Annotated in this window: 127 protein-coding genes, 3 pseudogenes and 4 riboswitches (1 of these 134 cut by a window edge); of the genes and pseudogenes, 99 read left to right on the forward strand and 31 right to left on the reverse strand. The window is 45.0% G+C overall.

Annotation, left to right across the window (positions count from 1 at the left end; translation table 11 throughout):
* Positions 1-150: 150 nt before the first annotated feature.
* Positions 151-429: a hypothetical protein gene (locus JMN17_RS16275; RefSeq protein ID WP_087990847.1), complete on the reverse strand. Its 279-nt coding sequence runs from the start codon at positions 427-429 to the stop codon at positions 151-153.
* Between the two features lie 392 nt (positions 430-821).
* Between JMN17_RS16275 and JMN17_RS16280 the strand changes: the two are divergent.
* Both JMN17_RS16280 and JMN17_RS16285 read left to right on the forward strand, forming a co-directional pair.
* Positions 822-2,010 (forward strand): annotated as a pseudogene (locus JMN17_RS16280) (cytochrome P450).
* Between the two features lie 20 nt (positions 2,011-2,030).
* A complete protein-coding gene (locus JMN17_RS16285) occupies positions 2,031-3,209 on the forward strand; it encodes a glycosyltransferase (RefSeq protein WP_087990848.1) in 1,179 nt (392 codons plus the stop codon).
* A 42-nt stretch (positions 3,210-3,251) separates the two neighbouring features.
* On the opposite strand, the gene JMN17_RS16290 is transcribed toward JMN17_RS16285, so the two are convergent.
* Positions 3,252-3,440, reverse strand: coding sequence for a hypothetical protein (locus JMN17_RS16290; protein WP_087990849.1), 189 nt, complete (start codon positions 3,438-3,440; stop codon positions 3,252-3,254).
* Between the two features lie 173 nt (positions 3,441-3,613).
* Between JMN17_RS16290 and JMN17_RS16295 the strand changes: the two genes are divergently transcribed.
* The gene (locus JMN17_RS16295; RefSeq protein WP_202328538.1) at positions 3,614-4,426 is read left to right on the forward strand and encodes a uroporphyrinogen-III synthase; all 813 of its coding nucleotides are present in this window, start codon (positions 3,614-3,616) and stop codon (positions 4,424-4,426) included.
* Between the two features lie 131 nt (positions 4,427-4,557).
* Here the strand turns inward: JMN17_RS16295 and JMN17_RS16300 are convergent, their stop codons facing one another.
* A complete protein-coding gene (locus JMN17_RS16300; protein ID WP_087990851.1) occupies positions 4,558-5,349 on the reverse strand; it encodes a DUF4931 domain-containing protein in 792 nt (263 codons plus the stop codon).
* A 362-nt stretch (positions 5,350-5,711) separates the two neighbouring features.
* Between JMN17_RS16300 and JMN17_RS16305 the strand changes: the two genes are divergently transcribed.
* The 6 genes from JMN17_RS16305 to JMN17_RS16330 are packed head-to-tail and all read left to right on the forward strand — an operon-like array spanning position 5,712 to position 11,188.
* Positions 5,712-6,671 (forward strand): DMT family transporter, encoded by a 960-nt coding sequence (locus JMN17_RS16305; RefSeq protein ID WP_087990852.1) that lies wholly within the window; start codon positions 5,712-5,714, stop codon positions 6,669-6,671.
* Positions 6,672-6,701: 30 nt separating this feature from the next.
* Positions 6,702-7,703: a hypothetical protein gene (locus JMN17_RS16310; RefSeq protein ID WP_087990853.1), complete on the forward strand. Its 1,002-nt coding sequence runs from the start codon at positions 6,702-6,704 to the stop codon at positions 7,701-7,703.
* A 5-nt stretch (positions 7,704-7,708) separates the two neighbouring features.
* Positions 7,709-8,515, forward strand: coding sequence for an alpha/beta fold hydrolase (locus tag JMN17_RS16315; RefSeq protein WP_141113377.1), 807 nt, complete (start codon positions 7,709-7,711; stop codon positions 8,513-8,515).
* A gap of 6 nt (positions 8,516-8,521) precedes the next feature.
* A complete protein-coding gene (locus tag JMN17_RS16320; RefSeq protein WP_087990855.1) occupies positions 8,522-9,631 on the forward strand; it encodes an isocitrate/isopropylmalate dehydrogenase family protein in 1,110 nt (369 codons plus the stop codon).
* A gap of 13 nt (positions 9,632-9,644) precedes the next feature.
* Complete coding sequence (locus tag JMN17_RS16325) at positions 9,645-10,319, forward strand: RraA family protein (protein ID WP_087990856.1); 675 nt, start codon at positions 9,645-9,647, stop codon at positions 10,317-10,319.
* Complete coding sequence (locus JMN17_RS16330; RefSeq protein ID WP_087990857.1) at positions 10,316-11,188, forward strand: DUF6282 family protein; 873 nt, start codon at positions 10,316-10,318, stop codon at positions 11,186-11,188. Before JMN17_RS16325 ends, JMN17_RS16330 begins: the two co-directional genes overlap by 4 nt.
* Before the next feature lie 41 nt (positions 11,189-11,229).
* Here JMN17_RS16330 and JMN17_RS16335 read toward each other — a convergent pair whose 3' ends face one another.
* The 3 genes from JMN17_RS16335 to JMN17_RS16345 all read right to left on the reverse strand — a co-directional run bounded on the left by JMN17_RS16335 (position 11,230) and on the right by JMN17_RS16345 (position 13,829).
* Positions 11,230-11,982 (reverse strand): ABC transporter permease, encoded by a 753-nt coding sequence (locus JMN17_RS16335; protein WP_087990858.1) that lies wholly within the window; start codon positions 11,980-11,982, stop codon positions 11,230-11,232.
* Positions 11,982-12,734 carry an ABC transporter ATP-binding protein gene (locus JMN17_RS16340; protein WP_087990859.1) on the reverse strand — a complete coding sequence of 251 codons (753 nt, stop codon included), beginning with the start codon at positions 12,732-12,734 and terminating at the stop codon, positions 11,982-11,984. The genes JMN17_RS16335 and JMN17_RS16340 overlap by 1 nt, the downstream gene beginning before the upstream one ends.
* A gap of 120 nt (positions 12,735-12,854) precedes the next feature.
* A complete protein-coding gene (locus JMN17_RS16345; protein WP_087990860.1) occupies positions 12,855-13,829 on the reverse strand; it encodes a DMT family transporter in 975 nt (324 codons plus the stop codon).
* Positions 13,830-13,959: 130 nt separating this feature from the next.
* Here JMN17_RS16345 and JMN17_RS16350 point away from each other — a divergent pair, with 130 nt between their 5' ends.
* The 9 genes and pseudogenes from JMN17_RS16350 to JMN17_RS16385 all read left to right on the forward strand — a co-directional run bounded on the left by JMN17_RS16350 (position 13,960) and on the right by JMN17_RS16385 (position 23,803).
* Entirely contained in the window at positions 13,960-14,457 is a 498-nt protein-coding gene (locus tag JMN17_RS16350; protein ID WP_202328539.1) for a cupin domain-containing protein, read from the forward strand.
* 391 nt (positions 14,458-14,848) lie between these two features.
* Positions 14,849-15,271, forward strand: a complete 423-nt coding sequence (locus tag JMN17_RS16355; protein ID WP_087990862.1) for a DUF1641 domain-containing protein — start codon at positions 14,849-14,851, stop codon at positions 15,269-15,271.
* A gap of 39 nt (positions 15,272-15,310) precedes the next feature.
* Positions 15,311-16,489 carry an NAD(P)/FAD-dependent oxidoreductase gene (locus JMN17_RS16360; protein WP_087990863.1) on the forward strand — a complete coding sequence of 393 codons (1,179 nt, stop codon included), beginning with the start codon at positions 15,311-15,313 and terminating at the stop codon, positions 16,487-16,489.
* Between the two features lie 199 nt (positions 16,490-16,688).
* Positions 16,689-18,110, forward strand: coding sequence for a glucuronate isomerase (uxaC, locus tag JMN17_RS16365; RefSeq protein WP_202328540.1), 1,422 nt, complete (start codon positions 16,689-16,691; stop codon positions 18,108-18,110).
* A gap of 82 nt (positions 18,111-18,192) precedes the next feature.
* Entirely contained in the window at positions 18,193-19,572 is a 1,380-nt protein-coding gene (locus JMN17_RS16370; RefSeq protein ID WP_087990865.1) for an MFS transporter, read from the forward strand.
* Positions 19,573-19,628: 56 nt separating this feature from the next.
* Positions 19,629-19,703, forward strand: a pseudogene (locus JMN17_RS21800) (hypothetical protein); the annotation flags it as partial.
* Between the two features lie 87 nt (positions 19,704-19,790).
* Complete coding sequence (locus JMN17_RS16375; RefSeq protein ID WP_202328541.1) at positions 19,791-20,792, forward strand: LacI family DNA-binding transcriptional regulator; 1,002 nt, start codon at positions 19,791-19,793, stop codon at positions 20,790-20,792.
* A 78-nt stretch (positions 20,793-20,870) separates the two neighbouring features.
* Entirely contained in the window at positions 20,871-22,313 is a 1,443-nt protein-coding gene (locus JMN17_RS16380; RefSeq protein WP_202328542.1) for a tagaturonate reductase, read from the forward strand.
* On the forward strand, positions 22,310-23,803 hold the full coding sequence (locus JMN17_RS16385; RefSeq protein WP_202328543.1) for a UxaA family hydrolase: 1,494 nt from the start codon (positions 22,310-22,312) through the stop codon (positions 23,801-23,803). Before JMN17_RS16380 ends, JMN17_RS16385 begins: the two co-directional genes overlap by 4 nt.
* Positions 23,804-23,840: 37 nt before the next feature.
* Here JMN17_RS16385 and JMN17_RS16390 read toward each other — a convergent pair whose 3' ends face one another.
* Together JMN17_RS16390 and JMN17_RS16395 are read right to left on the reverse strand one after the other, a co-directional pair.
* A complete protein-coding gene (locus tag JMN17_RS16390) occupies positions 23,841-24,605 on the reverse strand; it encodes a sulfite exporter TauE/SafE family protein (protein WP_087990869.1) in 765 nt (254 codons plus the stop codon).
* 223 nt (positions 24,606-24,828) lie between these two features.
* Positions 24,829-25,293, reverse strand: coding sequence for a DinB family protein (locus tag JMN17_RS16395; protein WP_202328544.1), 465 nt, complete (start codon positions 25,291-25,293; stop codon positions 24,829-24,831).
* A gap of 147 nt (positions 25,294-25,440) precedes the next feature.
* On the opposite strand from JMN17_RS16395, the gene yjoB reads away from it, so the two are divergent.
* The 3 genes from yjoB to phrA all read left to right on the forward strand — a co-directional run bounded on the left by yjoB (position 25,441) and on the right by phrA (position 28,116).
* Positions 25,441-26,712: an ATPase YjoB gene (gene yjoB / locus JMN17_RS16400; RefSeq protein WP_202328545.1), complete on the forward strand. Its 1,272-nt coding sequence runs from the start codon at positions 25,441-25,443 to the stop codon at positions 26,710-26,712.
* A 143-nt stretch (positions 26,713-26,855) separates the two neighbouring features.
* The gene (gene rapA, locus JMN17_RS16405) at positions 26,856-27,992 is read left to right on the forward strand and encodes a response regulator aspartate phosphatase RapA (protein ID WP_087990872.1); all 1,137 of its coding nucleotides are present in this window, start codon (positions 26,856-26,858) and stop codon (positions 27,990-27,992) included.
* On the forward strand, positions 27,982-28,116 hold the full coding sequence (gene phrA, locus JMN17_RS16410; RefSeq protein ID WP_087990873.1) for a phosphatase RapA inhibitor PhrA: 135 nt from the start codon (positions 27,982-27,984) through the stop codon (positions 28,114-28,116). Before rapA ends, phrA begins: the two co-directional genes overlap by 11 nt.
* Positions 28,117-28,150: 34 nt before the next feature.
* Here phrA and JMN17_RS16415 read toward each other — a convergent pair whose 3' ends face one another.
* Positions 28,151-28,405 carry a YciI family protein gene (locus JMN17_RS16415; RefSeq protein ID WP_087990874.1) on the reverse strand — a complete coding sequence of 85 codons (255 nt, stop codon included), beginning with the start codon at positions 28,403-28,405 and terminating at the stop codon, positions 28,151-28,153.
* Between the two features lie 125 nt (positions 28,406-28,530).
* On the opposite strand from JMN17_RS16415, the gene JMN17_RS16420 reads away from it, so the two are divergent.
* Entirely contained in the window at positions 28,531-29,484 is a 954-nt protein-coding gene (locus tag JMN17_RS16420; RefSeq protein WP_202328546.1) for an N-acetylmuramoyl-L-alanine amidase, read from the forward strand.
* A 34-nt stretch (positions 29,485-29,518) separates the two neighbouring features.
* Here the strand turns inward: JMN17_RS16420 and JMN17_RS16425 are convergent, their stop codons facing one another.
* On the reverse strand, positions 29,519-29,896 hold the full coding sequence (locus JMN17_RS16425; protein WP_087990876.1) for a PH domain-containing protein: 378 nt from the start codon (positions 29,894-29,896) through the stop codon (positions 29,519-29,521).
* Between the two features lie 105 nt (positions 29,897-30,001).
* Between JMN17_RS16425 and JMN17_RS16430 the strand changes: the two genes are divergently transcribed.
* Both JMN17_RS16430 and JMN17_RS16435 read left to right on the forward strand, forming a co-directional pair.
* The gene (locus tag JMN17_RS16430; RefSeq protein ID WP_087990877.1) at positions 30,002-30,604 is read left to right on the forward strand and encodes a poly-gamma-glutamate hydrolase family protein; all 603 of its coding nucleotides are present in this window, start codon (positions 30,002-30,004) and stop codon (positions 30,602-30,604) included.
* Positions 30,605-30,680: 76 nt separating this feature from the next.
* On the forward strand, positions 30,681-31,517 hold the full coding sequence (locus tag JMN17_RS16435) for a manganese catalase family protein (protein ID WP_087990878.1): 837 nt from the start codon (positions 30,681-30,683) through the stop codon (positions 31,515-31,517).
* Between the two features lie 50 nt (positions 31,518-31,567).
* Here JMN17_RS16435 and JMN17_RS16440 read toward each other — a convergent pair whose 3' ends face one another.
* Positions 31,568-32,164 (reverse strand): ImmA/IrrE family metallo-endopeptidase, encoded by a 597-nt coding sequence (locus tag JMN17_RS16440; RefSeq protein ID WP_087990879.1) that lies wholly within the window; start codon positions 32,162-32,164, stop codon positions 31,568-31,570.
* A 161-nt stretch (positions 32,165-32,325) separates the two neighbouring features.
* Positions 32,326-32,667 carry an HTH-type transcriptional regulator Xre gene (gene xre, locus JMN17_RS16445; RefSeq protein ID WP_087990880.1) on the reverse strand — a complete coding sequence of 114 codons (342 nt, stop codon included), beginning with the start codon at positions 32,665-32,667 and terminating at the stop codon, positions 32,326-32,328.
* A gap of 177 nt (positions 32,668-32,844) precedes the next feature.
* On the opposite strand from xre, the gene JMN17_RS16450 reads away from it, so the two are divergent.
* From JMN17_RS16450 to JMN17_RS16625, 36 genes are all read left to right on the forward strand, one after another.
* Positions 32,845-33,024, forward strand: a complete 180-nt coding sequence (locus JMN17_RS16450) for a hypothetical protein (protein ID WP_087990881.1) — start codon at positions 32,845-32,847, stop codon at positions 33,022-33,024.
* Entirely contained in the window at positions 33,011-33,847 is an 837-nt protein-coding gene (locus JMN17_RS16455) for a phage portal protein (protein ID WP_202328547.1), read from the forward strand. Before JMN17_RS16450 ends, JMN17_RS16455 begins: the two co-directional genes overlap by 14 nt.
* Positions 33,747-34,547, forward strand: a complete 801-nt coding sequence (locus tag JMN17_RS16460) for an ATP-binding protein (RefSeq protein ID WP_202328548.1) — start codon at positions 33,747-33,749, stop codon at positions 34,545-34,547. Before JMN17_RS16455 ends, JMN17_RS16460 begins: the two co-directional genes overlap by 101 nt.
* Complete coding sequence (locus JMN17_RS16465) at positions 34,547-34,714, forward strand: hypothetical protein (protein ID WP_087990884.1); 168 nt, start codon at positions 34,547-34,549, stop codon at positions 34,712-34,714. Before JMN17_RS16460 ends, JMN17_RS16465 begins: the two co-directional genes overlap by 1 nt.
* An 84-nt stretch (positions 34,715-34,798) precedes the next feature.
* Positions 34,799-35,152 carry a phage portal protein gene (locus JMN17_RS16470; protein WP_202328549.1) on the forward strand — a complete coding sequence of 118 codons (354 nt, stop codon included), beginning with the start codon at positions 34,799-34,801 and terminating at the stop codon, positions 35,150-35,152.
* Positions 35,149-35,355 carry an XtrA/YqaO family protein gene (locus JMN17_RS16475; RefSeq protein ID WP_202328550.1) on the forward strand — a complete coding sequence of 69 codons (207 nt, stop codon included), beginning with the start codon at positions 35,149-35,151 and terminating at the stop codon, positions 35,353-35,355. The genes JMN17_RS16470 and JMN17_RS16475 overlap by 4 nt, the downstream gene beginning before the upstream one ends.
* Before the next feature lie 115 nt (positions 35,356-35,470).
* Positions 35,471-35,980 (forward strand): sigma-70 family RNA polymerase sigma factor, encoded by a 510-nt coding sequence (locus tag JMN17_RS16480; protein ID WP_202328551.1) that lies wholly within the window; start codon positions 35,471-35,473, stop codon positions 35,978-35,980.
* Between the two features lie 117 nt (positions 35,981-36,097).
* Complete coding sequence (gene xtmA, locus JMN17_RS16485) at positions 36,098-36,895, forward strand: phage terminase small subunit (protein ID WP_202328552.1); 798 nt, start codon at positions 36,098-36,100, stop codon at positions 36,893-36,895.
* Positions 36,892-38,193, forward strand: coding sequence for a PBSX family phage terminase large subunit (locus tag JMN17_RS16490; protein WP_202328553.1), 1,302 nt, complete (start codon positions 36,892-36,894; stop codon positions 38,191-38,193). Before xtmA ends, JMN17_RS16490 begins: the two co-directional genes overlap by 4 nt.
* Positions 38,194-38,196: 3 nt before the next feature.
* Positions 38,197-39,684 carry a phage portal protein gene (locus tag JMN17_RS16495; protein ID WP_202328634.1) on the forward strand — a complete coding sequence of 496 codons (1,488 nt, stop codon included), beginning with the start codon at positions 38,197-38,199 and terminating at the stop codon, positions 39,682-39,684.
* Between the two features lie 19 nt (positions 39,685-39,703).
* Positions 39,704-40,531 carry an XkdF-like putative serine protease domain-containing protein gene (locus JMN17_RS16500; RefSeq protein ID WP_087990889.1) on the forward strand — a complete coding sequence of 276 codons (828 nt, stop codon included), beginning with the start codon at positions 39,704-39,706 and terminating at the stop codon, positions 40,529-40,531.
* A 25-nt stretch (positions 40,532-40,556) separates the two neighbouring features.
* On the forward strand, positions 40,557-41,492 hold the full coding sequence (locus tag JMN17_RS16505) for a phage major capsid family protein (protein WP_087990890.1): 936 nt from the start codon (positions 40,557-40,559) through the stop codon (positions 41,490-41,492).
* 21 nt (positions 41,493-41,513) lie between these two features.
* Positions 41,514-41,897, forward strand: coding sequence for a protein YqbG (yqbG, locus tag JMN17_RS16510; RefSeq protein ID WP_087990891.1), 384 nt, complete (start codon positions 41,514-41,516; stop codon positions 41,895-41,897).
* The gene (locus JMN17_RS16515; RefSeq protein WP_202328554.1) at positions 41,894-42,250 is read left to right on the forward strand and encodes a YqbH/XkdH family protein; all 357 of its coding nucleotides are present in this window, start codon (positions 41,894-41,896) and stop codon (positions 42,248-42,250) included. Before yqbG ends, JMN17_RS16515 begins: the two co-directional genes overlap by 4 nt.
* Positions 42,247-42,732, forward strand: coding sequence for an HK97 gp10 family phage protein (locus JMN17_RS16520; RefSeq protein WP_202328555.1), 486 nt, complete (start codon positions 42,247-42,249; stop codon positions 42,730-42,732). Before JMN17_RS16515 ends, JMN17_RS16520 begins: the two co-directional genes overlap by 4 nt.
* Positions 42,733-42,744: 12 nt before the next feature.
* Complete coding sequence (locus JMN17_RS16525) at positions 42,745-43,185, forward strand: phage tail terminator family protein (protein WP_202328556.1); 441 nt, start codon at positions 42,745-42,747, stop codon at positions 43,183-43,185.
* Between the two features lie 3 nt (positions 43,186-43,188).
* On the forward strand, positions 43,189-43,407 hold the full coding sequence (locus tag JMN17_RS16530) for a hypothetical protein (protein WP_202328557.1): 219 nt from the start codon (positions 43,189-43,191) through the stop codon (positions 43,405-43,407).
* Entirely contained in the window at positions 43,404-44,804 is a 1,401-nt protein-coding gene (locus tag JMN17_RS16535; protein ID WP_202328558.1) for a phage tail sheath family protein, read from the forward strand. Before JMN17_RS16530 ends, JMN17_RS16535 begins: the two co-directional genes overlap by 4 nt.
* 1 nt (position 44,805) lies before the next feature.
* The gene (locus JMN17_RS16540; protein ID WP_087990896.1) at positions 44,806-45,249 is read left to right on the forward strand and encodes a phage tail tube protein; all 444 of its coding nucleotides are present in this window, start codon (positions 44,806-44,808) and stop codon (positions 45,247-45,249) included.
* Positions 45,250-45,340: 91 nt separating this feature from the next.
* Complete coding sequence (locus JMN17_RS16545) at positions 45,341-45,787, forward strand: phage tail assembly chaperone (RefSeq protein ID WP_010330418.1); 447 nt, start codon at positions 45,341-45,343, stop codon at positions 45,785-45,787.
* A 41-nt stretch (positions 45,788-45,828) separates the two neighbouring features.
* Positions 45,829-45,969 carry a hypothetical protein gene (locus tag JMN17_RS16550; protein ID WP_202328635.1) on the forward strand — a complete coding sequence of 47 codons (141 nt, stop codon included), beginning with the start codon at positions 45,829-45,831 and terminating at the stop codon, positions 45,967-45,969.
* Positions 45,970-50,739, forward strand: a complete 4,770-nt coding sequence (locus JMN17_RS16555; protein WP_202328559.1) for a transglycosylase SLT domain-containing protein — start codon at positions 45,970-45,972, stop codon at positions 50,737-50,739. It abuts the gene before it with no gap.
* Entirely contained in the window at positions 50,732-51,391 is a 660-nt protein-coding gene (locus JMN17_RS16560; RefSeq protein ID WP_202328560.1) for a LysM peptidoglycan-binding domain-containing protein, read from the forward strand. The genes JMN17_RS16555 and JMN17_RS16560 overlap by 8 nt, the downstream gene beginning before the upstream one ends.
* A gap of 15 nt (positions 51,392-51,406) precedes the next feature.
* Entirely contained in the window at positions 51,407-52,384 is a 978-nt protein-coding gene (locus JMN17_RS16565; RefSeq protein WP_087990898.1) for an XkdQ/YqbQ family protein, read from the forward strand.
* Entirely contained in the window at positions 52,384-52,650 is a 267-nt protein-coding gene (locus tag JMN17_RS16570; protein ID WP_087990899.1) for a DUF2577 family protein, read from the forward strand. Before JMN17_RS16565 ends, JMN17_RS16570 begins: the two co-directional genes overlap by 1 nt.
* 57 nt (positions 52,651-52,707) lie before the next feature.
* Entirely contained in the window at positions 52,708-53,133 is a 426-nt protein-coding gene (locus JMN17_RS16575) for a DUF2634 domain-containing protein (RefSeq protein WP_087990900.1), read from the forward strand.
* Entirely contained in the window at positions 53,126-54,169 is a 1,044-nt protein-coding gene (locus JMN17_RS16580; protein ID WP_202328636.1) for a baseplate J/gp47 family protein, read from the forward strand. Before JMN17_RS16575 ends, JMN17_RS16580 begins: the two co-directional genes overlap by 8 nt.
* Positions 54,156-54,734, forward strand: coding sequence for a YmfQ family protein (locus tag JMN17_RS16585; protein WP_087990902.1), 579 nt, complete (start codon positions 54,156-54,158; stop codon positions 54,732-54,734). The genes JMN17_RS16580 and JMN17_RS16585 overlap by 14 nt, the downstream gene beginning before the upstream one ends.
* Positions 54,731-55,003, forward strand: a complete 273-nt coding sequence (locus tag JMN17_RS16590) for a hypothetical protein (RefSeq protein ID WP_010330427.1) — start codon at positions 54,731-54,733, stop codon at positions 55,001-55,003. Before JMN17_RS16585 ends, JMN17_RS16590 begins: the two co-directional genes overlap by 4 nt.
* A 2-nt stretch (positions 55,004-55,005) precedes the next feature.
* Positions 55,006-56,733 carry a pyocin knob domain-containing protein gene (locus JMN17_RS16595; RefSeq protein WP_087990903.1) on the forward strand — a complete coding sequence of 576 codons (1,728 nt, stop codon included), beginning with the start codon at positions 55,006-55,008 and terminating at the stop codon, positions 56,731-56,733.
* 14 nt (positions 56,734-56,747) lie between these two features.
* Positions 56,748-57,077: an XkdW family protein gene (locus JMN17_RS16600; protein ID WP_087990904.1), complete on the forward strand. Its 330-nt coding sequence runs from the start codon at positions 56,748-56,750 to the stop codon at positions 57,075-57,077.
* Positions 57,074-57,238: an XkdX family protein gene (locus JMN17_RS16605; protein ID WP_087990905.1), complete on the forward strand. Its 165-nt coding sequence runs from the start codon at positions 57,074-57,076 to the stop codon at positions 57,236-57,238. The genes JMN17_RS16600 and JMN17_RS16605 overlap by 4 nt, the downstream gene beginning before the upstream one ends.
* Positions 57,239-57,282: 44 nt before the next feature.
* The gene (gene xepA, locus JMN17_RS16610; RefSeq protein WP_087990906.1) at positions 57,283-58,122 is read left to right on the forward strand and encodes a phage-like element PBSX protein XepA; all 840 of its coding nucleotides are present in this window, start codon (positions 57,283-57,285) and stop codon (positions 58,120-58,122) included.
* Between the two features lie 52 nt (positions 58,123-58,174).
* Positions 58,175-58,444: a hemolysin XhlA family protein gene (locus tag JMN17_RS16615; protein WP_087990907.1), complete on the forward strand. Its 270-nt coding sequence runs from the start codon at positions 58,175-58,177 to the stop codon at positions 58,442-58,444.
* 10 nt (positions 58,445-58,454) lie between these two features.
* Positions 58,455-58,718 carry a phage holin gene (locus JMN17_RS16620; RefSeq protein WP_087990908.1) on the forward strand — a complete coding sequence of 88 codons (264 nt, stop codon included), beginning with the start codon at positions 58,455-58,457 and terminating at the stop codon, positions 58,716-58,718.
* Positions 58,719-58,729: 11 nt separating this feature from the next.
* Positions 58,730-59,623 carry an N-acetylmuramoyl-L-alanine amidase gene (locus JMN17_RS16625; RefSeq protein WP_087990909.1) on the forward strand — a complete coding sequence of 298 codons (894 nt, stop codon included), beginning with the start codon at positions 58,730-58,732 and terminating at the stop codon, positions 59,621-59,623.
* A 31-nt stretch (positions 59,624-59,654) separates the two neighbouring features.
* Here JMN17_RS16625 and spoIISC read toward each other — a convergent pair whose 3' ends face one another.
* The 6 genes from spoIISC to steT form a co-directional block, all read right to left on the reverse strand.
* Positions 59,655-59,792, reverse strand: a complete 138-nt coding sequence (gene spoIISC, locus JMN17_RS16630) for a three component toxin-antitoxin-antitoxin system antitoxin SpoIISC (RefSeq protein WP_119913750.1) — start codon at positions 59,790-59,792, stop codon at positions 59,655-59,657.
* A gap of 84 nt (positions 59,793-59,876) precedes the next feature.
* Positions 59,877-60,047 carry a three component toxin-antitoxin-antitoxin system antitoxin SpoIISB gene (spoIISB, locus tag JMN17_RS16635; RefSeq protein ID WP_087990910.1) on the reverse strand — a complete coding sequence of 57 codons (171 nt, stop codon included), beginning with the start codon at positions 60,045-60,047 and terminating at the stop codon, positions 59,877-59,879.
* Positions 60,047-60,793 carry a toxin-antitoxin-antitoxin system toxin SpoIISA gene (spoIISA, locus tag JMN17_RS16640; protein WP_087990911.1) on the reverse strand — a complete coding sequence of 249 codons (747 nt, stop codon included), beginning with the start codon at positions 60,791-60,793 and terminating at the stop codon, positions 60,047-60,049. Before spoIISA ends, spoIISB begins: the two co-directional genes overlap by 1 nt.
* Before the next feature lie 109 nt (positions 60,794-60,902).
* On the reverse strand, positions 60,903-61,904 hold the full coding sequence (locus JMN17_RS16645; RefSeq protein ID WP_087990912.1) for an inorganic phosphate transporter: 1,002 nt from the start codon (positions 61,902-61,904) through the stop codon (positions 60,903-60,905).
* Positions 61,905-61,916: 12 nt separating this feature from the next.
* Complete coding sequence (locus tag JMN17_RS16650) at positions 61,917-62,534, reverse strand: DUF47 domain-containing protein (protein ID WP_003218470.1); 618 nt, start codon at positions 62,532-62,534, stop codon at positions 61,917-61,919.
* 276 nt (positions 62,535-62,810) lie between these two features.
* Positions 62,811-64,127, reverse strand: a complete 1,317-nt coding sequence (gene steT, locus JMN17_RS16655; RefSeq protein WP_202328561.1) for a serine/threonine exchanger — start codon at positions 64,125-64,127, stop codon at positions 62,811-62,813.
* A gap of 386 nt (positions 64,128-64,513) precedes the next feature.
* On the opposite strand from steT, the gene JMN17_RS16660 reads away from it, so the two are divergent.
* The 4 genes from JMN17_RS16660 (at position 64,514) to JMN17_RS16675 (ending at position 68,892) form a co-directional block, all read left to right on the forward strand.
* Positions 64,514-65,464, forward strand: coding sequence for a ring-cleaving dioxygenase (locus JMN17_RS16660; protein WP_202328562.1), 951 nt, complete (start codon positions 64,514-64,516; stop codon positions 65,462-65,464).
* 86 nt (positions 65,465-65,550) lie between these two features.
* Positions 65,551-65,697, forward strand: coding sequence for a hypothetical protein (locus JMN17_RS16665; protein WP_202328563.1), 147 nt, complete (start codon positions 65,551-65,553; stop codon positions 65,695-65,697).
* Positions 65,698-65,704: 7 nt separating this feature from the next.
* Positions 65,705-67,909 (forward strand): glycosyltransferase family 39 protein, encoded by a 2,205-nt coding sequence (locus JMN17_RS16670; RefSeq protein ID WP_202328564.1) that lies wholly within the window; start codon positions 65,705-65,707, stop codon positions 67,907-67,909.
* Between the two features lie 11 nt (positions 67,910-67,920).
* On the forward strand, positions 67,921-68,892 hold the full coding sequence (locus tag JMN17_RS16675; protein WP_202328565.1) for a glycosyltransferase family 2 protein: 972 nt from the start codon (positions 67,921-67,923) through the stop codon (positions 68,890-68,892).
* A 489-nt stretch (positions 68,893-69,381) separates the two neighbouring features.
* Here JMN17_RS16675 and htrA read toward each other — a convergent pair whose 3' ends face one another.
* The gene (gene htrA / locus JMN17_RS16680) at positions 69,382-70,740 is read right to left on the reverse strand and encodes a serine protease HtrA (RefSeq protein WP_202328566.1); all 1,359 of its coding nucleotides are present in this window, start codon (positions 70,738-70,740) and stop codon (positions 69,382-69,384) included.
* A 170-nt stretch (positions 70,741-70,910) separates the two neighbouring features.
* Between htrA and proG the strand changes: the two genes are divergently transcribed.
* The 10 genes from proG (at position 70,911) to JMN17_RS16730 (ending at position 81,290) form a co-directional block, all read left to right on the forward strand.
* Positions 70,911-71,729, forward strand: coding sequence for a pyrroline-5-carboxylate reductase ProG (gene proG, locus JMN17_RS16685; RefSeq protein WP_202328567.1), 819 nt, complete (start codon positions 70,911-70,913; stop codon positions 71,727-71,729).
* Positions 71,730-71,856: 127 nt separating this feature from the next.
* Positions 71,857-72,681 (forward strand): D-aminopeptidase DppA, encoded by an 825-nt coding sequence (dppA, locus tag JMN17_RS16690; RefSeq protein WP_087990919.1) that lies wholly within the window; start codon positions 71,857-71,859, stop codon positions 72,679-72,681.
* A gap of 16 nt (positions 72,682-72,697) precedes the next feature.
* Entirely contained in the window at positions 72,698-73,624 is a 927-nt protein-coding gene (gene dppB / locus JMN17_RS16695; protein WP_202328568.1) for a dipeptide ABC transporter permease DppB, read from the forward strand.
* Positions 73,625-73,629: 5 nt separating this feature from the next.
* Entirely contained in the window at positions 73,630-74,592 is a 963-nt protein-coding gene (dppC, locus tag JMN17_RS16700; protein WP_148963824.1) for a dipeptide ABC transporter permease DppC, read from the forward strand.
* A 4-nt stretch (positions 74,593-74,596) separates the two neighbouring features.
* Entirely contained in the window at positions 74,597-75,604 is a 1,008-nt protein-coding gene (dppD, locus tag JMN17_RS16705; protein WP_202328569.1) for a dipeptide ABC transporter ATP-binding subunit DppD, read from the forward strand.
* A gap of 2 nt (positions 75,605-75,606) precedes the next feature.
* On the forward strand, positions 75,607-77,256 hold the full coding sequence (dppE, locus tag JMN17_RS16710; RefSeq protein WP_202328570.1) for a dipeptide ABC transporter substrate-binding protein DppE: 1,650 nt from the start codon (positions 75,607-75,609) through the stop codon (positions 77,254-77,256).
* 88 nt (positions 77,257-77,344) lie between these two features.
* Complete coding sequence (locus JMN17_RS16715; protein WP_202328571.1) at positions 77,345-78,304, forward strand: S66 peptidase family protein; 960 nt, start codon at positions 77,345-77,347, stop codon at positions 78,302-78,304.
* Positions 78,301-79,380: an L-Ala-D/L-Glu epimerase gene (gene ykfB, locus JMN17_RS16720; RefSeq protein ID WP_202328572.1), complete on the forward strand. Its 1,080-nt coding sequence runs from the start codon at positions 78,301-78,303 to the stop codon at positions 79,378-79,380. Before JMN17_RS16715 ends, ykfB begins: the two co-directional genes overlap by 4 nt.
* Positions 79,381-79,397: 17 nt before the next feature.
* Positions 79,398-80,288 carry a C40 family peptidase gene (locus JMN17_RS16725; protein WP_087990925.1) on the forward strand — a complete coding sequence of 297 codons (891 nt, stop codon included), beginning with the start codon at positions 79,398-79,400 and terminating at the stop codon, positions 80,286-80,288.
* A 12-nt stretch (positions 80,289-80,300) separates the two neighbouring features.
* On the forward strand, positions 80,301-81,290 hold the full coding sequence (locus JMN17_RS16730; RefSeq protein WP_087990926.1) for an ABC transporter ATP-binding protein: 990 nt from the start codon (positions 80,301-80,303) through the stop codon (positions 81,288-81,290).
* Between the two features lie 41 nt (positions 81,291-81,331).
* Here JMN17_RS16730 and JMN17_RS16735 read toward each other — a convergent pair whose 3' ends face one another.
* Positions 81,332-82,381: a lactonase family protein gene (locus tag JMN17_RS16735; RefSeq protein ID WP_087990927.1), complete on the reverse strand. Its 1,050-nt coding sequence runs from the start codon at positions 82,379-82,381 to the stop codon at positions 81,332-81,334.
* An 89-nt stretch (positions 82,382-82,470) separates the two neighbouring features.
* On the reverse strand, positions 82,471-83,331 hold the full coding sequence (locus JMN17_RS16740; protein WP_202328573.1) for a dimethylarginine dimethylaminohydrolase family protein: 861 nt from the start codon (positions 83,329-83,331) through the stop codon (positions 82,471-82,473).
* Positions 83,332-83,514: 183 nt separating this feature from the next.
* Here JMN17_RS16740 and JMN17_RS16745 point away from each other — a divergent pair, with 183 nt between their 5' ends.
* The 11 genes from JMN17_RS16745 (at position 83,515) to JMN17_RS16795 (ending at position 92,665) form a co-directional block, all read left to right on the forward strand.
* Positions 83,515-84,033 carry an acyl-CoA thioesterase gene (locus JMN17_RS16745; protein ID WP_087991041.1) on the forward strand — a complete coding sequence of 173 codons (519 nt, stop codon included), beginning with the start codon at positions 83,515-83,517 and terminating at the stop codon, positions 84,031-84,033.
* 245 nt (positions 84,034-84,278) lie between these two features.
* Positions 84,279-85,478 (forward strand): NO-inducible flavohemoprotein, encoded by a 1,200-nt coding sequence (hmpA, locus tag JMN17_RS16750; protein ID WP_202328574.1) that lies wholly within the window; start codon positions 84,279-84,281, stop codon positions 85,476-85,478.
* A 212-nt stretch (positions 85,479-85,690) separates the two neighbouring features.
* Complete coding sequence (locus JMN17_RS16755; RefSeq protein ID WP_087990930.1) at positions 85,691-86,422, forward strand: DUF421 domain-containing protein; 732 nt, start codon at positions 85,691-85,693, stop codon at positions 86,420-86,422.
* An 88-nt stretch (positions 86,423-86,510) separates the two neighbouring features.
* Positions 86,511-87,038, forward strand: coding sequence for a DinB family protein (locus tag JMN17_RS16760; protein ID WP_202328575.1), 528 nt, complete (start codon positions 86,511-86,513; stop codon positions 87,036-87,038).
* Complete coding sequence (locus tag JMN17_RS16765) at positions 87,028-87,543, forward strand: GNAT family N-acetyltransferase (protein WP_087990932.1); 516 nt, start codon at positions 87,028-87,030, stop codon at positions 87,541-87,543. Before JMN17_RS16760 ends, JMN17_RS16765 begins: the two co-directional genes overlap by 11 nt.
* Before the next feature lie 32 nt (positions 87,544-87,575).
* Positions 87,576-87,687: riboswitch (guanidine-I (ykkC/yxkD leader) on the forward strand.
* Positions 87,688-87,764: 77 nt separating this feature from the next.
* Positions 87,765-88,103 (forward strand): multidrug efflux SMR transporter subunit YkkC, encoded by a 339-nt coding sequence (gene ykkC, locus JMN17_RS16770; RefSeq protein WP_087990933.1) that lies wholly within the window; start codon positions 87,765-87,767, stop codon positions 88,101-88,103.
* Positions 88,103-88,420, forward strand: a complete 318-nt coding sequence (gene ykkD / locus JMN17_RS16775) for a multidrug efflux SMR transporter subunit YkkD (RefSeq protein WP_202328576.1) — start codon at positions 88,103-88,105, stop codon at positions 88,418-88,420. Before ykkC ends, ykkD begins: the two co-directional genes overlap by 1 nt.
* A 70-nt stretch (positions 88,421-88,490) precedes the next feature.
* Entirely contained in the window at positions 88,491-89,393 is a 903-nt protein-coding gene (gene purU / locus JMN17_RS16780; protein WP_202328577.1) for a formyltetrahydrofolate deformylase, read from the forward strand.
* Between the two features lie 359 nt (positions 89,394-89,752).
* Positions 89,753-90,850 (forward strand): glutamate 5-kinase, encoded by a 1,098-nt coding sequence (proB, locus tag JMN17_RS16785; protein WP_087990936.1) that lies wholly within the window; start codon positions 89,753-89,755, stop codon positions 90,848-90,850.
* Between the two features lie 11 nt (positions 90,851-90,861).
* Positions 90,862-92,109, forward strand: a complete 1,248-nt coding sequence (gene proA, locus JMN17_RS16790; RefSeq protein WP_202328578.1) for a glutamate-5-semialdehyde dehydrogenase — start codon at positions 90,862-90,864, stop codon at positions 92,107-92,109.
* Positions 92,110-92,239: 130 nt separating this feature from the next.
* Positions 92,240-92,665 (forward strand): organic hydroperoxide resistance protein, encoded by a 426-nt coding sequence (locus JMN17_RS16795; protein WP_202328579.1) that lies wholly within the window; start codon positions 92,240-92,242, stop codon positions 92,663-92,665.
* A gap of 32 nt (positions 92,666-92,697) precedes the next feature.
* Here JMN17_RS16795 and ohrR read toward each other — a convergent pair whose 3' ends face one another.
* Positions 92,698-93,141 carry an organic hydroperoxide resistance transcriptional regulator OhrR gene (gene ohrR / locus JMN17_RS16800; RefSeq protein ID WP_087990939.1) on the reverse strand — a complete coding sequence of 148 codons (444 nt, stop codon included), beginning with the start codon at positions 93,139-93,141 and terminating at the stop codon, positions 92,698-92,700.
* Between the two features lie 141 nt (positions 93,142-93,282).
* Between ohrR and JMN17_RS16805 the strand changes: the two genes are divergently transcribed.
* Positions 93,283-93,693 (forward strand): organic hydroperoxide resistance protein, encoded by a 411-nt coding sequence (locus tag JMN17_RS16805; protein ID WP_087991042.1) that lies wholly within the window; start codon positions 93,283-93,285, stop codon positions 93,691-93,693.
* A gap of 124 nt (positions 93,694-93,817) precedes the next feature.
* Positions 93,818-94,921, forward strand: coding sequence for a glycosyltransferase family 2 protein (locus tag JMN17_RS16810; RefSeq protein WP_202328580.1), 1,104 nt, complete (start codon positions 93,818-93,820; stop codon positions 94,919-94,921).
* Positions 94,922-94,925: 4 nt separating this feature from the next.
* Here JMN17_RS16810 and JMN17_RS16815 read toward each other — a convergent pair whose 3' ends face one another.
* Entirely contained in the window at positions 94,926-95,396 is a 471-nt protein-coding gene (locus JMN17_RS16815; RefSeq protein ID WP_202328581.1) for a nucleoside deaminase, read from the reverse strand.
* Between the two features lie 135 nt (positions 95,397-95,531).
* On the opposite strand from JMN17_RS16815, the gene JMN17_RS16820 reads away from it, so the two are divergent.
* Positions 95,532-96,158, forward strand: coding sequence for a histidine phosphatase family protein (locus JMN17_RS16820; protein ID WP_087990942.1), 627 nt, complete (start codon positions 95,532-95,534; stop codon positions 96,156-96,158).
* Between the two features lie 41 nt (positions 96,159-96,199).
* Here JMN17_RS16820 and metE read toward each other — a convergent pair whose 3' ends face one another.
* On the reverse strand, positions 96,200-98,488 hold the full coding sequence (metE, locus tag JMN17_RS16825) for a 5-methyltetrahydropteroyltriglutamate--homocysteine S-methyltransferase (protein ID WP_202328582.1): 2,289 nt from the start codon (positions 98,486-98,488) through the stop codon (positions 96,200-96,202).
* Positions 98,489-98,615: 127 nt separating this feature from the next.
* A riboswitch (SAM riboswitch) is annotated at positions 98,616-98,771 on the reverse strand.
* Positions 98,772-98,902: 131 nt separating this feature from the next.
* Positions 98,903-99,862 carry a serine protease Isp gene (gene isp, locus JMN17_RS16830; protein ID WP_202328583.1) on the reverse strand — a complete coding sequence of 320 codons (960 nt, stop codon included), beginning with the start codon at positions 99,860-99,862 and terminating at the stop codon, positions 98,903-98,905.
* A 223-nt stretch (positions 99,863-100,085) separates the two neighbouring features.
* Here isp and rsbRB point away from each other — a divergent pair, with 223 nt between their 5' ends.
* Entirely contained in the window at positions 100,086-100,919 is an 834-nt protein-coding gene (gene rsbRB / locus JMN17_RS16835; protein WP_202328584.1) for an RsbT co-antagonist RsbRB, read from the forward strand.
* A 33-nt stretch (positions 100,920-100,952) separates the two neighbouring features.
* On the opposite strand, the gene thiX is transcribed toward rsbRB, so the two are convergent.
* From thiX to JMN17_RS16855, 4 genes are read right to left on the reverse strand one after another with little or no spacing between them, the layout of a single operon-like run.
* Entirely contained in the window at positions 100,953-101,717 is a 765-nt protein-coding gene (gene thiX, locus JMN17_RS16840; protein WP_202328585.1) for an HMP/thiamine ABC transporter permease ThiX, read from the reverse strand.
* Positions 101,692-103,335 carry an ABC transporter ATP-binding protein gene (locus JMN17_RS16845; protein ID WP_202328586.1) on the reverse strand — a complete coding sequence of 548 codons (1,644 nt, stop codon included), beginning with the start codon at positions 103,333-103,335 and terminating at the stop codon, positions 101,692-101,694. The genes thiX and JMN17_RS16845 overlap by 26 nt, the downstream gene beginning before the upstream one ends.
* Complete coding sequence (locus JMN17_RS16850; protein ID WP_087990948.1) at positions 103,322-103,921, reverse strand: ECF transporter S component; 600 nt, start codon at positions 103,919-103,921, stop codon at positions 103,322-103,324. Before JMN17_RS16850 ends, JMN17_RS16845 begins: the two co-directional genes overlap by 14 nt.
* Before the next feature lies 1 nt (position 103,922).
* Positions 103,923-104,525: a Ykof family thiamine-binding protein gene (locus tag JMN17_RS16855; RefSeq protein WP_202328587.1), complete on the reverse strand. Its 603-nt coding sequence runs from the start codon at positions 104,523-104,525 to the stop codon at positions 103,923-103,925.
* 94 nt (positions 104,526-104,619) lie between these two features.
* Positions 104,620-104,732: riboswitch (TPP riboswitch) on the reverse strand.
* Between the two features lie 101 nt (positions 104,733-104,833).
* Here JMN17_RS16855 and ykoG point away from each other — a divergent pair.
* From ykoG to mgtE, 7 genes are all read left to right on the forward strand, one after another.
* On the forward strand, positions 104,834-105,520 hold the full coding sequence (ykoG, locus tag JMN17_RS16860; RefSeq protein ID WP_202328588.1) for a two-component system response regulator YkoG: 687 nt from the start codon (positions 104,834-104,836) through the stop codon (positions 105,518-105,520).
* A gap of 3 nt (positions 105,521-105,523) precedes the next feature.
* Positions 105,524-106,885: an ATP-binding protein gene (locus JMN17_RS16865; protein WP_202328589.1), complete on the forward strand. Its 1,362-nt coding sequence runs from the start codon at positions 105,524-105,526 to the stop codon at positions 106,883-106,885.
* Positions 106,885-107,562 carry a PepSY domain-containing protein gene (locus JMN17_RS16870; RefSeq protein WP_087990951.1) on the forward strand — a complete coding sequence of 226 codons (678 nt, stop codon included), beginning with the start codon at positions 106,885-106,887 and terminating at the stop codon, positions 107,560-107,562. The genes JMN17_RS16865 and JMN17_RS16870 overlap by 1 nt, the downstream gene beginning before the upstream one ends.
* Before the next feature lie 92 nt (positions 107,563-107,654).
* Positions 107,655-108,170 carry a PepSY domain-containing protein gene (locus tag JMN17_RS16875; protein WP_202328590.1) on the forward strand — a complete coding sequence of 172 codons (516 nt, stop codon included), beginning with the start codon at positions 107,655-107,657 and terminating at the stop codon, positions 108,168-108,170.
* A gap of 257 nt (positions 108,171-108,427) precedes the next feature.
* Positions 108,428-108,565, forward strand: a complete 138-nt coding sequence (locus tag JMN17_RS16880) for a transcriptional regulator SplA domain-containing protein (protein ID WP_003218541.1) — start codon at positions 108,428-108,430, stop codon at positions 108,563-108,565.
* 107 nt (positions 108,566-108,672) lie between these two features.
* Positions 108,673-108,839: riboswitch (M-box (ykoK) riboswitch) on the forward strand.
* Positions 108,840-108,929: 90 nt separating this feature from the next.
* Entirely contained in the window at positions 108,930-109,052 is a 123-nt protein-coding gene (locus JMN17_RS21950) for a hypothetical protein (RefSeq protein WP_277986989.1), read from the forward strand.
* A gap of 17 nt (positions 109,053-109,069) precedes the next feature.
* A complete protein-coding gene (gene mgtE / locus JMN17_RS16885; protein WP_087990953.1) occupies positions 109,070-110,425 on the forward strand; it encodes a magnesium transporter in 1,356 nt (451 codons plus the stop codon).
* Positions 110,426-110,467: 42 nt separating this feature from the next.
* On the opposite strand, the gene tnrA is transcribed toward mgtE, so the two are convergent.
* Positions 110,468-110,800: a MerR family transcriptional regulator TnrA gene (gene tnrA / locus JMN17_RS16890; protein ID WP_003218544.1), complete on the reverse strand. Its 333-nt coding sequence runs from the start codon at positions 110,798-110,800 to the stop codon at positions 110,468-110,470.
* Between the two features lie 193 nt (positions 110,801-110,993).
* Between tnrA and JMN17_RS16895 the strand changes: the two genes are divergently transcribed.
* The 3 genes from JMN17_RS16895 to JMN17_RS16905 all read left to right on the forward strand — a co-directional run bounded on the left by JMN17_RS16895 (position 110,994) and on the right by JMN17_RS16905 (position 112,016).
* Positions 110,994-111,149 (forward strand): hypothetical protein, encoded by a 156-nt coding sequence (locus JMN17_RS16895; protein WP_087990954.1) that lies wholly within the window; start codon positions 110,994-110,996, stop codon positions 111,147-111,149.
* Positions 111,150-111,236: 87 nt separating this feature from the next.
* Positions 111,237-111,419: a stress protein gene (locus JMN17_RS16900; RefSeq protein WP_202328591.1), complete on the forward strand. Its 183-nt coding sequence runs from the start codon at positions 111,237-111,239 to the stop codon at positions 111,417-111,419.
* 132 nt (positions 111,420-111,551) lie between these two features.
* The gene (locus tag JMN17_RS16905) at positions 111,552-112,016 is read left to right on the forward strand and encodes a MarR family winged helix-turn-helix transcriptional regulator (RefSeq protein WP_003232536.1); all 465 of its coding nucleotides are present in this window, start codon (positions 111,552-111,554) and stop codon (positions 112,014-112,016) included.
* A gap of 19 nt (positions 112,017-112,035) precedes the next feature.
* Here the strand turns inward: JMN17_RS16905 and JMN17_RS16910 are convergent.
* A pseudogene (locus JMN17_RS16910) lies at positions 112,036-112,954 on the reverse strand (MGDG synthase family glycosyltransferase); it runs 196 nt beyond the window's last position.

Genomic DNA, 112,954 nt, shown 5'->3' on the forward strand with positions numbered 1-112,954 from the left:
AGAAGAATTTCTTGTGTGGAACATAAGAAAGACACCGTCCTTTTTAGTCTTTCTTTTATTTTATTACAGAGGAATGGATATTTTAAGGAAAAATAAAGGCTGTCGAGATTTTCTCGACAGCCTGAAAGAGCCCGGAAGGCTCTTTCTTTTTTATAGCGCAATATGTTTTTCGTTGGCGAGTTTCAGAAGGGTCAAAATAGAATCGGCTTGTTTATGGCCGAGTTTTTGCTTTAATTTGTTTTCTTCAACTAATCGATTGCCGTAAATCTCGACAGAAGCTTTGTCGACGACAGCATGCCAGTTTTCTTGATTTTTTTCCTCAACAAGCGGTTTTTCATGTCTCTCAGAAAAAGAGAACACAAACAATACAAATACAAGTGAAAGCAGGATGCCGACAAATTGTTTTTGGAAATCAGTCTGTGCTGCCATGTTGTTCTCTCCTTCACCTTTTACCTTCTATTTAATCATAAAGTCAGCTTGCTTTATATAATGGAAAAGTCATCTTTTTAAGTTAGTGCTATTGGTTGGAAATAGGGGTGTTTTCGCATCGGATCGTGTGCAATTGAATGCATATTGAATTTGCATGCCTATGCCTAACGTCACGTTGTGAGCCCAAATGGTAGTGCAGAATAGAAAAAAATTGAGAGATTATGGTAAGATGAACGGAATTCGAGAGGGAATATATGATGCCTGCATCGGACTTCATGATCGCCTGCCTGCTGTTATCAATCTGTCTATACTTGATTGTCCCTCTCTTTCTCGAAAGCGGGAGGTGAAGAGGAGCGCCAATTGCTGAATTCTTTCAAGGAGAGTGACAATACATGAATGTGTTAAACCGCCGGCAAGCCTTGCAGCGAGCACTGCTTAATGGAAAAAACAAACAGGATGCTTATCATCCGTTTCCGTGGTACGAATCGATGAGAAGGGATGCGCCTGTTTCCTATGATGAAGAAAACAACCAGGTGTGGAGCGTTTTTCTTTATAATGATGTCAAAAAAGTCATTGGAGATAAAGAGGTGTTTTCCAGCTATATGCCGCAGCAATCAAGCGCTATTGGGAATTCCATCATTAATATGGACCCGCCAAGGCATACGCAAATCCGTTCTGTAGTGAATAAAGCCTTCACACCGGTGTGATGAACAATGGGAACCGAGAATTCAGGAAATCACAGATGAACTGATTGAAACATGTCAGGGGCGAAGCGAGTTTGATCTTGTGCGCGATTTTTCATATCCGCTTCCGGTCATCGTGATATCTGAGCTGCTCGGGGTTCCTTCTGAGCATATGGAGCGTTTTAAAACATGGTCCGATCTTCTGGTCAGCACGCCGAAGGATAAAAGTGAAGAAGCTGAAAAAGCCTTTTTGGAAGAACGAAACAAGTGCGAGGAAGAACTGGCTGCGTTCTTTGCCAACATCATAGAAAAGCGAAACAAACCGGCACAGGATATCATTTCAATTTTAGTGAAAGCGGAAGAAACAGGCGAGAAGCTGTTCGGAGAAGAGCTGATTCCGTTTTGCACGCTGTTATTGGTGGCCGGGAATGAAACCACAACAAACCTGATTTCAAATGCGATGTACAGCATATTGGAAACGCCGGATGCTTACGAGGAACTGCGGTGCCATCCTGAACTAATGCCTCAGGCAGTGGAGGAAGCCCTGCGTTTCAGGGCGCCTGCACCGGTTTTGAGGCGCATTGCCAAGCGGGATACGGAGATTGGGGGACACCACATTAAAGAAGGTGATATGGTTCTGGCTTTTGTGGCGTCCGCAAATCGTGATGAAACGAAGTTTGACAGGGCGCACCTGTTTGATATTCACCGCCATCCCAATCCGCATATCGCGTTTGGACACGGCATCCATTTTTGTCTTGGGGCACCGCTTGCCCGTCTTGAAGCGAATATCGCGTTAACGTTTTTGATTTCTGCTTTTCCTCATATGGAATGTGTCAGTATCACGCCGATTGAAAACAGCGTGATATACGGATTAAAGAGCTTTCGTGTCAAAATTTAATCAATAAGGGGACTGGTTTCATGAAAAAGCACCATATTTCGATGATCAATATTCCGGCGTACGGGCATGTCAATCCTACGCTGGCATTAGTAGAGAAGCTTTGTGAGAGAGGGCATCGTGTCACGTATGCCACGACGGAGGAGTTCGCGCCTGCTGTTCAGAAAGCCGGCGGAGAAGCACTGATTTATCATACCTCGTTGAACATTGACCCTAAGCAAATCAGGGAGATGATGGAAAAGAATGACGCGCCGCTCAGTCTCTTAAAAGAATCACTGAGCATTCTGCCGCAGCTTGAGGAGTTATATCGAGATGATCAGCCTGATTTGATCATCTATGATTTTGTCGCGCTGGCTGGAAAATTGTTTGCTGACAAGCTCAATGTGCCCGCTGTCAAGCTTTGTTCATCATATGCCCAAAATGAATCCTTTCAGCTCGGAAGCGAAGACATGCTGAAAATGATAAAAGAGGCCGAGGCTGAATTTAAAGCCTACTTGGAGCAAGAGCAATTGCCGGTTGTTTCATTTGAACAATTAGCTGTGCCGGAAGCATTAAATATTGTCTTTATGCCGAAGTCTTTTCAAATCCAGCATGAGACGTTCGATGACCGTTTCTGTTTTGTCGGCCCTTCCCTTGGAAAACGGACGGAACAAGAAAGCCTGTTGATTGAAAAGGGTGATCGCCCGCTTATGCTGATTTCATTGGGAACGGCGTTTAACGCATGGCCGGAATTTTACAAGATGTGCATCGAGGCATTTCGGGATTCTTCGTGGCAAGTGATCATGTCGGTCGGGAAATCGATTGATCCTGAAAGCCTTGGTGACATCCCTGCTCACTTTACCATTCGCCAAAGCGTTCCGCAGCTTGAGGTGTTGGCGAAAGCCGATTTGTTTATTTCTCATGGCGGGATGAACAGTACGATGGAAGCGATGAATGCCGGTGTGCCGATTGTCGTCATTCCGCAAATGTATGAGCAGGAGCTCACCGCAAAGCGTGCCGACGAATTAGGCCTTGGCGTTTATTTGCCGAAAGAGGAAGTCACTGTTTCCAGGCTGCGGGAAGCAGTTCAGGCCGTATCCGGTGATCAAGAGGTGTTAAGCCGCGTTAAAAACATGCAAAAGGATGTAAAAGAAGCAGGCGGAGCGGAGCGTGCGGCGGCAGAGATTGAAGTGTTTATGAAAAAAACGGCTGTTCCGCAGTAAATCACAAAAACCGAAATCAAAAATTCGATTTCGGTTTTTTGTTTAGATATTTTTTTTCAACCCGCATCTCCGGCATTCTCTTAGAAATTTTCCGCCTTTTACAGAGCTTTTGAACAGTGTGTAATCACAATTGTCACAGCGCCCGCTGCGGACGTCCGGGTATTCATTGAATTCGTAAACGATCGATGTATCGTAGCCTTTTGTTTCATATTCTTCATTTTTTGTTTCCATGTCGATCCTCCGTTAGCAAACGTGTCTGCTGTTTATATTACAGCAAGCTTCCGGTGTATTCAATGGATTTTAGAGGTCTGGGTTTATCTTGATTTCTCCCTTGGTTTGCGCCACAATAGCTTTATTAAGCTCGTATACATAAAAAAATGATGCAAAGAGGAGAGGAAACGGGTATGGGAAAAGGGTTACATGGAAAACGCGTGGCGATCGGGGGTTCCCGAAAAATGGAAGAAATCAGCACAATCATTGAAAAACAGGGCGGAACTTCTGTCATCCGGCCTCTCCAAGGAACGGTTTATTTAGCTGAGAAGCAGGTGGAGCCGGATTTGCGGGCGTTTGCGGAGGAAAAAGCTGACTGGGTCATTTTCACGACAGGTATTGGCACAGAGACTCTTGTCGATATGGCAGAGAAAATTGGTATGAAAGAGGAGTTTCTGCAGGCGATTCGCCAAGCCAAAGCGGCATGCCGGGGATACAAAACGCTGTCTGTGCTGAAAAAGCTTGGGATCACACCGGAAGCTTCTGACGAAGACGGGACAACAAGAGGCTTAATCCGGTCCTTGGCGCCTTACGACTTTTCAGGAAAAACAGTTATGGTGCAGCTTCATGGAGAAAACGCGCCGGCCCTCATGGCATTTCTTGAAGAAAAGGGCGCGTCTGTCCTGCCGATTCTGCCTTATCAGCACATCCCGCCTGAGAAGGAAACAGTGGAGCAGTTATGCCGGGAGCTGATGAACGGTGAGATCGACGCCGTTTGTTTTACAACCGCAATTCAGGTTCGTTCCCTGTTTGACTTTGCCAAGGAGCGCGGCTATATCAATGAATTGAAGGCCGTATTCGAAGAGAGCGCCATCGCTGCGGCTGTCGGAAAAGTGACTGCTGAAGCACTGCGGGAAGAAGGCATCACGAGACTGCTTGCTCCGGAGATTGAGCGGATGGGCGCGATGATTATCGAGCTGTCTAAGTATTATGAAGAAAAGGAATAACCAGTGCAAAAAGCCGCTTTCCAAAAGAGAAGCGGCTTTTTTTGTATATCGGCAAAGACTTAAGCATGCAACAGGATATGAAAAACGCTCAGTTGCTTTTTTATACTGTCAAACTTCGAAGCATTCGTTTTCTATAGCACATTGTTTTCTTTCATCGAGGTATTCAGTTTTTTCTGCAATTCTTCTTTTATTTCATGTAATCGCTCATCTACCGAGACTTGCGGGATTTTATAGCCAACGAAGAAAGGGGAAACGACGAATCTCGGTACGATTTTGCAGATGATATGATGATTTGTATGATAGAAAAATAAATTATAGCTTGTACATTTATAGCTGAAATCTTGGGTTAAGTATGTAACAGCTGTTTGAATGTAATCAGCCATTAGGTCTGTATGCTCCAGCGAGTCACTTATGATGACGTTCATTTCAGTAAAACCCATAATCGGATCGCCCGACAGATTGAATTCAACTTGATTCGGATTCTCTGCAACCTTGATCCCTAGAAAATTCTCATATGAGAGCGATTCCATATAATCCGCATGTTTCAATCCGACAATCTGCATATGGGCGTGTTTTATACTGCCGCCTGAAAGCGGGCCATGGTTTTTATACAATATAACGCTTTTGTATTGAGGATCTTTTTCCATATGTATCAATTTTTCTAAACTAAACCGTATCAGTCTTCTCATTTTTTTATTGCTGTAAGTCGTTATATCTTCGTCGCACTGGCCTGTCTCCACAATCAGCGTTTGGTACGTATCTTGGATGGTGGGGTATTTATTTTCGAGCCAAATCATATCCCCGTCAGTTTCTAAAATGCCGGTAAGGTTATCGCGGTCACAAAAAGGACAGGCGTTTTGCTTATTGACAATGGTTTCCGGTTTTTGTGCACTGATATAGCTGGAAAAATATAATTTCTGCATTTGATAAAACGACCTTTCGAAATTTTCTAAATACCTTATGTCACTTTAACATTCTATATGGGTTACATTCTGCTTGCAATATTTTCTTTGTTTTTTGTTTAAAATCTCCAAAAAATAAAAGAATTCATTTTTTTTGAAAAATAATAAGGAGAGATGTACACGTTTCCATGATGCGTAAAACCTTGATTTATTAGGGTTTTAATGTGTTTTTTCGTAAGTCTAAAGTTGTTAATTCAAAATTAATAAAAATAAAAATTTTTTGAAAATAACAGTTTACAAATATTACCCTCCTGTGTATATTAGGAAATATCTTACGGAAAGGAGAAAATTGGGAGTATTTCAATAAAAGGAGAGAGGCGAACATGACAACATCCCATTTTAAGAAAGGCGTGCTTTTTTGCCTGATTGCAGGTATTTGTTTTGGAGCGCAATGGCCTGTAGCTGGAAGAGCCCTGAAACATATTGATCCATTCTTTTTTACACTGATACGTTATCTGATTGTGGCAGTCGTACTATCTATCATTCTGTTTTTTACAGAGGGAGCTAAAAGTTTTAAGACGGAAGGGAAACTGGTTCCGATTTGGTTTTATGGGAGTATGGCATTCTGCGCTTATAATTTTCTTGTGTTTTTAGGGCAAAAGATGGCAGGTGATAACGGGGCTATTTTAGGCTCTATATTAATGGCATTGATCCCGATGGTGTCACTGCTTGTTTTATGGGTTTACAAAAAGAACAGACCGGCGAATGTTACATTGCTTTTGGTTGCGGTGTCTTTCATCGGCGTATTGCTGGTTGTGACAAAAGGAGATATTGCTTTCTTTGCAAACAGCAATAAGCAGGCAGTTCCTATTATTTTAATGTCAATCAGCGTGTTAGCTTGGGTTCTTTATACAATTGGAGGCAGCAGCTTTCCAGAATGGTCATCCTTGCGTTACACCGCTTTGAGCTGTATTTACGGAAATGTCACATCCATTGTTGTAATTTCAATATTCGTAATCTTAGGAAAAGTAGAAGTACCTGCTGTCAATCAAGTCATGGAGATCAAATGGGAAATGATGTACATGAGTATTTTTGCAGGTGTTATCGGTGTGTTTGCATGGAATATCGGCAATAAGATACTGACACCGATTAACGGTTCTTTGTTTATGAACTTGGTTCCGATTGTGTCGTTTATGATTTCCATTATCACAGGCTATAAAATGTCGCCTGTTGAAGCGGGTGGAGCCTTCTTAACGATCGGTGCGATTGTGTTAAATAATATTTATCAGAGACGGCGTTCTGTGATGCCTGCGGTGAGGACAAGCAAAAAAGAAGCGGTATAACATCAAATCCAAACAAAAAGGGGTTTTAAGATGAGTATAAAATTAATGGATGTCACGTTAAGAGAATCAGTTCATGTTGAAGGGGCGAAGATCAATTTAGATGCTGCCCGTCAAGTCGTCAGCGGACTTTCAAAAGCGAATGTTGATTTTATCGAAATCGGATATGTGTCTTCGAACGAAGGGATGAATCTGCAAAGCTGCTGTCCGATTGAATACATAGAAGAAATGGCTTGCGCGATAGGTGCGGGGTCAAGCTCACAATTGGTGCTCATGCTGCATCCGGCACAATATCAAGAAGAATTTCTCGAACGGATGAAGCATCCTTCAGTCGGTATGGTCCGTTTATGCATTCCTCTTGCGAAAACGGATGCCAGCCTGCCGGTTATCAAAGAATTGAAAGCACACGGGATTCATGTCAGCGCAAACTTAATCAGGGCAAGTCACGCGAATATCCAAGATATCATCGTATTTACAGAAAAAGTTATAGAGGCGGGAGCCGATTACATTTACTTGGCTGATTCTAACGGAGCCATGATGCCGCCCGCTGTTTCATCTTTATTTACCAAGCTGAAAGAACACTCATCTGTAGAACTCGGTTTTCATCCTCATGACAATTTAGGCCTTGCTTCGGCAAATGCGATTGATGCGATTCAATGCGGTGTTCAGTTGATTGACGGAAGTTTATACGGTTTTGGGAAAGGACCGGGGAACCTGTGCATCGAGACATTTGCAGCGATACTCAATCGCTTAGACCTCAGCAAAAAATATGACATTTGTGAATTAATCCAGTTATCAAGACAAGCCTACTCCCTGTTCATCAATGATACATCAGAGAATTCCTTCTATGACAAAGAGGAAGGGATTTTGTCGGGACTGCATAATTTGAATTTAGATGTACTGGACACGCTCGATAGAATGGCACAATCAAGCGGCCTTAAATTATTGGATCTATTAGTCATTTTAGAAAAGCAGACGTTGGTTAATCGTGCGGAATTTGCGCTGCGAAGCACCGAGCTGAGTCAAGTAGGGTGAGTATGATGATGAACAAAGAAAATGTAAAACGCAGCTGGAAACTAGAGCTAGGAACCGGAGACAGAGTGATTTTGGTTTTGCCAAGAATGGACGCAGACGCATTAAGCCGGGAAGAATGGATGGTGTCACTTGCGCCGTACATGAACGACTATACATTTATCATTCTAGATGTTCCGGAAAAACTGATTCAAGAAAATAAGGAAAAAGATTCATTTACTGTTCCTGAATTGGCTCGGTGGGCACATGATTATGTCAAAAAGAACAACATCACACCTTATATGATTTGGGGCTTTTCTCTCGGCGGGATGATGGCTCAGTATTTAAGCACGTTCAATGAATATGCAGACACTCCTATTTTATTGGTGTCCACCATGCTTTATCCAAATAAAAAATTAAAGGCGGTCTTTTCCACATGGTATATGCTTTGCGACAAATTTGGCGTCAAAGGGCTTCAAGCGGGTCTGGTGCCATGGGTCGTAAAAGAAAGCGAGCTGCCGATATTCCGATTGGAGACAACAGACATAGAAGATGAGGCGATTGCCGTTGCCAAAATGAAAGCCGGTGTGCAAGCCATTATAAACCATAACGGCAAAACATATCATGATCAGATGAAGTCGCCGATTCAAATCATTTTCGGAGAAGAATCGATATTATTAGGGAAAGAAGAGTCCGAATACTTCGAAAAATATATGCCGCAGGCGAACATTCATTTTATCCAAAACAGCGGTATGCGCATGTTTGGTGAAAAACCAGACGAAGTCAAACAAGTAATCGAAAAATTTATTGATTCACATTTTGGAGCAGAGGTGTAAAAACATATGGCAAAAATTACAGCAGCGGTTTTACCAGGAGATGGAATCGGTCCTGAGGTTATCGAATGCAGTTTACCGGTATTTGATCGATTAGGTGTCGATATTGATTTAAAGTTCGGTGATATCGGATGGGAGTTTTGGAAAAAAGAAGGTGACCCAGTTCCGCAAAGAACGTGGGATTTAATTGAAAAAAGTGATGTGACATTATTAGGCGCAATCACCAGCAAACCTCACGCCCAGGGCTTAAAAGAATTAGATCCGTCATTACAAGATCAAAACCTGAAGTATGTCTCGCCTGTCATTCAGCTGCGACAAAAATTAAATTTGTTCGCGAATGTGCGTCCGGCTTATAGTTTAGACCATCAGCAATCTAAGAAGTTTAGAATGACCGTTATTCGCGAAAATACAGAGGGACTTTATGCGGGACTCGACTTTTCACCTATTCCCAAAGACCTGTTTGATTTTATTCAGGCAAACAAGAACGGACTAAATAATTGGCAGCTTGACGGGGAAGATGATGGCGGCGCCGCAATTCGGCTGATTACGAAAAACGGCTTAAGGCGGTTGTTGAAGTTTGCCTTTGAATGGGCGAAAAAATACAACTACCAACGAGTGACGTGGTCAGATAAGCCAAATGTGATGAGACAGTCCGGTCAGTTTGCGTTAACCATTTTAGAAGAAGTGGCGAAGGACTACCCAGAAGTGGATTGGGAGGTCCAAAACGTTGATGCGACAGCGATGTGGATGGTGAAAGATCCGGGACATTTCGGCGTCATTGTCAGTGAAAATCAATTCGGCGACATCCTCTCCGATCTCGGGGCGGGAATCATGGGCGGCTTAGGCCTTGCACCGAGTTCAAACTTCGGGTACGAGAATGCTTATTTTGAACCGGTACACGGCTCAGCCCCAAAACATGCCGGTAAAATGAAAGTGAATCCGATGGCTCAATTTTTAACCATTTCTCTTTTGCTTGAGCATTGCGGATATATGGAAGAAAGCATGCGGATCAAAACCGCTGTCAATAAAGTGTTAAAAGAAGGAAAAACGCTAACGTACGATTTAGGCGGTATCGCAAGCACAAAAGAAACGGCAAATGCCATCATTCAAAACTGCTAGGAGGACCAAATAAGTGGATAATCAACAAATCATAAAAGAATTGAAATCGTTTGATACGCCGACGATTTCTGACGCATTGGACAGTTTACATATAGATGGCGGATTATGCGGTATCGTACCGCGAAACACGTCTGCAAATATTTGCGGAACAGCGTTTACAGTGGAATACAGAGACCCGAACGAAGAGGAACAGCAAGTTGCCAAAGCAGCCGATTTCATTGATGCGGCTGAAGAGGATTCAGTCGTTATTCTTGCTAATAACGGCCGTGCGGATTGTACCGTATGGGGCAACATTTTAACTCAATTGGCTATTCAAAAGAAAATCGCGGGCACTGTAATAGATGGTGCTTGCCGTGATATTGATTATATTCGAGAAACGGAGTACGCCATGTTCAGTAAATCTGTCTATATGAAAACGGGAAAAGGCCGAACGAAAAAAACAGCCCATCAGGTGCCCGTCACGATCAGCGGTACGGTCATTCAGCCGAACGATTTTGTTCGCGCGGACCAAAATGGAGTGATCGTCATTCCCCAAGACGTTGCCGAAGAAGTCATCAAGCGTTCCAGAGCCATTGAAGAAACGGAAGAAAAAATCAAAGAAGCCGTTTCTCGAGGCATACATTTAAAAGAAGCGCGTGAAATGTATAACTATCATCGCCCTTGGGAGAATGAAGTGACAGCCAAATGAAGCTTGAGCGATTTTTAGATCTTCATGTCCACGCATGGCCTGATACGTACAATAGAAGATATACGATTTTTAATCTGGGTGAAGAATTAAAAGCGAACAATGGTGCAGCCGTTATGAAAAGCCATTTGATGGCCACAACGCCGCTTGCGCATGCGGCCCGGGAGATGGGTCTTCCGCTCTTTGGGTCTATTACATTGAACCAGTATAACGGCGGTATCAACCGTGCGGTGGTTGAAGCAGCGATTGCTGCAAACGGCCCGGATCATTCTTCAATGATGATTTGGTTTCCCACTTTGACCATACCGTCAAACAAACCAAAAACAAAACAAACAACATCTCACCCGGTTTTAGCTGAACATACAGTGAAATATGAAAGGGTCAGCGAAAACGGAAAATTGCGTCAAGAAACAAAGGAAGTCATTCAAACAGCATCGGCGTTTAACATTCCATTAGCGACAGGCCACTCCTCAAAAGAAGAAGTGTATATGCTAATTGAAGAAACAGAAAAGCAAAAATGTAAGCTGATGATTACTCACCCGTTTTACCAGTGCACGAATTTTACAATGGCTGAGGTCATCGACATGCTGTCTTCTTCAAAAAACGTCTATGTTGAATTTGCTGTTTTAATGAGCAAAATCGGTTACGATCGGCACGAGGATTTAGTTGAAGTGCTGAAAACATGGGGAACAGATCGCATATGCGTATCGACGGATTTCGGTCAGTTAAAGAATGGGACAGTGACTGAGGCATATACGGAATATGTGACAGAGGTAAAAAAAGCTGCTGAAGCAAACGGATTTGATTTCAATCAAAAAATCGCTGATGAGATTTGTTATTTGAACCCAACTGCTTTTTTAGGCGTGAAATAAAGATGAGCCCTTCCGTTTCGGGAAGGGCTCATCTTTTTCGGTTATCCATTTTCCTTCAGCTGCTGATGCGCTGTGAATAATGACGGGTATGTCAGCACACTTAAGATCACACATGTCAGTGCGGCTGACGCCATCGTTGTAAATACGATTAAGAGCTGAAAGCGTACCGCCTGAATCGGGTCCGCGCCCGCTAAAATCTGCCCGGTCATCATGCCTGGAAGCTGAACAAGCCCCAGCGTTTTCTGGCTTTCCAGCGTCGGGATCATACTCATTTTCATCGCTGAAGTAAGAATACGCTGTATGGATTGCTTCGGTGTGCCCCCAAGAGACAGTATCAATTGTATCTCTTCTTTGCGAACGCCGATTTCTGAGCTAAGCCGGTTTAAAAACAGACTTGCGAGCACCATCGAATTTCCGATGACCATCCCGCTGATCGGAATGACATATCGAGCGGTAAGCGGAATGATGTGAAGAGACAGCAAAATTCCCTGCGTCACAATTTCTACAATCGCTAACGCTGCGAACACTCTCCAAAACGAACCAACTGTATTTTTCTTTCGTTTGATGACATTTTGCGCCGCCACTGCCAGCATTAACAGCACCATCAGCAAAATAAACACAGGGTGGTCTCCGCGGAAAATCAGCGACAGTACATAACCGATGACAAGCAGCTGTACCGCGGCCCGGATCGTGGCGATGATCATGTCTTTTTCAACGCCGGCTTTAAAGGATTTTGATAAAAACAAGGCGATCAAAACAAAGATCATCGTTAAAGAGAGGGAAAGGTAATCCATTACCGGGTGCCTCCCTTCAAAAATTCTTTGGCTGCTTCATGCTGCGGATCGGAGAAAAAGGTTTCGGCTGCTGCGATTTCTAGAAGCCGGCCATCCGCCATAAACCAAATGGTATCGGCAACTCGTTTTGCTTGCTCCATATTATGAGTCACCCACATGACTGTCCATTTTTTCTCTTGATGCTGACGTTTGATCAGTTCTTCAATCTCAAGAGCAGAAACCGGGTCCAAGGCCGATGTGATTTCGTCCAGCAATAGAATAGAGGAAGGATTAGTGAGCGTTCTGGCTAGTGACAGCCGTTGCCGCTGCCCGCCCGATAAATCCTTGGCGCTTCTGTCTAACAGCTCTGGCGGGAGCCCTGTAAGAGAAGCGAGCTCTTCAGGGGAGTACAGCTGGGATTGATGCAGCCTTTGGACCAGACTTAGATTATCTCGCACTGTCCCGTCGAGGACGGGGGCTGATTGAAACGCGAGGGCTGCCGTTCGCCTTAGCTCATTGACATTCCAATGCCTGACTTCCTTTCCGTATATGTTTACTTCGCCGCTATCAGGCGTTCTCATTAAATTGCACATGGACAGGAGAGTGCTTTTGCCTGAACCGGAAGGGCCTAAAACGGCTGCGATGACGCCCTGTTGAATGTCTCCGGTGACATCTTGCAACACATCAGAGGTTTGTCCATCTTGTTCATAGCTTTTTCTAACTGATCTGAAGGAGATGGCTGGCTTGTTTTGTGTTTGATTGTTTGCTTCCATTACAATAATCACCTTTCAGTAAAGTAGGCTGATACTATATGTAAATATAACGTGAAACAGATATCTTTTGGGGTAGCAATAATAAAAGAGAACAGGTTTTCACCCATTCTCCGGCAGATGCTACGCGGTCAGATTTGACTGTGTTTTCTTTTTCAGTTTTCCCGGTTGTGAAGCAAAGGTGTGCAATACCATCCCCGCCATAATAATGAATAAACCGGCAAATGATAATAGGGATGGGAAAACGCCTGACAGCAGAACAATTTCACCAAGCAGCGCGAAAATCACTTCACCGGATTGGGTTGCTTCAACGGCCGCGAGCTTTTGCGGATTGTTTCTTACCATATCAGTTGCCCAGAAAAATAAAACGGTGGCAATGACGCCTGAGCTGACGGCCACGATGAAGGATTGAACGGTTTGCCCCGCTGTCGGAAGGCCGTCTGACCACCAGCCGTAAGCTGCTGCTATAAGCCAGAACGGAAGGCTAGCCAAGGTCATTCCCAGCACACGCTGAAATGTATCAAGCCGGCCTCCGTATTCCTCGAGCATCCTCCGGTTCCCTAACGGATAGGCAAAAGCCGCAATGACAACCGGCAGCACACTGAAAAGCAGTGTCTTCCCAGAAAGCGATTCTGCATGCTGAAGCTGAATGAGCGCCGCTCCGATCAGAATGATCACGGACGTGCCAAGTGAAACAAGGGGAATCTTTTGCCGAACGAGCTGCGGGCCTCCCGGCATATCTTTTTTGACATAAAAAAGTGGAGATAGGAGCACACCGGCTACAATGGTGATTTGCCAAGTTCCGGCTACAAGCCACCCGGGACCGTATGCGGCCGCAAATGTGATCGGCGCGTAAAAAAGCACGAAGCCGACAAAGCTCCATTTGATCCAAAAAAACGGCTTTTTCCGCATTTCTTGTAAGAGAGGGGCGAATGTCCCTCTTATGATGACAATCAAACATAAAAACGGCACCATAAAAATAAAGCGCAGCGAAGAGCTCCAAAGCCAGCTGCCTCCGGATAATTCCATCGCTCTGTTTAAAATAAAGGTAACGGCGAAAAAGAGTGAAGCCAATATTCCGATAACGATTGCTTTCATGATATCCCTCATTCTGGCATTATTTTTTATACTATACTATTCGGTATCGCCCAGATCAATGGATTCGTGAGAAAACAAACATGTTTTACAAACCGCTATGTGTGGAAGACAAAAAATGGAGGTGGCATTGATGGAAGCAGAGACACAGACGTATTTCTTTCAGGATGACGGCAGGATTCCGAATCACCCTGATTTTCCGCTTATTGTGTATCAAAACGCACTCAAGGACACCGGTCGGGCAGAGCAGATGGTCAATCGGCATGGCTGGTCAAACAGCTGGTCAGGGAGTGTTTTTCCATACCATCACTATCACAGCAATACGCATGAAGTCCTGATTGCAGTCCGGGGAGAGGCTGTGATTCAATTTGGGGGAGAAAAAGGGGTCGCCATTCCTATCAAATCGGGCGACGCAGTCGTGATTCCAGCCGGAGTCGGCCATAAAAAGCTAAGCGCAAGCTCCGATTTTACCGTCATTGGCGCTTATCCGGGAGGCGTTCAGTATGATATGAAGACGGGAGAGCCAAGTGAAAGAGAGGAAGCGATGAAACAGATCAAGCAGGTGTCATTGCCGGAGAACGACCCGATCACAGGAAAAAAAGCGCCTCTTTTAAAAATATGGGTAAAGTGAAGGGGAGAAAATTGCCGGATTGTCAATAACTAGTGCCGCAGAAACGTTATGACACGGGCTCCATCTAAATTAATTTCATAATCGAAGCAATTCACGTTCAAATTTTGTTCAAAAAGTGTTATCATATAGAAGGTAATCGAATTGGAGTTTTTTGTGTTTGCTATTTTCAGAGAGAGTAAAGGATTTTTGACTTATTCAATTGTTTATTTTTGAGATAAAAATAATACTGAATATGGCAAGATGAAAAACTGGGTAGTAAACATTTATTTTTGTAAATGATTGTGCATGAATTCACAATCCTTATTCTTATGCTTTCAAGTATGAGATCAGGGAGAGGCACTACCCTTTCCAAAAAAATCTGCAAACTGCTTATAGTAAAGGAGAATTGGATATGCCAGAAACAATCGATCAAACAAATGCGTCTGTCAGCCAAAGCCAGCAAGATCTTATTGATCAGCTGTTAAAGCCAGAAGTTCAAGAATCACTGACTGTTTTAGTTGACCAGCTTCCAAAGCTGACTGAGTTAGTGAATATTTTAACGAAGTCTTATGATTTCGCTCAGTCTGTAGCAACTGACGAAGTGTTAAAAAGCGACACTGTCAGTGCGATCACTGAAATGCTTGAGCCTGTAAAAGAAACAGCGAAAGAAGTGGCTGCGACTGCAATCGAAGCGAAAGACCGCGCTGATGCAAGCAGTGAAACGATTGGTCTATTCGGCCTGTTACGCATGCTGAAAGATCCTCAAGCTCAAAAGCTGTTCCGTTTTGCTAACAGCTACCTTGAAGTCATGAACGAACGCGAAAACCAAAAATAATCTCAGATTCAAATTGATATAAAGGACGGAGGATATACGATGTCAAAACATATTGTCATTCTAGGCGCTGGTTATGGCGGAGTTCTTTCTGCTCTAACAGTTCGCAAACATTACACAAAAGAACAAGCAAAAGTGACAGTGGTAAACAAATACCCAACTCACCAAATCATTACGGAATTACACCGTCTTGCAGCAGGAAACGTGTCTGAAAAAGCGATTGCAATGCCATTAGAAAAACTTTTCAAAGGTAAAGACATTGACCTTAAAATTGCGGAAGTAAGCTCTTTCTCTGTTGATAAAAAAGAAGTAGCGCTTGCTGACGGTTCTGCATTATCTTACGATGCGCTTGTTGTAGGTCTTGGTTCTGTAACAGCTTACTTCGGCATCCCGGGTCTTGAAGAAAACAGCATGGTATTGAAATCTGCTGCCGATGCGAACAAAGTCTTCCAGCATGTTGAAGATCGTGTGCGCGAGTACGCTCAAACGAAAAACGAAGCTGATGCAACAATCCTTATCGGCGGAGGCGGCTTAACAGGTGTTGAGCTTGTCGGTGAGCTTGCTGACATCATGCCGAACCTTACGAAAAAATACGGCGTAGACCATAAAGAAATCAAATTGAAACTGGTTGAAGCAGGTCCGAAAATCCTTCCTGTTCTTCCGGATGATCTGATCGAACGCGCGACTGCGAGCCTTGAAAAACGCGGCGTTGAGTTCTTAACAGGTCTTCCTGTTACAAATGTGGAAGGTAACGTGATTGATCTGAAAGACGGATCTAAAGTTGTTGCCAACACATTTGTTTGGACTGGCGGCGTACAAGGCAACCCATTAGTCGGTGAATCAGGTCTTGAAGTGAACCGCGGACGCGCGACAGTAAATGACTTCCTGCAATCTACATCTCATGAAGATGTATTCGTTGCCGGAGACAGCGCAGTTTACTTCGCTCCAGACGGCCGCCCATACCCGCCGACTGCACAAATCGCATGGCAAATGGGTGAGCTGATCGGTTACAACCTATTCGCTTACTTAGAAGGCAAAACGCTTGAAACATTCAATCCAGTAAACTCTGGTACACTTGCAAGCCTTGGACGCAAAGACGCGGTTGCCATCATTGGTGAAAATTCTACACCGCTTAAAGGTCTTCCTGCTTCCTTGATGAAAGAAGCAAGTAACGTACGCTACTTAACACATATTAAAGGACTTTTCAGTCTGGCTTACTAATCTTATCTTAAAGAATCGACATTGCAGGAAGCGTTCCTCACGGAGTGTTTTCCGGCGATGTCTTTTTTTTCACTTGTTTGCTAACGTTAACATTTCATTTTCAAAAAGAGATTGATCGCAGAGGAATATAAAGGTAAAATAAATCTAAATCAAAATGTTCACGTTAACATTTTGAAATCGAATGAAAGACGGTGAGGACATGGAACCCTTTATGGGCGACAATTTTTTGCTGAAAAATGAAACCGCTGTCAGCCTCTATCACAATTATGCGAAAGACATGCCGATTATTGATTACCACTGCCACTTAAGCCCGAAAGAAATCTATGAAAATAAGACATTTCAAAACATAACGGAAGCCTGGCTGTATGGAGACCATTACAAATGGCGCGTCATGAGAGCCAATGGAATTGATGAGACATACATTACCGGCGATGCGTCTGATGAGGAGAAATTTACGGCTTGGGCGAAAACTGTGCCGATGGCGATCGGCAATCCGCTCTACAATTGGGCTCACTTAGAACTGCAGCGCTTTTTTGGGATTTATGAGATTTTTAATGAGCAATCCGCGCCGGCTATATGGAAACGGACGAATGAACTGCTCCAAGGTGAGGGCTTCGGGGCAAGGGATTTGATCGTGAAATCAAATGTAAAGGTCGTTTGCACAACTGATGACCCTGTCGATTCTCTTGAATACCATCTATTATTAAAAGAAGACAAAGATTTTCCTGTCAGCGTACTGCCGGGATTTCGGCCGGATAAGGGACTTGAGATCAATCGTGAAGGCTTTCCTGATTGGGTGAAGGCGCTTGAAGATGCCGCAGCCATATCGATTACAACCTACGGTGAGTTTCTAAAGGCATTGGAAAAACGAGTGCGATACTTCCACTCAGCCGGCGGCAGAGTGTCTGATCACGCGATAGATTCAATGGTATTTGCCGAAACAACAAAGGAGGAAGCGGGGCGGATTTTTTCTGACAGATTACAAGGGACAGAGGTTTCTTATGAAGATGAGAAAAAATTCAAGACGTATACGCTTCAGTTTCTTTGCGGTTTGTATGCGGAGCTCGATTGGGCAATGCAGTTTCATATCAACGCTTTGAGAAACACGAATACAAAAATGATGAAGAGGCTCGGACCCGACACAGGCTATGATTCTATGAATGATGAATTAATCGCTAAGCCTTTGTATAAGCTGCTGAACTCAGTTGAAATGAAGAACCAGCTGCCTAAAACGATTTTATATTCACTTAATCCAAACGATAACTATGTTATCGCCAGCATGATCAACAGTTTTCAGGACGGCATCACCCCCGGGAAAATACAATTCGGCACAGCCTGGTGGTTTAACGACACAAAAGACGGGATGCTCGATCAAATGAAAGCGTTGTCAAATGTCGGCCTTTTCAGCCGTTTTATCGGCATGCTCACAGATTCCAGAAGCTTTCTTTCCTATACGCGCCACGAATATTTCAGGCGGATCGTCTGCAACTTGATCGGTGAATGGGTGGAAAATGGTGAAGTGCCGCATGATATGAAGCTTTTGGGAAGCATTGTTCAGGGAATTTGCTATGACAATGCGAAACACTACTTTCAATTTCAAGAAGAGAGAGCAAACGTGTAACCAAATGTCCGCTCAGCACCGTGATCATGCGTCGTCCTGAGCGGACCACTACCCGAAAATTTTTATGATGCAGAGGTGGAAGATGCGAACTGAACTGGCAAATAAGGTTGTGTCGATTGAAACGGAGAAAAGGCTTTCGTTGAAAGAAAAAATTTCCTATGGATTTGGTGATTTTGGCAACGGTTTTATGTTTGATCTCGGCCAGATTTATTTATTGAAGTACTTTACTGATGTAGCGGGAATCCCGGCTGCGATGGCCGGCGGCATTTTTTTAGTCAGCAAGCTGTTTGCGGCGATAACCGATCCGATTGTCGGCTCATCAATTGATTATCGCAAACATATCGGCAAACGGGGGAAATTCAGGCCTTATCTATTAATCGGCAGCATCGTGCTTGCGCTGCTTACTGTTCTTATTTTTCTGTCTCCCAATGTATCAACGACTGGAAAACTGATTTATGCATATGCATCCTATATGATTTGGGGCATCGGCTATTCGTTTGTGAACATTCCGTACGGCTCATTAGGAGCAGCGATGACTCAAAATTCTGAGGATCGGACCTCCATTTCGACTTTCCGCCAAATCGGATCGCTTGGAGCCTTGTTTATCACAAGTGTGGCCGTGATGCCGCTGCTCGTCAAGTTTGATAATCCGAAGGTCGGCTACCCGGTGGTCATGGGCTTATTCGCCGCACTCGGTGTACTTTGGTTTTATATTTGCTACCGCAACTGCAAAGAGCGCATTGTCATATCGGAGGCGCCAAAAGAAAAATTAACACTCTCATCTGTCGTCAAAACATTTATCACAAACAAACCGCTCTTAACTCTGGTCCTGATGACGATTTTTTCAATTTCCGCATACAACATTAAATCCGCCATGCTCATCTATTTCGCACAATATAATCTGGGCAATGTTGAACTGATGGCTTATATGAATTTTATAATTATCGGTTCTTCCTTTTTGGGCGTCGTATTCCTGCCAAAGCTCGTCAAGATATTTGGTAAGAAACGAACGGCAATGATCGGCTTCGGCATCAGTGTGGCCGCGGATCTGATCAACTTTATGCTTCCATCAAACGTTTATATGTTTACGATTCTCGCCAGCATCGCCTTTATCGGAATCAGTATCCCAAATGGCATCACGTGGGCGCTTGTCTCCGATATTATTGACTATGGCGAATGGAAATCCGGGGAACGGAAAGAAGCTACAACATATTCACTATTTAATTTCTCCAGAAAGCTTGCTCAGTCATTGTCGGGTTTTCTCTCAGGCATCGGTTTGGGGATTATCGGCTATGTGCCGAATGCTGTCCAGTCAGCACAGGCGCTGATCGGCATCAAAGCGCTGCTGCTTCTGTATCCGGCCATTGCTTTGGCATTAGCGATGATCATTATCGGCTTTCTCTATAAACTCACAGACCAGCAGCATGCACAGATCGTTCAGGATCTTCATCTAAAGAGATGAAGAATCGGATGCTTTGTCAGTGTTCTTTGTTTATTGGACAGGATGCTATCTGTCGGGCTGTCATTCGTTTTGTCCGTCCGATCATCGGAAAACCGGCAGGAACAGAAGCTGAGAATCCGGTGTCTTATTAATCTGGAAATATAGTGGGAGAGACGGTATGTTTGATGATACAATATACAGTAAATAATCGCAGCCGGTATGATAAGGAAGGGAATTAGATGGTAACCATAAAAGATATCGCAAAACTCGCAAACGTATCCCACACAACCGTTTCAAGAGCACTCAACAACAGCCCTTACATCAAAGAACATACGAAGAAAAAAATACTGGAGCTCGCAGCACAGCTCAACTATACGCCGAATGTAAACGCGAAGAGCTTGGCGATGCAAAAGTCACATACAATCGGGCTTTTCTTTACAAGCATCACAAACGGAACCTCACACAGCTTCTTTGCTGATACAATCAAAGGCGTCAATCGAGCCATTAGTGAGAATTACAATCTGTATGTGCGCGGCATTGATGATCTAAAAAACTATGACTCCGTTACGCCGATGAGATATGACGGTATCATTTTAATGAGCCAAAGTGACATTGATAATTCTTTTATTTATCATATTCGGGAAAAAAATATCCCGCTCGTCGTGCTGAATCGCGATATTGATGATCGAGGCATCACGAATATTTTGTCTAATGACAAGGAAGGCTCTCAGGAAGCTGTAGAATACTTCATTAAGAACGGACATCAAGACATCGCCATCATCGAGGGGATCGAAGGCTTTAAATCCTCCCAGCAGCGAAAGGAGGGCTACTTAGCCGCACTGATTCATCACCATATTCCGATCAAACATGAATACAGTGTCAAAGGGCAATACGATATGGAAAGCGGCTTTCAAGCGATGAAACGGCTGCTGGCGCTGCCGAATCCTCCAACCGCTGTCTTTTGTTCGAATGATGATATGGCAATCGGAGCGATGAATGCGATATTCGCAAAGGGCCTGCGTGTTCCTGACGATATTTCCGTAATCGGATTTGATGATATTGGGTTTTCGCAATACATTACGCCAAGGCTTTCGACAGTGAAGCGTCCGGTTGAGAAAATCAGCGTGCTTGGCGCGCAAAAACTGTTGTCGCTGATCAGCGAGCCGGAAACAAAAGCAGAAAAAATCTTTGAAAATACAGAATTCATGGTGCGTGATTCTGTTAGACAATGGACCACGTGATGCCCCCGTTTTTCAGCGGGCATTCTTTATACTGAAAAATGTTAACGTGTGCATAAATGAGAGAGGGAGGCAATGAAGGTGCAGAAACTGAATAAAGACGTGTACAATCACTATACTCAGTACCCGGAAAAAATTCTCCAATTTGGAGAAGGGAACTTTCTTCGAGGGTTTGTCGATTGGCAGATTGATTTATTGAATCAACACACTGATTTTAATGGGAGTGTCGCAGTTGTCCAGCCGAGAGGGTCAGAAAAAATCAAAAGATTAAATGATCAAGATGGTTTATACACGCTTTTTTTACAGGGAATGAAAGACGGAGATGCGGTAAACGAGCATATGATTATCAATTCAATCAGCCGGGGAATTGATTTGTTTTCTGATTATGAAGCATACAAAGAATTGGCTTCAAGCGAAGAGCTGCGGTTTATCATCTCCAACACAACTGAAGCCGGTATCGTATGTGATGAAACAGATCGGTTAAAGGATAGACCGCAAAAAACATTCCCTGGGAAATTAACTGCATTTCTCTACTTTCGCTATCAGGCTTTTAAAGGAGATCAGACAAAAGGGTGTGTTTTGATCCCATGTGAACTGATTGAGAATAACGGAGAAAAACTGAAGGAAACAATTCTTCATTATGCGGATCTATGGAAGCTGGAAGAAGGGTTTACACAGTGGATTCATGAGGCCAACACGTTTTGCAATAGTTTAGTAGACCGCATTGTCCCGGGTTTTCCTGTCGACAGCATTGATGAGATCACAGCTGATCTGGGCTATCAAGATGATTTGATTGTTGTGGGAGAACAGTATTATTTATGGGTCATCGAGGGGCCGGATTGGATTGGGGAAGAACTGCCCTTTGCGGCTGCCGGGCTCCATACAAAGATTGTCAGTGACCTAACCCCTTATAGGATTAAAAAAGTGAGAATTTTAAATGGCGCTCATACGGCAATGACGCCAGTTGCTTTATTATACGGCTTGAAAACGGTACGGGATGCTGTCGAGCACCCGGAAGTGGGGCGGTTTATGAGAGAGCTGATCGGTGATGACATTCTTCCTGTTTTAAAAATGGAAGGGCTTTCTCGATATGCTGACGATGTGCTGAACCGTTTTAAAAACCCGTATATGAAGCATTACCTAGAAAGCATAGCATTGAACTCCGTTTCCAAATTTAAAACGAGAAACCTGCCGACCATTCAGGAATATGCCGAACAGAAGGGACAGCTTCCTGAACGCTTGGTGTTTTCATTCAGCGCTCTGCTTTATTTTTATCAAGGAAACGAGAAATTGCAGGATGATCCGGCTGTTCTTCAATTTTTCAAAGAGGTTTGGGATCAGGAGAACGGAGACATGCTTCGTATCGCCTCAAAAGTGTTAGGCGAACAGCGGCTGTGGGGAACAGACCTCAACGAGATACCGATGCTGACTGAGAGAGTCGCGGATTACTTGAATCAGATTCATGAGCTGGGCATGCAGCGGGCTCTTGAACACTGCTGCACACAAAGGGGAGAAGTGCGATGAAGTCATTTATCAAGATTCATAAACAAGATAATGTCCTTCTTGCTTTGCGGGATATCCAGAAGGGGGAGCGGCTGAATCCGGAAGGCGTATCGATTGAAGTGAAGGATGATATCAAAAGAGGCCACAAGATCGCGCTGCAGCCCATCAAAGAAAACGACAGCATCATCAAATACGGGTTTCCAATCGGGCATGCATCACAAGATATATCGATCGGAGAGCATATTCATGTCCATAATACGAAAACAAATCTGTCTGAGATCCAAACATACAGCTATACACCGAGATTTGATGAAAATCCGTACTCAAAAAAGAACCGGACGTTTAAAGGATTTAGAAGAGAAAATGGAGATGCCGGTGTACGCAATGAATTGTGGATTGTGCCGACTGTCGGCTGCGTCAATGGGATAGCTGAAAAAATGCTCCAGCGTTTTGTCAGAGAAACCGGGGATATCGCTCCATTTGATAACATGCTCGTGTTAAAACACCAATACGGATGCTCGCAGCTTGGCGATGATCACGAAAATACGAAGCAAATCCTGCTGAATGCCATTCGCCATCCAAATGCCGGCGGCGTTTTGGTGTTAGGGCTTGGCTGTGAAAACAACGAGCTTGCAGGAATGAAGGAAGCGCTGCAGGATGTGAATCTGAATCGGGTGAAGTTTCTTGAATCCCAGTCGGTGACCGACGAAATGGAGGCAGGTGTTGCTTTGCTGAAGGAAATTCATGAAGCCGCTAAAGGGGATAGGCGAGAAGACATTCCGCTGTCCGAACTGAAAATCGGGCTGAAATGCGGAGGTTCGGACGGTTTTTCCGGCATAACGGCAAACCCGCTGCTTGGCCGTTTTTCAGATTATATCATCGCACAGGGAGGGAGCACGGTGCTGACGGAGGTCCCGGAGATGTTTGGTGCGGAAACCATCCTGATGCAGAGGGCTGCCAATGAAGAAGTATTTCATAAGATTGTCCATTTAATCAATGATTTCAAACAATATTTTATAAAACACGATCAGCCGGTGTACGAAAACCCTTCACCGGGCAACAAAGCGGGAGGCATCTCTACGCTTGAGGATAAATCGCTGGGCTGCACGCAAAAAGCGGGGATTTCTCCTGTCGCGGATGTCTTGAAATACGGCGAAGTGCTCAAGACAAAAGGGCTGACGCTTTTGAGCGCGCCGGGAAATGACTTGATCGCGTCCTCCGCATTGGCGGCGGCCGGCTGCCAAATTGTCCTGTTTACAACGGGAAGAGGCACGCCGTTCGGCACCTTTGTCCCGACGATGAAGGTCGCGACAAACACCCAGCTGTACGAGGCGAAGCCGCATTGGATTGATTTCAACGCAGGTCTTTTAGCGGAGGATGATGTTCATGAGGAATATGTGCTGCAGGAGTTTATCCACTATATGATTGAGGTCGCAAGCGGCGAGCTTGTGAACCATGAAAAAAATGATTTCAGAGAACTCGCCATTTTTAAATCAGGTGTGACGTTATAATGAAGAAGGCTATCCTACGAGGGGATAGCCTTCTTCATTAAATCAGCTTCAATCCGCTGATCAAAATGATGGACGCCATAATAAATTGCAGCGGACGCGGAGAGAATCGAGGCGAGAGATGGCTTCCGATCAGCACGCCGGGGATCGAGCCAAGCAGCAGATTAGCTGCCAGCATATAGTCGACGCTTCCGAAGCTTGCGTTCAAAATGCCTGCTGCCGTCACGAGAAGAAAAGCATGTGCGATATCGGTTCCAACAATCTGTGACGCTTTCATGTTAAATAAGTAAATCATGGCGATTGCAAATAATGAGCCGGAACCGATTGATGTTAATCCGACGATAAATCCGAACACAACACCAATGAGAATCGTCAGCGCTCGCTTATTTTCAAGCGGCATCAGCTGCCAGCGGTTCGGGCGAAGTTTTTGATCCAAAAACAAGCGAACGATGATTGAAATGGCAACAAGCGTTAACACATAGCCAAGAGCGTGCTTAATAATGTCTTCCTGATGCTGATGGAAGGAGGGGAACAAATGCAATATGCTAATGGCGAGCGAAGCACTCGGAATACTGCCGATGGCTAAGTATTTTACCAATTTAAAGTTAATCGTTTTCTGCCGCCAATGGGAGGCAACGCCAAACAGCTTTGTGATCGAGTTATATACAAGATCCGTACCGACCGCGATGGAAGGATTAATTCCAAGCACAATTAAAAGAGGAGTTAATAAGGCCGCTCCGCCCACTCCCGTCAATCCCACTAAGGCTCCGACAAACAAACCCATCAATATGATGCTTACACTCATGATAAAGGCCTCCTGAAAACCCGACTATTTTTATCAGATTATATATGATTAGGTCGTGTTAATCAATTGAATGTTTAGAATGTTTGTGCGTTTTCTGCTTAAAATTTTGGTTTGCCCAATATCTTTATTCATTTGCCCTAGAATGAGTGTCTGGTCAAGATCGAGAAGGAAGCCGGAGGCACAAAAAAAGATACCCTTTAAACAGGTATCTTTTCTCGTATATTTACATGCGCTGCTGATAAAAAGGAAGTTCTGTGTGACCCATTTCCCGCACATAAACGAATAGGTTGCCTTTATGGTGAATTTCATGTTCCATTGCAAGCTGAAGCAGTGCGCTGCCTGTGAGTTTTCTGTCGAAAGTGGCTGTCAGATCAATTTCTCTATCCAGTTGCTCTTCAGTCAGCTGTTCAAGGATAGCGGCCGTTTTTTCTGTATATGTTTTTGCCAGTACATTGAGATCTGTTTCTGTTTCTTCCTGTTTGTTTTGAAATGGTGAGGCATTGCCTTCTTTAATGACATTTGCAATCAAGTGGAAAGACGTCAGAATGTGTTTGAACAGCTCTTCCGCTGACATTGATGTTTCAGCCGGTTTGTAGCTGTAATGGTCTTTGCTGATTTTTTCAGCCAGCTCATTTGTCACGTTTCGATGGGATAAAAAATGGCTGACAATTTGATTGGATTGACTCAATATGATCTCCTCCATATGTAAAATGAATGGTGCAATGAAATCCTATACCAACAATTATCAATTCACAAGCAATATGCTGTGGGATGAAACAAAATGCTATGTCAATCGTATACATAATGTTCACAAAATATGAAATGGAGTATAAACATGACAAACATACCTTTCATTTATCAGTACGAAGAAAAAGAGAATGAAAGAGCTGCGGCAGGCTACGGCACTTTCGGTTACCTTATCACACGAATTGAAGAGGCGCTTTATGATCAATACGGCATTTTCTACGAGCTCTATGCCAGTGATGACCCGAACACTGAGTACTGGGAGCTTCTTGAAGAAGATGTCCGGAGCGGTTCATTGGAGCCTGAGCATGTGGCATATATATTTGAAAAGCTTGAAAAGAAAACCTTTGCTTATGATGAAGATGAAAAAGAACCGGATTATACCGTCCATAAATCTATCAGAAACAGCGTATATGCTTATCCTGAAAAGGGGGTCGCTTTTGCCAGAATTCCATATTTTCAAGATGGGAGCATCATGAGTTTCGATTGTCTGTTTGCGGTTAACGATGAAAAGATGCGTGCATTTCTAGAGGGAGTCAGGCCGCGCCTCTGGGGAAAAAGCAAGCGGAAAGTGACCGTTTTTACGGATGGAGATGGAGGGACTTCAAGAGAGCAGGAAGCGATTGTCAGAGAGGTTCAACGAAGTCAGGTGATCATGAATCCGTTATTGAAAAAAGAGATATACCGATCAATTGATCAATTTTTTCATAGTGATAAATCGTTTTATCAAACGTACGACATTCCTTACAAGCGCGGTATTCTGTTATATGGACCTCCCGGGAATGGAAAGACGACATTAGTGAAGTCAATTGCAGGCAGTATCGATGCACCTGTTGCTTATTGGCAAATAACAGAATTTACGTCGAGTGAGACAATAGAAGAAGTCTTTCAGTCAGCGAGACGCCTTGCTCCTGCAGTTCTGGTCATCGAGGATATCGATTCAATGCCGGAAGATGTGCGGTCCTTTTTTCTCAATACGCTGGACGGCGCGACATCAAAAGAGGGGCTATTTCTCATCGGCACGACAAACTATCCTGAGGAGATTGATCCAGGTTTGATGAATCGTGCAGGACGGTTTGACCGTGCTTATGAAGTCGGGCTTCCGGATGAAGGGCTGCGGCGGGACTATATGAAAATGCGAGGCTTTGACATCTTTTTGAGTGAAGAAGACATAAAAAGCGCCGCGAAGCTTACAGAAGGCTTTTCCTTTGCACAGCTGGGAGAATTATATGTATCTTCAGCCCTTCAATGGCACCAAGAAGGGAATCATCATATTGAAACCATGGTGAAAGACATGACAGGAGAGCAACGAAAAAGCCGGCAGGGAAGTTGGATGGAAAGAAACAAGGTCGGTTTTCACTAAATAAAAGCGCGGGTTTTAAAAAACCTGCGCTTTTTTGTTGCGGTTAGCCGAAATTTGACAATTGCGGTCTTTTTGCGTTCTTCTTTTTCTATTAAATATGATAAAATATGACATATCTCGGGTAACTTAAAAGGGGGGATCAATTGAGGATGAAGCAGACGATTCCGTCCTCTTATGTCGGGCTTAAAATTAATGAATGGTATACCCATATCCGGCAGTTTCACGTCGCTGAAGCCGAACGGGTCAAGCTCGAAGTAGAAAGAGAAATCGAGGATATGGAAGAAGACCAAGATTTGCTGCTGTATTATTCTTTAATGGATTTCAGGCATCGTGTCATGCTGGATTACATTAAGCCTTTTGGAGAGGACACGTCGCAGCTTGAGTTTTCAGAATTATTAGAAGACATTGAGGGGAATCAGTACAAGCTGACAGGGCTTCTCGATTATTACTTTAATTTTTTTCGCGGAATGTATGAATTTAAGCAGAAAATGTTTGTCAGTGCCATGATGTATTATAAACGGGCGGAAAAGAATCTGGCCCTTGTCTCGGATGATATTGAGAAAGCCGAGTTCGCTTTTAAAATGGCCGAGATCTTTTACAATTTAAAACAAACCTATGTTTCGATGAGCTACGCCGTTCAGGCGTTAGAAACGTACCAAATGTATGAAACGTACACCGTCCGCAGAATCCAATGTGAATTCGTTATTGCAGGGAATTATGATGATATGCAGTATCCAGAAAGAGCATTGCCCCACTTAGAACTGGCTTTAGATCTTGCAAAGAAAGAAGGCAATCCCCGCCTGATTAGTTCTGCCCTGTACAATCTCGGAAACTGTTATGAGAAAATGGGTGAACTGCAAAAGGCAGCCGAATACTTTGAGAAATCTGTTTCTATTTGCAAGTCGGAAAAGTTCGATAATCTTCCGCATTCTATCTACTCTTTAACACAGGTTCTGTATAAACAAAAAAATGAAGCCGAAGCGCAAAAAAAGTATCATGAAGGATTGGAAATCGCCCGTCAATACAGTGATGAATTATTTGTGGAGCTTTTTCAATTTTTACATGCGTTATACGGAAAAAACGTAAACACAGAATCAGTCTCACACACCTTTCAATTTCTTGAAGAACATATGCTGTATCCTTATATTGAAGAGCTGGCGCATGATGCTGCCCAATTCTATATAGAAAACGGACAGCCCGAAAAAGCACTTTCGTTTTATGAGAAAATGGTGCACGCACAAAAACAAATCCAGAGAGGAGATTGTTTATATGAAATCTAAATGGATGTCAGGTTTGTTGCTCGTTGCGGTCGGGTTCAGCTTTACTCAGGTGATGGTACATCCGGGAGAAACAGCAGACACAGAAGATAAAACATTTCATGTTGCGGCACGTAATCAAACATGATGATGACGAAAAAAGACCCCCCAAGGGGTCTTTTTTATTTCAGATTCCATTCTTTTATGGTCAGCTCGGAAGATCCGCTTGCCACCAGCGGATCTTCATGTCCGATTTTCGCAGCCTCTTCCGGCGAACCTGCTTCGATGACGTAGGCTCCGCCTGTGGCATCGCTGAATGGCCCGAACATTTTTATGCGTTTTTCTGCCTGTAAGCGGTCCAAAAACTCATAGTGTCCAGCCACATGCTCCTGATTGAATTGATCTGTTCTTGTTGTCAGCATTAAATACGTATGCATGATCATTCCCCTCCTAATGAATTTCAGTTTAACACAATTATCCATATAGCGGTGACGGATGAAATGAGCTTTTCGTCCTACGAATGCCACCTATTGATGAAAAAGAAAAAAAGGAGAGATGATGGGTGAGCATTCAAGTGAAGAAAAATTTGGTTTCTGAGGCGAAATACGCGTTGAAGTGCCCCAATGCGATGTGCGCTGAATACATTACCATTCACAACACGGCAAACGATGCGTCAGCGGCTAATGAAATCAGTTATATGATTGGGAACACCAGCTCGACAAGCTTCCATTTTGCGGTGGATGATAAAGAGGTGATTCAAGGTCTGCCGCTTAACCGAAACGCCTGGCACACGGGTGATGGCACAAACGGGACAGGCAACCGCAAATCGATTGGCGTTGAGATTTGCTACAGTAAATCGGGAGGTCCAAAGTACGAGGCAGCTGAAGCCTTGGCGATTTCATTTGTCGCACAGCTTTTAAAGGAGCGCGGCTGGGGAATCGATCGGGTGAGAAAGCATCAGGACTGGAGCGGAAAGTACTGTCCGCACCGCATTTTATCGGACGGGCGCTGGGATCAAGTGAAGGCAGCCATTGAAAAGGAATTAAACGGAGGCGTGTCAGCGAAAAAGGCTTCAGTCTCTTCTTCGGCGTCTGTATACCATGTGAAAAAAGGCGACACACTGTCGGGTATTGCCGCATCGCACGGTGTCAGTGTGAAAACGCTGCAAAGCATAAATCATATTATTGACCCGAATCACATCCAAGTCGGTCAGATGATTAAACTGTCGCAAACGGTGTCTGCTTCTAAAAGCCATGCCTCGTCTTCATACCCGCTCCCATCCGGAGTGATCAAAGTGACAAGCCCGCTGACGAAAGGGACAAACGTAAAACAGGTGCAGACTGCTTTAGCTGCCCTTTATTTTTATCCTGATAAAGGAGCGAAAAATCACGGCGTTGACAGCGTTTATGGCCCGAAAACAGCAAATGCCGTGAAACGTTTTCAGTCTGTCAGCGGATTAACGGCCGATGGAATTTATGGTCCGAAAACGAAAGCGAAAATAAAGGAAAAGCTGTAATCAATAAACGGAAGCGGCAGCTTCCGTTTTCATTTTACATACAAACTGCTGCAAGAACTTTTTGAATATCATAAATGCTTTCATCTTTTTTAAACTGTTTTGAGACAGCGGGAAGTTCCGCGCCGGAAATCCAAATTTTCAATTCTGAATCTAGGTCAAAGCGGCCGGCGGTTTCCACGCTGAATCTGGAAATGCTTTTATACGGAATCGATTGAAATTCCGTTTTTTTACCTGTGATTCCCTGCTTATCTACAAGAATAAGCCGCTTATCAGTAAAGACAATGACATCTCGAACCAACTTAAACGCGGCATCAACATTTTCACCTTCCAGTAAAATGCGAGCCAGCTCTTCTTTTGCCTCAGCTGTAGACAGTGTTGACGCATTGCCAAGTAATCCATCAATAAATCCCATCATATACCTCCTGATATGTAGTCTATCAAATCATACTATAAAAAGGTTTTCATTCATAGATGAGTAGAGTAAACTGGTGCTGACTGGCAAAGGAGAGCGTTCAAAATGAAAGATAGGTATGACAGCTTTGCAGCCCTTTCTGCATCTGAATCAGAGTACCGGATAATTTACGAAGAGAAAAACGGGAGTGAGCTGATTGTTCTCGGTCCTCACGGCGGAAGAATTGAGCCCGGCGTCAGTGAGCTGGTGCGGGCATTTTCCGATCAATGTTCCATTTATTTGTTTGAAGGTGTGAAGCAGCGAAACAACCGTTCCTTACACCTGACAAGCACTCGGTTTGACGAGCCGCTGGCTTTAGAAAAAGTGAACGCCCACCACTGCGCATTAGCATTTCATGGGTATCATGATCCAAAAACTCCGCATACATTGGTCGGTGGCGCGGATCGTAAAAAAGCCAGGCGCATTTGTGAGCGACTGAATGAAGCGGGCTTCAGTGCCGAGCTTACGAGTGAGAAAGACCGGCTGGCAGGTGTGCATCCGAACAATATTGTCAATCGGACCAAAAGGAAAATGGGACTGCAATTGGAAGTAAGCACGGCACAGCGAAACGCGTTGTTCCGCAATTTTGGCTGCCGTGATGAAGGTTACAAACAAAACGATTTATTTTGTCGATATGTGGAAGCTGTTAAGCTTGGTTTTTATGATTGATTGAAGCGGGACCTGCACGATCCGCCTATTCCTTCATACGCTGAGGTTGTGCGAAAGTGTAGGGAGGAATGAATCAATGTTTTATCATATTAAAGAGCTTCAATATCAAGCAAAGCCGGCTCATCCCGATCCTGTTTATGCGAAAAAGCTCCAAGAGGTGCTGGGCGGCCAATTTGGCGAGATCAGTGTCATGATGCAATATTTGTTCCAAGGGTTTAACTGCCGCGCTGATGCGAAATATAAAGACTTGCTTTGTGATATCGGAACGGAAGAGATTGCCCATGTGGAAATGCTGGCGACAATGATTTCCAGGCTTCTGGATCATGCGCCGGCTGATGTGCAGGAGGATGCTTATAAGAGTGATCCGGCTGTTGCGGCTGTGATGTCAGGCATGAATCCGCAGCACGCCATTGTCGCAGGTTTAGGCGCGATGGCGGCTGACAGTGAAGGATATCCATGGAATGCCAAATACATTATTTCAAGCGGGAATTTGCTGGCGGATTTTCGCGCAAACTTAAATGCGGAATCTCAAGGGCGCCTTCAGGTAACCCGGCTCTATGCGATGACGGATGATCCTGGCGTAAGAGATATGCTGTCATTTTTAATTGCAAGGGATACTTATCATCAAAATATGTGGTATGCGGCCATTAAAGAGCTCGAAGAAAGAGAACGGGATATTGTCGTTCCAACGACGTTCCCGCGTGAACTCGAAAAACGGGAAGTCGCTTATGACCTGTTTAACTTTTCCAGAGGGGATGAAAGCTCACAAGGAAGATGGGCTCATGGCGAAGCCTTTGACGGCCGGGGCGAGTTTAGATATATTCCGGCCCCGATTGCGTTCGGGCCTGCGCCTCATCTTAAACCGGCGCCTATGTGGGTGCATGATACCATTCCCCCAATGTCGAAATGTTAGTTTCTCTGCCGGGCTGAGATAGAGGAGTTCTGTTCCCAGTTCGTTTTTGCTTATCTGTTATTGCCGATATGATATAACGCTTTTTCTTCGGCGACCTGCAAGTGCTGCTGATCGTCTTCCTCGTACGCATTTGGCCGCTTGTTCGATAATAAGTAAGCGAGCCGCTTCTGAAATTGAATACCTGCTTTACGCCGTTCAAACATTTCAAGCCTTTTTTCCGCAAATTCCTTTGTTACCCGGAATACCGCCGCGATTGTAGCGAGCGCCTGGCTTCTCCATTGCGGCAGTTCCATCTGCAACAGCATAAAGGTTGGCACACAGAAGTGGTACATAAATTGATTCGCCTGAAATTCCTGCAATTCCCTGAATAGCTTGTTCATGTGAAAATGATTGCCTGCATGCTTTAACACGTGGCACAGTTCATGGCCGAAATCCTCCCATTGCTCTTCCGGTGATTTTCTCTGGTTCAATACAATACTGTACATGCCGTCGTATTTGACCATCATGCTCCCCATATCCTCAAAATGAACCCAAATATCAAGGTCCTTTGCGATTTTCAGCATGTCAATGTGATGGGGGGAGGTGACGCCCAGCCGGCTGTATATATTTTTTACGTATTCCTCCAGATGTGATAAGTAATCGCCCAATTGAATACTCCCTTTCGAACATGTGTTCTGTTTTTAGCGAGAAAGAAAAGCCCGTATAGGACTGGAAAGTGTGTAGAAATCTTTCCCTTTTCTAAAAAAAATAAACAGTTTTTTCTTTATATCGGTCTATTCTTTATATGTTTTAGAGAACAGAGAAAGATTTATTTATTTTTCGGTTTTCGGTTTTTCTCTTTTTCTTTTAAATAGTTGATAAATTCGATGGCCTGCTGTTTGCTTTCTGGGGAAAAATCCTGCATATCACGGTATGCGAGCTGCAAGTCCGGATCTGAGAACATATCGTCGTCGGATTTTTTGTCTTTCCCTGTTAATAAGTAATCAGCCGTTACTTGAAAGTAATCAGCCAGCTTTTGCAGTGTGTCGTAATCAGGTTCGCTCCGCCCGTTTTCATAATGGGAATATCGTGCCCGTGACACACCGATGTGTGATGCGATTTCTTCCTGTGTCCTTTTCCCTCTGAGACTCTTCAATCTGCCGCCTATCATGCTATGACCTCTCTTTTTTAACTCCCTAAGTTACTTATGATTATAGATACAATTTGTATCAAAATAAAGTTATGATAAAAAAAGTATCAAAAATAACTTGATGATACATAATGTATCGTTTATACTTGGTAACAGTTGATACGAAATGTATCGAAAACATGTCAGGAGAGTGATCATATGTATCCCATCCAAATTGTTTTTAGTGAAAACCCCATAGATCAGCGCCATCTCGGACAATCCGGCGGCACCATTTCGTTTACGGCGTGCGGCCATCCGGTATTCCACTTTGAAACACAAGAGCAGTTTCAAACATACATGTTGTTAAAAGGAGAAGCTCCGTACAATGCAAACCGATAAAAGCTATCCTTTTCCTGTGTATTCAGGGCTTTTGAATTCAGAACATTATGACAAATTGGGTCCGGCGCTATGGCTGTTTCTCTGGTTCATCAGCTCAACAACAAAAGAAATTGAAAAAGACGGTGTAAGCTGGGGAGCTGTGCTTGGCCATAAGCCGTTAAAAGCGAGAGAGATGGCAGCTGTATTCGGTATCAGTGAAAAAACCGTCAGAAGATGGCTGGAGCTCCTCGAAATGCATGAGTACATAAAGGCTGTCCGCGCGCCGTACGGACTGGTGATTTCGGTAAAGCATTCCAAAAAATTCAGCTTCAGATCGGACAAAACTGTACACCGGGGTATAACGGAACGGACATTTTCGCCGCGGGCACCGGACACAGACGTCCGCTCAGATAAAGATAAAACAAACATAAATACTGCTGCTGATGATGCAGTGGATCATATTGCGAAGCGGTTTACACAATTACGGTCGGCTCAAGAAGGACGCACCGTGTATCCTTCCTCCAGAGATTATCAAGCCATCGCCCGTATTGTCGCCGTGGGCGTTCCAGTAACGCAAACAATCAAATGGCTTGAGGAATGCTTTCAAGCCTTTGAAAACCGGCGGACCACCGCTTCAGAAACAATCAAGGCCTTTCGCTATTGCTCGAAATTCATTGAAGACCGATTTTTCGCGCAGCAGGCCAAAAAGAATGGCGCAATTCAACATGAGAGGATGGAAAGACATGACAAAACGAACAATCGAGCAGATTTTGGACGAGCTGAGAAGAGGGAGACGTCCATTACTGGCGGACAAACCGGCCGAATCAGACGCAAGCCGCTATGATTGCCCGCAATGCAAGGATCAGGGAGGCTATCTCATCCGGCAGAACGATCTGGAAGTATGGACGATGTGCAGCTGTATGGCAGAACGAAAAGTGAAGCGGCTGCTCGGTGCTAGTGAGATTACCCCTGCCTTCAGACAGCTGGACTTCAAAGAGTTCTGCATTGAGGGAAAGCCGCAGGCCATACAAGACGCGTTTGAATGCACAAAAGAGTATGTGGCGGATTATGAACAAATCAAGGAAAACCGGAAAAACAGCATCGCCCTTTTAGGACAGCCTGGATCAGGGAAGACACACCTTTTGACCGCTGCTGCCAATGATTTGATGAAAACACGACATGTGCCGGTCATTTATTTTCCGTATGTGGAGGGCTTTACCGATCTGAAAAATGACTTTGATCTATTGGAAGCGAAGCTGAACCGGATGAAGCAGGCAGATGTGCTATTCATCGATGACTTGTTTAAACCGGTTAATGGCAAACCCCGCGCCACAGATTGGCAATTAGAGCAAATGTATTCGGTACTTAACTACCGCTACTTAAATCATAAACCGCTTTTGCTTTCGAGCGAGCTGACGATTGAAACCCTTGTCCGGGTCGATGAAGCGCTCGGCACGAGAATCTACGAAATGTGCAGTGACTATTTAGTGATTATCAAAGGAGCTGCCTGCGAGCTGAACCATAGATTGGAGGGGATCAGATAATGTGCAAACTTTGTCAAACAAAAAAAGTCATTGTGGAGCATACCGAAATTGGAGCCGTTTTTCATCCATGTCCGAACTGCCGATCCGGCACTGATTTAACGCCGGTCATTCAAAAGCTGGAGGAAATGCTGACAGCGGGAAAAGCGAGGCTGAATGTCCATGATTAAAAAACTGACCGCTTTAATTGCTTTGCTGATTCGTGCGAAGCGAACGGAAAAAAACATTGAACAATGGTATAAGGATGACGGGAAGTGAAAGTGTTGGTAAAAACGAAACAGGCAGAGAAAAGCCCTGCACCGTGGCGTGCCGTCCCGTGCGGGGATACGAAACCGATCTATATTTATTCAGCTTACAGCGAAGAAGAAAAAGAAAGGTTCCCATATTCAAACGGGAGGCTGATTGCCGCTGTATTTGACCTCAGCTCATATTCGCAAAAAAACAATGCTGCTTTGATGGCGGCAGCACCTGAACTGCTGGAAGCGTCTAAAGCAGCTCTTGATTTTCTGAAAGGAAATTCTGTTCATTCAAAGGAGAGCATCATTCAGCTATTAGAAAAAGCCAAAACAAGCGCGGAAAAACCGCAAAAGGGAGGAAAAGAAACATGACAGATCCTAAAAAACTATTAAATATTGATTCCATCACGCTGGAGAGCCAGCTGGAGGACGGAAAAATCCGTGTGATTATTGTGGACGGCATCAAGCAAGAAGCATGGATCACAGAAGCGCCGGAGCATGGAAAAACGCTTGTCGAAACGAGAAAGGGAGACCTTGCCCGCGTGGAATTTGAAATCGGCTACAAATTAAATTAAAGCGAAAAAAGAATACGTCCAAGACGGAAAGCCTGCGGACACTGATCAACTTGCACAGCATTTGTGCGTTGATTGGTGTCCGTTTTTTTTGTTCCAAAATAAGGAGGATCATAGAATGCAAGACTTACTATTTGAATATAAACGCACGCTCAAACAAACAAGAACACAATATAAACTGCTCGCAGAAGCAGATGAATCCATACTCTCAGCTGAAGAGCTGAAGGATAAAAAAATCATCAGAAACATGATTACTGATCTGGAATATGTAACAGAATGGCTTGAAAAAGGAAGACAGCCCGGCATCAGACGGGCGATTGACCGACGTGATGCGTACCAGCGGCTGATGATCAAAGATCCGAGAATCATCGAATCATTTTCCAGCGCTATGATGTTTGAGCCGGACGGACAGGTATCAGAAGAAGACAGAGAGAGAATCCGAGAAGCGTTATCCCTGTTAACGGACAGAGAAAAAGAAATGTTTTTGCTGCATAAGGTAGAATGCTTTTCTTACGAACGGATTGCTGATCTTCTCGGCGTGAAAAAATCAACGGTGCAAACGACCATTAAACGGGCGATCGTAAAGATGCAAAGACAGCAGGAAGAAATAAATCGATCGCTTGCCTGAAAGCTTGTCATACGTTTGCCACCTATAAGTGAATAGAGCATGACACATAAGCGGCTGGCAGGATCAGCCGCTTTTATGAATAGACATCCATGCTGGAGGTGGCGGTGATGCCGTAGCATGAAAACACAACAGCGCGAACAAGCATTAGCAATCTATCAACAACATCAAGGAAAGATCACAAATCGGGCGATTGCGGATACAATCGGTGTTTCCGCGAAAACAATCGGCATCTGGAAAAAACAAGACAAATGGAAAGAGGCCTTGTTTTCTGAAACCAGAAACGAACAAAAACAGCGCCGGATAGATAATGAAGAATTAAATGAACGGCAGCGGCTGTTTTGCCTGTATTACGTCAAAAGCTTCAATGCCACACAGTCAGCAATCAAAGCGGGCTATTCTCCGGACAGCGCCCATGTGACGGGCAGCCGGCTGTTAAAGAATGAAAAGGTCGCTGCTGAAATCAGACGCGTTAAAAAAGAAATGGTCAATGAAATGTTTATTGAAGCGATGGACGTGCTGCAGGTTTACATTAAAATCGCGTTTGCTGATATTACGGACTATGTGACTTTCGGAAAAAAAGAGGTCCAGGCTGTCGGGAAATCGGGGCCGTTGTTTGATGAAGATGATAATCCGATTATGAAGGAAATCAGCTTTGTCGATGTCAAAGATTCCGGGCTTGTTGACGGCACCATTGTGACGGAAGCGAAGCTCGGCAAAGAAGGCATCGCCATCAAGCTCGCCGATAAAATGAAGGCGCTCGAAAAGCTGTCCTTATATTTTGATTTGTTTCCGGATCAATTTAAACAAAAAATTGAAAACGAGAAATTAAAACTTGCCAAACAAAAAGCGGAGAAAACAGATGACAGCCAAGCGCCGATTGAAATTATGATCAAACGAAAAGAGGGCAAGCCATGATTGTAAAAGAAATCAACCCTCATTTCGAAGATTACGTGTTCAATTGGGAGCAGACGTACCAATTTCTCGTCGGCGGCTACGGCTCATCCAAAAGCTACCATACCGCATTGAAAATCGTGTTAAAGCTGCTGAAGGAAAAACGGACGGCGCTTGTCATCCGTGAGGTGTTCGATACCCATCGGGATTCGACCTTCGCCTTGTTTCAAGAGGTGGTCGAAGAGCTCGGCCTCACAAAGGCTGTGGCACCCCTTTCTTCCCCGCTGCAGCTGCGGTTTCAAAACGGCAGCCGGATCATGTTCAAAGGAATGGACAATCCTGCGAAATTAAAATCAGTTCATAACATTTCATTAATATGGATTGAAGAGTGCTCAGAGGTGAAGTATGAAGGCTTTAAGGAATTAATCGGACGTCTTCGCCACCCTGACTTGAAGCTTCATATGATCTGCACCACCAATCCCGTCGGCACCTCCAATTGGACGTACCGGCATTTTTTTCGTGATGAACGCAATAAACGGTTTGTGCTGGATGACAGCGAGCTTTACGAAAAGCGGACGATTGTGAAGGGAGATACGTATTATCATCATTCCACAGCAAACGACAATCTTTTTCTCCCGAAAAGCTATGTGAATCAGCTTGACGGACTCAAGGCATATGATCCTGACCTGTACCGGATTGCCCGCAAAGGCCGATTCGGCGTCAACGGGATCAGGGTCCTGCCGCAGTTTGAGGTGCTTCCGCATGACCGAGTAAAAGAACGTATCGCAGCCATCGACAAGCCAATTTTTCGCACAGGCATGGATTTTGGGTTCGAGGAATCCTACAATGCTGTTGTCCGACTTGTAGTCGACCCTGAAAAAAAATACCTCTACATTTATTGGGAGTATTATCAAAACAAAATGACAGATGACAGGACGGCTGAGGAGCTTCGTGAGTTTATTGACACACAGGAATTGATCAAAGCCGACTCCGCTGAGCCGAAAAGCATCCAATATTTCCGCCAGCAAGGCTTTCGAATGGTCGGAGCCAGAAAGTTTCCCGGCTCAAGGCTTCAATACACCAAAAAGGTGAAACGATTCAAAAAGATCTTCTGTTCGGACCGCTGTGAAAATGTCATCTATGAGCTGAAGACGCTGACGTATGCAAAAGACAAAAACGGCGCGCTGATAGAGGATGAATTCACAATTGACCCGCATACGCTGTCTGCCATTTGGTATGCGCTTGATGATTATGAAGTTGCTGATATGAAAGAGACAGCACACAAACGAATCCGGCCGAACCGGGAAAGGAGGAGGTCATAAATGATGCACAATCAAACCGTCAGAGCGACTGTATTCAAAGCCAATGCCGCCGCTCCTCAGACAAAACAAATCTATGAAGATGACTTTTCTGATTTGTATGGAGAGGATATTATCGCACCGCCCTACAACATCATCGAGCTTAAAACCATTGCTGAATACTCGACGATTCTTCAGCAATGCATTGATGCGTACAGGGTGAATATTACAGGTTTTGGCTTTGATGTTGAGTACACGTTTGATGTCAATGCGAATGACGTGGATCAGACGAAAAAGCAAAAAGCGGAAAAAGAATGGGCCAGACTCGAAGCCTTTTATAAATGTCTTCACTTTGACGAATCAGCCGAAATGATTTTAGGCTATGCCATTGAAGACAGAGAAAAAACAGGCAACGGGTTTATGGAAGTGCTACGCGACGGAATGGGAAAACCAGCCGGCATCGAATATTTAGATGTGAAATATATGCGGGTATGCGGAGCCGGTGAGCCAGTCGAGGTCTCATTTGTATATGAAGAAAACGGGAAAATGAAAAGGATCAAAAGGCAAAAACGCTTCCGAAAATATGTGCAAATGATGAATGGAGAGAAAGTATTTTTCAAGGAATACGGCGATCCGCGAAAAATGGACATGCGAACGGGTGAATATGTAAACACATTGGCAGAGAAGCATCAAGCGAATGAAGCGATTCACCTCAAAATCGGAAGCGGCGTATACGGGGTGCCCCGCTGGGTCGGCAATATCGTCAATTTATACGGTGCGCGAAAAGCGGAAGAGCTCAATTTTATGTATTTTAAACAGGGACGGCACGTACCCGCTGCGATCACAGTGGAAAATGGGATGCTGTCAGAAGCTTCTTATCGTGAGCTGCAAGAGTATATGAATGATCTTGAAGGTGTGGAAAATGCCCATAAATTTCTCCTGATTGAAGCGGAGGGAATCGCGAAAGAGAAGGACCTGCACGGTGGCGAGGACATTACGCCGGTTTCCGTGGAAATCAAATCCTTGGCGGAAATTCTCCAAAACGACGCCTTGTTTCTTGAGTACGATGAAAAAAGCAGAAATAAGCTGCGCTCGGCGTTCCGCCTCCCGCCGCTTTATACAGGCGAGGCGCAGGAATACAACCGGGCGACAGCGGATACAGCTCGAAAAATCACGGAGGAACAGGTCTTTCAGCCGGAGAGGAAAACGCTCGTGAATAAACTGAACACGCTGCTTTTGCCGGAGCTGAATATTCATGACGTCAGGCTGACATTAAAAGGACCGGACTTTCGTGATCCGCTCGAGATTGCGAAAGTGCTCGGTCCTTTTATTACAGCGGGAGCCGTCTCGCCGAATGATTTACGCGACCTTGCCGGACGGGTGCTTGGCAAAACGCTGGAAGAGTGGCCTGAGGAAATGTATAAACGGCCTGCAGGACAGGATGCGGAAAAGACAAACTTGACTGCGCTCATGCAGGAGCTGAAAGAAAGCATCGAAGAGATCAAAACGTCCTGAAGGGAGGTGAATCAAGCAGGTGGCGCGGGAATTAAAAAATGCCAAAATCAGCTTTGTCAGCTATGTGGACAAGGCGGCTAACCAGACAGAATTTTTCTTTACGAAGTCAGCCGGACCTCCGTCATTTGAAAAAAAGGTTCAGCTGTTTACAAAAAGTGAGCAGGATGAACAAAAGCTTGTGTACGGAATCGTGTATGAGCCAGATGTTCCTGACGCCCACGGCGATTATATGACCGCCGAGGAAATTGAAAAAGCGGCGCATGGCTTTCTCGCGGAGGCACGGGAGATTGACATCAATCACAGCTTTGAGGGCGGAACCGGCGTCGTGGTCGAGTCATATGTGGCGCCCGATGATTTTATGATCGGGTCAAAGCAGATTACAAAGGGCTCGTGGGTGCTCGTGACGAGAGCGTCTGACGAGGTGTGGGAACAGATTAAGGCTGGAATCATCACCGGCTACAGCATGGCGGGCACTGCTGATGTGTATGAGGAAGAGCCGGTTGAAAAAGCGGGATTCTTCAGTGTATTCAAGCAGATGCTGGCTGACAAAACAGGAAAGGAGACTGAAGAAATGAGAAAAGAAGACATGAAAGAATCATTCGAGCATGCGCTTTACCCTTTGCTTAAACGGCTTGAGCGGATTGAAAAAAACACAGACACGGAGGGAAATCCGGAGCAGACGGGTGATGACGAGCGCCTGAAAAAAGTCGTTGAAGAGATGCTCGCCCCGCTGATTGAACGAATCGAGGCTTTGGAAAAAGCGCGAGGCGCATCTAAGCAGACAGCGGACGATGCGGGCGGCAATACAGAGCAAGTTAAAAAATCAATCTGGAGCGGACTGTTGTAAAACCAGTCAAAGAGGAGGAAATCAATTGAGAAATCAAGAGATCATTCGGAAAGCGGAAATGTCGCTTTCTGCTTTAAAAAGCGGCGGACTTATGAACCCCGCGCAAGCATCGGCTTTTATCCGCATGGTGCAAAACACGCCGACCATTTTCAGTGAATCCCGTGTGATTCAAATGGAAAATGACTCGCAAAAGTTTGAGAAAATCGGCTTCGGCCAGCGTATTTTGCGGGCGGCTCAAGAAGGAAAAGCACTGTCAAACGACGAGCTGACTGTTCCAACGACTAGCACTGTCCAGCTGAACACGAAGGAAGTCATTGCGGAAATCAACATTACGTATGACACACTGGAAAACAATATTGAAAAAGACGGCCTGCAGCAGACGATCATGAAGATTTTAGCAGAGCGCGCGGCAGTAGATATTGAAGAGCTGATTGTAAACGGCGATACAGCATCAGCGGATCCGTATTTGGCACAGCTGGACGGCATTCGCAAACAAGCGGTGTCCCACATCGTTGATATGAACGGTGAAGAACTGTCCAGAGCGACATTCAAGAAAGGCTTAAAGGCTGTTCCGGCGAAATATTTGCGCATCCCTCAGGAATTCAGATTCTATACATCTCACGGCTTAGAAGTTGAATGGAAGGACCGCGTAGCAGACCGCCAGACAAACTTAGGGGACCAGGCTGTTCAGGGCGGCTTGTCAACTGCATTCGGCGTACCGGTTAAAGGGGTATCCAATATGCAGCCGTACACAGTCGGTGAGGGAGATGCGCAATATGACGCTTCCGATATCATTCTCACACATCCGAAAAATATCATTCTTGGCTTCTCTCGCAATATCCGAATTGAAGTCGACAAAGACATCCGCTCCCGTAAATTCATTATTGTCTTAACGGCCAAGCTGGACAGCAAGTTCGAGGAAGAGGATGCCTGCGCGAAATTAATTAACGTAAAAGAATAATAGAAACGGGGTGGTCAGCTCATGCTCATTGAACCGACTGACGTAGCCTCCTATTCGGTCTTTGATCGAGTGAAAAACAGGCCGGAAGAACTGCTGGCGCAGGATATTATCGAGGCGGAAGCGGAAGCGGCTCTCATCACGGGCCACCGCTTTGAAGACAGCGTTTATGACCCGCTGCCCGATAAAGCGAAACTGGCTTTGCTGAAGCTTGCCCAATATTTTGCGCTTGTAAACAGCGATGAATCAGCCTCATCAAGCTATCAGTCTGAAAAAATGGGGGATTATTCCTACACGTTTTCCGGAGACGGCGGCATTCAGCGGCCGGAGGTATATCATTTGCTCGAAGCGTTTATCGCGCCGGGTTACGTCCCTGAGTCCTCCAGACTGAAGGTGAGGTCTTTATGAGCTATCAGCACATGCTCATTCACCGCTGTGCCATTTATCATGAAGCGGTGCAAGCGCCGTCTGCAGGCCGATTCGGGATTCCGGCGGATAAGCTTCAGCCAGTGATTTTGTATCCGGACTCACCCGATGAACAAGATGTCCCTTGCTATTTTACCGAAAAAACGCAGCAGCTGATCCAGAAAGAGCCGGATCAAACTGTATATCACAGCTTTCTCGTCCATTTTCCGTTGTCAGCGGACATCCGCGTGAACGATAAAATCATTTGGGAGAATCATCAATATATACTAAAGCTGCCGAAAAGGATCAGACATCATCATTGGGAAGTCATCGCGGTCAGGGATGAAAGCCTATGAAAATAGCGGGGCTGAAACAGCTAAACACATCATTAAAAAAAGCGGCATCAGGCGGCTTTTCACGTCAGGCGTCCCGCTGGCTTGAGGAGTGCGGGCAAGATTTTCTGGAGATCGTTCAATCTGAACTGATCAGCACACAAACGATTGATACAGAAAAACTGCTCAGCTCCTTCGAGAAAGGCGCAGATGACAATCTCTGGATTGCGCAAAGCGGAGGGCTTTCGCTTGAGGTGGGTACACAGCTTGATTACGCTTCATTTCTGAATGACGGCCATTGGACGTCAAAAGAAAATGTCAGATGGGTGCCAGGGCATTTCCAAGGTTCGCGGTTTATTTACGATCCCGCGGCTTCAACGGGAATGGCGCTCAAGAGAAAATGGATCCCGGGCACGAGCTACTGGGATCATGCGCTGCTTTTATATGAACAGCTGTTTGAAACATCGCTGGAAAGCAAATGGCGCCAGTGGCTGAAGAAGCTGTAAAGGAGGAGCAGGATGAACAGCGAAACAGGATCGATCATGGCGTTTTTATACAGCCGGTGGTCTGTTCCCATATATGAACGCGAGCTGCCTGATCAGTTTCAGGTGCCGTCGTTATACGTCCCAACGCCATCTGTTTTTGAGGAAACAGATACAGTCTCCACATTTAAAAAAACCTACAGTCTCAATGTGAAGCTGTTTCATCTTGACTCTGTTCAGGCGCTTGATGAAGCGGACAGGCTCGCGGATGCCATTAGAGAAGCGAGAAACATGGTTCCGCTGCTTAATGAATCCGGTGAGAAGACGCGGGATATGGTTCGCATTACCCGAATCGAGACAAGGGTAGGAGACAGGGGCGAGGCGGTCATGGTGATCAGGTGGAGCAGCCGATATTATTATCACAAAACAGAACAGCCTGTCTTACAGGATATCGACATGAACAGCGGGGTGAAATAAGCGGTGGCAAAGAACAAACAAGAGAAGAAGGCTGTACATACGGAGAGCCGGGAAGCTCTTTTTGATACAGCGGATTTAATTAAGCACGCGAAGGAGCTGTTCGGCGTTAAGCCGGATATCCTTCAGGGGGCTTTATTTGGCGTGGATCAAACACATATGACGAAATCAGAAGCCAATCAATTGATTCAAACATTTCTAACCAAGGAGGTCATGTCATCATGAATGGCGGAACATTTACAACAGGCAAAGAAAAAGAACGTGCAGGCATTTATTTTAACTTTAAAACGACAGCACAGGAGCGGGTGTCGCTCGGTGAGCGGGGGACAGTTGCACTTCCGGTTGCATCAAGCTGGGGTGAAGCGAAAACGTTCGTCTCCATTTCCAGTGTTGAGGATCTAAACAAAAAAGTGGGCCTCAGCATTGATGACCCGTCTTTATTGCTTTTGCGTGAAGCAAAGAAAAATGCGCAAACGGTATTGATGTACCGTCTATCCGAAGGTGTCCGAGCATCTGCTGATATTGCTGAAGGCGTCAAAGCGACAGCTGTATATGGCGGATCAAAAGGAAATGACATTATCATCCGCATTAACCCAAATGTGCTGGATGCTGCTTCTTTTGATGTGACAACGTATATGGATGAATCAGAGGTTGATAAACAAACCGTCAAAAAGGCTGAAGAATTAACAGCTAACGGCTATGTCACCTTTACCGGAACAGGCGATCTTTCTTCGACAATTCCGCTCACTGGTTCAGAAGGTGACACTGGAGCTGAGACACTGAATGCATCTGCGGGAATCCGTTTGTCCGGCGGTACGGATCAAACACCTGTCAACTCCGACTATACAGATTTTTTAGCCGCGGCTGAAACGGAGAGCTTTGATGTGATTGTGCTGCCTGTTGCGGAAGGGGATCAGCTGAAGGCGACGTTTGCTGCTTTCATTAAGCGCCTGCGCGACGGCCAAGGACAAAAAGTGCAAGGGGTCACAGCTAATTATGCCGGTGATTATGAAGGGATCATCAACGTAACAGAAGGTGTGCTGCTGGAAGATGGCACAGAAGTTACGCCTGACAAAGCAACGGCTTGGGTAGCTGGGGCAAGCGCAGGAGCTACCTTTAACCAATCACTGACATTTGTAGAGTACGAAGGCGCCGTTGATGTGTTACAACGCCTTGACCACGATGCGATTGTTGAACGTTTGGGCAAAGGCGAATTTTTATTCACATTCGACGCCCGCGATAAATCCGTCAGTGTAGAAAAAGACATTAACTCACTCGTTACGTTCACAGCCGAGAAAAACAAAAAGTTTGCGAAAAACAAAATCGTTCGTGTCCTTGACGCTGTGAATAATGATTTAACACGCGAGCTGAAGACCTTAATCAAATCAAGAAAAGGCAGCGGAAGCGATATCCCGGCGTCTGAAGACGGGCTTCAGTATGTAAAAACGATGATCACGCAATACATGACAACGCTTCAGGATGCGGGCGGCATCACTGGCTTTGATTCTGATGAAGATATCACAATTTCAATGAATGAAGACCGTGACGGCTTCTTGATTGATCTGGCTGTCCAGCCTGTCGACGCAGCAGAAAAATTCTACTTTAATGTGGAGGTAAACTAATATGGCATTAAAAGCGCAAAATACTATCTCAGGAAAAGAAGGACGCTTATTTCTTGATGGCGAAGAAATGGCGCACATCAAAACATTTGAAGCAAACGTCGAGAAAAACAAGTCAGAAGTAAACATTATGGGCCGCCGCATGACAGGCCATAAAACAACAGGGGCAAATGGAACTGGAACAGCGACGTTCTATAAAGTCACATCAAAATTCGTGCTCCTGATGATGGACTATGTCAAAAAAGGCAACGATCCTTACTTCACACTCCAAGCTGTCCTGGATGATCAATCCTCCGGACGAGGCACAGAGCGAGTCACCCTGTACGACGTCAACTTCGACTCTGCCAAAATCGCAAGCCTTGATGTCGATTCTGAAGCATTAGAGGAAGAAGTTCCATTTACATTCGAAGACTTCGACGTGCCTGAAAAGCTTTCCGACACGTTTTAATCAAAGCTGAACCAGCCATACGCAGGCCTTTCTCAGAAAGGTCTGTTTTTTCACACGATGAAATCAATCAAAAGATAAGGGAGTTTTTTACATGAGCGAGAAGAACGAAAACGTATATGATCTTTCCTTTTTTATGCCGGGAAAAACAATTGAAGCTGAGGAAATCAAAGTGCCGATCTCAAAGCGTTTTGTTGATAAAAAAGGGAACATCGTGCCATTTGTTTTTAAAGCGATCACGACAGAGCGTATTGATGAACTGGAGAAAGAAACAACAACGTATAAAAATGTCAAAGGCAGAGGCCGTGTTAAAGATTTAGACAGCCAGCGCTTTTATGCCCGAATCGCAGTTGAATCAACCGTTTATCCGGACTTCCGTTCAAAAGATCTTCGAGAAGCATACAAAACGGCCGACCCGGTAGAAGTTGCGAAACGCGTCCTCTCAGTCGGAGGCGAATACGCAAACTGGTTAAACAAAGCGATTGAGATTAATGGTTTTGAAGATGAATTAGAGGATCTGGAAGAAGAAGCAAAAAACTAATAAAAGATGGGCATAAAGAAGCCGTGTATCTCTATTATGCGATGCACGAGCTTCATTATTCTCCATCAGATTTATTAGAACTGTATGAAGCGCCCCGAAACTTTAAGGCGCTGTTGAATGGGCTGATTGGCTATAAGCTGGATCTCCTTGAAAAACAAGCAAAGAAAGGAGGGGTATCGTAATTGGCAAAGCTGACAGCAAGATTTGATATGGAAGACCGTGTAAGCAAAAAGTTAAGAAGAATTCAAAATGGATTTCGGGCACTTGAAAAATATAGAAAAATGGCGCAGCGAAAAAGCGCTATCGATATACGAAAAGATAGTAAAACCATATTAAGAACGATTGACCGCATACAAAAATCTCTAAAGAAAAAGCTGGGTTCTCAAATGATTTCCATTTCAGCTGAGGATAACGCCAGCACTGTCATTCAGCAGATTCAAACTCAATTGCAGGGATTGCCGTCATCCATATCTATTAAAATCTCTGCTAGTGATCAAGCAACAGCAAGGTTTGAACGATTAAGAAAGCTCGTTGCAGGTTTTAAAGGCTTTACGATCACACTGAGTGCAGAAGATCAAGTTTCGCCGGCTGTGCAAAAAATAAAGCGTTATATGGAAACCGCACTTCAAAATGGTTACTCTGTTACGATACGTGTGATTGATCACGTCATGAAAACAGTCGGCCGTATTTCAGCCGGCATTGATGCCTTAACAGGAAAAGACAACAAATTCGAGCTGGCTATTAATGACAAGGTGTCAGATAAGCTGGATTCCTTGCAGAAAAGAATTGACAGTATGGGAATCTCAGGTTCAGCCGATAAAGCAGCTCCTTCAGCCGGAGGAAATGCCGGTGGTATTGCAAGCATGTTTGATCCAGAACCGATTTTGACAGCACTGGACAAATTTGCTGCATCATTCATGGAAAAAGTGGATGACATCGCTACAAAATTCAGCCCAGAAACAATCTTAACAGAGCTGGATAAATTTACAACATCGTTCATGAATAAGGTGGATGCGATTGCGACAAAATTCAGCCCGGAAACGATTTTGACTGAGCTCGACAAGTTTACAACATCATTCATGAGTAAGATGGATGCAATTGCGACAAAGTTCAGCCCGGAGACAATTGTGGCACAACTGGATAAGTTCACAACATCATTTATGGGAAAAGCGGATGCAATCGCAACGAAGTTCAGCCCGGAAACAATTGTGGCACAACTGGATAAGTTCACCACATCATTTATGAGTAAGGTGGATGCGATTGCAACAAAGTTCAGCCCGGAAACGATTCTAAAACAGCTGGATAAGTTTACAGGCTCTTTTATGAAGAAAGTAGATGCAATCGCAAGTAAATTCAGTCCTGAAACCATTTTTAAACAGCTGGATAAGTTTACAGGCTCATTTATGAAAAAAGTAGACGAAATCGCAAGTAAATTCAGCCCTGAAGCCATTTTTAAGCAACTGGACAAATTTACAGAGTCCTTTATGAAAAAGGTAGATGATATTGTAAGTAAATTCAGCCCTGAAGCCATTTTTAAGCAGCTGGACAAATTTACAGAGTCCTTTATGAAAAAAGTAGATGATATCGTAAGCAAATTCAGTCCGGAAACGATTTTTAATGAACTGGATAAGTTTGCAGAGTCCTTTATGAAAAAAGTGGATGATGTCGTAAGTAAATTCAGTCCTGAAGCCATTATTACTAAAGCAGAAGACTTTGTAACAAATATTGTTGACAAAATTTCAGAAAAGTTCAATTTTCTGAACCCGGATAAAATCGCCAATAAAGCCGAAAAGTTTGTTGATAACATTGTCTCCAAAATCGCGAAAAAATTTGAGAAATTCAGCCCTGATAAAATTATTGAAAAGGCGGGGGAGTTTTTTGAAAAGATTATAAAAGGCATTGTTGAAAAACTGGGAAATCTGGATTTTGGAGGACTGCTTGGGGGCAAATCCAACGGAAGCAAAGGGAAACAAAAAGCCTCAAAAGCCAATACAAAGAACGCAACTTCTAACAACTCAAACCGCACTAAAAAACCTTCTATGAACAAAAAAGCGTCAGGTTCTAAAGCGAAGAAGTCAGGCGGAAAATGGGGCGGGGCTTGCGGATGCTGCTGTGCCGGAATCAGTACAGGCAAAAGCAAAAAAGTCAAAAACAGAAACGGTTCATCAACGAAAGGCAATAAAACAAATTCTGTGAATACGCCGAAATCCGCAAAAGCAGCTAAAGGCGCATCAGGCAAAGGATTTTCAGGTCTTCTGAAATCATTGGGAGGTTCAAAAGATTTGAAGGGCGGACTGAAGGGCTTAAAAGGAGCCGCGAAAGGAATCCCAGGACTAGGCGAAATCTTGTCTCTTACTGACTTAGCCGGAATCAATAAGGATAATGCCGGTGAAAAAGTAAGTTCAGCCGGCGGAGGTTTGGCAGGAGCAGCAGCCGGAGCGGCAATTGGAAGCGTTGTTCCGGGAGTCGGGACAGTGATTGGCGGTGCAATAGGAGGAATTGCAGGATCTTTCGGCGGAGAAAGTTTAGGTAAGGCAATTGATGATGGCGCTCTAAATGATACATGGAACAGCATTAAAGAGGGGGCGCAAAATGCGTGGTCAGCCATTCAGGGTACTTGGGGCACTGTATCAACATGGTTTATGGACAATGTTTGGACACCTGTATCATCCGCGGTTGTGGGTGTTGCTACAAATATATGGTCAAACATCGTAAACGCATGGACAACGATACAAACCATTTTTAGTACCGTATCAACATGGTTTATGGACAATGTCTGGACGCCTGTGTCCTCTGCGGTTGTCGGTGTGGCTACAGCCATTTGGTCTAAAATTGTAGGTGCATGGACGACGATTAAAAATGTGTTCAGTGCAGTTGCTTCCTGGTTTATGAGCAATGTGTGGGGGCCAGTCAAATCCGCTGTTATCGGAGCGGCAACCACAATCTGGGATAAAATGACTGGTGCTTGGAATAAGATTAAGAGTGTTTTCAGTACAGTATCGGGATGGTTCATGAATACAGTTTGGAACCCGGTCAAAAATACAGTCTCAGATGTAGGTAAGGGAATTTCTGACGCTTTCCAAAAAGCAATAGATGCCGTCAAGAAGATATGGAAGGGTCTGAGCGGCTGGTTTAAAAAGAATATCCAAGAACCTCTTGCAAAGGTTGGAGAAGCCATCTCAGATGCTTTTTCTAAAGCGTTCGGCTGGGTGAAGAAAATTTGGGATAAAGCTGGCGGCGTAGCTAGCAAAGTGATCAATTTTGTAACCGGCGGCGGAGATCCGGATAAAGGTAAAGATCCGGATAAAAATGCCACAGGCGGCTACATCACTAAACCAACCATCTCTTGGATCGGTGAAGCCGGCAAGGAATTTGTTATCCCTGTCGATAACAACCGAGGCCGTGGCAAAATGCTTCTTTCACAAGCGGCGTCTAAACTCGGTATGCAAGTCGTAGACGACATGGGAGCCGCTTCGTCTTCTGGTGGAAGTTCGGTATCTCTCTCAGGAGGAGCAGCTGCCAGCCCGTTATCAGGATCAGCTTCTCCATCAATGGACACTGCAAATCTTACAGGCCAAGCGTCCGCACTCGGACAGCAATTTTCAGAAGGCATTGGCAAAGGCATCAGCGATCAGCCGGTCAATATTGAAGACTGGAAAAAGAAAAACATCAATACGCCATTTACGCAAATGATTTCTTCTTCACCAAATTACGGAAAACAAATGGTGAGCGGGTATTCCAAGGGTCAAAACAGTACAGCGACCGGAACAGATGGCTTCCTGCAGACGAAAGTCAAAACACCATTCCAGAACACTGTGAATAAATCCTCTTCATGGGGAACCGGTACGATCAAAGGGTTTACTTCCGGACAAAATAGTTCCCAGACTGGTACTGATCAGTATGTAAATACTCATGTGAATAAGCCGTTTTTGAAGTCTAAAGAATCATCAAACGGCTGGGGAACCGGAATGATCGGGAATTTTGTTTCAGGTATGACTTCAAAGGCAAGTGACGTTCATGAAGCTGCCAAAGAACTAGCGAAAAAAGTTGAGAAAGCTTTTCGTGAAGAGTTAGATATCCATTCACCTTCTCGTGTCATGATGAGCTTGGGGCGTTTTGCCTCTGTTGGTGTTGTAAAAGGTCTGGATTCTGTAGATGTGAAAAAATATGCTGAAAAGCAAGCTGGTTCACTGGCTGCTGCATATTCCGGAATGGGTGCAGCAGGTGGAAATGTGAAACAGTGGCTTATGGCTGCAATGATGGCCACAAAAACACCATTGAGCTGGCTTTCAGGTTTGATGACGATTGCTCAGTATGAATCAGGAGGTAACCCTAACTCTATTAACCTGTGGGATAGTAACGCGAAGGCGGGGAATCCATCGCAAGGTCTCATGCAGACAGTTCCGACCACATTCAATGCTCATAAAGCACCGGGTATGGGTAACATTAAAAATCCGATTCACAACGCTGCTGCCGCTATAGGATATATCAAAAGCAGATACGGCTCAATTGACAATGTACCTGGTATTAAAAGCTTGAAACGTGGCGGTCCGTATGTCGGTTATGCCAACGGCGGACTGATTACAAAAGAGCAAATCGCCCGTGTCGGTGAAGGAAACAAGCGGGAATGGATCATTCCGGAGGAGCGGGGCATCCGCGGCCGCTACCTCCTTCAGAAAGCGGCGCAAGCTCTCGGGATGGAAGTGACAGATCCGTCTCAATCCCAGCAGTCTGAGCTTTCCTCAGGACAAGTTTCAGCCGTTACCTCTGGAACCCGGCAAACGATACAAACGGCCGGAACGAAAGAAATTAAGATTGAGTTTAATGGTGATCAGCATTTCCATAATGGACAGGACGCTGACAGCCTGGTAGCAAAAATTAAGCAGGCATTACTTGATGAATTACAAAAAGACATGAACACCGGAACAAAGGGGGTCGTAGCTTTTGACTAAGTCTGTTTATGAATTTTGGATATCACAGGGGAAGGAAAAGCTGCGGTTTCCTGTTCTTCCTGAAACGTTGGATATAGCGAATAGTGTGCAGAATGACTCAGTAAAGATAACAGGGCTGGGAGAAATAACGTTTATTGAAGAACCTGGAGCGAAAGAAATTTCATTTTCTTCTTTTTTTCCAAAAAAGTATATACCGATAGCTGAATATCAAAATCTCCCGTCACCTGAGAATGCCATTTCGAAAATTGAAAAATGGATGAAGGCTAAAAAGCCTGTCCAATTTTTAATTACGGGAACAAAAATCAATATGACATGCAGCATTGAAAGCCTTAAATACAGTGAAGGGGACAACGAGATAGGAGATAGGGATTTTGATATCGTCCTGAAAGAATACAAAACCGCTTCCCCACGAAAAATCAAACAGAAGAAAAAAACAAAGGCAAAGCGCCCGTCGAAGGCGTCTCCAAAAACCTACACCGTGAAAAAGGGAGATACGCTGTGGGACATTGCCGGCAGGTTTTATGGGAACAGCACGCAATGGCGCAAAATTTGGAACGCTAATAAAACAGCAATGATCAAACGGAGCAAACGGAACATCAGGCAGCCGGGGCACTGGATTTTTCCCGGCCAAAAATTAAAGATACCGCAATGAAACAGGTGATGTGTGATGATAGAACTGTTTGTCATTAAAGACACAGAGTGGCTCGAGCTAGTGGCAGAAAGCGTATCGCTTGAAGGCCACCGTTATCAGGCGCCTCGCTCCATAGAAGCAACCATCGTCATCAAACAGGGCGACCAGACGTATTACAGCGTTACTGAGGGAGATACGGTCTTGTTTAAGTGGAAGGGAAAAGAGCTTTTTCGCGGCATTGTTTTTGCAAGAACACCGGACGAGCATACGCTTGCCTTCAGTGCGTATGATATGCTCCAATACTTGGTCAAAAATCAGGATGTGTACGTGTTTTCCAATCAGCGGGCCGACCAGATGATCAGGCGGATCGCCAATGATTTTCAAATACCGACAACTTCGATTGCGAACACAGGCCATACGATCAAAAGCCTTGTCATAAAAAATGATACGACCCTATATGACATCATCTTAAAAGCGCTGAAACAGACGAAAAGCCAGACTGGGCGGCATTATCAGCTGTTTTCAGAAAAAGGAAAGCTCGGTCTGCGTGCTTGGCCAGATCCGTCAGAGGTATGGGTGTTGGAAACTGGCGTCAATATCACGGGTTACCAATACAGCACTTCCATAAACGACACTGCAACACGGGTTGTGCTCCGCCGGCAGAAAGACAAGAAGACGTATAAAGCGTCTGCCAAGGACAGTTCAGGCTTAAACAAATACGGTGTGCTTCAATATACGGAGACGGTCACAGATGATATCAACCAAGCTCAGCTTCAGCAGCGGGCAGATGTGCGACTTGCTGAAAAAAAGGGCGTCAAAAAAGAACTGAAAAATATTCAGGCGGTCGGCATTCCGGAAGTAAGGAGCGGTTTGCCTGTCTATATATCCATTCCGGAGGCCGGGATCAAGAAAACCTACTGGGTAGATACGGACCGGCACGAGTTTAAAGGAATGAAACATACGATGACCATTGATGTTATCGAAAAGAATACCATGCCGGAAGGAGTTTCCTGATGAGATTGAGTGAGGCGATTAAACATTTGGCCGTCGGCGCAGTTGACGCTGAGTCTCCGGTGGAGCTGCTCCCGGCTGAGGTGGTTTCGGTTTCTCCTGTTGAAATCAAATTAAAAGAAAACAGCAAACTGATCATACCGGCTGACGCCCTCATCATCCCAAAACGGATGAAGTCCGGAGGAGACGATGCACTCGAGCCGGGGGATCGCGTCATGACCGCGGCTCTGACTGGCGGTCAATCGTTTTTTATTTTAGATAAAGTATAGACAAACCTTCAGCACGAAGGGGTTTTTTATTTAGCTTGTCAAAAAGGAGTGGGCATCATGGCCCTGACACCAGAAGTGGAGTTTGAGGATTTTGAGGATGAAAGTGACGTTATTGAAACCTCGCAAACATACAAAATAGATTTTGAAAACGGAAGAATTACAAATGAGCTGATTACCGGGCTTGAAGCGATCAGACAATTCGTGTATATCGCCTTACAAACAGAACGATATGCGTATTCCGTATACAGCCATAATGTCGGAAATGAGCTTCAGGACGTGCTGACAGATCATGAGACGACTGATGCCTATAAAAAAATGGAGATTCCGAGGCTGATAGAAGAAGCACTGATTTATGACGACCGGATATCTGCTGTAACAGATTTTGAGATAGAAAAACAAGGCGATGCGTTTCATGTTTCCTTTGTGGTGGAGACAGATGAAGGGGCGCTTGAGATTGAGGAGGTGATTGGTGAAGATGTTTGAGGAGCAGACCTTTGAAGAGATTATGGAACGCATGCTCAACAGCATTTCCGCAGATATTGACACAAGAGAAGGCAGCGTCATTTATAATGCGTTAGCTCCGGCGGCAGCCGAGCTTGCGAAGTCATATATATGGCTGGACACCGTGCTTGAGCTGGTCTTTTCTGATACCGCCCAAGGCGAATTTTTAGACCGGCGTGCAGCGGAAGCGGGGATTGAACGGACAGCCGCAACAAAGGCGGTCAGAGCGGGAGAGTTTACATCTGGGGTTACCATTCCTGCGGGCTCACGCTTTTATGTTGATAATCTTTATTTTCAATATACGGCAGATGGGACGCTCATCTGTGAAACACCTGGTGATGCGGGAAACGCCAATCTGACTGGACGCCATTTACTTTCGCTGGATACCATTCCCGGATTAGAGACAGCCATTGTTAAAGAAATCCTGATCCCGGGGCGTGAGGAAGAAGGAGACGACAGCTTAAGAGAACGGTATTTTACAAGGGTTCGGCGCGAGGCTGTCAGCGCTAACAAAATGCACTATAAAGAGTGGGCTGAAGAAGTGGACGGTATTGGGAAAGCAAAGATCTTTCCGCTTTGGAAGGGAGACGGCACGGTCAAAATTGTCGTTACGAATGTGAATCTCGAGCCGGCTTCCGATATCTTGATTCAAAAAGTGAAAGACTATATCGACCCTGAACCAGGACAGGGGGAAGGACAGGCGCCAATTGGAGCCTATGTCACAGTGGAAAGTGCGGTCTGGAAGGATGTTGAGATTTCGGCCGAAGTGCTGCCTGAGATCAATCACTCAATTGATGAAGTGAAGTCGGAAATTGAAGAGGGCGTTCTAAACCTCTTTAAGAAAATGGCGTTCGAAGACAACGTCATCCGCCTTTCTCAAATTAACAATATCGTCTATAATTCACCGTCAGTCAGTGATTATTCCAACATAAAAATCAATGGCACCTCAGAAAATCTGGTACTGAGCGACGTGGAAATTCCTAAGCTTGGGCAGGTGAAGATCATTGAGCAAACTTGATGACATGACAGCGTATCTGCCGCCGTTTCTCACCAGCCTGAAAGAAATGGCTGAGCTGCTGAAAGCGGAAGCGCCTGAGTTTGATCAACAGAATCACAGCATCTTTGATCTGACCGATCAGCTATTCGTGCCGACAGCGACATGGGGGCTAAGCCGCTGGGAAAAAATTCTAAACGTCCCGCGGGAATCAGGTGATACGGATGAGATCAGACGGTTGCGTCTCATTTCAAAAATATCGAACATTCCGCCAATCACCTACAAGGCCATTGAGCAGGCGGTCAATCGTTTCTTAAAAAAACCATCTGCACAGGTCCGCCTGCTGCCCGGCGAATACCGATTTAACGTGGATATCAATGTTGATGACCTTCAGCACATGAATGAGCTGATCGAAACGATAGAAAACATGAAGCCCGCTCATTTGGCGTATACGCTCAGAGGCGGATTGAACGAAACGCTTCAAATCAAAGATACAGTCATCCTGAATCACCGCAGATACCGAACAGCCAGTGAGCTGAAGGTCGGTTATTCTGTCACCCTTAACAACAATGAGGTGGTCTTAACTTGATTTCAACCATATACAGAGAACGTACAGCGGCAGATCTAAAAAGCAGAATTGATCACGTGCTGCTGAACGGACAAAAAACAGAAATAGTAGAACTCACTATTGACGGAGCGACAGTCACCGTCTTGACAAAACGTGAGGAAGACATCAAGCATATCGAAACGGTACAAATTTTTGACGAGCTGGGCAATGTGATCACAGAGAGAAAAACAGACCTGGACGTCAGTGAAAACAGAACACTCGATTTCAGATTTACTTTTGAGGTGGTGTAAACATGGCATACGAAGAAAAAACAGACTGGCTCCCCGACGACCCGATCAACGAAGACGACGTCAACCGCTGGGAAAAAGGCATAAAAGACGCCCACACAGACCTCGCCGCCCACAAAAACGACATGAACAACCCGCACAACACAACAAAGGCGCAAGTCGGGCTGGGGAATGTGGATAACGTGCAGCAGGCGGCGAAGAAGGATTTTGATCAGCATGTTAATGATGACACGATACACATTACTGCTGCTGAAAGGTCAAAGTGGAATAATGCGCAGTTAAGTAAGATATCAGACGATGATGGAAGAGTCTTCTACAAGAGCGTAACCGAAATCACAGATTATAATGATTTAACCGATACCGGTATGTATTTGATATACAACGACGGCCTGAACGGTCCGGGCCTAAACAGGTGCTTTCTTCTTGTGATGAGCTATAAAAACACACTTGTTCAAATAGCTTATGACGGATTTAAGGGAGAGCAATCTTTTTTTAGAATTAGAAAAAATGATTCTGCAACATGGACGGCATGGATTGAATCTGAAACTACAGAAGGGTCTCAAAAGAAAATAGATGCACATGCCAATAAAACAGATATCCACGTAACAAAATCTGATAAGGACAAATGGAATCATGCACAACTATATAAATTAACTGATACTCAGGGCTACCGAACTAAAATCCCAGATGGAACTGACTTATTAACGCTACCCTCTGGCTTTTATTATGCAGTGGGGAGTGTTATAACAAACAATCCTGTTTTAGGGGATGGATCTTGGTATAACTATGATGTTATCGAAACAGGAGGCGGGGGGCGAAAAACAATTTTGGCATCTAGAAGTTATGACGGAACCTTTTGGATGGCAACGATTCATACAGATGGCGTGTTTAAAGGATGGAATAAGATTGAGACTGAGGCAAGCGCTCAGAACAAAGCAGATAAATCCTTAGCTGAGGCTAAAAACTATGTTGACACAAATTATACGAATCAAAAATTAACCATACTTACAGGCTCTAATGCAATTCAAGATGCAAGAACTGGAGGAGATGAATATCCTCGGGGGCTAACATTAATGGATGTTGGTCAAGGAAATACTACGGGTTATCCACTTGGTTACGGAATCATAAAAAATGAGAAATATCATGATTATAGATTTGCTCAATATTTTTATGGGACTGGAAATGAATCTAACAGTTATTTTGATAATACTGGCACATGGATACGGCACTGGTGGAGTGGTTCCGGCTGGACAGCTTGGCATAAAATTTCTGGATTCGCTCATGCGAATATAGGAACTACCGGGATTCAGTATCTTGATAAAGCAGCTCATACAAAAATTCAGTTTAATCGCAAAATAAAAGATAGTCACAATGCTTTTGATACAAAAAATAGTAGATTCGTTGCTCCTAATGATGGAATGTTTTTAGTGGGAGTTGGGCTGTATATGATAAATACACCGGCATACATCAATTTTCATTTGAAACTCTATCTAAATGGATCATTGTATAAACCGGTTGACCATAAGAGAGGGGATTTTGTTGATAAGCAAAATGAAATGTACCTTGGCTTAAATGGTTATGTAACCGTTCCTATGAACAAAGGTGATTATATAGAGATCTATTGCTATTGCAACTATGGTGGTAGTGATAGAAGAGGTGTATCCGATTATAACGAGGCATACAATTTTATAAACATTCAAGAAATTGGAGGGCTTAACTATCCTACAGTATAAGTATAGGAGGAAAAATGATGATCGCAGAAGCAATCATGTATAAATATCCCAATACAGATCCAACAAAAGATTTTATCGTTCAAAATGACGGGGAAGGGTCTTATATAGCTGAATGGAACCTGCGCGCCCCAATCCCAACCCAAAAAGAGCTCGAATCTTGGTGGGAGGAGTCACAAAAAAACCCGCCGTACGAGCCGCCTAATCAGGTGGAGCTTCTCGCTCAGGAATTGTCGCAGGAAAAGCTGGCTCGCAAGCAGCTTGAAGAACTGAACAAAACATTGGGGAGCGAGCTGTCAGATATTAAGCTTTCATTACTTTCCTTGAAAGGAGATCATGCTGAATGAATTATTGGGTGCTTGCCTTGCATTTTGAGTGGGCGACAGCGGAGATGGTGAAACAGGCTATCGCATATCAAGACTGTTCAATTGAGGATCTGGCAGAGGGTGTGAACAAAAAGCTGATTACCCCTGATCAGTATAAAGGCATTACCGGTAAAGCCATGTAAGGCTTTTTTATTTTGCCTGTTTTTAGATCAAAAGGAGGATGAAGATGGTGAAGTATCAATATGAGTTTCCTCTCGATAAGACTGGAAAAGCTGGAGCTGTAAAGCCCTACAGAGGAGGAAAAAATGATTTTGTGACACCTGTTGCGAACTTGTCAGGTGTCGCGGAGATTTTAACAAACGCTGCCTTAAAGGCGACTGAGGCATACAGTCAGCTCGGGCAAGACAGGCTGGGCGCGGTTCTGATTTCGAAAGTAAAGGGCTGGGCGTATGCAGATCGCGAAGGCACGCTCTTTGTTGAAGAAAGCGACAACAATAATGTTTGGACAACGACAGCAGCAGTTAATGCCGCAGCCGGTGTCCTGACGGAGACGGACTGGGTGTATCTCTCTAAACGCTATTATCGCTTCCGTTATGTGAACGGGAACCTTCAGCAATCGGAATTTGCAGTCTACCAATCAGTCGGGGCGGGAGAAATGGATGTGCGTGTAAGTGAAAAAGCCCCTTTGCAGATTGACTTTTCGACGATTCAGACAGACGATGGATTGCTGAAAGTAAAAGCCCGCAACACGGTTGATTGTGTCTTTCATGAAAATGCCGATTCCGCCGGCGAAGGTGCTGCTTTACCTGTGAACGGTGCCGCGCATTTACTCGTTGAAGTATACGGCACAGCGGAAACGAGTGAGGTGAAATTTTGGGGTAAATCGTTGTCAGGACAGAAACTTCCGATCAGAGGCGTGAAATCTGATGATGCGTCCTCTGCCTCGGGAACGTTAGGGAAAGCTGAGGCGTGGGCCTTTGAGATTAAAGGGTTTAAGGAGATCATCATGGAGATCGCCAGTATCACCGGCGGATCTCTTTCGGTAAAAGGAACCGCGATTTCATAACCATTTCGGCCCTCGGAAGGGAGGTGATCCGCATGTAAAGGAGGAGTGAGTGATGCAGCAAGAGTTAGATGTTAATGTGTTCCAACAGGATTTAACAGACATGAAAGGTGAGCAAAAAGCGCTAGAGCAGCGGGTTTCCGTATTAGAACGCGTGTCAGACCGGCAAGACCAGCAAATCATGACGCTGAACGAGAAGTTAAACAAAATTGATGAAAATACAACGTGGATTAAACGCACCATCACAGGTGCCATCATTACGGCAGTATGCACAGGGATCATTGGCGGAGCCATCGCCATTATGTACAACCTGCTGCAGCATTAGGGGGATTTTTATGAAAACGTACGACAAAGGCACGGTCATCAGGACGGTGCTTCTTTTGGTTGCATTCATTAACCAAACCATGTTGATGTTTGGCAAATCACCATTGGACATTCGAGAGGAGCAGGTCAATCAGCTTGCTGATGCTCTTTATTCTGCCGGATCTCTCATTTTTACAATAGGGACAACAGTTGCCGCTTGGTTTAAAAACAACTATGTAACAGAAAAAGGGAAAAAACAGCGTGACTTGTTAAAGGAAAATAATCTGATGAAATAAGGAGAGATCATATGGTTAACATCATTCAAGACTTTATTCCAGTCGGTGCAAATAACCGTCCAGGCTACCTCATGACACCGTTCTACATTACAGTGCATAATACAGCGAACACTGCACCCGGAGCGGATGCCGAAGCACATGCCCGCTATTTGAAAAATCCTGATACGGCGACTAGCTGGCATTTTACTGTTGATGATACAGACATTTATCAGCATCTGCCATTAAATGAAAACGGCTGGCATGCGGGAGACGGAAACGGCAGCGGCAACCGGGCTTCTATTGGGATTGAAATTTGTGAAAATGCCGATGGAGATTTCGCTCAAGCAACAGCAAATGCCCAGTGGCTTATTAAAATATTAATGGCTGAGCACAATATCATTCTCGCCAATGTCGTCCCTCATAAGTATTGGTCAGGGAAGGAATGTCCGCGCCAGCTGTTGAATATATGGGATACGTTTAAAGCTGGGATTGGGGGAGGCGCGAGCCAAACCTATGTCGTGAAACAGGGTGATACGCTAACATCCATAGCGAGAGCGTTCGGTGTCACTGTTGCCCAGCTGCAAGAGTGGAACAATATCGAAGATCCGAATCTCATTCAGGTCGGTCAAGTGCTAATTGTAAGTGCGCCATCGTACGCTGAAGAACCCGATCTCTATCCGCTCCCGGACGGAATAATCAAACTGACAACACCTTACGCCTCAGGCGAACATGTCTTTCAGGTGCAGCGAGCACTGGCCGCTCTCTATTTTTACCCTGATAAAGGAGCTGCCAATAACGGAATTGACGGCATTTACGGACCGAAAACTGCTGATGCGGTTGCGCGTTTTCAGTCTGTTAACGGTTTAGCGGCAGACGGTATTTACGGGCCGGCGACTAAAGCAAAGATCGCGGCGCAATTAAGCTAATCGCAGCAAAAAATCCCGGAGTTTCCGGGATTTATTTTTTCTTCTTCAACTTTTTTAATATACCTGCACTGCGCTCCCGCACCCGAAGCGAATACCCGGAAAGGCCAAACCTTCCGTAATCAACAAACTTCACACGCCTCACCAATTTTTTCACTGTATCACCTGACAATATCCTCTGTTTGTTTTAGTATATGTAACCCTTTAAGAAAAGGAATAAGGACAAGAGCTGTTTTCCCTTGTCCTTTTAGTGTGATCATGCTTTTTTTCGTTTATACTCGTCAATCAGCCGTTCGTTTTCTTTGAAGATTCTTGCTGTATGCGGGCTGACTTGATAGCTTGCGACACTGGTGGTTGAACGTTTTTTCAGCATCTTTGACGGTTTTGCCGCCCGGGGCTCGCATCCGTTTTGAAACGCGCGTTCCATTATCCTTCACCTTCCTCCTCAATTGGCAGAACTAAATCATATATGCTCGTTAATGATGTGAAAAGCAAATAATCAAATTCCGTGACAATGCAGTCAGACGTCAGCTTGATGACGTAGCTCTGTGTCTCGATGGTAAATGGGATGAGAACCACTTTTCCGTATTGGTCGTAATAAACATCCTTTCGATCGAGCCGTGTCTGCACGTCTGCCGGATCGTCCATATGCTCGGTTAACCGGTCCTTATCGGCCTGTGTCGAATAGTGACAAAGTGAGGCCGTTAAGTTCATTTTATCGGCATAGGCTTTCAGCAGCTTATTAATACCTTCAGCATATGCATCTATACTTCCATAATAAACGTGGATCGGTTCGTTTTTCAATAGGTATTGGTATGTTTTCAGCCGATCGAGATACATGTGAAGCATTTCGTTGTTTTCTTCGAGGATTTCTCTTGTGTCGGTTTCTAGTTCGCTGCCGGCCAGTTTTTTGACGTATGCACTTAAGAAGATGAAAGCGTCAATTAAAGCGAAACTGACAGCGACAATGAGATACCGTTCCCAGTCGGTAAACAGGGAAAAGGGCTCATATGTCCAGTATATCATAGCACCCAAAACAAACAGCAAGTACCATGTTTTCCGGATGGCGGACATTTTTTCTTTGACCTTCGCTTCGAAACGCCACGTGGCGTACACGTATAAGCCTAATCCGGCCATGATGCACCAGACCATGATCTGAAAGAATAAAAGCATGCATGAATCCCTCACATCTGAAATAGGTTCTGCTTATTGTATTCGAGAGATCCCGCTGATTTTCCTGTTCCATCAAAAAAACCGCTCCTTTGACAGAAGCGGTGTACCATTAAAAAATCATATTTAAAATAAAGTAGGCGATGGCACCGAGTGTCGCTGAAATCGGAAGCGTGATGACCCATGTCACGAGCATACGCTTAGCTGTGCCCCAGTTTACGCCTTTTACCCGGTGTGACGCACCGACGCCAAGGATAGATGAAGAAATGACGTGGGTTGTGCTGACCGGCAAATGTATAAATGTGGCGCCGAAAATAATGGCTGCCCCGGTTAAGTCAGCGGAAACACCGTTTACCGGACGGATTTTCATGATCTTTCCGCCAACGGTTTTGATGATTTTCCAGCCGCCGATTGAAGTTCCAAGACCCATGGCTGTCGCGCAGGCGAATTGCACCCAGGTTGGAATGACATCAGCAGAAGTATGTAAATTCGCTGTGATGAGAGCCATTGTGATAATTCCCATTGCTTTTTGCGCATCGTTTGTTCCGTGTGTATACGATTGCAGGGCAGCTGTTACAATTTGCACTCTGCGGAACTGCTTGTTCGTTTTCGACAAATTGCTGTCTTTGAAAATCAGCTTAACGATGCTGTAAAGAATAAAACCAAGAACAAAGGCAATAATGGGTGATAGGATCAGTGCTTCAATTATTTTGATAAAGCCCTTATAATTTAACGCAGCAAATCCAGCCGCGGCAATAGCTGCACCGGCAATAGCTCCAATGATGGCATGAGATGAGCTGCTTGGAATGCCGTAGTACCATGTGATCAGGTTCCAGGCAATCGCAGCGAGTAGCGCAGCCAAAATGACAACTGAACCATTTTCCAGTGTATAAGGGTCCACGATGTCTTTCGTAATGGTTTTTGCAACACCTGTAAATGTCATTGCCCCGATAAAGTTCATCACAGCCGCCATGATAATGGCGTGGCGCGGTTTCAGCGCTTTTGTGGATACCGAAGTGGCAATTGCGTTCGCCGTATCATGAAACCCGTTGATGAAATCAAACACCAGAGCACAAATGACTATTAGTATCGTTAATATGAATAGAATATCCATTTTTACCCCTCGTTACGCGTTTTTCATAATGATGGTTTCAAGATTATTGGCAACACTTTGGCAAGAGTCGGCAATTTCTTCAAGCGTTTCGTAAATTTCACGGTATTGAATCACTTTGATCGGATCTGTTTCATTTCCGAAAAGATTCTTTAATGATTTTCTGTGCAGGTTGTCACAGCTGTGCTCATATTCTTTAATTTTGATTGCGTGAGGCTGAATATCCTTTAAGCGGTTTTCTGCCAGCAGCTCAATTGTAATCAAAATTTCTTTCGCACATTCTCTGATGTATCCGCTGAATTTATCGATATGCTCGTCTGATGAAGTAATTGAAAAAATCTCCATCATGGCAGAGAAATGCTCGATTCCGTCAAGCACATCATCCAGGCTGTTTGTCAGCTGAAGGATATCTTCGCGTTCAATAGGAGTGATGAACGCTTTGTTAAGCTCTTTAATCATGACATGAACATGATTGTCACCTTTTGTTTCATATTCCTTTAACGTATCTGCGAATTCTTTAAGCGTCGTTTGGTTTGTGACCTTAAAGTTCACAAAATATTCGGCAGTTTCGTCTATATTCTTTGCGATTTCTGTTAAAAGGAGTGAGAACTTATCTTTTTTTCTTCTTATCATTAAAAACCCTCCATAGTTTGAATGAGACAATGCACACATCAAATTATTATATAGCCTTTTGTCGAAAAAAAACAGGAAAAGTCGAAAAAAACGCGGCTTGACTTTTTCGGTAAATCATGTCTCCTTATCATGGCCTGCTTCGGTACAAAAAAACGACCCAAGTTGGCAAAATCCTTCTGCTTAACGTAAAAAGTATATCAAAAGTTGTGTTTTTCCTGTCAACTTTTTTCTTCTGTTTCACCAAAAAACGGTTCCCAAAACAAGGGAACCGTTTTATCAGCTAGCTTTTCGTTTTTTCATCCAGTAATAAACAGGCAGTCCGGCAAGGCCGGTGAGGATTGATAATCCACAGCTCATTGTATCTGTAATCAGTGTGCTTCCTAACACAAAGAATGAGCCCGCGATTGCCAAAATCGGCATGAATGGGTAAAGCGGAACACTGTAGGCGCGCTTTTCTCCCTTTGTTCGCTTGCGGAGGATAAACACCGCAAAAAAGGCCATTACATAAAAAATGTAGATCATGAAAATAGAGATTTCCGAAAGTTTATCAGGGTTGCTGATCAGCATCATAATCAAAGACACAGCAATCTGGAAGGTAATCGCAATCCATGGTGTGCGGAACGTCGGATGCACATGTGACAGTTTTTCAGCAAATGGAAGCTGTTTGCGTTCCGCCATCGCGTAGGACACCCGCGGGAAAGAAAGGATCTTTCCGTTTAAGCAGCCGAAGATACTGACAATAATCCCGACACTGATCAGCTTTCCGCCAACTGAACCGAACAGCATGGTCGCAGCAGTGCTTGTCGCATTTTCACCAAGTGTGACTATTTCGTTCGCAGACAGGATGTGAAGCAATGCAAAATTAATGAAAATATAGATGGCTGTTACGATTAATAATCCGCCAGTCATTGCGCGTGGCAGCAGCTTTTCGGGATTTTTCATTTCTCCGCCGAGAGCGGCCAGAAGAATCCATCCGTCGTAAGCAAACAGTGTAGCCAAGATGGCTGCTCCGAAATTCATATCGGAAATGCTTTCGTTTACTGCTGTAAAGATGTGCTGATCGCCTTTCCAAAGACCGAAGATGATGATGCATGCAATCGGAATCAGCTTGCCGATCGTTGTCAGCGTTTGGACAAAGCCGCCGTATTTTGTACCGATAATATTAATGATGCATAAAAAGAGAACGGCTATAATTCCGATTCCTTTTGATAGTCCAGATCCCCAGCCGAAAAGATTCGCCATTAAAGATCCAAAATATAAACCCAGCGCGCCGATAATCGCCGGACCGTAAATGATAATCTGCACCCAGCCGCACAAAAACCCCCAAAACTCTCCGTACACTTCTTCAAGGTACGTATAGAGCCCGCCGGTTTTCGGAATCTGCGTTCCGATTTCCGCGATTGTCAAACCGCCCGCCAGTGTTAAAATACCGCCCAACAGCCAGGCGAATAGCGCTGTCTTTGAATCACCCGAATAAGCGAGCACAGCGCCAGGCTTCATAAACACACCTGAACCGATAATGGTTCCGATGACAAGAGTAAGGGCAAACAAGAGGCCTATCTCTTTTTTCAAACCGTTGTCTTCAGTATGCATGTCCTTAACCTCCTATGATGTTGAAGCTTCATGATGAAGAATCTATTTTTCATATTGTAAACCCTATTTTAGAAAAGTGAAATTAAATAAATTTTCTGATTTTCGATATTTGCTTTCAATGTGGCTGATAAACCTATGGAAACGCCTGCTTTAATAATTAATAAACGAATAAAAATGTATTTTTTAAGTTATAAAGTTCGTGTTTTTCGGTCGGATTTCAACTGTCATAGAGGATGCTGTAAGAACCTAGCAAAATAACGAACCTCCGATGAAGCTGATATGTTGACTTTCCCATGGGAATAAAATACCTTGTTATTAGAACACTAAATATATAACTATGATATAATATCTCGAAATCGAGATAAAATGACCTGGAGGGACAGCATATGAAAGTCAACGGCATTCACCACGTGTCGGCATTAACGGCCGACGCACAAAAAAACTTAGATTTTTATAAGAAAGTATTAGGATTAAAGCTCGTCAAAAAATCCGTCAACCAAGATGAACCGACAATGTACCATCTGTTCTACGGAGATGAAGTGGCAAATCCGGGAACTGAGCTGACGTTTTTCGAGATTCCCCGCATTGTGCCGTTTCATGCGGGCACAAACAGTATTTCTTCTATTGGTTTGCGTGTTCCAAGCACAGAAGCCCTGCATTTTTGGAAAGAACGTTTTGAAGAGCATCAGGTGGCGCATAGCGGAGTCACCCAAAGAGCGGGACGTGACATATTGGCATTCCGAGATCATGAAGGGCAGCGCCTTGTGCTGACTGCGGATGAGAAAGGAAAAGGATATGGCCTGCCTGTTAAACAAAGCGGTATTCCGGAAGAATTTTCGTTTCGCGGGTTAGGGCCGGTTGAGCTGACTGTACCGTACGCTGAACCCACTTTACACGTATTGATGAATATTCTCGGATTTACAGAAATCAGCCGTGAAACAGTCGAAGGACAAGGAGCCGCCGTCATTTTGGAATCTGGAGAAGGCGGTGCTGCAACAGAAATCCATTTAATAGAAAGAAACGATCTTCCGCGCGAACGCCAAGGAAAAGGAAGTGTTCACCATGTCGCGTTTCGGGTAAGAGATGAAGAAGAGCTTGCCGGGTGGCATCAGATCATCAGCCGGGAAGGCTATAGCAATTCCGGCATCGTTGAACGCTACTATTTCAAGGCGCTGTATTTCAGAGAGCCGAACGGCATTTTGTTCGAGTTATCAACAGATGGACCGGGATTTATGGTTGATGAAAACCTTGATGAGCTCGGCCAAACGATCGCTCTTCCTCCGTATCTTGAGCATCGAAGAGCTGAAATAGAAGCAAAACTAAAACCGATACACTAAATTGAGATTGATTTGCCTTCCGGCGCTGCCGGGAGGCTTTTTTTATTATCATAAAGGCTGCATAAACATTGGGCAGGACATATCAGGTGACGGTTGGGAGAAATGGCTTAAAACCCGTTGTATATATGGACGATTGGCACAAAATGGCTTCGGCAAAAATATTGCCTTTGTTTATTAATAGTTTATTCATATTTGCTTGTTACACTATTTCAAAGTTAGACAAAAAGGAGTGAAAAACAAGTGGAAAAGAAAAAACGCGAGCTGGATATCGTCCTTATCCTCATTTTGCTCGCATCTGCATTTTTAAATATCTATAACATTTGGAATGACGACACGGTGAATCCTTATTACACCGCGGCAGTTACAAGTATGATGCAAAGCTTTCATCATTTCTTTTATGCTTCGTTCGATGCTGCCGGCTTTATAACAGTTGATAAACCGCCTGTTACATACCAAATCCAAACGATTAGCGCATTAATATTCGGTATGCACGGGTGGAGCGTCATTCTCCCTCAAGCATTGGCGGGTGTAGGTTCAGTCCTTCTGATGTACTTGCTGATTAAGCCGACATTCGGTAAAACGGCGGCGCGCATTGCCTCATTTGTTATGGCATGTACGCCGATTGCTGTAGCTGTAGCACGAACAAACAATGTCGATGCATTACTGGTATTTTTCTTATTGCTTGCCACATGGCTCCTCTTTAAAGCGATCAGAAAAGGAAAGTTGATCTGGCTGTTAGCAGCATTTTTCGTCGTTGGAATAGGTTTCAATACAAAAATGCTTCAAGCTTATATGATTTTACCGGCCTTCTTATTGTTCTATCTGATTGCGGCAAACGCCACAATTAAGAAAAAAATCATTTCTTTGGTAAGTGCGTTAGCTGTATTAGCAGCTGTTTCGTTATCATGGCCGCTCATTGTTGACAATATCCCTGCAAGCAAGCGGCCTTATATCGGAAGCAGCCAGACCAACTCTGTTTTGGAATTGGCTTTCGGATATAACGGGATTCAGCGGCTGACAGGCCAAAATTCCGGCGGCGGACAGAGCGGATCAACCGGAGACGCCTCGAAAGAAATGCCGTCTTCTGATAACAATTCATCACAAACTCAAGCGCCGCCTAACCAGTCATCAAGCAGCAGCTCATCAAGTGATGACAAATCATCAAATGGCAATATGGCGGCACCTCCATCCAACGGTCAAATGCCAAACGGCGGAGAAATGCCGAGCGGCGGTCAAGGAGGCCCTCCAAGCGGCGGAGACGGCGATCAGGGCGGACCTGGCGGAGACGGAGGGGAAGGCGGTGCAGGAACCGGCTCGAAAATGCAATCAGGTTCAGGAATGTTCGGAACGGGAACACCTGGTCCGCTGCGGCTTTTCCAACAAGAATTGTCTGATCAAATCAGCTGGCTTCTGCCATTTGCGATTTTTGGAATCGCAGGTTTACTGATCGCGGGTGCGAGAGAAAGAAGAAGATTATCTGCAGAGCAGAAGGAAACGGTGTTCTGGGTCGCATGGCTTGTACCGATTGCCGGATTCTTCAGTGTCGCAGAATTTTTCCATCATTATTATCTCATTATGCTGGCACCGCCGATTGCGGCTCTTGTCGGGGCGGGGTGGGTTGCCCTTGTTCACCTGTACCGCAATCAGACAGGCTGGACATCATGGCTTCTGCCGGCAGCGATTCTTGCGACAACTGGGTTTGAATTGTTTATTCTCAGGAATTACAACGATCAAATCGGCGCTGGCTGGAGCATTGGCGTAGGGATTATCGGGGCGTTGTCAGCGATTGCTCTGCTGCTGTTCAAACAGCGCCAAAAACCGATCAGTTATTATGTATCACTTGCAGCTCTTCTCGCATTGCTGGTGATGCCGATTTATTGGGCAAGCACACCGCTTCTGTACGGAGGCAACAGCTCACAGCCTGAAACAGGGCCTCAGCTCGCTTCAGCCAGCGGAAAAGGCATGGGTATGTCAGATGCGACTGCAAATGAAAAACTGATCAAATATCTAGAGGAGAATAACTCCGAAGCTGAATATCTATTCGCCACAACAGACTCGAACACAGCAGCGCCATATATTATTAAAACGAAAAAAGCTGTCATGGCTATTGGCGGATTCAGCGGTTCTGACCCGGCTATCACACTGACTCAATTTAAAAAACTAGTAAAAGAAGGAAAAGTGAAATACTTCTTGGCTTCTGGAATGGGAAGAGGCGGAAACAATGACATTGTTGAATGGGTTGAGAAAAACGGGAAAGAAGTGTCTTCATCTAAATGGCAATCAAGTTCTGATCAACAATCATCATCTGATCAGAAAACAGAAAATAATGATTCAGCTGATACATCAAGCAATAGCGAGTCTTCAGGCGAAAACAGCCAAATGGGCGGCGGATCTGGCGGAATGAATCAGTCAGTTACATTATACGAACTAAATGCTGATGAATAGGAGGAAAAAACATGAGCAGACATATTCAATATTCAGTTGTTGTACCTGTGTATAACGAAGAGCTTGTCATTCATGAAACCTATCAGCGCTTAAAAGAGGTCATGGATCAAACGAAGGAAAACTACGAGCTGCTTTTTGTCAATGATGGAAGCAAAGATTGCAGTATTGAGATTTTAAGAGAGCACAGCCTGATCGATCCGAGAGTGAAAATCATTGATTTTTCAAGGAATTTTGGGCATCAGATCGCCATTACAGCGGGTATGGATTATGCACAGGGGAATGCAATCGCCGTCATTGACGCCGATTTGCAGGACCCTCCTGAGTTGATTTTAGATATGATTGAAAAGTGGAAGGAAGGCTATGAGGTTGTGTACGCCGTGCGGACAAAACGAAAAGGGGAAACCTTTTTCAAAAAACAAACAGCGGCTATGTTTTACCGTCTTCTCAGCAGCATGACAGATATTGATATCCCGATTGATACAGGGGACTTCCGCCTTATGGACAGAAAAGTCTGTGATGAAATGAAGAGATTAAAAGAAAAAAATCCTTTTGTCAGAGGGCTCGTCAGCTGGGTGGGCTTCAAACAGACAGCGGTCGAGTACGTACGTGATGAAAGGCTCGCCGGAGAAACAAAGTACCCGCTGAAGAAAATGCTCAAGCTTTCAATGGATGGCATCACGACATTTTCACACAAACCGCTGAAACTGGCAAGCTACGCGGGGATGTTCATGTCAGGTGCGGGATTTCTGTATATGTTTATCGTGCTGTACTTGAAGCTATTCACAGACAGCACGATTACGGGCTGGTCATCCCTTATTGTGATCCAGCTCCTGTTCAGCGGCATCGTCCTTCTGATTCTAGGGATGGTCGGCGAATATATCGGCAGAATCTACGATGAAGCCAAAGACAGGCCGCTTTACATCGTGCAGAAATCATATGGAATTAAAAATAAAAGACTCTATAGAGACCAGCATATGTCATAACCTGAAACCCCTATCCTTTACGGACAGGGGTTTTTTATGTTCTGCGCGATGATCAAAGGAACAGACGCTGATCGTTTTATGAGACTAAGAGTTTGTAAACTTTCACTGCGGTTCAGTTATGCTGAAATAAAAACGGCAAAGCCTAAAAGCAGTCGTCCTCGGCTTTGCTGAGTGTCAGCTGATATATTGGAGGGCTTTACAGAAACGCATGATGAGAGCCGTATTTGTTATGTGTAATAGACTACTGGCACCCAGTGTAATTCCCCACGACAGTCGATTCAGAAAGGAGAAAGCTTAGCGCAGAAAAGTTTGACCCTGCCCAGATCATGCTCAATCCCACGGTTTTCATGTTCATACCGCTTTCTCAAATGATGCTTCAACATCTGATTAGTATCATGTCAGATGTTGAGGCAGAGTGTTTCATAGAGCGATAGGTCTTTTGTTCAATAAAAAGCCTCAGACCGCTTTTGCGGCCTGAGGCGCTATTTCTTAAGAAGTTGTTTCTTCTTTTTGGTCGAGTTTGATTTTTTTCGTCATTTCTTTGCCGTTTCTGAGGATTTTCACTTCAACGGTATCACCGATGTTTGCGTCTTTATATAAGATATTACGCAGTTCACTGCCTGTATTGATTTCTTTGCCCTTCAGGCTGATGATAATATCCTCCGCTTTCAATCCGGCCTTTTCAGCAGGAGAGCCTGAAGCGACCTCACGGATGTATACGCCCTTATTCAGCTGGCTTCCGAACAGGCCGAGTGTGCCTTCTTGGTAGTTTTGCGGCACTTGTTCTAAATCAAGCATACTGACACCGATATACGGACGTTCAATTTGCCCCTTAGACAGCAATTCTTCAGCAATCGGTTTTACGTCGTTGCTGGGGATTGCAAATCCAATGCCCTCAACATCATCTTCACTGATTTTCATACTGTTAATGCCGACGATTTTGCCGGAAGTGCTTAACAATGGACCGCCGCTGTTACCTGGGTTAATCGCTGCGTCGGTTTGAATCACGTTAATGCTGGTTTGACCGGCTGATGTTGACATTGAAACCGTTCGGTCCACACCGCTTACAATTCCTTGCGTTACTGTGCGGGACAGGTCTTTTCCGAGCGGATCTCCAATCGCAATGACGGTCTCGCCTGTTCTGAGATCAGATGAATCACCGAAGCTCGCCACTTTTGTTACGTGGTCATCACTGATTTGAAGGACCGCTAAATCTGTTAACGAATCACTGCCTACCAGCTTTGCTGTCGCCTCAGTGCCGTCATATAAAGATACCTTCAGTGAAGACGCCCCTTCTACGACGTGATTATTCGTAATAATATAAGCCTTGCCGTTCTCTTTTTTGAAAATGACACCCGATCCCGATCCGCTTTCTGTACCTTCGCTGGAACCGGATGAGTCAGAGCCAAACAAAGAGCTGTTGGACTGGGCCTGAAGATTTGTAATACCGACAATCGCCGGTGAAATGTCTTCCACCATATTTGAGATTTTAGAAGAATCCTCGTTCTTGAATGCAGATGAGCTGCTTGAGTCTGACGAGCTTTTGCTAGATTCAGAGGACGTGCTTTTCGCAGTAACAGATTGCGTTTCCTGCTGGCTGGATGATTGTTTTGCTGTGTCCTGAGAATCATGGTCGCCTAGCGGTGTAAACGTGTAAATGCCGAGAGCGAGACTGCCGCCGATCACGCCGCCGAGCAGCGGTCTGAACCATCCGAACCCTCGTTTTTTCTTCTCCTGGTCATGAATCACATTGTGGGCTGAGTAGGAGGGGCTCTGATCGTTTTCTTTCGCTAGAAAGACCTCATTCTCATTTCCTTCCGTTCTGTTTTCGTCACGATAGTTATTCATCATGTTCACTCCGTTTCTCTATTTTCACTAAATCTATTTCATTATGATAGGTTTATGACTTGAGTTTATCATAAACAAAAACTGTGGGATAAAAATGAAAAGATTATGGGAAATTGTGAAAAAGGGCTGAAAACGGTACACTCTTTATTGTATATGAAAGGACTGAGTCGATGGAACAGATTGGATTGATTGGATATGGCAGCATGGCCGATATGATCGCCAGGCAGCTGTTGAAGCATGGCCAAATCAAGGAGAATGAGCTCTTTATTGAAACAAGAACGAAAGGGGAGCGGCTTCAGGCGCTGATGTCAGATTATCCAAATGTATCGGCGGATTCGCTTGAGAACTGGGCTGAAACGTGCGGTTTGATTTTGATATGTGTCCCGCCGCTCCATGTCATTGAAACACTGCGCCGTCTGCACCCGTATGTAAACAGGAATACGCATATCGTTTCCATTGCTGCCGGTGTGCCGCTGCGTCTTTTGGAGGCTGAAACGGAGGCTGGTATATCACGTTTCATTCCTGCCATAACGTCCGAAGCTGAAGCGGGCGTCTCGCTTGTCGTTCACAGTGAGGCATTGACAGCGGATAAAAAAGAACGTCTGAATGAATTGTTATCGGTTTTCAGCAGTGTACGGGAAATCAAAGAATCAAATTTGGATGCCGCCAGCAATTTGACGAGCTCGGCACCCGGGTTCATAGCTGCCGTTTTCGAAGAACTGGCGCTGTCTGCGGTGAGAAACAGCAGCCTGTCCAAAGAAGAAGCCTTTGATTTTCTGATTCATTCTCTATACGGTACTGGCAAACTGCTGATCGAAAAGAATATGTCTTTCGAGGAAACGCTGGGGCGTGTCGCAACGAAAGGCGGAATTACTGGAGAGGGAGCTGAGGTGATCCGCGCCTCTTTGCCAGACGTTTTTGATCGGATGTTTGATAAAACCTTGAAAAAATATGAGCTGCTTACAGAACAGGCAGAGAAACAGACATGAATCCTTGAAAGAGGGTTCTTTTTTTATCAATGAAAAGTTGTGATTTTCCCCAGTTATATTGCAATTTTCCTCTTTTTTTAATATAATTTGTTAGAATATTCATAATTTAGTAAAAGGGAGGAGCGTTATGAAACTGTACATGTCAGTAGATATGGAAGGTATTTCGGGTCTTCCGGACGATACCTTTGTGGATTCCGGCAAGCGCAATTATGAACGCGGGCGGCTCATCATGACCGAAGAAGCAAACTACTGTATTGCCGAAGCGTTTAACAGCGGGTGTACAGAGGTGCTGGTCAATGACAGCCATTCGAAGATGAATAATCTGATGGTTGAAAAGCTTCACCCTGAAGCCGACTTGATTTCCGGTGACGTCAAACCATTTTCGATGGTAGAGGGGCTGGATGATACGTTTACAGGCGCTTTGTTTCTCGGTTACCATGCGAGAGCTTCGACTCCCGGTGTGATGTCACACAGCATGATTTTTGGCGTCCGGCATTTTTACATAAACGATCGGCCTGTCGGTGAGCTTGGGTTAAATGCATATGTTGCCGGTTATTATGATGTCCCGGTGTTAATGGTAGCCGGTGATGACCGTGCCGCAAAAGAAGCGGAAGAGCTCATACCGAATGTCACGACAGCCGCTGTCAAACAAACCATTTCAAGATCAGCAGTGAAGTGCTTGTCCCCTGCGAAAGCCGGCCGGCTGCTGACAGAAAAAACCGCATTTGCCCTGAAAAACAAAGATAAAGTCAAACCGCTCACACCGCCTGACAGACCCGTTTTGAGCATTGAATTCGCCAATTACGGGCAGGCTGAATGGGCAAATCTGATGCCGGGAACTGAAATGAAGCCGGGTACCACAACCGTTCAATTTCAGGCGAAGGACATGCTTGAAGCCTATCAGGCGATGCTTGTCATGACTGAGCTTGCGATGCGGACATCATTCTGCTAAAGGGGTGTTTTAGGCTTTGGTGCGATACATGATGAAGCGTTTTTGGGCAATGGCAGCTACGATTTTGGTGATTACCACCCTGACTTTTGTTCTCATGAAGGTCATTCCCGGATCTCCTTTTAACGAGGAAAGAGGCACAAATGAAGTCGTTCAAAAAAATCTCGAAGCCTACTATCACTTAGACGATCCTCTCATTTTCCAATACATCATCTACCTAAAATCCATCATTACATTCGATTTCGGACCTTCAATTAAAAAACCGTCAGACAGCGTCAATGATATGCTGGAACGCGGATTTCCCGTTTCCTTTGAGCTTGGATTGACAGCGATTGTCATTGCTGTGATCTCCGGGCTCGTGCTGGGCGTAATCGCTGCGCTCCGCCGCAATGGCTTTTTGGACTACGCCGCGATGAGTCTAGCGGTGCTCGGCATCTCCATCCCGAATTTTATTCTGGCAACATTGCTTATTCAGCAGTTTGCCGTCAATCTCAACCTATTTCCCGCTGCCACATGGACGAGCCCGATCCATATGGTGCTTCCGACCGCAGCGCTTGCGGTAGGGCCAATGGCGATCATTGCCAGGCTGACACGGTCAAGCATGGTCGAAGTCCTGACACAGGATTATATCCGCACAGCAAAAGCAAAAGGTCTTTCTCCGTTCAAAATTATCGTAAAACACGCACTCAGAAATGCACTCATGCCCGTCGTTACCGTTCTGGGCACACTCGTCGCCAGTATTTTAACTGGAAGCTTTGTTATTGAAAAAATCTTTGCCATTCCCGGAATGGGAAAATATTTTGTTGAAAGCATTAATCAGAGGGACTATCCCGTGATTATGGGAACGACCGTTTTTTACAGTGTCATTCTGATCATCATGCTGTTTTTGGTCGACTTGGCCTACGGTCTCTTAGACCCGCGCATTAAACTGCATAAGAAAGGGTGAAGCGTGTGAATCTCCCTGTACAAACAGATGAACGCCAGCCAGAGCAGCATATTCAGGTGCCGGATGAGTGGTTTGTCTCGAATCAAGAAAAAAATCGAGAAGCCGATTCGGTCAAGCGGCCGAGTTTGTCATACACGCAGGATGCTTGGAGGAGGCTGAAGAAAAATAAATTAGCGATGGCGGGACTCTTTATTCTTTTATTTCTTTTTGTCATGGCTGTTATCGGACCTTTTTTATCACCTCATAGTGTCGCGCGCCAATCGCTGACCGAACAAAATCGTCCGCCTTCAGCCGAGCATTGGTTCGGGACCGATGAGCTCGGCCGGGATGTGTTTACCCGAACATGGTATGGAGCGAGGATTTCGCTATTTGTCGGCGTGATGGCAGCGCTGATTGATTTTGTGATCGGTGTCATTTACGGAGGCGTTGCCGGTTATAAAGGCGGCAGAACTGACGGTATCATGATGCGGGTTATCGAAGTGCTGTACGGGCTGCCGTATCTGCTTGTTGTCATTTTGCTGATGGTGCTGATGGGGCCGGGGCTGGGCACCATTATTGTGGCGCTGACTGTAACCGGATGGGTCGGCATGGCGAGAATTGTTAGAGGCCAGGTGCTTCAAATTAAACATTATGAATATGTACTCGCCTCGAAAACCTTTGGCGCGAAAACCTTTCGTATCATCCGGAAGAATCTGCTGCCGAATACAATGGGAGCGATTATCGTACAAATGACATTAACCGTACCTGCCGCCATATTCGCGGAATCCTTTTTAAGCTTTCTCGGCCTCGGCATACAGGCCCCGTTTGCCAGCTGGGGTGTGATGGCGAATGACGGTCTGCCTGCGATTTTGTCCGGGCATTGGTGGCGCCTGTTTTTTCCGGCCTTTTTCATTTCATTGACGATGTATGCGTTTAATGTGCTGGGAGACGGATTGCAGGATGCGCTCGACCCTAAGCTGAGGAGGTAGCTGTATGGAAAAAGTTCTGTCAGTCAAAAATCTGCACGTTTCTTTTACGACTTACGGCGGGACGGTTCAGGCGGTCAGAGGGGTGAGCTTTGATTTGTATCAAGGTGAAACCTTTGCAATCGTCGGCGAATCCGGCTGCGGCAAAAGCGTTACCTCCCAAAGCATCATGGGTCTGCTTCCGCCCTATTCGGCAAAGGTGACAGACGGCAGCATTCTATTTAAAAACAAAGACCTTTGCCATCTCTCTGACAAAGAAATGAGAAGCATAAGGGGAGCCGACATTTCTATGATTTTTCAAGACCCGATGACGGCGTTAAACCCGACACTGACTGTCGGAGACCAGCTGGGGGAAGCGCTCCTGCGCCACAAAAAAATGAACAAAAAGGCGGTGAGGAAAGAGGTGCTTTCGATGCTGTCATTGGTCGGCATTCCCGATCCGGAAGAGCGTCTGAAGCAGTATCCTCATCAATTCAGCGGCGGCATGAGACAGCGGATTGTCATTGCGATGGCGCTGATTTGCGAGCCAGACATCTTAATCGCAGATGAACCGACCACCGCTCTTGATGTGACCATTCAGGCACAGATATTGGAGCTGTTTAAAGAGATTCAGAGAAAAACGAATGTGTCTGTCATTCTGATTACACACGATTTAGGGATCGTTGCCCAGGTTGCTGACAGAGTCGCAGTTATGTATGCCGGAAAAATAGCGGAGATCGGCACGAGAAAAGATATTTTTTATCAGTCGCAGCATCCATACACAAAAGGGCTGTTGAACTCTGTCCCGCGGCTGGATATGGAGGGCGCGGAGCTGATTCCGATCGACGGAACGCCGCCGGATTTATTTTCACCTCCGCCAGGCTGCCCATTTGCCGCCCGCTGTCCGAACAGGATGATCGTGTGTGACAGGGTATACCCGGGCCAGACCATCAGATCTGACACGCACACCGTCAACTGCTGGCTGCAGGATCAGCGGGCCGAGCATGCGGTGCTGTCCGGAGATGCGAAGGATTGATCATGAAAAGGGGGAAGAGGATGAAACGAGTGAAAAAGCTATGGGGGATGGGTCTTGCATTGGGACTTTCGTTTGCGCTGATGGGATGTACAGCAAACGAAAAGGCCGGAAAAGAAAGCGGAAATGATAAGGCAAAAACAAGCGGAGAAAAGGTGCTGTATTTAAATAACGAAAATGAACCGACTTCGTTCGATCCGCCGATCGGTTTTAATAATGTGTCGTGGCAGCCGTTAAATAACATCATGGAGGGGCTGACGCGTCTTGGCAAAGATCATGAGCCCGAACCGGCAATGGCGGAAAAGTGGTCTGTATCAAAAGATAAAAAAACCTACACATTTACGATTCGGGAAAATGCGAAATGGACAAACGGAGATCCGGTAACGGCTGGAGACTTTGAATACGCGTGGAAACGGATGCTTGATCCGAAAAAAGGCGCTTCATCTGCGTTTCTCGGCTATTTTATTGAAGGCGGCGAAGCGTATAACAGCGGAAAAGGGAAAAAAGACGATGTGAAGGTGACGGCAAAGGATGATCGAACCCTTGAAGTAACGCTTGAAGCACCGCAAAAATATTTTCTAAGCGTCGTGTCCAATCCGGCGTATTTTCCGGTAAACGAAAAGGTCGATAAAGAAAATCCAAAATGGTTTGCTGAGGCGGATACATTTGTCGGGAACGGTCCGTTTAAGCTGGCGGAATGGAAGCATGATGACAGCATCACAATGGAGAAAAGCGACACGTATTGGGATCAAGATACCGTGAAGCTTGATAAGGTGAAATGGGCGATGGTCAGTGACAGAAATACAGATTACCAGATGTTTCAGTCTGGGGAACTGGATACCGCTTACGTCCCTGCTGAATTAAGTGATCAGCTGCTTGATCAGGATAACGTCAGCATTGTTGACCAAGCGGGCCTATATTTCTACCGGTTTAATGTGAACATGGAGCCGTTCCAAAATAAAAACATCAGAAAAGCCTTTGCAATGGCTGTAGATCAAAAGGAAATTGTCAAGTACGTCACGAAAAACAATGAAAAACCGGCGCGTGCCTTTGTATCGCCCGGATTTACGCAGCCTGACGGCAAAGATTTCCGTGAAGCGGGCGGAGACCTGGTCACGCCAAATGAAAGCAAAGCGAAACAGCTGCTGGAAAAGGGCATGAAGGAAGAAAACTATGATAAGCTTCCTGCGATTACTCTTACTTACAGCACAAAGCCGGAGCATAAAAAGATTGCCGAGGCGATCCAGCAAAAATTGAAAAATACTCTTGGAGTCGATGTGAAGCTGGCCAATATGGAATGGAACGTATTTTTAGAGGATCAAAAAGCGCTGAAATTCCAATTCTCTCAAAGCTCATTTTTGCCTGACTACGCGGACCCTATCAGTTTTCTGGAAGCCTTCCAAACAGGAAATTCGATGAACCGCACAGGCTGGGCCAATAAAGAATACGATCAGCTGATCAAGCAGGCGAAAAATGAAGCCGATGAAAAAACACGTTTCTCCCTTATGCATCAAGCTGAAAAGCTGCTGGTCAATGAAGCGCCGATCATTCCGGTTTATTTTTACAACCAGGTCAACCTGCAAAACGAACATGTGAAGGGAATCGTCCGGCATCCTGTCGGTTATATCGATTTAAAATGGGCTGATAAAAACTAACGCCGGTGATTGGGAAAATACTGCTTCTTTATAGCGAAGGAGCGGTATTTTTTCTCTTTTTTGCACGTATACGTAGGGTGCAGAGAAAATGAAAGGAGTGGTTCAGTTGAATCACAAGCCAAAAGCGCTTAAAAAGGGTGATACAGTTGGAGTGATCGCGCCCGCAAGCCCGCCGGATCCAAAAAAGCTTGAAACCGCGCTTTTATTTTTAGAAGAGCTCGGTTTAAAGGTGAAATTGGGCAAGGCGCTGAAAAACCAGCACGGCTATTTAGCGGGACAGGATGATGAGCGGCTGGCTGATCTCCATGAGATGTTCAGAGACGAGGAGGTAAAAGCAGTGCTGTGCGCATGCGGGGGTTTTGGGACAGGACGTATCGCCGCCGGCATTGATTTCAGCTTAATCCGCAAACATCCTAAAATCTTTTGGGGATACAGCGATATTACGTTTTTACATACTGCCATCCATCAAAACACAGGTCTTGTCACCTTCCACGGCCCGATGCTCAGTTCAGATATTGGCCTCGACGACGTTCACCCTCTGACAAAAGCGTCGTATGAGCAGCTCTTCCGAGAGACGGAATTCACCTATACAGAAGAGCTTTCACCGCTGACCGTGCTTGTTCCCGGAAAAGCGGAAGGGGAGCTTGTCGGAGGAAATCTCTCTTTGCTGACGTCTACGCTGGGCACGCCGTTTGAAATGGATACGAGAGGGAAGCTGCTGTTTATTGAAGATATTGACGAGGAGCCTTACCAAATCGACCGGATGCTGAATCAGCTGAAAATGGCAGGGAAACTGACGGACGCAGCCGGAATTCTTGTGTGTGATTTTCATAACTGTGTCCCGGTGAAAAGAGAGAAGTCCCTCTCACTTGAGCAAGTGCTTGAAGACTATATTGTATCGGCGGGCAAGCCTGCACTGAGAGGTTTTAAAATCGGCCACTGTTCACCGAGTATCGCCGTACCGGTAGGCGCGCAAGCTGCTATGAATACAGCAGAAAAAACAGTCGTTATTGAGGCAGGCGTTTCAGAAGGGGCGCTGAAGACATGAAAATCATTCAAATAGACACAAGTCGAATCGCCGTACCGCTGACAAAACCGTTTAAAACCGCACTTCGCACTGTATATACGGCTGAATCGGTCATTGTAAGGATCACTTATGACAGCGGCGCCATCGGATGGGGGGAAGCACCTCCAACGATGGTGATTACAGGAGACAGCATGGATAGTATTGAAAGTGCGATTCACAATGTCTTGAAACCGGCACTGCTTGGAAAAAGCCTGTCTGGCTGTGGGGCCATTTTGCATGACATCCAGCATCTCCTTACAGGAAACCAGAGCGCGAAGGCGGCTGTGGAAATGGCGGTATACGACGGCTGGGCGCAGATGTGCGGACTGCCGCTTTACCAAATGCTCGGCGGATACCGGGATACGCTGGAAACAGATTATACCGTCAGTGTCAACTCACCTGAAGAGATGGCAGAGGATGCCGAGCATTATCTCAAACAAGGCTTTCAAACACTGAAAATAAAGGTCGGCAAAGATGATATCGCAACAGATATCGCCCGTATCCAAGAAATCAGAAAACGTGTCGGACCAGCCGTGAAACTTCGTTTAGACGCCAACCAGGGATGGACGCCGAAGGAAGCAGTAACAGCGATTCAGAAAATGGAGGATACAGGTCTTGGTATTGAGCTTGTCGAACAGCCTGTCCTTAAAGATGATCTCGTTGGGCTTAAAAAGGTAACAGATGCGACAGCCACGCCGATTATGGCCGATGAAAGTGTTTTTACGCCGCGTCAGGCGTTCGAAGTTCTTCAAACGCGGAGCGCAGACTTAATCAATATTAAATTGATGAAAGCGGGCGGCATCAGCGGAGCAGAGAAAATCAATGCCATGGCTGAGGCGTGCGGAGTGGAGTGCATGGTCGGCAGCATGATCGAAACGAAGCTGGGCATTACGGCCGCGGCACATTTCGCCGCAAGCCAAAAAAACATCACAAGGTTTGATTTTGACGCGCCGCTGATGCTGAAAACAGATATCATCAAAGGCGGCATCACATACAGCGGCAGCACGATTGCGATGCCTGACAGACCGGGTCTCGGAATCACCGGAGCTGCGCTATAGAAAGGGGAAATAAAACCATGATGCACACTGTCATCTCAGCAGTGGCCAACATCTGGACAGCGCCTGAATCGCCGCGTCCATCTGATCAAGTGATGCTTCGTCCGACCGTATTGATCAGAGACTGGCTGGAGCGCATGACGTATGATGAGCGGCTTGGATTATGTGCAGACAATATCATCCAAACTCAGGTTCTCTTTGGCGAAAAGGTACTGGTGACGGCGGAACAGGACGAATGGGTTTCTGTCATTGTGCCGAGCCAGCCATCCCGAAAAGATCCGCGCGGATATCCGGGCTGGATGAAAAAGAACCAGCTGAAAAAAACAAGTCCTATCCATATACAAAACGAGGTCATGATCAGTAAACCAGCTGCCTTTTTGTACAAAAGTAATGGAGAAAAGGAGATCGAATTGAGCTTTTTGACGGTTCTCCCCCTCATTGCAGAAGAAAACGGATATTTTAAGGTTTCGACCGTTTTTGGGGAAAGGTTTGTGAAGCAAAGTGATGCAGTGCCTGTCCGCGAACAGAAAGGGACTGCTGAAGACATCGTTCAAACGGGGGCTTTTTTTCTCGGGCTTCCATACCTGTGGGGAGGGATCAGCGGGTTTGGGTTTGATTGCTCCGGGTTTATGTACAGTATATTTAAGGCCAATGGATACAACATCCCCCGTGATGCGGGAGATCAGGCAAAGGCGGGGGAAGATGTTCCGCTTGATGATATGAAAGCCGGTGATCTGCTGTTTTTTGCTTATGAGGAAGGAAAAGGAGCGATTCATCACGTCGGTCTGTCCGTAGGCGGCGGGAAAATGCTTCATTCTCCAAAGACAGGAAAATCAATTGAAATCCTTACATTAAAAGAGACAATTTATGAAAAAGAACGATGTGCGGTGCGCCGCTGTTTTTCAGAATAAGGAGGGAGACAAATGACGCCACTGCCTTTGTTGGAGGTCAGCCAGCTGAAAATGCATTTTGACGCAGGAAAAAAGCGGACAGTCAAAGCTGTCGACGGGATCACCTTTCAGATTCGTGAAGGAGAAACGTTCGGGCTTGTCGGAGAGTCAGGATGCGGGAAATCAACCTTGGGAAGAGTGCTGATGCGCCTGTATCAGCCGACAGAAGGAAGTGTGAAATACCGCGGAACGAACCTTCACGCACTAAGTGTCAAAGAGCAGTTTGCCTTCAACCGCAAGCTGCAGATGATTTTTCAGGATCCTTATGCTTCGCTTAACCCGCGCATGACTGTTCGAGACATCATTTTGGAGCCTATGGAAATTCACAACCTTTACAATACGCATGAAGCTCGGCTTCTCATCGTGGACGAGCTGCTTGAGGCAGTGGGGCTTCACCCCGATTTTGGCAGCCGTTATCCCCATGAATTCAGCGGCGGACAAAGACAGCGAATTGGGATTGCCAGAGCACTGTCGCTGAATCCTGAATTTATCGTGGCGGACGAACCGATTTCTGCACTTGATGTCTCGGTCCAGGCGCAGGTCGTCAACCTACTGAAGCGGCTTCAAAAAGAAAAAGGGCTCACGTTTTTATTTATCGCCCATGATCTTTCGATGGTGAAGCATATCAGTGACAGGATTGGTGTCATGTACTTAGGGCACATGATGGAAATCACAGAGAGCGGTATCCTGTATCGTGAACCGCTGCATCCCTATACAAAGGCGCTTTTATCCTCGATTCCGATTCCAGACCCTGAATTGGAGGACAAGCGCGAGCGCATCCTCTTAAAAGGGGAGCTGCCGAGCCCGGTCAATCCGCCGAGCGGCTGCGTGTTTCGGACCCGCTGTCCGGAGGCGATGCCAGAATGCGGGGAATCCCGTCCCCAGCTTCAAGAAATCGAAGCCGGCCGATTTGTCGCTTGCCATTTGTATCGAAATGCTGATACGAAAGAAAAGGTGAGATAAACCAAAAAGACTGGCCCGCTTTGCGGAGCCAGTCTTTGTTTTTATGCTTGATGTAAAAATTTCACACAAACCGGGTAAGGGACGGAAACAGTTGAAGGAAGCACTGTCAATCGGCCGGTTTCTTTGTCTCTTTCAAACAGGACAAGATTGCCTGTTTCTTCATTTGAAGCAACAAGAAACGCTTCCGTTGGATCAAGGACGAAGTCGCGAGGCCAGTTTCCTTCTGTCGAGACTCTTTCTACGAATGCCAGCTCGCCTGAATATTGATTCACTTCAAATACAGCGATACTGTCATGGCCGCGGTTTGCGACGTAAACAAAACGGCCGTCCTGTGTGACATGAATTGCGCTTCCTTGGCTGTTATCCGTAAAATCATCAGGAATGGCAGAGACGACCTGGGTTTCTCTGAATTCGCCGGCTGTCGGATTATATTCAAGCGCAATCACTTCATTGCTTAATTCTGTCATCACGTAAGCGTATTTTTCTTTCGGATGAAAAGCGATATGGCGAGGTCCTGTGCCGGGAGCGAAGGCATGGCTTCCGGATTCAGTCAATACTCCGTCTTCCATTTTATAGGTGTACAGCTTATCGATTCCTAAGTCAACCGCTACGACATAATTGTGTTCAGGTGTGAACCCCGCGTAATGTATATGCGGTTTTTCTTGCCTTTCGTGCGGCCCTTTTCCTGTGTGAGCGGCTTCTGAAGCAGGTGATTGTAAGCTCCCGTCTTCCTGAATCGGAAAAGCGTGGATTTTCCCGCTGTGATAGTTGGCTGTCAATACGAATTGATTATGTTCATCGGCGTTTACGTGGCACGGCGATGGGCCGTCAATTAACTGATGATTCAGAAATGTCAATTCGCCGCTGTTTTGATCAATTTTATAAGCAGCAACTCCGCCTTGGCCATCTGCTTTTTCAATGGAATAAAGAATGGTGTTGTCTTTATTCGGCGTCACATATGTGGGGTTGCCCAGCTTAGCGGCAAGCTTTGGCTCGCTGAGTGTTTTTTTCTCAGTATCAAGCTCAAATGAATAAACCCCTTCGCTTCCGCCTTTTGTATATGTTCCGACATACCCTATGTACTTTGTCATGCGAATGCCCCCTTAAAAATGATGTCACCTCTATATTAACGTATCTTGATAAAATAAGCTGTTCAAAACTTGAAAAAGGGGAATATTGATCATTCGCCGCGCATCAGCGGCATCGTACAGCACCGGAAGGAGCCGCCTGATTTAATAATTTCTGTAAGGTCAATTTCGATGATGTGATAGCCTCTATTTGATAACTGCTGATTGACATGGCGGTTGCAAGGGAGGCTGATAATTGTTTTTCTTCCAATGGAAAGGACGTTGGTTCCGAGCGTAAATTGTTCATCCTCTGGCACTTCAATGAGATCATAACGTTTTGCCAGCATATCAACTTCCTCTGGCTCAAGGGCTTGAGGATAAATTAACGCTTCGTTTTCAGATACGATGTTAAATACGCAGTCCAAATGCAAATATTTTTCATGCAGGTGAACGGGAACGACTGTATAGTCAGGAAGCGCCTTTTCCAGCTGGCCGATGGCTGACATATCCGTGCGCTGGCTGATTCCGACGTAGACGATCTTACCATCGACAATGACATCACCGCCTTCAATGCTTGTATCAAGCATACGGGTGTAAGGAATGCCTTGACTGTGAAAAAAATCTTTTATGACCGATTCTTCCCCTTGGCGAATCGGCTCATTCATGCTCGAGAGGAAGGCTTTTTCTCCGATGACAAACCCTATGTCCCGGGTGAAGACCTGCTCGGGGAGTCCTTTGCGGACGGGCAAAAGGATGACTTCGATGTTGTGTGACCTGAGTGCTTCAATAAAGCGGTTGTGCTGATCTGCAGCGGTTTTCACATGAATATTGTCATCTTCAAAATGTTTTTGTGTTTCGTTTATGACATCTTTTATCGTCATATGCTCCGGTCTGCATAAAATGACTTTCTCAAGTGCGCCGTATTCCGTTCGGCATACCGTTTTGTGCTGTTGTTTCGGGATGGATGCTTCCATTGGTTCTCCTCCTGACCGATTGAAGAATACAGGTATTATTTCCCCATCACCAAAATCATTAAACGTGTTGGAAAGAAGACAGGCAAACCATTTTAAATTTTAGACAAATGGCAGAGAATATTGTTTAATAGGAGAATATAAGTGCATGTAGCTAAACGATCAGACATCAAAGGGGAGAAAGATATGGAAACACCGGAAACAAGATTTTGTAAAGAGTCAAAGGTTGTAAAAACCAGCAGGGTGTTCCCGCTTGATACGAACAACCATAACACGCTGTTTGGCGGAAAATTAATGAGTTATATTGACGACATTGCTTCAATTTCCGCGGCGCGCCATTGCAGACGTGAAACAGTAACCGCTTCGATGGACTCAGTGGATTTTCTGAAGCCGATCGGCCAAAAGGAGTCTGTCTGCTTAGAGTCATATGTGACATGGGTCGGCACATCGTCCATGGAGGTGTTTGTAAAAGTCATTAAGGAGCACCTGATGACTGGCGAACGGGAACTCGCCGCGACATCCTTTTTGACATTTGTCGCATTGGATTCAAATGGCAAGCCGGTGCCTGTGCCGAGAGTTGTACCGGAAACAGAAGAAGAAATCATGCTGCATAATACGGCGGTTCAGCGCGCCAATGAACGAAAAAACCGCAAAAAGCACAGCCAGGCCCTTGCAAATGCGCTCGGAACTGAAAGGCCTTGGTAAATGTTAAACCCAAAACATATGTTGTTTTGGGTTTTTTTGTGCTTTGCACCTTTCTTATGGTGATCATTACAAAGGTTAGTCCGTTTTTGCTAGGGGATTCTATAAAAAAGCAACAATTGTCACGAGAAATTGAAAATCTTGTGACAACTTTATTAAAGATTCATTTTGGATATATCTTTTATCCGTGAGATCTTGTATCTTAAAGATATATTTTAAATACATCTTTTGAAAGGATTGTTTATGAAATGTTAGATAATAAAACAATCGAAATCATTAAAAGCACTGTACCCGTATTACAACAGCATGGAGAAGCCATCACTGGCCGTTTTTACGATCTGATGTTCCAAGGCCATCCAGAGCTTCTGAACATTTTTAATCAAACAAACCAAAAGAAAAAAACACAGCGCACTGCCCTTGCAAATGCCGTTATTGCAGCTGCAGCAAATATTGACCAGCTCGGAAATATCATTCCGGTCGTCAAACAAATCGGCCACAAGCACCGCAGTATCGGAATCAAGGCTGAACATTATCCGATCGTCGGCAAATACTTGCTGATTGCGATTAAAGATGTTCTAGGAGACGCTGCGACACCTGACATTATGCAGGCATGGGAGAAAGCGTACGGAGTAATCGCTGACGCGTTCATCGGAATTGAAAAAGAAATGTATGAGCAGGCGGAGGAGCAAGCCGGCGGCTGGAAGGAGTATAAGCCATTTGTCATCGCAAAAAAAGAGCGTGAAAGTAAAGAAATTATATCCTTCTATTTGAAGCCGGAAGACGGCAAGCCGTTACCTGAATTTCAAGCGGGGCAGTATATCAGCATCAAAGTGCGGATTCCTGATGCTGAATATACGCAAATCCGTCAATACAGCCTGTCTGATATGCCGGGAAAAGACAATTATCGAATTTCAGTGAAGAAAGACGGTGCCGTGTCTACGTATTTACACGATGGACTACATGAGGGAGATTTAATAGAGATCAGCGCACCGGCGGGGGACTTTGTTTTAGATCCTTCATCACAAAAAGATCTTGTTCTGATCAGTGCCGGAGTTGGCATAACACCAATGATCAGCATGCTGAAAACGTCTGTTTCCAAGCAGCCTGAACGGCAGATTCTTTTCATTCATGCCGCGAAAAACAGTGAATACCACGCATTGCGCCATGAAGTGGAAGAAGCGGCAAACCATTCTTCTGTCAAAACCGCATTTGTGTATCGCGAGCCGACAGAGCAAGACCGTGCAGGTGACCTTCTGTTTCATGAAGGACAGATTGATAATCAGTTCCTCAAAGAACTGATTATCAATACAGATGCGGATTATTATATTTGCGGTTCACCGTCATTTATTACGGCGATGCATCAGCTTGTGTCAAAACTCGGATCAGCTCCGGATTCTATCCATTACGAGCTGTTTGGCCCACAATTAAGTTTGGAGCAATCCGTTTGAGCATCCCCGCGAACTCTTCTCACTATAGAGAAGAGTTTTTTATCGTGAAAGTAGTGGCAGACAGGCGACTGTTTCTGCATCCTCCAACGATACTGACTCCCCGCCGCCAGAGATATTCGCCTATTTAAGGCCGGATAAAAGGGTTGATGCATAGAGGATATGCCTCAGGGAACAATAGGCACAATATAACGAGCGGATGGAGGTAAAGATCAGTGTTATGGATGGTATGGGCATTTTTACTGAAGCCAGTTATCGTATTTTCGATTGCGTATATTCTGTTTCGGCTTGCCGGTAAAAAAGCCGTGTCACAAATGAACAATTTTGATCTGCTTTTGACCTTCGCGATTGGTACGATTATCAGTGAACCGATTCTTACATCCAAGCTGCCAATGTCGATTTATTACGCGGGCTCTTTTTTAGTGCTTTATCTTCTGATGACCAAACTCTCCCTTTCTAATAAATGGAGATGGATGCTTGTCGTAAGCCCGACTGTATTAATCCGAAACGGGGATATTGATGAACAGGGGCTGCGCAAAGAAAGGTTGACTGTTAATGAACTGCTCGGAAAGCTAAGGGAAAAGGGCTATGCCGATCCGGCTGACATTGATCTTGCCATCATTGAAGAAACGGGAGAAGTAAGCGTCATCCCAAAAGAGGAAGCGAGAGCGGTACAGGTACGGGATTTGAATATGGAAGCTGAACGGAATTTTATTCCGATTCCGCTCATACTGGATGGCGAAATCCTTGACCATAATTTAAAATACCTTCAAAAAAACAGATCCTGGCTGTTTGAGCAGCTTGAGAAAAAAGGGTACAGCCCCAAACGGCTATCCTCGATTACACTTGGCACGATGAATGCCCATGGCGATATCTCGCTTGATGTGAATTCCTCCAACGGCCCGCAGCATGATCCCTACTTATATAAACCGGGAAATAACAATTGATTCTGCTCTCTATTTAAGGGAGCTTTTTCTTTTTTAAAGGGAATTTTTGTTTGGTGTCAAATGTACCTTGTTAGGAGGGGAAGTGAACATGAAGGACTTATCTATTAGAAAAGACATGGCGCCGACGGTCAGTCTATTATATTCCGCAGTGGAAGAAAACAGTCTCCGTCTGGCTTCTATTGTAAGTCACATGACACAGAGTGAACTATATTATAAGGGGCGCTGCCAAACAAAAAACAGCACGGCTCAGCTTTTGCACCATATCGCAAATGTTGATATCAGATGGGTCTGGCGTATCAAGGAGAATCGAATACCGGATCATATTGAACAGACATACGGCCCGATGACAGATGAAAGTGGACGGCTGCCTGAACCGGAGAATCAGCTCGGATTAGATGAACTCCTGAAAAGACATCGGCATGTGGTAAACGAGCTGAAATCGGTATGTTACACCTTAACTGAAAATGATTTGCATCAGCCGCTTTCTTACGATAGTGACACCGCGACCATACGGTGGGGCATTTGGCATATGGCGGATCATAACCGCTATCATCAAGCCCATATTGAAGCCCTCAAAAAAGAATGGAAGCAGGATATGGTGAAATATGAGCGCTAAAACGAAGCTTGTGACCGACCGAATTCGTTTGCGCTGTATGGAAGATCAGGATCAAGCCTCTTTGTTTGAGCTTTTTAACGATCCTGACGTCATGAAATATTATTCCGGCTTAAAAGATAAAAGGCAAACCCGCGAGTGGATCAATTGGAACAAAAGAAATGAAAAAGGGTACGGCGTCAGTCTGTGGATCGCCGAAGATAAGCGGACAGGGGACTTTTTGGGGCAATGCGGCATCGTACCACAGCAGGTGGAAAATCAAACCGTAATGGAAATCGGCTATATGTTTGCCCGCCGCCACTGGGGGAACGGCTATGCACAAGAAGCGGCGCGGGCCTGCCTGGACTACGGCTTCACCGAGCGGCAGTTTGGCACAATTGCGGCTTTGATTGACCCTGATAACAAAGCGTCCATACGGGTAGCGGAGAAAATTGGCATGATTTACGATAGAACGATCACAAAATGGAATAAACCAATCGCAGTATATGAAAGAAAATCTTACAATTGAAAGATAGAGCTGAGTTTAGTATCATGATGTCAGGTAAAGTTTTCTAGGGTTCCGCATGTTAATGGACATGGACTGGTCCGAGAGGAAACACATACGCGTAAATAGAGGCGTGTATGCACACGGAGGGAAAAAAGCCCGGGAGAGTCAATCTCATGTGAGACGACTGTCCGGGGTTTTTTTGTTTTCGGAGAATCTTACTGGAAAGAAAGGAATGACTTGAAATGAAATGGGGATTAGTCGTGCTTGCCGCCGTTTTCGAAGTTGTTTGGGTGGTAGGCTTAAAGCATGCTGACTCAGCTTTAACATGGAGCGGCACTGCCGTCGGCATCATAGTCAGCTTTTATCTTTTAATGAAAGCGACAAACAGTCTGCCTGTCGGCACCGTGTACGCCGTCTTTACCGGGCTCGGGACGGCAGGAACAGTGCTGAGTGAAATCATTCTGTTTCATGAGCCGGTTGGATGGCCGAAGCTTTTGTTAATCGGTGTGCTCTTAATTGGTGTGATCGGATTGAAGCTTGTGACACCGGATGAGACAGAGGAAAAAGGAGGCGAGGCATAATGCTGCACTGGATCAGTTTATTGTGCGCGGGCTGTTTGGAGATGGCCGGCGTGGCCCTTATGAATCAATATGCGAAAGAAAAAAGCGTGAAATGGGTGCTGTTGATCATTGTTGGTTTTGCCGCTTCATTTTCCTTACTGTCGTATGCCATGGAAACCATTCCGATGGGCACGGCTTACGCTGTCTGGACAGGCATTGGCACAGCCGGCGGTGCGCTTATCGGCATCCTCTTTTACAAGGAGCCGAAAGACGCCAAACGGATCTTCTTTATCTCTTTGATTTTATGCTCAGCGGTTGGATTAAAAATGATGTCATAAATTGATTTTTATCAAATCTTCAGTATAATGGATAAATAGTTTAGACTTACAAAGATAAGAGGGATTATTCATGAAATCATATATGACCCAGCGGTTAAACGAATACCGTGACGGAAATGAGGATAAAGGGCGTCTTTTGGTCAGCTGTCCCGATCAGCCGGGTATCGTCTCGGCGGTTTCCGCGTTTTTATTTGAACACGGCGCCAATATTATAGAATCCAACCAATATACGACAGACCCTGAAGGTGGCCGCTTCTTCCTGAGAATCGAATTCGACTGCGCGGACATTCGCGAGAAAAAAGAAACACTGCAGGAGGCGTTTGCCTCTACAGCGGAAAACTTCGACATGACATGGAGCTTAACATTGGCAAGCGAGCTGAAGCGTGTCGCCATTTTTGTTTCAAAGGAACTTCACTGCCTGCATGAGCTGATTTGGGAATGGCAAACCGGCAACCTGATGGCGGAAATCGCTGTTGTCATCAGCAACCATGAGGATGCGAGAGAGCTGGTAGAGCGGCTGAACATTCCATTCCACTATATGAAAGCGAACAAAGACATCAGAGCGGAAGTCGAAAAGAAGCAGCTTGAGCTGCTTGAGCAATACGAGATTGACGTAATTGTTCTCGCTCGCTATATGCAGATCTTAACACCTGACTTTGTTTCGGCTCATCCGAATCGCATCATCAATATCCACCATTCGTTCCTGCCTGCTTTTATCGGTGCGAATCCGTACAAACGGGCTTACGAGCGCGGCGTGAAACTGATTGGAGCGACATCTCACTATGTCACAAACGATCTTGACGAAGGGCCGATCATTGAACAGGATATTGAGCGTGTGGACCACCGGGACAATGCGGAAGCGCTGAAAAACATCGGCAGAACAATAGAACGCAGCGTGCTTGCGCGTGCTGTGAAATGGCATTTGGAAGACCGCGTCATCGTTCATGAAAATAAAACAATCGTCTTTAACTAGACTGCAAAATGCCCGCGCTATGCGGGCATTTTTTGGTGACGAAAACTTGACAAGAGACTTTTTTCTTTGCATAATATAAAAAAATCATTGAGCGTTGAAGAGGATTAGTAAGCAGACCTTTCTGTGACAGAGAGCAAAATGAATCGCTGAAACATTTTGCCGCATGAAACCTGCCGAACCTGCCTTGGAGTCTTAGGGGGAAAACCTAGGCGCATAACCTGGCGTTACAGGAGAGCGGAGCGTGCATAAGCGCGTTCAATCAAGGTGGCACCACGGAAACCCATTTCGTCCTTATGAATCAGGATTGAATGGGTTTTTTTATTGTAAGTTGGCTGGCGAAGAGCCTCGGAGGAGAATAAATGAAAAAACAAAGAATAGTAGTGAAAATAGGAAGCAGTTCGCTCACGAATAGCAACGGAAGCATTGATGAGGCGAAAATCAGAGAGCATGTTCAGGCTATTTCCTTGTTGAAGAAAGCGGGACATGAAATGATTCTAATTACCTCGGGAGCCGTAGCGGCGGGGTTTTCCAGCCTCGGTTATCCGTCCCGCCCCGTTACCATTAAAGGAAAACAGGCGGCGGCCGCGGTCGGACAAACACTGTTAATGCAGCAATATATGAATCAATTCAACCAATACTCACTGACTCCGGGACAGATCCTTTTAACGAGAAATGATTTTTCGAAAAGAGAACGGTATCGAAACGCGTATGCAACGATGATGGAATTACTGGAGCGCGGCGTCATTCCGATTATCAATGAAAACGACTCTACATCTGTTGAAGAATTGACATTCGGGGATAATGACATGCTTTCTGCGTTAGTCAGCGGATTGATTCATGCGGACCAGCTCATGATTCTCACTGATATCAACGGTCTGTATGATGCCAATCCGAATGAAAATCCTGAGGCGAAACGATTTGATGATTTGCCTGAGATCACGCCCGAATTGCTGGGGTATGCCGGTTCAGCCGGATCAAAGGTCGGCACCGGCGGTATGAAATCAAAGCTGTTAGCCGCACAAACCGCGCTGTCTCTTGGCGTGAAAGTGTTCATTGGAACAGGCAGCGGAGAGCAAAAGCTTGCGGACATTTTGGACGGCAGGGGAGATGGCACTTATATCGGAGACAAAGAACTGTCCTCGGTTAACAACACGAGACAGTGGATTCAGTTCCACTCGCCGATAGCAGGAGAAATCGTGATTGATGCGGGTGCCGAGGAGGCGATGATCCATAACGGAAGCAGCCTGTTGCCGGCTGGCGTAGTGGGTGTAAATGGAAGTTTTCCAAAAGGGGCGGTCGTAGAAGTCCGGGGGCCGGGCGGCGTGATCGGAAAAGGCCAAACGCATTACTCCTCCGAGGAGATTGTGGCGGCCAAAGGCAAACGCAGTGATGAACTTGATTTTGAGAAAACGTTTGAGGTGATCCACAGGAATGACTGGGTCAATTTAAAAGACTAGGAGGCGGAAAAATGAGTGAAGTTTCTGTAAAAGCGAAGCTGGCAAACGAAGCAGCAGCGGAACTGATCATGAAAACAACGGCTGAAAAAAATGAGGCGCTCAGCCTCATTGCAAACGGGCTCCGACATGAAAAGGATTTTCTCTTAGCCGAAAATGCGAAAGACATTGAGAACGGAAAGAACAATGGCTTAACATCTGATATCATTGATCGCCTGACACTGGATGAGAAACGCATTGGTGATATAGCGGACGCAGTAGAGCTTTTAATTGATTTGGCAGATCCGGTCGGTGAATCACTTGAAACAATTGAAAAGGAGAACGGCCTGCTTATCGAAAAAATCCGTGTTCCGCTTGGTGTGGTCGGAATGATCTATGAAGCGAGACCGAACGTTACAGTCGATGCGGCAACCCTCTGCTTAAAAACGGGAAACGCGGTTGTCCTGCGGGGGAGCTCCTCAGCCATTCACAGCAACAAAGCCCTCGTCAGTGTCATTCACAGAGCGCTTGAGCAGTCTCCGCTTCCAATTGACGCCGTACAGCTGATTGAGGATACGAGCAGAGAAACGGCAAAAGAACTCTTTACGTTAAATGATGGCTTAGACGTATTAATCCCGCGCGGAGGCAAAAAGCTGATCGATCTCGTTGTGAGAGAATCAACTGTGCCCGTGTTAGAAACCGGAGCAGGAAACTGCCATATTTTCATTGACGAGACTGCCAAACCGCAAATGGCGGAAAAGGTTGTCGTAAACGCGAAAACACAGCGCCCTTCTGTGTGTAATGCAATTGAATCATTGCTGATTCACAAGGCGTGGGCGGAGAAGCACGGGAAAGAATTGCTTGCCCAACTGGAAAAAGCGGGAGTTGACATTCGCGGTGATGAATTTGTGTGTGAACTTCATCCTTCAAGCAAACAAGCGTCGGAAGAAGATTGGGAGACAGAATTTTTAGCGCCTGTCCTCAGCATAAAGACGATTGACAATGTCCAAGAAGCTGTGAAGCATATCCAACAATACGGCACCAATCATTCAGAAGCGATTTTAACTGAAGATGATAAGAATGCGGTTTATTTTCAAACGGCTGTCGACGCTGCTGCGGTCTATCATAATGCGTCAACCCGTTTTACCGACGGCTTTGAATTTGGCTACGGAGCTGAAATCGGCATCAGTACGCAAAAGCTACATGCAAGAGGGCCGATGGGGCTTCCTGCACTGACTTCTACTAAATACGTCATTAAAGGAACAGGGCAAATCCGCGAATAGCGGGAGCAAAGTTCAATGAAAAAGCTTATCTCACACCGGGATAAGTTTTTTTTGTGCGCTGAAAAATTGACACCACAAATTATATTGTGTACAATTTAATTGTATAAAATATATATTGGGGGAATGGAAAATGAGCCAGCCATTATTTACAGCTACTGTTTCAGCGGTAGGAGGAAGAGAAGGAAAGGTAATTTCATCAGACCGCGTTCTTGAGCTTGATGTCGCAATGCCGGGGACACCGAGAGCAAATAAATTAGAAAAAGCGACAAATCCGGAGCAGCTGTTTGCAGCAGGTTACGCAGCTTGCTTTGACAGCGCGCTGCAGCTGGTAGCAAGAACAGAACGAGTGAAAGTGGAAACAGAGGTTACAGCGCATGTCAGCCTGTTAAAGGATGAAGCGGATCAAGGCTACAAGCTGGGTGTGACGCTTCAGGTGAAAGGGATAGGAATCAGTGCATCAGAATTACAGGCACTTGTGCAAAAAGCGCACGGCGTCTGCCCGTATTCAAAAGCAACTTCCGGAAATATCGATGTTACGCTTAAAGTAGCTGAATAAACGAAAAAGAGGATGCCTCATAAAAGGCATCCTCAATTTTTTTGATGAAGTGTTTCCAGCAATGTATATAGAGCGGATTTTAACAGTTTCAGTTCCTCCCCGGACTGCTTTGAGAGCCCCAGGATCGTTCCCGGAATGTCAGCCGCTTTTTCTTTTAATAACGCTCCGTCCTCTGTCAGGCTGATCAGCACGGACCGCTCATCCTCTTCAGACCTTTTTCTTGTAATCAAATCCTGCTGTTCCATTCGCTTTAGCATCGGAGTGAGCGTCCCCGAATCTAAATACAGCAGCTCACCCATTTTTTTGACAGTAAGCGTTTCGTGTTCCCATAACAATAGCAAGGCCAAATATTGAGGGTACGTCACATTCAGCTTGTCAAGCAGCGGCTTGTATTGCTTTGTCATTTCCCGCGAACTTGCATATAGCAAAAAACAAAGCTGATTCTCCAATTTCATATGGTCAAATTCATTTTCCATCTTGTTCACCAACTCTTTCCGTCATTCCATTCTATTGTATCTGAAAAACGCTACTTTTCCTATTCTCGGCAAACATAGCATGTTTAAAAAGTTCAGAATGGGAAATATAACAACTAGATCGAAATAAGGAGGATGAGAATGATGGCACTATTTACAGCAAAAGCAACCGCGCGCGGCGGACGGGCAGGACATATTACATCAGATGACGGTGTTCTTGATTTTGATATTGTAATGCCTAATGCAAAAAAAGAAGGACAAACCGGCACAAACCCGGAACAGCTCTTTGCGGCAGGATATGCTGCGTGCTTCGGCGGCGCGCTCGAACACGTGGCCAAAGAGCAAAATGTTACCATTGATTCCGAAATTGAAGGCCAGGTCAGCCTTATGAAGGATGAGAGCGACGACGGGTTTAAAATCGGCGTCACACTTGTGGTGAACACGAAAGATTTGGATCGAGACAAGGCACAGGAGCTTGTTAATGCTGCTCATGAATTCTGTCCTTATTCAAAGGCTACGAGAGGAAATATTGAGGTAACGTTAGAATTAAAATAATGACCGGCATCCTGAGGATTCTCAGGATGTTTTTTTATGCGGAAGCATGCGAGGCGGGCATGAACTTTTCGAAGTGTGAATACATGTAGTATAGGTGAATTCAGACTAGAGAAAAGGTGAGTACATGAAAAGACCAAAGCTGTCCGTCTGTATGATTGTGAAAAATGAAGAACGCCATATCGCCCGCTGTTTAGAGAGTGTGCAGCATATAGCTGATGAAATCATTGTGGTTGATATGGGATCAAGCGATCGGACGGAAGACATTTGCAAAAGCTTTCATGCCCAAGTGTATCATCATATATGGGAACAGAACTTTTCACAAGCGAGAAATATTAGTTTACAGCATGCCAAGGGAGAGTGGATATTGATCTTGGATGCCGACGAAGAACTAGACCCGGAAACGGGCAGCCTATTGCCTTCGCTGCTGACTGACAGCCTGCCGTCTCTCGGTTGCGTGAAGATCGTGAATTATACAGGAAAGCAATGGGTTGAAAATGAAGCGTTTGAACAAAGGCAGATCAGGCTGATCCGGAATCAGCGAAACATAACATTTACGGGAAGTATCGGCGAGAGACCTGAGGGAGAAGAAGCAAGCAGCACTTTCTCGCTGCCATGTACCATTCACCATTACGGCTATTTAGAGCAGGAGGCACAGCAAAAGCATCAACGCAACATCAGTTTATTAAATGCAGCATTGCTGATATCCTCTGCTGAGCCATCTCTCATTTGTCAGAAAGCAGCTGAGTATGACAGAGGAAACGAACCTGATAAAGCCTTCCGGCTGGCAATGGATTGTATCAATGAATGTAAAAGAAAAAAGCAAATTCCGCCGCCAGCTAGCTATTATGTAAAGTATAAATTATTAATTGAAGCAGAACGGTACGAAGAAGCGGAACAGGATATCCATGAAGCGCTGGGGCATTATCCGGATTACTGCACCCTTCACTATTATAAAGGAATCATTATGTATCAGCTGAAAAAAATCAGAGAAGCGATCACAGCGTTTGAGGCTTGCCTGCAAACCGATAATGAACATCATCTGTACGTACAGGTGAAGGGAGCAGCCGATTTTAGATCAAGCTGCTGGCTCGGTGTCTGCCATGCTGAATTGCGTCAGCATATGACTGCTGTTTTGTATTTGCAAAAAGCGCTGAAAGCAAACCCGAAGTGCGCGCGTGCACAGGAGCTTCTCAGCGAATTAACAAAGGATCAGGCCGCACATGCCTGATCCTTTAATATTCTTTTTTATTGTCAAAAGCAAGCCATGCCTGAAACGGGGATAAATGCTCCGTCAGAGTCACTTGATAAAAGGGGATTGTTCTTTCTTCAGCAGGTTTAAGAATTTCTTTATAAATGAATGAATCATCAAATCCAGCTTCGGCGGCGTCTGTATGCTCCGCTGCATAGAAAACAGCTTTCGGCCGGGCCCAGTAGATGGCGCCTAGGCACATGGGGCATGGCTCGCAGCTCGTATACAAAATGCAGTCATCCAGCTGGTATGTTCCAAGCGCCTTGCAGGCGTTTCGAATAGCCGTCACTTCCGCGTGGGCAGTCGGATCATTGCTTGTTGTGACGCTGTTCTGCCCCTTGGCAATAATGGCTCCGTCTTTCACAATAACAGCACCGAAAGGCCCGCCAACTCCTGCGTTCACTCCTTCGCGAGCAAGGTCGACAGCCCGTTTTAAGAACGTTTCATGATTCATCCTAAACCCTCCTGTCAATTGAGTGTTATCAGTATAGCCGAAAACAAGTGCAAAGAACATTCTCAAAAAAGTGCAAAATAAACAAAATATTTGGGGGATTTGCTAAGATAAGAGGAGAAAAGTGGAGGGGTGATCATGCTGCATTTATATATTGCCAGGCACGGACAGACTCAATGGAATGTGGAAAAACGGATGCAGGGCTGGCTGGATTCTGATTTAACAGAACTTGGACTGTACAACGCCCGCGCTCTTGGGAAGCGTCTGAAGGATGTTGAATTGAATCAGGTTTACATCAGCCCGAGCAAGCGGACAGAAGAGACGGCAAAAGCTATACTGGGATCTCGCCGGCCCCCGTTGGTTAAAGATCATATGTTCAGAGAAATGTCACTAGGCTCATGGGAAGGGAAAAAACAAGAGGATATTGAAAGAAGCGAACCTGATCTTTTTCATGCTTATTTACATCATCCCGAAGCTTATCGCCAGCCGGGATGTGAAACATTTTTTGATCTTGAAAACCGGGGAAGGCTGGCTCTCCAAGCGATTTTAGACAGCCATTCTTCCGGCAATATTCTCTTGGTTACCCATTCTGTCTTTATATTAATGCTGTTAAATATCATAAAGGGAAGACGCGTTAATGACATATGGAATTCTGCTTACATACATGATACATCATTGAGCCTTGTGGAATTTGATGAAAATGGAACAGCCAAAATAGTAGTAGAAGGGGACGGGAAGCATCGGAAACCGATTCCCGCTTTCTAATAGAAAAACCATCTGCCAAAGGCAGATGGTTTCTATCTTACTTATACAAGCTGTGTTTGTTTAGCTCTTGCCTGCTTCGCTGCCTCAACCATATTTTTTAAGGCTGCAACCGTCTCTTCCTGTTGTCTTGTTTTCAATCCGCAGTCTGGATTTACCCAGAAGCGGTCAGTCGGACAGACGGCAAGCGCATCCACGATAATGTCGTACATTTCTTCAATTGACGGCACTCGAGGGCTGTGAATGTCATATACACCAAGGCCGAGCCCTTTCAAATACGGATGGTCTTTTAAGTAATCTAAAAATCCTCCGTGGCTTCTGCTGTGTTCGATTGTAATCACATCGGCATCAAGATCATTGATCGTATCGACAATGTCTTCGAAGTTGCTGTAGCACATATGTGTATGAATTTGCGTCTCGTTTTTCACGGAAGAAGTGGTTAATCTGAATGCTTCAGCCGCCCAAGTCAAATACTCATTCCAATCGCGGGTTTTCAATGGAAGGCCTTCTCGCAGCGCTGGCTCATCGACTTGAATGATTTGAATGCCTGCGTCCTCAAGCGCTTTTACTTCTTTGCGAAGGGCGAGCCCGATTTGGAAGGCGATATCTTTTCTCGAAATGTCGTTTCGAGGGAAAGACCAGTTTAAGATTGTAACTGGGCCGGTCAGCATTCCTTTCACATGCTTGGATGTCAATGACTGTGCATATAACGTGTCTTTCACTGTCATCGGTTCAATAAATTCAACATCTCCGTAAATGACTGGCGGGCGGACACAGCGTGAGCCGTATGATTGAACCCATGCGTATTTTGTGAAGGCAAAGCCGGCCAGCTTCTCACCGAAGTATTCGACCATGTCTGTCCGTTCAAATTCACCGTGAACAAGGACATCAAGTTCCAATTCTTCCTGAATATCAATCCATCGTTTTGTTTCTGCATTGATAAAGTTTTGATACTGTTCATCAGACCACTCATTTTTCCGCCATTTTTGGCGTGCGCTCCGCACTTCAGCAGACTGCGGGAAGCTTCCGATCGTAGTCGTCGGCAAAAGCGGAAGGCCGAGAGATTCATTTTGCAGGGCTAAACGTTCTTCAAACGGAATCGGGCGTTTGAAGTCTTTATCGGTTAATTGCTCAAGCTCTTTCTTCTGTTCGGAATTCGCGCCTGTTGCAAACTGTTTGAGCGCCTGAATATCCGTTTTAGCCTGCTGAATGTGTTCGCTGATCGCCGCTTTTCCTGATACTAAGCCTTCTTTCAAAGATGTCAGCTCGGCTAGTTTTTCTTTTGCGTACGATAATCCGTTCAGCAGATCCTTTTCCAAATGCTCGTCAGGGTGCTTCGCTACCGGAACGTGCAGCAGGCTGCTGGAAGGCTGAATCCACAGTTCATCCACTTTTGCAATGCTGAGAATATCAAGAACGGCATCGAGACGTTCTTCGAGATCCGATTTCCAAATGTTGCGTCCGTCGATCACGCCGGCTGCCAGCACTTTGTCTGCTGGAAAGCCGTGTGTTTTCAGCTGTTCCAGGTTTCTGCCCTTATCGTGAACGAAATCAAGGCCAATTCCCTGCACTGGGTAAGAGATGAGCTCTTCGTAAGCATCAACAGAATCAAAATACGTTTGCAACAGCACATTCAAGGATGAAAGTTCACTTGTGATGTTTTCAAATAATTCTTTTGCGCCGCGGACATCTTCGCTAGAGGCTGTAACAAGCGCCGGCTCATCGATTTGAACCCATTTTACGCCTTCTTCTTCAAGTTCTTTCAAAAGCTGTACATATAACGGCACAAGACGTTTTTGGATCGCTTTTGCTTCAGACGGTTCATAGCCTTTAGCAAGCGTAACGAACGTATAAGGGCCGACAATCACAGGTTTTGTTTCAACGCCGTATTCCTGTTTGATCCGGCGGTAATCTGTGAGCTGTTTGTTTCTTGTCAGGCGGAATTCAATGCTTTCGTCATATTCAGGAACGATGTAATGGTAATTTGTATTAAACCATTTTGTCATTTCACTAGATACGGCGTCTTTTATTCCGCGGGCGATAGCGAAGTATGTATCGGTAGCGTCAGTCAAATGTCTGAATCGTTTCGGAATCCAGTTGAAGCTGATTGCTGTGTCGAGTACATGGTCATACTGTGTGAAATCAGAAACTGGCACAACATCAATCTGCTGGTCGATTTGTGTTTTTACTGCGGATAAAAAGAGGTCGTCGATTTGCTTTAAAAACGTATCTTTATCAGTGCTGCCTTTCCAATACGCTTCAAGCGCTTTTTTCCATTCTCTGTTCAGTCCGATTCTTGGAAATCCTAAATTCGATGTTTTGATGGTTGTCATTGTTTCTCCTCCTTTTTATGTAAAACACTCTCGTTAACCCGCGGATACAGGCTGCTAAGAGGTTTTCTCACAACAAAAAGCCTCTTTCCCATGAGAGAAAGAGGCTTTTCTGCGTAAAACACTGCCTCTCTCATCTCTCAGACACAATCTGATGGAATTAGCACCGTGCCTTATGAGACATCAGTCTCGGCGCGAAAAGCAGTGCGCCCCATTTCACAATGGAATTACGGTCGGTTGCTGTTGGGGTCAAAAGGCCAATCCCTCGCCCAACTCTCGATAAGAGAAAATATTATTAATTTTTTGAAAAGTTGAATCATTTGTTGGTAATCTTAACAGTAATTCAAATTTGTTGTCAACATAGAATTTGAAATTTTATTTACTATATGTGGTTTATGTTATATAAGAAAAATAATTTTATAGGGTCATCAAATGTGATTGCGCTGCTCTTTCTGCCAGCTCATCAGGAGCGGTTAAATACAGGAATCCATTACCTGCCAGCGTTTTTGCAATATCGAGAGGGAGTGTTCTGCGGACCAGCTGTGCATAAACTTCAGTTTCAGAAAGCTTTCGTTGAAATGATTCTTCTTCATAGCTTTTGATTAAAGCAAGCGCTCCGCTGACATGAGGGGCAGCCATTGAAGTGCCGGTAAGCTTACCGTACTTCTTGTTAGGAAGGGTGGACACTATATTTTCTCCCGGTGCCACAAGATCAATCTCTTTATTAGCGTTAGAAAATTCTGATAATTCACGCGCTACGGAAACAGATCCAACCGCGATCACTTCATTATAAGCCGCAGGATAGGAAAGCTCTTCTGTTCGTTCGTTTCCGTCACCTTCATTTCCCGCTGCGCAAACGACAAGCACTCCGTTTTTGACGGCGTTTTTCACCGCTTCTTCAAGCTCCGGCACATCGTTCGGTCCGCCAAGGGACATCGAGATGATATCGGCTTTCTGTTCCACAGCGTAGTTAATGCCGTTAATAATCCATTCATATTGGCCGCTGCCGTTTGCACCGCCAAGAACCTTCACAATCAATAGGCTTGCCTCAGGCGCGACCCCGGCAATGCCGCCGTTTGAATCGTTAGCTGCAATCGTTCCGGCGACGTGTGTGCCGTGTCCGTTGTAGTCGGAAATCACATCTTCCTTGCCACCGTCATCATCCGTGAAGTTCTTTCCGCCGATGACTTGGTTTTTTAAATCAGGATGGCTTATGTCGCAGCCCGTGTCCAATACAGCAATTTTCACATTTTTTCCTTTTACCCCTTTTGCCCATATTTCTGGCGCCTTAATCACTTTAATGCCATCAGGAAGCTCGTTTACATCCATGATCTGCTCATTCGTCACATACGGGATCAAGCGGATTTCACCATTCATAAAAAAGCCCTCCTTTTTTATGCTTGCAAGTGGATACAAGGATGTTGCTTCACATTATATGAAAAAAGCAACCGCTCGGACAGAGCCATTTGAAGCATTTTGAAAAAATAGGATACAACCCAAAGAATTAGTAATTTTCAAAATATTGGATGGCTTCAGCTTGTATGACTGGGATTCAGCTGTCAGTCAAGTTATAATAGTGTTTGGGGAAAGGAGTAGTGTGATGAAACTGAATGAAAAATTATATGCATTTTTTTCAGAGTATGTGGAACAAATGGCTGATGAATGGATTGAAACGATGGAAGAAAGCGATCCGAATTCGATTTATGCCTTACATAATGCATCTGTAACGGAAGAATTGAAAGAACAGGACAGAGAATTTTACCGGCATCTGAATGACATGTATGTTTTACCGGAAAAACAATTTCTCGAAGAATTTCAAGTGTGGGTCATTGAGCTGACGAACGATCAAAAGCATCTCGACACTCCGGTTCAGTATGTGATTCGGGAGTTTATGAGAAACCGGAGATTATATACGACGTATTTTGAGAAGTTCGCAGAAGAAAATGAGTCGGCGTTTGAACCGGGAGAGAAACAAAAATGGGCTGATTTGATTGTAAAAGTCTTTGATTTTACCATTTATACATTTGTCGATCACGCTGAAGCGAATGCCAAACAGCAATTAAACGCTCAGAGAGAAATGATATTGGAATTAAGCTCGCCTGTCATCACCTTGAGCAAATCAACAGCTCTGCTACCGCTTGTCGGTGACATTGATACCGAACGGGCAAAGTTCATTCTGGAAAACACGCTTCATGCTTGTGCAAAAAGACGCGTGGAGCATCTGTTAATCGATCTATCAGGTGTGGTGGTGGTTGATACGATGGTGGCGCACCAAATCTTTAAATTGATTGAGGCGCTCACTTTAATCGGTGTCAGGTCAACCCTGTCAGGAATCAGGCCTGAAATTGCGCAAACCGCTGTACAGCTGGGGATTGATTTTTCGAATATTACAATTAAAACCAATCTTGCCCAGGCATTAAACTATCATCAATAAGAAAAAAATCCGCTATCAACCGATAGCGGATTTTTATGAGGCAAAACATAGGGATACGAGTAAAGATCCTGCGAATAACAAGAGAACGAGGCAAAGGAACAGCCAATCGCGGCGGTTTACGGTCAGTGTCCGGTAATATGTCCGGTTTCTGCTTCCTGTAAAACCTTTCGATTCCATCGCAAGCGCTGTCCGTTCCGCTTTTCTGATGGCGCTTGCCAATAGCGGGATGGTATACCGCTTTAGCACGCTGATTTTCTCAATGAAGCCGCTCTCCGCCGCTCCTCCTCTGATTTTATGAGCCTGTTGGATCAGCTGGATTTCATCCTTTAATAGCGGAAGAAAACGAAAGCCTGCAATGACCCCATATGCGAGCTTTGGTGAGAGCTTGCATTGCTGGACAAGGCTCAGCATAAATAAAATCGGATCGGTCGTAAAAACAAACATCATCGATAAGGCGGAAAAGCACAAAATACGAAACCCGAGAGAAATGCCGACAGAGACATTATCGCTGTTGATTGAGATAGGGCCGGCTTGAAACAAGAAATTAGTTGGAGTTGTCGGGACCTTGCCAAAAACAGCGGCTGTCCATACGCATCCGAATGCCAAAATCAAAAACGGAATCGTAAACAAAAACCATTTTTTCAAGGGGATTCTGGCCGCCAATAGGACACCGGCAACGATGATGATATAAAAACACGCAGGGGTGTAAGGATTGTAAATAAACGACAGCATGACGACACAGCAAAAAACCGCCGCCGCTTTCACTGCCGGATTAATGAGATGTAACGGCTGCTTCATCACGCACCTCCTCTTGGCGGGCCATCCATTCATATAGAAGGGGAAGGGTGAGCTTTGCTTTTTTGACAAGCCCTTTTTCCTGAGAAAATAACTGCGCTGGAGATCCGTCAAAAGCCAGGTTCGTATCGTGCAGGACAAGGACGCTGTCGGCATAACAAGAGACAAGCTCCATATCGTGCGTAATCATAAGGACAGCGGTTCCTTCTTCCTTGATACGCTGAATCATGTCCATGCATTCAGCCGCCGTGCGGGCGTCCTGGCCAAAGGTTGGTTCGTCTAATAATAAAACCTTTACATTATGCATGAGCATGGTAGCGACGCTCAGGCGCCGTTTTTGCCCTTGGCTGATCGCAAACGGATGATGATCAGCCAAATGCGCAAGACTGAAACGATCCAGCAGATGCTGCGCTTTTTCCTTAGTTTCAGCATTTACTTTTTGGCCGAACATCAGCTCGTCATACACCGTATCGGTGACGAACTGATGCTCCGGGTTTTGAAAAACAAATCCCAATCGTTTTCGCAGTTCTTTTTCTTTATATGACTGCAGCGGCTGATCATATAGAAGAATCTTGCCGCTTTGCGGCTTCATAAGACGTGCTAGAACAGATAAAAGCGTCGATTTTCCAGTGCCGTTCGGGCCGACAAGCGCCGTCAAAGAGCTTTCGTGCAATGAAAAGCTCAGGTCTTTGAAAATCGTCTGATGTCCTCGTGCGAATGAAAGGCCGCTGACTTCCAGCACACTCTTTCCATAAGGAGCTTCTTTCTTTTCTGCATACTCGGCAGGAAAAGGCTCTTTGAACAGCGTTTCCTTTGATAAAGTAAACTGCATATTCCGCTTTTTCTGCAGATCAGACACTTTTGGAATCGCGATGCCCATTTGCTTTAGGGTTGCCGCTTCGTGCTGAAATAGATCTTGTGTTCGGCCATCCAGCGCTTTTTTTCCTGCTTTGTCCAGCACGATCGTTCTTTCAACCCAAGGCGTCCAGTCATCAAGCTGATGTTCAATCACAAGGAGGCTGAAGCCTTTATCACGCTGAAGATCTTTCATCATATGAACGAACTCCCTCGCTGAATAAGGATCTAGAAGAGAAGTCGGCTCGTCTAACATAATGAGCTCGGGCTCCATCGCTAAAATACAGGCGAGCGCAACTTTCTGCTTTTGTCCTCCTGACAGAGTGGATATTGTTTTTTCTTTTAAATGAGCAATACGTAATTTTTCTAAAACGGCATCGATCTTCTCCGTCATCTCTTCTTTCGGAATCTGCAGATTTTCCAGCCCGAAAGCGATTTCGTCCTCCACCGTCAGCATGCAAAACTGCTGATCGGGGTCCTGAAAGACGACCCCGGCATACTGGGCTACCGTTTCGGAGGCTCCAGGGTCTGTGACCGGCTTTTCAAGTAAAAATACATGCCCCGACTGTGTGCCGTCGCAAGCCTCCGGGTAGAGGCCGTTTAAACAAAGGGCGAGCGAGCTTTTTCCGCACCCGCTCGGTCCTAGCAATAAAGCGCATTCTCCTTTTTGAAGCTCAAACGAAATGTTTTGAAAAACCGGTTTCTCGTCTTCTTCATAAGAGAAACTGAGCCTGTCAACCGTGAGGAGCTTATCAAAGGCTTGCATGTTCTGATACCCGTTTCCGTTTCTTTTTCAGTTCCTTTCCGAGTGCCATTCCGTTTAGCACGCCCGTATACGCGAGAGAGTCGCTGACAGCTTTCCCGAGAAGTCCCGCAAGAAGTGCGCCGGAAGCAAGACGGATCATAAGCAAAATGAGAAGATAACCTGGTGAATAGGCAATATAGCCAGAAACAAATAGATTATAGATAAAGCTGGCTACTGAAGATCCCATTCCTGCCAGCATAAGTACAGGCAGAGAGTATGCTTTCCAGCGCGTCGCGAGAAATACAGCTTCAGCTCCGAGACCTTGAACGATGCCGATGACGATGACCATCGGGCCAGATGGATTTCCCAGCAGGCATTCAACGAGAGCGGCTATGACTTCAGAAACAAGCGCCGCTCCGGGTTTTCGAATAATGTACGCGGCGATGATGGAAACGATAAACCAAATACCGTAAATCGGTTCATAAGCGATTGGACCGAACATACCTGCAAGTACGTTTCCAAAATGCGTAAATAATAAATAAACCACGGCAAAAACGATACTGATAACGGACATAATGACAATTTCTTTTACTTTCCAGCTTTTCATTTTATCCCTGCTTTCTGTTTTTTCTAGATGGACTGTTAGCTGAAACATTCACAGTCATGGTTACGTGCTTTGTTTGCTTTCCAGCCATACGTAAAACGGCTTCCAATGTCCTGAATACGTCATGCGCATCCCCGTCAAGCTCACTCGCGTAATGGACACCCTGTACGAAGGTGCCTTCTGCTTTCGCAATGTCGACAGCTTCCATGATCAACTCCATATAATCCGGCTCATTCATTGGATAAAGGGCAAATTGGCATGGCGCTTCCGCGTTCAGGCTCCGGACAGCATCTTCATTGACACGATTATCGTCTGCGGAAAGATATGTATCTTCTTGTGTGTCGCCCGGGCATCCGATGGAAAACGTGCCGTTCATGACGATGTGTTTTTCGCTGTTTGCCGCGTTAAGATAAATGGCTTTGGCTGCATCGAATACATGATCAGCTGATCCTCGTAAGACTGTGCTGATATGGTCGGTTTTCGTCCAAACCTTAGATGTGTCGGTTTTTTTCAGTGCGGACTTGATCACATTGATAAAATCATCTGTCATCGGATATAAAGAGAACCGAAAACCGGCGATTCTGCTTGTACCGCATATTTGCTCCATTTCTTTCACCCCTTGTTTTTTGGTAAAATAAAAAACTGCATATTCTAAGGGAATATGCAGTAAGAGATCGATTAAGCGCACAAAAAATACACCATTCGGTCAACCTGCACTTCCCCACGCTGGTATTATCCAGATCGGGTCATAAGGGATCAAAACGCGTTACTCCCGCGCTTTATCTCAGCCAAAACAGCACCCCTAGTGCTTTCCGTATACAATTTTTTATGTTGACATCATAATAGATGATAAGAATCATTTTGTAAACCAAGAAATTATTTTTTTCATATCGAGACAGGAGAGAGTGATCGGATTTGGAAAAAGGACACATATTAATTGTGGAAGATGAAGAAAAAATCGCCAGAGTGCTTCAGCTTGAATTGGAGTATGAAGGTTACAGCGTTACCATGAAACACAATGGTACGGAAGGGCTGAATGCGGCAGCGGAAGGCGGGTATACCTTGGTGCTTCTTGATGTTATGCTTCCGGGACTTAGCGGCCTGGAGGTGCTGCGCCGCTTGAGAAAAACGGATTCGCAAACACCTGTCATTTTATTAACGGCGCGCGACAGTGTGCCTGATAAGGTAACTGGACTGGACATCGGTGCCAATGACTATGTCACAAAGCCGTTTGAAATTGAAGAATTACTTGCCAGAATCAGGGCGGCACTGCGCCAAAACGGGACAAAAACAAAAGATATTGACACCTTTCTTACTTATGACGACTTACGGGTGAATGAAAAAACACGTGAAGTGAGACGCGGAGACAAAGAGGTGGAATTAACGCCGCGGGAATTTGATTTGCTCGTCTATATGCTGAAGCATCCGCAGCAAGTGCTGACACGGGAGCAGATTTTAAGCTCAGTATGGGGATTTGATTATATGGGTGATACAAATGTCGTGGACGTCTACATCAGATACATCAGAAAAAAGTTGGATTATCCTTACGAAAAACAGCTGATCCATACGATTCGCGGGGTTGGCTATGCCATTAAGGGGTAAAAAATGAAGCTAAAGACCAAGATTCATCTATACACATCACTATCGCTGTTACTGTTATTAATTCTGGTCCATACCGCGGTCTATCTTATTTTTTCATCCGCCCTTACATCAAAGGATGCGGCCCGGCTTGCAGATGAGACCAGTAACATCGCCGAAGCATTGCATACTGCTGAAACAGAAGGAGTGGCTTTGCAGGACATGCTGCAGGCCTATCTTCCGGCAAACGGCATGGTCCGTGTTGTGAATGGAGATCAAAAAGCTGTGATGACCATAACAAAAGAAAAAGCGTATAAAGAATTCCCTCTCGCTTTTCATAGCGGTGAAACTGCAGATGTAAGGAAACATGACGGCAAACTGTTTGCTGAAGCTGCTGTTCCGGTTATTTGGACCGATGGGCAAGTGGTATCTCTTCAGCTGGTTGAAAGGCTGGAGAACACAGAAGAGAGTCTGTTTCTGCTGAAAATCATCTTAATCGCTGCGAGTGCCGCTGTCTGTATCGCTTCTTTTTTTGCGGGAAGCTTGCTCGCCCGCCGGATCATCAATCCGATCAGGCGATTAATGATGACGATGAAAGACATACAGCGGGAGAAAGCATTCAAAACGATTTCCTTGGAAGGACAGTCCCACGACGAGTTATATCAGATGGGGCTGACGTTTAATGAGATGGCGATGATGCTGAAAGAGCATTACGATAAACAGCAGCAATTCGTTCAAGATGCTTCACACGAATTGAAAACCCCGCTCACAATTATAGAAAGCTACAGCAGCCTGATGAAGCGATGGGGGGCAAAAAAGCCGGAAGTGCTTGAGGAATCGATAGAAGCTATTTATTCAGAAGCGCTGCATATGAAAAAACTGACCAATCAGCTTCTGATGTTGGCCAAAAACCGCGAAGGCCTTGAGCTTGATCTGAAAACAATCGATCTGGTTGAAGTGTCGCGCACTGTCATGCAAACGCTCCAGCCTGTCTATCAGCGTGACATTTTTCTTGAAACAGATAAGGAGAGCCTGTTTGTAATAGCTGATGAAGAACGCATCAAGCAGCTGCTGACCATTTTGCTCGATAATGCCATTAAATATAGTGAAAAAGCCATTGTGATGACAGCCGGAACGAGGAATGGGCTGCCGTTTCTGTCAGTAAGGGATGAAGGCATCGGAATACCTGAGGAGCATATCCCGCACCTGTTCGAACGGTTCTACCGAGCGGATGAGGCACGAAACAGAAAAACAGGCGGAACGGGTTTAGGCCTTTCCATTGCCAAGCAAATCGCCGATGAGCACGGCCTTGAGCTGTCTGTAAAAAGTACGCCGGAACAAGGAACAGCTGTCACCATGGAATTCAGAGAACAGAATGGGGGAGGCTGATGAACAAATCAATCAAAGCAATATCTGCTGCAGCGGCGGTTTTAGCCATCATCATCTGTGCGGTTCTTATCATTCGGCAAACCCATGAAGATGTAATGTCAAAGGAGGCTGTCGTAAAAAAAGTCGAAGCCTCTTATGAAGGCGAGATCACGAATGTAACACAATCAAAGGATAAAAAAACATATGATATGACCCTTGAAAATCCAAAGGGAACTTATTTTATAAAAGCTGATGCAAAATCGGCTGACATTCTTTCGATGAACAGAATTAAAGCGATGAATCCATCTGTCATGACAGAAAAAGAAGCCGAGCAACTCGCACTTGAGCGGGTCCCGGGAACCGTCAAAAAACAAACACATCAGAATCGTGTTGCCACATATACCATTCAAAAAAAAGACGGAAAAACATACGAAGTGAAGGTAGACATGCAGGCAAAAGCAGTTGTGTCTGCTGACCAAATCAGCGGTAAAGATCAACCCAAAACACCGATTACGGAAAACGAAGCGAAAACCATTGCAGAGAGAGAAACGAGCGGGACGGCGGATGACGCAGATCTCGAAGAAAGTGGGGGCACTCTCATCTTTGAAGTGGATGTTGATCTTCCGGATGATAAAGAAGCGACAGTGAAAATCAATGCCTACACCGGAAAAGTTGCGAACATTGTGTATGAAGACTGACGTTTTCTCATCAAATTCTTATCTTTCTCTCGTTTTCCTTTCATATTGAGTATGTAAACTGAACTCATACAAAAACAAAGGAGGAATCACATATGCTTAAGAAACGATGGATGGTTGGTCTTTTAGCAGGATGTTTAGCGGCTGGCGGATTCAGCTACAACGCGTTTGCGAAAGAAAACAATGATAACATACAGACTGCCGCTTCCAAGACTGGTGCACTCACTGAACAGGAAGCAGAATCAATTGCCAAAACGGTTGTTGACGGCACAGTGGAAGACATCGACAGAGATATTTACAACGGCAAAGAAGTCTATGAAGTAGAGATTGAAAAAGACGGTGAAGACTACGGCGTATATGTAGATATTAAGACAAGACAAGCGCTTAATGACCCGTTAAAGGAGAAAGCAGAACAAGTCGCTATAACAAAAGAAGAAGCTGAAGAAATGGCCTTAAAGCAAACGAATGGAACCGTAACAGAAAGCAAGCTTGATGAAGACGATGGTGCTTACATCTATGAAATTGAAATCAAAACGAAACAAGGCACTGAGGCGGAATTTGACATTTCCGCAAAGGATGGACGTATCATCAAGCAGGAGATAGACGACTAATCAAAACCCCGCTAGAGCGGGGTTTTCAGCGTGTCGACAAACCGTTGCATTCGTTGTCAGTCCTGCGCGTTGGTACTTACGAATTTCTACATTCCAATCCTCGCCCTTCTTAGACTTCAAGGGTTTTCAATCAGCAGAAATGATGACAAAACCCTAAAACTTAAGCCGTTTTAGGAAACCCCCGCATATCAGCGGGGGTTTTTTCATGATAAGAAGCCTTCATTTGGACAATCTAAATAGAAAAGGAGGCGAAACACATGGAAAAGAAAGAGGAGCAATACATCAATCAAGCTGAATATGTCCCTCATCCGACAAAAGAAGGAGAATATGCTTTATTTCTTCATGAAACATATCATTTGCTCTCGGAAGATGATGAAACGCAAACAACAGAATAAGGGCGTAGGCCCTTGTTTTGTTCCGTTATTGTGATGAAAGCGCATTAATTACTTTTTTGAGTTGACACAGCTTGTTTTTTTCTGTAATCTCAGTGTGTCAATTCAATTATGAACTTCGTTAGGTGAGGCTCCTGTATGGAGATACGCTGCTGCCCAAAAATGTCCAAAGACGCCAATGGGTCAACAGAAATCATCGACATAAGGTGATTTTTAACGCAGCTGGATGATTGCTCCTATGCCATACAGTGCTAAAGCTCTACGATTGAAGGCGCCCGCACGCTTTTTTGCCGTGTTTCTTTCTCCTTCAATCCCGAAGGCTTTTTTTATGCCTTTAAAACGAATCTTATCAAAGGAGGTGCGGAGTATGGATTCTCCCCATTCGAGTCAATCTGAAGAAGTACCCATATACTATGACAGCAAGACAATTGATTACACGGTGAGGAGACGATCTGCCGCACCTTCAGGCGAGGCCGGCACGTCTCCGTAGAGGAGGTACGAGTCCTTATGGTTCAAAACATGACCTATGACGAACTCATTTTACGCATCATTATTTTATTGCGAGACGGTAAGATTAAGGATTTCAGAAGCGTTATTGATGAGCTTCAGCCCTATGATATGGCATTTATTTTCAAAGAAATGCCGGAAAAACACCGCGCCCGCTATTTATCTTATTTAACTGTAGATGATATCACGGATATGATCGGGGAGCTGGAGCGCGAATTTCAGCTTGCCGTCTTAAATAAAGTCGGAAAAACAAAAGCAACACTTGCGATGAACAAAATGGACAACGATGACCTCGCGCAATTGCTTGAAGAAATGGATGAAGAACTGAAGGAACAGCTTTTGTCCAGCATGGAAGCGTCAGAGTCAAAAGCGGTACAGCTTTTGATGAACTATCCGGCCGACTCAGCGGGACGCATGATGACAAACCGGTTTGTGTGGATTCCTCAGCATTACACGGTAAAAGACGCGGTCGTCAAATTAAAAAGCTTTGCTGAAATAGCTGAATCGATCAACTACTTATATGTCATCAATGAAAGCAAACAGCTGGTGGGCGTGCTATCCTACCGTGATTTGATTTTGGGCGAACCTGAAGAAAAGGTGCAGGATTTAATGTTTACCCGCGTCATATCAGCAGACGCTCTTCAGGATCAGGAAGAAGTTGCCCGTCTGATTGAACGTTACGATTTCTTGGCGATCCCGGTTGTGGAAGAAAACAATGTTCTTGTCGGCATTGTAACAGTCGATGATATTATCGACGTCGTCATTCGGGAAGCTGATGAGGATTACGAAAAATTTGCCGCTTCCGGTAAAGACATCACCTTTGACACAAAGTCTTATGTGGCGGCATACCGACGCCTGCCATGGCTGATTTTGCTCTTGTTTATCGGGCTGATTTCAGGAAGCATTATCAGTTATTTTGAAGATGCGCTGCAGCAGGTTGTCGCGCTGGCATTTTTCATGCCGATGGTGTCAGGGATGACAGGAAATACGGGAACACAATCCCTCGCGGTTGTCATCAGAGGGTTGTCTAAAGAAGAATTGAACAAAAAAACGATTGTACGCCTGATCTTTCGGGAGTTCAGAACAAGTATTTATATCGGAGCGGTTTGTTCTGTGCTGATTGCGATTGTCTCCATCTTATGGCAGGGAAACGCGCTGCTGGGATTTGTTGTCGCTTCTTCACTATTCTTCACTTTAATTATCGGCACAATGTCAGGAACAATTATCCCTATTATTTTGCACAAGCTGAAAGTAGACCCGGCGATTGCTTCAGGACCGCTGATCACAACGTTAAACGATATTTTGTCTTTATTAATTTACTTTGGCATTGCCACTGCATTCATACACTCATTATAAAAGTAAAAAGTCCGTCTCAATTGCGAGTCGGACTTTTATCATTTAACGGTTTTTGTACCGAAAGTGCGCATTAAGCTGCCCCTCCAGCATTTTTTTCCGCACTTGCGGATCGTTTTTTAACATTTGCTCTTTTTTCCGCATATCCTTTAAAATCTCTGCCGTCTGTACGCCGTCTTCACGCTTATTGGCGATATCCATCAGCCGTTCCACATCGGCAAAAGAATATTTTCTCGTTCCCCTTGAAGAACGCTGCGGATAAATGAGTTTTCGTTCCTCATAATACCTGATCTGTCTTACGGACAATCCTGTCAATTCACTCACAATCCCGATTGAAATCACTTTTTTGTCTTTATAAGAATGATCTTCTGTGGCCATTTTTCCACCCCTGGATGTCTTTTGATAATATTATACAAAAAACAAAGAGAAAAAACCTGACGCTTGTTATATTTTCTAACATCAAATAGAAGATTTTTGAAAAAATGCGGAAGAAAAATTAACAAGAATAATGCGTAACACACAAGTGCGTTTTATCCTTTATATAACGATTAACTGAGGAGGAAGGATAATCATGGAGGAAGAAAAAGCGGTCTCACTGGCAAAAGAAATTATAGAGTTGGATATCAAGCGTGATGAAATGCTGGAGACGTTTATGCAGCTCGCTGGAGAACATGCTTTTCAATTATTAAGATCGGTTCAAAACGGACATTACCGAAAATCTTCGTAATTATAAATTCTTTACATTAGATTCATACCACGTGCATTTAAATAGGGTATCTTGTGTATAGGATACCTCATAATGAAGGAGGACGCCATGAGTAATTTATTGAAATCAGCTTTAGAAAAAGAACGAAGCCATTATTCTGAAAAACTCTTTCAAATAGGAGTTTATAATAAAGAAGTCATGAACAAAATGACGATTACTGAACTGCGGAAGGAATACGCATATTTCTTTCGCAGCATTCCAAATGACAAAAAATATCCTTATACAAGATAATGTATAAGGATATTTTTGCTTTCAGAAGGAATTTCTCGAATGATAGCGAATACGTATAGTAAGGGACTGAACTCTTATTATATGTAAGGGTTTTCATTATTTTTTTATAAAAATCCTATATACGAGGTAGATATGATGAGATTATCGTTTAACGAAGAAGAAGTTGAGCGTGCGATGAATTTGTACAGAGTTTTTGCAAGGGCTTTCAAAAGTGTGTCTGAACATAGTATCCGTGACAGCAAAGAGCATGGCTTTAATCCCACTGAATTTGCTGTATTGGAGCTCCTCTACACAAGAGGCCCGCAAAAATTACAGCAAATTGGGTCGAGACTTCTGCTAGTGAGCGGAAACGTCACATATGTCATTGACAAATTAGAAAGAAACGGGTTTTTAGTAAGGGAGCAGGACCCGAAAGATAAACGCTCCGTTTACGCGCATTTAACTGACAAGGGCAATGAGTATTTGGATAAAATTTATCCGATTCATGCACTGCGTATTGCGAGAGCGTTTTCAGGCCTGTCACCTGATGAACAGGATCAGCTGATCGTCCTGCTGAAGAAAGCAGGCATTCACAGCCAGCATTTGCTGTTTCGTTAACGATTCTACACTCTCTGTGTCAGGGAGTGTTTTTTTGTTTCATATCATCCTTTTTAACACATCTTCAATCTTCCGATCGGAGATTTCGGCAAGATATCCATTGACATGTTTTTCATATTCTTTCATCTTTTTATTCGATTGGAAAAATGCCGCCATACGCTCCTCTGCTTTCTGCATCCCCCAATTTCTCATATCTGTGACAAGTTTCCGTTCCTTTAGAAGGTTCAAATTCATTTCCTCCTGGCCCGGCAGCGCATGATAAATAAATACCGGAAGCCGTTTCTGTAAGCATTCGCTGATCGTCACGCCTCCTGGTTTTGTCATAATGCCTGACGCCTGTTCGTATAAACGGTTCATCTCTGCTTTGCTGTGAAGGTAGGGAATCGCCTCAATAAAAGGATGGCGTAAACTTTTGACATAGCAGTAGAGCTTTTCGTTTTGGCCGCATAATATTTTGTATAAGATGTTTCCTCCTGGCGACAGATCCTGAACCCATTTTAAAATCCCCCCGACTCCCATACTGCCGCCTGTGATGATGATGGTATATGGCGGATGATGCTGACAGGTGTCTGCTGATCCGGCTTCAAACATTCGGTGAACGGGAATGCCGGTCATGTATATGTTTTTCGGATCGATTCCTTCAGACATGAGCTGTTTCTTAATATCCACAATCGGAGAAAAATGGAAATTAATGTTCTCCCGTCCCCATAATTGATTCACAAAAAAATCAGTATATACATTTACAACCGTCATATTCGGATATTCCGGCTTTAGCCGGTTCAGCAGATAGGAAGGCAGCGCATGTGTGCAGAAGGCGATATCAGGCTGTTTTTCTTTGAGGATGTGCCTCATTTGTTGTGTGAACAGCCATTCGTACATGGGATAGCGTTTATCATTCTGATATCGTCCGCAGGCGAGGAGCCTGTAAATGCCGTTGT

This window comes from Bacillus sp. RHFS10, from assembly GCF_016757475.1.
In the GTDB taxonomy this organism is placed as follows: Bacteria; Bacillota; Bacilli; order Bacillales; family Bacillaceae; genus Bacillus; species Bacillus subtilis_G.

What these genes read in the sequence shown, in the direction of transcription:
- JMN17_RS16495 (WP_202328634.1), top strand. Translation starts at nt 38,197, where the DNA reads ATGCACAATCAAACCGTCAGAGCGACTGTATTCAAAGCCAATGCCGCC.
- mgtE (WP_087990953.1), top strand. Translation starts at nt 109,070, where the DNA reads ATGGTTCAAAACATGACCTATGACGAACTCATTTTACGCATCATTATT.
- JMN17_RS16385 (WP_202328543.1), top strand. Translation starts at nt 22,310, where the DNA reads ATGAAGTCATTTATCAAGATTCATAAACAAGATAATGTCCTTCTTGCT.
- JMN17_RS16905 (WP_003232536.1), top strand. Translation starts at nt 111,552, where the DNA reads ATGATGAGATTATCGTTTAACGAAGAAGAAGTTGAGCGTGCGATGAAT.
- JMN17_RS16645 (WP_087990912.1), bottom strand. Translation starts at nt 61,904, where the DNA reads ATGGATATTCTATTCATATTAACGATACTAATAGTCATTTGTGCTCTG.
- JMN17_RS16730 (WP_087990926.1), top strand. Translation starts at nt 80,301, where the DNA reads ATGACGCCACTGCCTTTGTTGGAGGTCAGCCAGCTGAAAATGCATTTT.
- JMN17_RS16900 (WP_202328591.1), top strand. Translation starts at nt 111,237, where the DNA reads ATGAGTAATTTATTGAAATCAGCTTTAGAAAAAGAACGAAGCCATTAT.
- JMN17_RS16580 (WP_202328636.1), top strand. Translation starts at nt 53,126, where the DNA reads ATGTTTGAGGAGCAGACCTTTGAAGAGATTATGGAACGCATGCTCAAC.
- ohrR (WP_087990939.1), bottom strand. Translation starts at nt 93,141, where the DNA reads ATGGAAAATGAATTTGACCATATGAAATTGGAGAATCAGCTTTGTTTT.
- JMN17_RS16315 (WP_141113377.1), top strand. Translation starts at nt 7,709, where the DNA reads ATGATGAACAAAGAAAATGTAAAACGCAGCTGGAAACTAGAGCTAGGA.
- JMN17_RS16600 (WP_087990904.1), top strand. Translation starts at nt 56,748, where the DNA reads ATGATGATCGCAGAAGCAATCATGTATAAATATCCCAATACAGATCCA.
- JMN17_RS16330 (WP_087990857.1), top strand. Translation starts at nt 10,316, where the DNA reads ATGAAGCTTGAGCGATTTTTAGATCTTCATGTCCACGCATGGCCTGAT.
- proA (WP_202328578.1), top strand. Translation starts at nt 90,862, where the DNA reads ATGAGTGAAGTTTCTGTAAAAGCGAAGCTGGCAAACGAAGCAGCAGCG.
- JMN17_RS16475 (WP_202328550.1), top strand. Translation starts at nt 35,149, where the DNA reads ATGACAGATCCTAAAAAACTATTAAATATTGATTCCATCACGCTGGAG.
- JMN17_RS16425 (WP_087990876.1), bottom strand. Translation starts at nt 29,896, where the DNA reads ATGGGATTTATTGATGGATTACTTGGCAATGCGTCAACACTGTCTACA.
- dppD (WP_202328569.1), top strand. Translation starts at nt 74,597, where the DNA reads ATGGAAAAAGTTCTGTCAGTCAAAAATCTGCACGTTTCTTTTACGACT.
- JMN17_RS16290 (WP_087990849.1), bottom strand. Translation starts at nt 3,440, where the DNA reads ATGGAAACAAAAAATGAAGAATATGAAACAAAAGGCTACGATACATCG.
- yqbG (WP_087990891.1), top strand. Translation starts at nt 41,514, where the DNA reads ATGCTCATTGAACCGACTGACGTAGCCTCCTATTCGGTCTTTGATCGA.
- isp (WP_202328583.1), bottom strand. Translation starts at nt 99,862, where the DNA reads ATGAATGGTGAAATCCGCTTGATCCCGTATGTGACGAATGAGCAGATC.
- spoIISB (WP_087990910.1), bottom strand. Translation starts at nt 60,047, where the DNA reads ATGGAACGCGCGTTTCAAAACGGATGCGAGCCCCGGGCGGCAAAACCG.
- JMN17_RS16745 (WP_087991041.1), top strand. Translation starts at nt 83,515, where the DNA reads ATGGAAACACCGGAAACAAGATTTTGTAAAGAGTCAAAGGTTGTAAAA.
- yjoB (WP_202328545.1), top strand. Translation starts at nt 25,441, where the DNA reads ATGACAAACATACCTTTCATTTATCAGTACGAAGAAAAAGAGAATGAA.
- JMN17_RS16435 (WP_087990878.1), top strand. Translation starts at nt 30,681, where the DNA reads ATGTTTTATCATATTAAAGAGCTTCAATATCAAGCAAAGCCGGCTCAT.
- JMN17_RS21950 (WP_277986989.1), top strand. Translation starts at nt 108,930, where the DNA reads ATGGATTCTCCCCATTCGAGTCAATCTGAAGAAGTACCCATATACTAT.
- xepA (WP_087990906.1), top strand. Translation starts at nt 57,283, where the DNA reads ATGGTGAAGTATCAATATGAGTTTCCTCTCGATAAGACTGGAAAAGCT.
- JMN17_RS16550 (WP_202328635.1), top strand. Translation starts at nt 45,829, where the DNA reads ATGCACGAGCTTCATTATTCTCCATCAGATTTATTAGAACTGTATGAA.
- JMN17_RS16880 (WP_003218541.1), top strand. Translation starts at nt 108,428, where the DNA reads ATGGAAAAGAAAGAGGAGCAATACATCAATCAAGCTGAATATGTCCCT.
- JMN17_RS16740 (WP_202328573.1), bottom strand. Translation starts at nt 83,331, where the DNA reads ATGGAAGCATCCATCCCGAAACAACAGCACAAAACGGTATGCCGAACG.
- ykfB (WP_202328572.1), top strand. Translation starts at nt 78,301, where the DNA reads ATGAAAATCATTCAAATAGACACAAGTCGAATCGCCGTACCGCTGACA.
- JMN17_RS16675 (WP_202328565.1), top strand. Translation starts at nt 67,921, where the DNA reads ATGAGCAGACATATTCAATATTCAGTTGTTGTACCTGTGTATAACGAA.
- JMN17_RS16620 (WP_087990908.1), top strand. Translation starts at nt 58,455, where the DNA reads ATGAAAACGTACGACAAAGGCACGGTCATCAGGACGGTGCTTCTTTTG.
- htrA (WP_202328566.1), bottom strand. Translation starts at nt 70,740, where the DNA reads ATGAATAACTATCGTGACGAAAACAGAACGGAAGGAAATGAGAATGAG.
- proB (WP_087990936.1), top strand. Translation starts at nt 89,753, where the DNA reads ATGAAAAAACAAAGAATAGTAGTGAAAATAGGAAGCAGTTCGCTCACG.
- JMN17_RS16375 (WP_202328541.1), top strand. Translation starts at nt 19,791, where the DNA reads ATGGTAACCATAAAAGATATCGCAAAACTCGCAAACGTATCCCACACA.
- dppA (WP_087990919.1), top strand. Translation starts at nt 71,857, where the DNA reads ATGAAACTGTACATGTCAGTAGATATGGAAGGTATTTCGGGTCTTCCG.
- JMN17_RS16355 (WP_087990862.1), top strand. Translation starts at nt 14,849, where the DNA reads ATGCCAGAAACAATCGATCAAACAAATGCGTCTGTCAGCCAAAGCCAG.
- JMN17_RS16520 (WP_202328555.1), top strand. Translation starts at nt 42,247, where the DNA reads ATGAAAATAGCGGGGCTGAAACAGCTAAACACATCATTAAAAAAAGCG.
- JMN17_RS16515 (WP_202328554.1), top strand. Translation starts at nt 41,894, where the DNA reads ATGAGCTATCAGCACATGCTCATTCACCGCTGTGCCATTTATCATGAA.
- JMN17_RS16275 (WP_087990847.1), bottom strand. Translation starts at nt 429, where the DNA reads ATGGCAGCACAGACTGATTTCCAAAAACAATTTGTCGGCATCCTGCTT.
- JMN17_RS16335 (WP_087990858.1), bottom strand. Translation starts at nt 11,982, where the DNA reads ATGGATTACCTTTCCCTCTCTTTAACGATGATCTTTGTTTTGATCGCC.
- dppE (WP_202328570.1), top strand. Translation starts at nt 75,607, where the DNA reads ATGAAAAGGGGGAAGAGGATGAAACGAGTGAAAAAGCTATGGGGGATG.
- JMN17_RS16760 (WP_202328575.1), top strand. Translation starts at nt 86,511, where the DNA reads ATGAAGGACTTATCTATTAGAAAAGACATGGCGCCGACGGTCAGTCTA.
- JMN17_RS16285 (WP_087990848.1), top strand. Translation starts at nt 2,031, where the DNA reads ATGAAAAAGCACCATATTTCGATGATCAATATTCCGGCGTACGGGCAT.
- JMN17_RS16765 (WP_087990932.1), top strand. Translation starts at nt 87,028, where the DNA reads ATGAGCGCTAAAACGAAGCTTGTGACCGACCGAATTCGTTTGCGCTGT.
- JMN17_RS16595 (WP_087990903.1), top strand. Translation starts at nt 55,006, where the DNA reads ATGGCATACGAAGAAAAAACAGACTGGCTCCCCGACGACCCGATCAAC.
- JMN17_RS16625 (WP_087990909.1), top strand. Translation starts at nt 58,730, where the DNA reads ATGGTTAACATCATTCAAGACTTTATTCCAGTCGGTGCAAATAACCGT.
- JMN17_RS16390 (WP_087990869.1), bottom strand. Translation starts at nt 24,605, where the DNA reads ATGAGTGTAAGCATCATATTGATGGGTTTGTTTGTCGGAGCCTTAGTG.
- JMN17_RS16815 (WP_202328581.1), bottom strand. Translation starts at nt 95,396, where the DNA reads ATGAATCATGAAACGTTCTTAAAACGGGCTGTCGACCTTGCTCGCGAA.
- JMN17_RS16805 (WP_087991042.1), top strand. Translation starts at nt 93,283, where the DNA reads ATGGCACTATTTACAGCAAAAGCAACCGCGCGCGGCGGACGGGCAGGA.
- JMN17_RS16810 (WP_202328580.1), top strand. Translation starts at nt 93,818, where the DNA reads ATGAAAAGACCAAAGCTGTCCGTCTGTATGATTGTGAAAAATGAAGAA.
- JMN17_RS16535 (WP_202328558.1), top strand. Translation starts at nt 43,404, where the DNA reads ATGAATGGCGGAACATTTACAACAGGCAAAGAAAAAGAACGTGCAGGC.
- JMN17_RS16300 (WP_087990851.1), bottom strand. Translation starts at nt 5,349, where the DNA reads ATGCAGAAATTATATTTTTCCAGCTATATCAGTGCACAAAAACCGGAA.
- JMN17_RS16865 (WP_202328589.1), top strand. Translation starts at nt 105,524, where the DNA reads ATGAAGCTAAAGACCAAGATTCATCTATACACATCACTATCGCTGTTA.
- JMN17_RS16310 (WP_087990853.1), top strand. Translation starts at nt 6,702, where the DNA reads ATGAGTATAAAATTAATGGATGTCACGTTAAGAGAATCAGTTCATGTT.
- JMN17_RS16360 (WP_087990863.1), top strand. Translation starts at nt 15,311, where the DNA reads ATGTCAAAACATATTGTCATTCTAGGCGCTGGTTATGGCGGAGTTCTT.
- xtmA (WP_202328552.1), top strand. Translation starts at nt 36,098, where the DNA reads ATGAAAACACAACAGCGCGAACAAGCATTAGCAATCTATCAACAACAT.
- phrA (WP_087990873.1), top strand. Translation starts at nt 27,982, where the DNA reads ATGAAATCTAAATGGATGTCAGGTTTGTTGCTCGTTGCGGTCGGGTTC.
- JMN17_RS16725 (WP_087990925.1), top strand. Translation starts at nt 79,398, where the DNA reads ATGATGCACACTGTCATCTCAGCAGTGGCCAACATCTGGACAGCGCCT.
- rsbRB (WP_202328584.1), top strand. Translation starts at nt 100,086, where the DNA reads ATGAAACTGAATGAAAAATTATATGCATTTTTTTCAGAGTATGTGGAA.
- metE (WP_202328582.1), bottom strand. Translation starts at nt 98,488, where the DNA reads ATGACAACCATCAAAACATCGAATTTAGGATTTCCAAGAATCGGACTG.
- JMN17_RS16350 (WP_202328539.1), top strand. Translation starts at nt 13,960, where the DNA reads ATGGAAGCAGAGACACAGACGTATTTCTTTCAGGATGACGGCAGGATT.
- JMN17_RS16565 (WP_087990898.1), top strand. Translation starts at nt 51,407, where the DNA reads ATGATAGAACTGTTTGTCATTAAAGACACAGAGTGGCTCGAGCTAGTG.
- JMN17_RS16370 (WP_087990865.1), top strand. Translation starts at nt 18,193, where the DNA reads ATGCGAACTGAACTGGCAAATAAGGTTGTGTCGATTGAAACGGAGAAA.
- steT (WP_202328561.1), bottom strand. Translation starts at nt 64,127, where the DNA reads ATGCATACTGAAGACAACGGTTTGAAAAAAGAGATAGGCCTCTTGTTT.
- spoIISA (WP_087990911.1), bottom strand. Translation starts at nt 60,793, where the DNA reads ATGCTTTTATTCTTTCAGATCATGGTCTGGTGCATCATGGCCGGATTA.
- JMN17_RS16430 (WP_087990877.1), top strand. Translation starts at nt 30,002, where the DNA reads ATGAAAGATAGGTATGACAGCTTTGCAGCCCTTTCTGCATCTGAATCA.
- JMN17_RS16575 (WP_087990900.1), top strand. Translation starts at nt 52,708, where the DNA reads ATGGCCCTGACACCAGAAGTGGAGTTTGAGGATTTTGAGGATGAAAGT.
- JMN17_RS16715 (WP_202328571.1), top strand. Translation starts at nt 77,345, where the DNA reads ATGAAAGGAGTGGTTCAGTTGAATCACAAGCCAAAAGCGCTTAAAAAG.
- thiX (WP_202328585.1), bottom strand. Translation starts at nt 101,717, where the DNA reads ATGAAGCAGCCGTTACATCTCATTAATCCGGCAGTGAAAGCGGCGGCG.
- xre (WP_087990880.1), bottom strand. Translation starts at nt 32,667, where the DNA reads ATGATAGGCGGCAGATTGAAGAGTCTCAGAGGGAAAAGGACACAGGAA.
- JMN17_RS16465 (WP_087990884.1), top strand. Translation starts at nt 34,547, where the DNA reads ATGTGCAAACTTTGTCAAACAAAAAAAGTCATTGTGGAGCATACCGAA.
- JMN17_RS16845 (WP_202328586.1), bottom strand. Translation starts at nt 103,335, where the DNA reads ATGCAAGCCTTTGATAAGCTCCTCACGGTTGACAGGCTCAGTTTCTCT.
- JMN17_RS16295 (WP_202328538.1), top strand. Translation starts at nt 3,614, where the DNA reads ATGGGAAAAGGGTTACATGGAAAACGCGTGGCGATCGGGGGTTCCCGA.
- JMN17_RS16305 (WP_087990852.1), top strand. Translation starts at nt 5,712, where the DNA reads ATGACAACATCCCATTTTAAGAAAGGCGTGCTTTTTTGCCTGATTGCA.
- JMN17_RS16455 (WP_202328547.1), top strand. Translation starts at nt 33,011, where the DNA reads ATGCAAACCGATAAAAGCTATCCTTTTCCTGTGTATTCAGGGCTTTTG.
- purU (WP_202328577.1), top strand. Translation starts at nt 88,491, where the DNA reads ATGAAATCATATATGACCCAGCGGTTAAACGAATACCGTGACGGAAAT.
- JMN17_RS16450 (WP_087990881.1), top strand. Translation starts at nt 32,845, where the DNA reads ATGTATCCCATCCAAATTGTTTTTAGTGAAAACCCCATAGATCAGCGC.
- JMN17_RS16895 (WP_087990954.1), top strand. Translation starts at nt 110,994, where the DNA reads ATGGAGGAAGAAAAAGCGGTCTCACTGGCAAAAGAAATTATAGAGTTG.
- JMN17_RS16480 (WP_202328551.1), top strand. Translation starts at nt 35,471, where the DNA reads ATGCAAGACTTACTATTTGAATATAAACGCACGCTCAAACAAACAAGA.
- hmpA (WP_202328574.1), top strand. Translation starts at nt 84,279, where the DNA reads ATGTTAGATAATAAAACAATCGAAATCATTAAAAGCACTGTACCCGTA.
- JMN17_RS16320 (WP_087990855.1), top strand. Translation starts at nt 8,522, where the DNA reads ATGGCAAAAATTACAGCAGCGGTTTTACCAGGAGATGGAATCGGTCCT.
- JMN17_RS16615 (WP_087990907.1), top strand. Translation starts at nt 58,175, where the DNA reads ATGCAGCAAGAGTTAGATGTTAATGTGTTCCAACAGGATTTAACAGAC.
- JMN17_RS16855 (WP_202328587.1), bottom strand. Translation starts at nt 104,525, where the DNA reads ATGGAGCAAATATGCGGTACAAGCAGAATCGCCGGTTTTCGGTTCTCT.
- JMN17_RS16820 (WP_087990942.1), top strand. Translation starts at nt 95,532, where the DNA reads ATGCTGCATTTATATATTGCCAGGCACGGACAGACTCAATGGAATGTG.
- JMN17_RS16570 (WP_087990899.1), top strand. Translation starts at nt 52,384, where the DNA reads ATGAGATTGAGTGAGGCGATTAAACATTTGGCCGTCGGCGCAGTTGAC.
- JMN17_RS16340 (WP_087990859.1), bottom strand. Translation starts at nt 12,734, where the DNA reads ATGGAAGCAAACAATCAAACACAAAACAAGCCAGCCATCTCCTTCAGA.
- JMN17_RS16650 (WP_003218470.1), bottom strand. Translation starts at nt 62,534, where the DNA reads ATGATAAGAAGAAAAAAAGATAAGTTCTCACTCCTTTTAACAGAAATC.
- ykkD (WP_202328576.1), top strand. Translation starts at nt 88,103, where the DNA reads ATGCTGCACTGGATCAGTTTATTGTGCGCGGGCTGTTTGGAGATGGCC.
- JMN17_RS16460 (WP_202328548.1), top strand. Translation starts at nt 33,747, where the DNA reads ATGACAAAACGAACAATCGAGCAGATTTTGGACGAGCTGAGAAGAGGG.
- JMN17_RS16540 (WP_087990896.1), top strand. Translation starts at nt 44,806, where the DNA reads ATGGCATTAAAAGCGCAAAATACTATCTCAGGAAAAGAAGGACGCTTA.
- JMN17_RS16660 (WP_202328562.1), top strand. Translation starts at nt 64,514, where the DNA reads ATGAAAGTCAACGGCATTCACCACGTGTCGGCATTAACGGCCGACGCA.
- JMN17_RS16490 (WP_202328553.1), top strand. Translation starts at nt 36,892, where the DNA reads ATGATTGTAAAAGAAATCAACCCTCATTTCGAAGATTACGTGTTCAAT.
- JMN17_RS16795 (WP_202328579.1), top strand. Translation starts at nt 92,240, where the DNA reads ATGAGCCAGCCATTATTTACAGCTACTGTTTCAGCGGTAGGAGGAAGA.
- JMN17_RS16875 (WP_202328590.1), top strand. Translation starts at nt 107,655, where the DNA reads ATGCTTAAGAAACGATGGATGGTTGGTCTTTTAGCAGGATGTTTAGCG.
- JMN17_RS16545 (WP_010330418.1), top strand. Translation starts at nt 45,341, where the DNA reads ATGAGCGAGAAGAACGAAAACGTATATGATCTTTCCTTTTTTATGCCG.
- JMN17_RS16605 (WP_087990905.1), top strand. Translation starts at nt 57,074, where the DNA reads ATGAATTATTGGGTGCTTGCCTTGCATTTTGAGTGGGCGACAGCGGAG.
- uxaC (WP_202328540.1), top strand. Translation starts at nt 16,689, where the DNA reads ATGGAACCCTTTATGGGCGACAATTTTTTGCTGAAAAATGAAACCGCT.
- proG (WP_202328567.1), top strand. Translation starts at nt 70,911, where the DNA reads ATGGAACAGATTGGATTGATTGGATATGGCAGCATGGCCGATATGATC.
- JMN17_RS16850 (WP_087990948.1), bottom strand. Translation starts at nt 103,921, where the DNA reads ATGAAAAGCTGGAAAGTAAAAGAAATTGTCATTATGTCCGTTATCAGT.
- ykkC (WP_087990933.1), top strand. Translation starts at nt 87,765, where the DNA reads ATGAAATGGGGATTAGTCGTGCTTGCCGCCGTTTTCGAAGTTGTTTGG.
- JMN17_RS16345 (WP_087990860.1), bottom strand. Translation starts at nt 13,829, where the DNA reads ATGAAAGCAATCGTTATCGGAATATTGGCTTCACTCTTTTTCGCCGTT.
- JMN17_RS16735 (WP_087990927.1), bottom strand. Translation starts at nt 82,381, where the DNA reads ATGACAAAGTACATAGGGTATGTCGGAACATATACAAAAGGCGGAAGC.
- JMN17_RS16415 (WP_087990874.1), bottom strand. Translation starts at nt 28,405, where the DNA reads ATGCATACGTATTTAATGCTGACAACAAGAACAGATCAATTCAATCAG.
- JMN17_RS16870 (WP_087990951.1), top strand. Translation starts at nt 106,885, where the DNA reads ATGAACAAATCAATCAAAGCAATATCTGCTGCAGCGGCGGTTTTAGCC.
- tnrA (WP_003218544.1), bottom strand. Translation starts at nt 110,800, where the DNA reads ATGGCCACAGAAGATCATTCTTATAAAGACAAAAAAGTGATTTCAATC.
- JMN17_RS16525 (WP_202328556.1), top strand. Translation starts at nt 42,745, where the DNA reads ATGAACAGCGAAACAGGATCGATCATGGCGTTTTTATACAGCCGGTGG.